The organism is Burkholderia sp. 9120 (genome assembly GCF_000745015.1).
GTDB lineage: Bacteria > Pseudomonadota > Gammaproteobacteria > Burkholderiales > Burkholderiaceae > Paraburkholderia.
In genome coordinates, this window is record NZ_JQNA01000001.1 from 287468 (window position 1) to 402810 (window position 115343).

Sequence of the window (115343 nt, forward strand, 5' to 3'; positions counted from 1 at the left end):
TGGATGTGGTCGGCTGTGCGCTCATACCGGCGCCCCGGCGATCAGCGCATAGACCGCGCGTAGACCCGCCAACGCCAACCCGACGCCCACGGCGAGGCTGGCCCGCGCGGCCCACGCGCCTCGCCAGCGCAACCACTCGTCGGCGATCCGGCGCAGGCCCACCGGCACATGCACAGCCGCCGCCAGCACGAACACCGAATAGAACGCGCCCCACGCCAGATTGCCGTGCAAGCGCGAGACGACGTCCACCGCGCGCAGGCCGCCGTGGACGACCCAGATCATCGTGGCCAGATGCACGCCGACGCACAGCGTCAACACCATCGCGGAGAGCCGCTGCCACCACCACGCATCGAGCCCGCGCTTCATCGCGCACCGCCCTTTGGCGCGGACCGTGTCGCGCGTTTGAGACCGGCGATGCTGGCGGTGGGCGCCAGCGCCTTGGGGCACCGTTCGGTACATGAGCCGAGCGTATGACAGGAATGGCAACCGGCGTCGGTCGCCACGGCGTCGTGGCGGGCGCCCTGCTGCGTGTCGCGCACGTCGTTGACCAGCGTCCACGCGCGATTCAGCGCCGCCGGCCCGAGATAGTCCGGCTTCCAGCCGACCACGTCGCAACTCGCATAGCAAACACCGCAGCCGATGCACTCGATGCCCGCGTCCGCCGCACGTCGTTCGGGTGAAGCCGGATCGACCCGTTCGAGCGGCGCGCCGCGGTCGCGATTGCCCGCGAAATAGCCACGGGCGTCGCGCCATTTGTCGAAGAAGCCGGTCATGTCGACCGTCAGATCCTTGATGATCGGCAGATGATTCAGCGGCGCGATTTCCAGCGTATCTCCGGGCCGGCGCAACACCTTCGCCACGTGCGTGCGGCAGGTCCAGCGGGCACGCCCATTCACGGTCATCGCGCAGGAACCGCACATGCCGACGCGGCACGCAAAGCGGTACGACAGCGTGGCGTCGATGCAGCGCTGGATATGCGTCACGACGTCGAGCACGGTCTGGCTCGCGCGACGCGGCACCTCGAACGATTCGAACGCGCCATCTTCGGCGCCGCGCCACACCCGGACGCTCAGCAGTTCGCTGACGGTTGATTGCATGGGAATGGGAAGACCCCGTTGTTCTGATGAAAAAATAACGACTGAACAACAGGTTAGAGCGCGGCCCGCCAGCTTGAAAAGCCAATAATTCTTGCTGCGAGGACAAGGATTTTTTGTGCTTCGGAGTGCGCGGGAATGCGTGTGACATGCTGACGACAGAATCCACATCATCTAGATGTACTAGATGAGTTTGTCGGCTAAAATCGGGGCAGGTTTATCCCTAGCGAGTTGCGTGGCGCGCCTCGCGTATTTCAGAGGTTTTCATGAGCACGCTCGTCATCAATCCACCCGCTTTAGGGGGCACGCGATACAAGGAGGTCAAAAGTGCGATTCTCGCCGCGCTGTCGGCCGGCGAATGGAAAGGCGGCGAATGCATCCCTTCGGAGAAACGGCTGGCGGAACGGTTCGGCGTCTCCATCGGCACGCTGCGCAAGGCCATCGACGAACTCTGCGCCGAAAACATTCTGATCCGTCATCAGGGCCTGGGCACCTTCGTGTCCATGCATCAGCGTGACCGGCATTTCTTTCGCTTCTTCCGGATCGTGCGGCGTGACGGCGACAAGGCTTATCCGGTCGTGACCTTGATCGATTTTCGCAAGGCTCGCGCCTCGCGCGAGGTCGCGGCCACACTCGGGATCGAAACCGGCGCGCGCGTATTTCAATTTACGAATGGTCTTGCATTGCACGGCGCGACGGTGCTGATCGAACACATCACCGTTCCGGAGGCGCGCTTCGCGGGCTTGACCGAGGCCAAACTGCGCAATCGTCCCAACACGCTCTACAACTTCTACCAGGACGTGTTTGCGATCAACGTGGTCGAGACCGACGAACGCGTCACGGTCGCCCTGGCGGATGATCTCGAAAGCCGTGAGCTCTCGCTCGATGCGGGTACGCCTTTACTGGAAATCCGGCGGGTTGCGTACTCCTACAACCGTTGCGCGGTGGAACTTCGGGTCTCGCGGCTGAACACTGAAAACTACCAATATATCGGCGCGCATCCGGGACGCGAGGAACAGGCCGGGTAAGTCTGGTGCGCCGGTCAGTGCTCGCGAATCTTTCGCACAGAAATCTGGGCCGTGCCATAGGGACTTGGGGCAAGCGGATTGCCCCGGCGGGCAATCCCGGCTTCCGCCCTTTCCTTTCCCGCCGCCGACCACTACATTGATTTTCGCAAGTGCTTCGCGGATCGCCCCGAAACACCTGCCGCCGACTCGCCTTCCGGTTGATACGGCAGGACGGGCTGCGGACATAGGGAGCGAAGCATGCAATTCATCACGAGCCATCCCATCGTTCTGTTCTTCGTGTCGATCGTGCTGATGTCGATTGCCGGCTGGCTCGGCAACACGATGCTGGGGACTCGCCTGCCGATCGCTGCAGAGGCCCGGGACGACTTCAAGCTCGTTCAGTCGGCTACGTTGACCCTGCTCGCGCTGGTTATCGGTTTCAGCCTCTCGATGGCGGTGGGTCGCTACGATCAACGAAAAAATTATGAAGAGGAAGAGGCCAATGCGATCGGGACCGAGTTCCTTCGCGCGGATCTTCTGCGAGCCGGCGAGGCCGCCGCGGTTCGATCGCTCCTCACTCAATATCTGACGCTGCGAATCGAGTTCTACCAGACCCGCGACACGCAGCGCGTCGCGCAGATCGACACGGCCACGGCCGACCTGCAAACCCACTTGTGGTCCGCGGCCAGGGACGGCGCCGCCGGCCAGCCGAACCCGCTCAGCGCCCTCGCGATCGCCGGGATGAACGACGTGATCAACACCCAGGGCTATACCCAGGCGGCCCTGTGGAATCGCATCCCGCTGGCCGCCTGGATGTTAATGATGGTGATCGGCGTGTTCTGCAATGTGCTGGTGGGCTACGGCGCGGAAAATGCAAAAGGCAAGGCCCGCCTGCTGTTAATCATGCCGATAACCGTCTCCTTGTCGTTCATGTTGATTGCGGATATCGATAGTCCGCGCAATGGCATTATCCGGGTCGCGCCGCAAAATCTGATTAGCACGGCACAGTCCCTGCCAAAACAGTAATGTCGCCCTGAACGGCGAAACGCCTGCATTTCACATGCCAGAACACGTGTTAAGAGAATTAATAAAACTCAGAATTACGCAGCTTGCGAATTTATCTTTTTTTGTTCCATTTGTTGAACAATTTTCCGGCCCGGATCCACCATCAGGCCGAAAATTGGGTACAGGTAGGACAAATTAGTCCCCATTAAATCATTAGTCTTTCATGGACATTTTTCATACAGAAGACTATTCGAATTACCAAATCGTCTGGCATAGTGTCTGCGGCGCCAATCTTCGCAAATACCATGAACGAGGAACGCAATCCGAGGATCGTTGCGGTTACCCGCAAGCGGCGCGCCGGCGCACACGCTCGCGTTATCCATTGGATTTTTCTGCTAATGCTGGGCGTATCGACGGGCAGCTATGCGGGGCACACATGGCGGGTGGTGATTCTCCCTGGCGCCGACCCTACGCAACCGGCCGTTCAGGAACAGATTCGCTCAATACGCAGTTCAATTGCCGCCGTCGCCCCCGACGGTGTTGAGTTCTACACCGATTCACTCGACGACCTGCGATTCGATAGCGAGGATTTATTGCCCGAATTTCTCTCGCTGATGAAGAGAAAATATGAGAATAAACAGGTCGATGTCGTGATCGGCCTGGCCGATTTTTCACTGGATTTCACCAAAAAGTATCACGACGAAATCTGGCCGGGCATACCTGTCGTGATTGCCAGCATCGCCGATACCCGTCAAAAAGATCTGCCGCCCGAATTTGCGTATTTACCGTGGCATTTCGATCTGGCCGGGACGCTGGCGTTGGCCGAAGCGTTGCAGCCGAATGCCCGACGCCTCGTGGTGGTGTCGGGCGTAGCGAAGCTGGATCTCCGGCTCGCGCAGCGTGCGGCAGAGACCGCGCGAGCGCGTCCATCCCGCGATTGGGCGGTCGAGCTCTGGAGCGGCCTGACCGTACCCGAACTGCAGCAGCGCCTCGCTACGCTGGACCGCGATACCGCGGTGCTCTATACCACGATGTATCGCGACCGTAACGGTCGAACCTTTTTCCCCTACGAGGTCGTCGCACCGATGGCCAAGGCCTCCAGCGCTCCCCTCTACAGTTGGTATCCGACCTACTTCGGTCATGGCATGACGGCGGGCTCGGTCATCAGCTTCGAGGCGAATGGCCGCCTCACCGGCGAACTCGCCGCGTCTATTCTGCTCGACAAAACGCCCCCTCAAAGCGCCACCGCCGCCCCGAGCGCATCCCACTGTCTCGCGGATGTCGGCATGATCGAAAAGTTCGGACTGCAAGCCGACGCATTGCCGGAGGGCTGTGAGCTGATCAACGTGCCGCCCACGCTCTGGCGGGAATATCGGGGCGTGGTGCTGATCGCCGTCGCCGTCGTTCTTTTGCAGGCGCTGACCATTGCCGCTCTACTCTGGCAACGGCGGCGCCGCCGGATCGCCGAAGAAAACGCAACGCTGCGGCTAGCCGAACTGGCTCGCGCGGGACGGTTCGCGTTGGCCGGTGAGTTGAGCGCGTCCATTGCGCATGAAGTTGGGCAGCCGCTAGGCGCGATTCTGAGCAACGCCGACGCAGCCGGCATGATGCTCGAAGGCGAGCCCGAGACAGGCGAACTTCAGTCCGCGCTCGCCGACATACGTCGCGACGCGCTGCGTGCGAATCAGGTGGTGCAGCGACTGCGCGCACTCCTGCAAAAGCACACGCTCAAGCTGAGCCCGATCGACCTCAATTCGGCGTTTGACGAAGCCCTGACCTTTCTCGATCTCGAAGCCAACAGGCGGCACATCGCGATCGAGTCAAATCTGGCGGCGGAGCACACCCTGGTCCAGGGCGACCGCGTGCAACTGCAGCAGGTACTGCTCAATCTCGCCATCAATGCAATGGACGCGATGGAGGACACGCCTCCCGCGCAGCGCATGCTGTCCATCTCGACGCGCCTGGCGGAGCACGGTTATGAACTCGTCGTCGCCGATCGCGGTCACGGCATTCCGGCCGACGCCGGCGAGCGCCTGTTCGATTCGCTGTACACAACCAAACCTCACGGCATGGGACTCGGACTATCCATCGTCCGCACCATCGTCTCGACGCACGGCGGACACGTTTCGGCAGCGCTGCGGGAAAGCGGCGGCAGCGTATTCACAGTCTGGCTGCCCGCAATTGCCGGCATCTACCCGGTCGCCGGTGGGCCTCGGCCCGATCGCCCCGCTGAACCGGTCGAATTGACATTCCACCAGCAACACAAGGAGGACAACCGTGAGACATCACGCCGAAGCCGTCATCCATGTCGTTGACGACGACACCGCTGTCCGTACCGCGTTGATGCGACTCCTCCATCAGGCGGGGTTTCAGGTAAAAGGCTATCCGAGCGCTGGGGACTTTCTGGTTGCGGTGCCTGACGCGTTGCCGGGGTGCCTGCTGCTGGACCTGGAACTCCCTGGTCCGAGCGGCCTGGATTTGCAGCACGCACTGCACCGAATGGGCAACCCGATGCCGGTCGTGTTCATCAGCGCGCACCACGACATTCCGAAAACGGTCACCGCCATCAAGGCCGGCGCAAGCGACTTTCTGCTGAAGCCGATCGAGACGCAAGCCCTCCTTGCGGCGATCGATAACGCACTGGCCAGCGTCACCGTCGAGCCGTCGACGGACAGACAACACACGGACACCGACGCCGTCGCTTTGAACGAGCGCGAGCAGGTGGTTGTTGATTTGCACTGAATCCGGACCCAGGATTTGCATCGAATACTGACCCACCCTTTGATCCAGTTTTGGGGTTCAGGTTGGGTGTTTCGGGGTTCGTTTTCTCTCCTTTTCAGGCTGTGTCGTGCTGTTCCTGAAACGATAGCTATCGTTGCCGGTTTCTACAATGTGGCAGTGGTGTGTGAGCCGGTCGAGCAGCGCCGTGGTCATCTTCGCGTCGCCGAAGACGTTGGCCCACTCAGAGAAGCTCAGATTGGTTGTGATGACGACGCTCGTGCGCTCGTAGAGTTTGCTCAGTAGATGGAAGAGCAAGGCGCCCCCGGTCTGGCTGAACGGCAGATAACCCAGTTCGTCGAGGATGACGAGGTCGGCGTACATTAGACGCACAGCCAGTTGCCCAGGCTTTCCAGTCAGCTTCTCCTGCTCAAGCGCATTGACGAGTTCAATGGTGGAGAAGAAACGCACGCGGCTTCGATCATGTTCGATCGCCTGCACGCCAATCGCCGTCGCCAGATGCGTTTTGCCCGTGCCCGGTCCGCCGACCAGCACGACGTTGTGTGCCGATGTCATGAACTCACACCGATGCAACTGACGCACGGTTGCTTCGTTGACATCGCTGCAACCGAAGTCAAAGCCGTTGAGATCCCGATACGCCGGGAAGCGGGCGACCTTCATCTGATAGGCCAGTGAACGTACCTCACGGGCCGCCATCTCCGCCTTGAGCAGACCTGCCAGAACTAGCGATGCCGACTTGTACGCGGGGGAATCCTGCGCGGCCAGCTCGCCAAGCGCCTGGGCCATGCCGTGCAGCTTCAGTGACTTGAGCATTTCCATCATGGCGTCAGGCTGCATGATGATCCTCCCGGCCTCTCAGGTCGTCATAACGGCCGACGTTGGCTTGCGGCTCGACGCGCAGGGCGAAGGCCTGGGGCGTCTGCAGCGGAGGCACGGGAGCCCCGTCAAGCAGCCGGCTCAGGACGTTCATCACCGTTTGCTTTGAGGGCGCACCGGCCTCAAGTGCCAGCTCGACGGCGGTGAGTACGGCCTGTTCGTCGTGCAGCAGCACCAGCGCCAGTATCTCGACCATCTCCCGGTCGCCACCGGCGTGCTTCAGCAGGATTGTCTGCAGCCGCTTGAAGGCGGCAGGAAACTCTGCGAACGGCGCGCCGTTGCGCAATGCTCCAGGCTTGCGCTGCAGGACTGCGAGGTAATGACGCCAGTCGTAGATGGTTTCTCCGCGATCATGGCTGCGGTTGATACGCCGGACGTGCTCCGCGATGACCTGCCCTTCGGCGACGAAGACGAGCTGGGCCGCGTAGACGTGCAGGCTGATGGGCCGGTTCGCAAATGCCGCCGGCACGCTATACCGGTTGCGGTCGAAACTCACCAGACACGTGGGCGAGACGAGTTTGGTGTGCTCGACAAAGCCGTCGAATGCCTGGCCGACCGGCATCAGATGGGGTCGCTCGACCGACCACGCGTCCCAGATCGTTGTGTCCTGCTCAGGGTGCTGCGTCTGCTGCCAGAGCAGGACACACTGGTCGGCCAGCCAGTCGTTTAATGCAGAGAGCGAACCGAACGCCGGCACGCGTTGCCACAGCCGGTGACGGCTGTCCTGAACGTTCTTCTCGATCTGCCCCTTCTCCCAGCCTGAGGCCGGATTGCAGAATTCGGCGTCAAACAGATAGTGACTGACCATGGCGCTGAAGCGCGCGTTGACGTCCCGCAGCTTGCCACGACGAACCTTGTCGACAGCGGTCTTCATGTTGTCATATATGCCACGGCGCGGAATGCCGCCCCACGCCACGAACGCGTGGTAGTGAGCGTCGAACAGCATCTCGTGGGTTTGCAGCAGATAGGCCCTCAGGAAGAACGCCCGGCTGTGACTGAGCTTGAACTGCGCAACCTGCAACTTGGTGCGCTCGCCGTTGATCACGGCCCAGTCCTCGCTCCAGTCGAACTGGAATGCTTCTCCGGGTGCAAAGGTCAGCGGCACAAAGGTGCCACGTGCTGCGCTCCTTGCCTGCTCCTGCTGCTCCTGTCGCCAGCGGCGCGCAAAGGCGGCGACCCGGTCGTAGGACCCTGTGAATCCCAACACGGTGAGGTCAGCGTAAATCTGCTTGAGGGTTCTGCGCTGTTTGCGCGGCCGGTTTGCTTCCGTCTTTAACCAGCCGGCGAGCTTGGCCGCAAATCCGTCGAGCTTGCTCGGGCTCTGCCGTTCCGGATAGGTGGGCACTACGGTGCCGGCACGTATATAGCGCCTGACGGTGTTTCTTGAAACGCCAAGCCGTTTGGCGATCTCGCGTAGCGAGACATGATCGCGATAATGCCAGCGTCGGATGATGCTCAATATTGCCATGTCGATCACTCCGTTCTCCCGCTAGCTGCACAGCGGGCCAGTGTGTTCCACGTGGGTCAATATTCGATGCAAATCACCGTGTCAGGTGGGTCAGAATTCAGTGCAAATCAACAGTCCCGGAATCCAGCTTGTCTGGCTGGAATGAATATGGAGAAATCAGGACATGCTCTTTATCGAACCAATGGCCTGTTTCGACGATGAGGTAACGGACGCCCCAAGCCTCGTCATCGAAATAAACGTCGTCAATGCTGCCGATTTCGCCGTCACGCGCGATCACCGGGTTTCCGTAAAGGCTCTCAATACTTCGCAACATAGTCGATACTCCCTGCTCTGCTTTACTCCGCTTTGGATAACGACGTCTTCCAGTAAGCATCCACCTTGGCGCTGTCCTGATCGAAGTGCCCGCCTGCATTAAACTCGTCGTTCTTCTGTTGCGGTGCCGCGTCCATCGCGCTCACCGTGCTGTTGAGTACCAGCATGCCGAGGTTGGGGGTAACCGCAAAGTCTCCCCACGGCACCGCCACGTATTTTTCGTCGATGCCGAGAATGCCGCCGCGGCTTATCACCAGATAGGCAATCTTGCCGGACTGTGGACTTGTTACCAGATCATGCACGCTGCCCAGCGCCTCATCCTGGCGATTTCGCACCTCGGTACCGAGTAACTGGTCGGAATTGAACGCAACATTCTGGCCCGTCACCGGTTGAGCGGACGCAATCTGACGCTCCTGCCACCCGTGCCGGTCCAAGAGAGGCCGCTGGTCAGCATGCAGGCCAGCGACGTAAGCTTTGTAGATACCTCGACTCGTCGACAGCAGACTCTCGCAGGATTGCTCCTGGCCGTGCTGCGCAAGAATGTTGGCGGACGTGATGAGCGCCCTGATTTCATAACCGGGTCTCGCGTTCTGCAGCCCGACATGTGTCGACGCCGGGTAGTCGCCATCGGGATAGCCGTACCAACCGTAACCCGCGGTGTTCACCGGATAGCCGTAACCGTAGCGGGAACCACCTAGCCAGTAGCCGTCCCTGCCGATTTTGCTGTTGAACACCCTCAGATCGCTCAAACATTTCGCAGCGGGTGCCACGGACGTGCGGGCGTCTGCCGTGTTCGAGCCAGAAGCTCGTGTGACCTTGGCGGATTGTGCGGCGGCCGGCGACGGGAGCAATCCAAAGCAGACCGAAGCGGCGAATGCCGATGCCAATATGGAGTGTTTCATTTCGCTTGCTTCCTGGTTATCCGTTGGGTCGCCGGTCGACGTGAATGTGCGGCAAATATCTCAGCTATGTGCAAACGAGTCTCCGAGGATCTCGTCGCGATCAGCGGCATCGGATAGAAAGAACTCCTTTCTCGCCTCGTCAACGACCTTCCGGACATATCCGCCATACCCTGTGCCGCCCAGTTCCTTCATATCCCAATTGCGCGCATGCACATCGAGCGAATGAGGTTTTGGCAGTGGAATGGCAATCTCCGGCAATCCCGTCAGTCTGGTCGGGCTTGGCTGCAGGCGCTGCTGAACTTGCTGCCGGATCTGTTCGCGGCTGAGAAATTTCTTCGACATGATGGAACTCCGGACGGGCGAACGTCCGCTGGATGCGAACGTGGGATAAAAGTCGGGTCAAAATGGAAATTCAGCGGACACAGTATTCGCCTCCGCCGTAATTACCCTATATAGCTCCGCGAACTGCTGGTCCGGCTCATTATCAAAAAGCGGATCAGGCCGGGCTAGTGAAATCACGCCCTCGACGGTGCGCCAATCTTTCTCGCTGAGGCTTTTCTCAGCAGCTGGAAACAGCGTCAACTCCTCGACGACCATATTGTGGCGCAGCCGCTCTGCGTAGAGTCGAATCCGGATATCCACTAACTCCTTCGACATGTTTTCTCCCCGGACCGCCGACTCCAGGTCGCGCAACAGGTCGCGACCGTCCCGGATCAAAGTCGCATGCTGTGATTCGATCTCCTGACCGACGTCGACTGACAATGCTTTCTTTTCCAGGAGCACGTCGACCATCCGGTCTTCAATCACGTGGTGACTCACGTCAGGAAAGCGTGTCAGGTAACACAACGCATCCACCAACAGTGCGATATTCGGCGCGCTTGCGTCCGTACGAAGGCATGACTGGTGATTCAACAGTCGTACCAGTCGCGCAAGCCTGACATGCTCTGTATGTAGCTTCGCGATGACGGCGCTCATCACATTCCTCCGGATCTCATTTACCTTGATCATAGTGCCGGTCTGAATGCGGAGGCAGACTCGGAAACTACTCATTTCGGCATCTTCGACGCCGACCGGGACCCTATGATGCGATCAGGATATGAAAGAAAACTCGTGTACCATCAAAGCAATGTCTTCTCCGTGAAGGCAACCCGCCGGGGCAATTCTCATGCCTGGAAGTCTTTCCCGTCCCGCTGACAAGCTTCCCGCCCGCGCAACTGCGCGTCGCCCTGCAGGCGACGTTACGGAGCCCAAATCGGAGGACTTTCCCGTCGTTGGAATAGGCGCATCTGCAGGCGGTCTGGACGCATGCCGGAAGTTGCTCGGAGCACTCCCCAGCAATGCCGGCATGGCATTTGTTCTGGTTCAACATCTCGATCCGACTCATAAGAGCATGATGGTCGACCTGCTGGGCGGTCGTGCGTCTGTCAGCGTGTTGCAGGCGGAAGACGGGATGCGGATCGAGCGCGGCTATTTGTATGTTATTCCGCCCGGGGTTTCGCTTTCAGTCCTTAACAGGGCGCTTCATCTGTCGAAGCCGCTGACACACCACGGCGCTCGCCTGCCGTTCGATTTTCTGTTGCACTCAATGGCTGACGAATACGGAGCGCGCGCCGTCTGCGTGATTCTCTCGGGCATGGGTGCCGACGGCAGCGTCGGCTTGAAAGCGATCAGGGAAGCAGGCGGCCTCGTGATTGCCCAGGACCCGGATGAAGCGGCCTACGATTCGATGCCGCGAAGTGCAATCGCCACGGGTGGAGTGGATCTCATTCTCCCGGCAGATGCGATACCTGCCGCGCTAGCCGAGTTCCAGCGTCGCATGGCGTTACCCGATAAAAACGCTCTGGCTGGCGGGGAGGAGCCCAGGCCGGCGGGACTGGCAAAGATCGTTGAATTGCTGCGCGCCAGGACCACCCATGATTTTACGTGTTACAAACCTGGTACCCTGCTGCGCAGGGTCCGGCGGCGCATGGCGCTGGTCGCGCTCGACACCGGTGAACTCGGCGAGTATCTCGAGGTTCTGCAGCGCGACAGCGAGGAGTTGGGCCGTCTGGCGGCGGACCTGCTTATCAATGTCACAAGTTTCTTTCGCGATCCTTCGGTGTTCGAGTTTCTCGAGAAAACCGTCATACCTGAACTGGTTCGAAACCGCGCAGCCGGTCAGGCTTTGCGGGTCTGGACAGCTGGGTGCAGCACGGGCGAAGAAACCTATTCGTTGGCGATGGTATTTCGCGAGCAGATTGCTTTAGCCGGAATCGACATCAAGCTGCAGGTGTTCGCATCCGACATTGACCCGGACGCTGTTTCCAAGGCGCGCGAGGGGCTCTACCCGAAGGCCATCGAGGCCGACGTTTCTCCCACTCGACTCGCGCGGTTCTTTGCGAAGGAGGAGCATCAGTACCGGGTCCTGCCTGAACTCCGGTCTGTCGTGGTGTTCACGGTCCAGGATGTGTTGGCGGATCCACCTTTTTCGCGCCTCGACCTTGTTTCATGCCGCAACCTGCTCATTTACCTGAAGCCGGAGGCGCAGGCAAAAGTCATATCGCTCTTTCATTTTGCATTGCGCGAAGGAGGAATTCTGCTTCTGGGAAGCGCCGAGACCGCCGGAGACACAACAGGACGTTTCGAGATTGTTTCGAAAGCAGAGCGCGTTTATCGGCACATCGGCCGCTCCCAGCCAGGAAACCTTGGCTTTTTGCTCGGGAACGGCGACCTTTCCCGCGCTCCACTTCGCGAGGGGCAAGCGACGTCCGTTCGCCCGCATCACACCGGGATGGCTGAATTGTGTCGGCAACTCGTCATCGATGCCTACGCACCGGCTGCGGTGCTGACCGACCGCAATCTTGAGTGCCTGTTCTTCCTTGGTGCCACAGACCGCTATCTGCATGTGCCACAGGGCGCGCCCACACGCGACCTGCTCTCCATGGCGCCCAACAACATGCGCACGAGACTGAGACTGGCGACTACAGAGGCCAGCCGTGAGGGCATGCGCGTTGTCGTCAACGGTGGCAGCCTATCGCGGGATGGCAATCTGGTTTCGTTCCGTATTGACGTTCTGCCCGTATCGAGCGAAGGCGAGGCGCTGTTGCTTATCTGCTTTGTCGACCTGCCCGAACACGCGCAGTCGCGTACCGACCTGACTCAAGCCGCGGACATTTCCCGGATTGCGGAGCTCGGACGCGAGCTTGATACCACCCGCGACGAACTGCAACGCGCCATCCATAGTCTTGAACTGGCTGGCGAAGAACAGAAGACGATCAATGAGGAAGCGCTGTCGGTCAATGAGGAATACCAGTCGACGAATGAGGAACTGGTCACTTCGAAGGAAGAGTTGCAGTCACTCAACGAGGAACTCACCGCACTGAATGGTCAGTTGCAGGAAACGCTGGAGCGTCAGCGAACCACTTCTAACGATCTGCAGAACGTCCTCTACAGCACGGATGTCGCGACGCTCTTTCTTGACCCGGACCTGAACATCCGGTTCTTCACCCCAGCCACGAAACTCGTTTTCAGCGTGATCCCCGGCGATGTTGGCCGTCCCCTTGCAGACCTGCGCTCGCTCGCGGCTGACGGTGATCTGCTCACGGATGCACAGACCGTATTACAGACCGGCACTCCATTAGAACGGGAAATCGAAACACGCAGCGGCGTCTGGTTCATCCGCCGAATCCTGCCCTACCGCACCAACGACAATGGTATCGAGGGCGTGGTCATCACGTTCACAGATATCACGGATAGAAAGCACACTACGAAAGCACTCGAAGCAGCACGCCAGCAAGCTGACCTCGCCAATGTCGCCAAATCGCGCTTTCTGGCGGCCGCCAGCCATGATCTACGGCAACCGCTGCAGACACTGACGCTACTTCATTCGTTGCTGGTGAAGCACGTGGAGGGCGAAACGGCCGGAAAAATCGTGGCTCGCTTTGAGCAGACGCTGGATGCGATGTCCGGCATGCTCAACACCTTACTCGACATCAACCAAATTGAGGCTGGGACCGTCCACGCGGAGACTTCCAGTTTTCCGCTCAACACCTTGTTTGACCGTCTGCGAGACGAGTTCGCGTTCCACGCGCACGCGCAAGGCATTTCCTTGCATGTGGTGCGTTGCCACCTATCGATACAGAGTGACCCGCGCCTGCTTGATCAGATCATCCGCAACCTGCTTTCGAATGCGCTGAAATATACACCGCGCGGCAGGGTGTTATTAGGCTGCCGGAGGCGGAACGGCGTGGTCAGCATCGAGGTTTGGGACACCGGAATCGGTATTCCCGCTGCAGAGATCAAATCGATCTTCGATGAATACCATCAGCTCAACAATGCTGCGCGCGAGCGTAGACTTGGCCTTGGGCTGGGATTGTCCATTTCCCAGCGCCTCGCGCGCTTGCTGAAGCATCGGATTCGGGTACGCTCCGAGCCGGGCAAGGGTTCGGTATTTGCCGTCGACGTCGGGGCCGCCGTCGAGGAATCCACCAGCACTGTTATGCCGCAACCGGCGAAAGTCAACGATGAGACCGTCGCTGCCCCCCACCGCACCGGCGCCATTCTGGTCATCGAAGACGATCCTGAAGTACGCAGCTTGCTGGAACTCATTCTGACCGACGAAGGCCACCGTGCGGCTGCCGCGCGCGATGGAACCGCGGCGCTTGAATGGGTGACGCGCGATACGTTCCGGCCGGACCTGATTCTCGCGGACTACAACTTGCCGAACGGAATGAACGGACTGGAGGTCGCAACGAAATTAAGGGAGACACTGTGCCGCCAAATCCCGACCATTATCCTGACGGGCGACATATCGACAGAGACGCTCAAGGCGATCGCACTCAAGCAGTGCGCGCAACTCAACAAGCCGGTCCAAGTCAATACGCTTTCGCAGTTGATTCAGCGTCTGCTACCGGAATTGCCGCCGGCACCGCTGCCGCATCACGACAACATGCGGGAGAAAGGCGGCTTGGAACCGGTCATTTACGTGGTGGACGACGATTCGACTGTACGTGATGCGATAAGAGCGGTACTCGAGGAAGACTGCCAGACCGTCGAAACCTATCCGACATGCGAAGCCTTCCTCTCCAGCTATCATTCGGGACGCGAGGCTTGTCTATTGGTAGACGGCTACCTGCCGGGCATGAGTGGGCTTGAATTGCTCGAACATATCCGCGAAACGAAGCGACCACTGCCGGCGATCATGATCACGGGTCACAGCGATGTTTCAATGGTAGTGCGCGCCATGAAGGCCGGCGCTGCCGATTTCATCGAAAAACCAATCGGGCGCACCGAGCTGCTCGAGGGCATCAGGCGCGCGGTCGAACAATCGCGTGACTCCAACAAACTGTTCGCGTGGCGTGAGACGGCGGCGCAACATGTCGCCACGCTCACGCCGCGTCAGCACGAAATCATGGAACGGGTGCTCGCCGGTCAACCAAGCAAGATCATCGCGTCTGATCTTTCCATCAGCCAACGCACGGTCGAAAACCACCGTGCCGCGATCATGACGAAAACTGGCGCCGGGTCCCTTCCCGCGTTGGCCCGCATGGCGCTGGCCGCGGCCTCCTACGGGGCCGAGCCATCTGCCGCCTCCGACGAATCCGCCGCAACAGCCTGATCGCCGGAAGTAAAACGTGTCGGCGATCAGGCTCAGCCGCTTCGGGGATGCGGACAAAATCCTGGACTACTTTGGAGGTAGTCCATGTATTCATACGAAGACCGCGTTCGGGCGGTCGACGACGTGGTCGTTCGTCAGGATGTAGCCGTCTTGGCTGATGATGGAGCCAGAGCCTGGGGCCTCGCTCGATGCGCCATTGTCTCCGCCGTCCTCGCCTTGCGGGTCCGGCTGCCCGCCGATGTGCTTCGCGCTGATGTTGACGACCGCGGGGCCGTAAGTCGCGACGATGTTCGAGAAGTCGGGTGTGCCGGCGCGCGCGCCGGACTCGATCGGCGTCGAGCCGGTGCCAGGATTGACGACCTATGAGCCGTCGGCATTGTGATGGCCGGCCGCGTAGGCACCCGCGAGCGCGGCAACGACGCCGACGGTCGCCGCGCGACGTGAAAGGATTCTGCTATTCATAATTTGAGTTCGGAGTGGAAAGCGGTTTTGAGATTCGAAACGTACGCGCGGTCGCTTAAAGCAGGCTTAAGCTTCCGTCGGGATTCGGCGCGCCGTGCGCGAGCGGCCGCTCATATGGGATCCCGGATATACCGCGTATATTGGACGGAACCGACGTGCGAGGCGTCGAATTCCCCACGTATGGGAGCCATGCGTTAGCAAGCCAGAACGATTGCCGCTTTCATCTGCAGATTGTTTCGGCGATGCGCGCTTGCGCGCAAAACAAGACCACGAGAAGCGGCGGCGCCTTCATGGCCGGACGACGGTCGGCGCAGATCGTTTAGGTTTGTTCGACGCCTGCCCTCGAGCACGAGCTCATGAGTCAAGGACAACGCGTGCGGGCAGGCGTTGAATAAACCTCGAGGAAGGAAACCGCGGAGTGATCCGATGCGGCCAGCGTCTTCGCTATGGCGATTGATCAATCTGACCGGTCTGTGTTGCAGGTCGGCGGCGGGCGATGCGAGCGCGCGCAGATGCGTGGATGCGGCAATAGAGGCGATGGCGCGGCCGGTTCGGAGTTCGGATTGCGGCTGCGCAGCCGTGCATGACAGCGAAGGCACAACCGTCCACTCTTCGGCCGCGCTGACGCAAAGCCGACAGTTGAACTGCAGATCGACGCGAGGCGCTCATCGCTGTGCTGCCTTTGGTGGTGCGCGAATCGGCACGGTGCGCGTCAGGATGTCGATGATGAGCATAGGCGCGCCGCAATGGCGATAGACGAAGGTTGGTCGATCGCCGGTGATCGCATCGTGCGGTGATGGGCAGAGCCTGGGCTCAATGCCGAGCAGCATACGGATCCTGGCCAGGTTTGTGCGGCGCACGGGGTTGGCAAGCAACCCATAGTGGCGGATTCGGTGGAAGCCGACGGGCAATACGTGGAGCAGGAAGCGGCGCATGAACTCGCTGGATTCGAGCGTCATCACCTTGTAGCGGGTACGGCCCTGGGTGAGCGTTTTAGGTACCGGGCGAATTCACGCACAATGCGCAGGTAGCCTGCCTGGGTCTTGGGAGAAAGCTGGCGCATGCGCATGTCGTCGGTCATACGCTGACGCAATGGGCTGACGCCCGGTTGACTGGAGGTCATGATGCAGCTCCGTTTGAAGAACGAGGCGGATTGCCTCGACCTCCAACATACGGAACTGCGCAGCGGCCCTCTCCGAACCCCGTACGCCGGGTCGGAGCCCTCTACCGCGCGAGCGGTTTCGTTCTGCGACCCGTTGCGGGCGGTCGACCCAGCGCGACATATAGGGCAGCTTTCGGACCCGTTTCAGTCATCTGCACCTGCGGATTCGAACAGTCGTTGTCAACGCGACAGCGGCCATGCCACCACTTCACCTCGCACCTCGCACCATGAGAAGCTTCCAGCATATCGCCACGCTCCTCGACCGATAATCGCCAGGCGGGGGAGACATAAGGCATGTCCTGCCTACCGGCGACGCCAATTACATATTCGGATAGTTCGCCCCCTTTGACGACCGGACGGATCAGCTGGCCGTAGCCGGCGAACGGGTGAGTGAGATCGTGTAGCCGATACAGCGCGTCAGCGACATCATGGGAGAGATCGCCGCCGCATCGGCAGATGCAGAGCATTGGCATCGAACCGGCGAATCGCGCAGTGTCACAAATGGACGAAGCGACGCAGCAAACGCGACGCTGCTCGAACAGGCGACATCGGCTTCGCTTGATGAGCAAGCTGCACAACTGCAGGTCATGGTCGGCACGTCCCGCCTGCAATGTGTCGAGACCATTCTGAAGCGTCGCGCGCCATCCGATTCATATCTGGAACTGTGACGTGTACGACTCAAACTGACTGCGCCCTAATTTAAGCGTTACGCGACCATGCGCGGCGACGATCCTCGGTACGCAGCCCGCAGTGGCCATTGGTGTGATTTCGTGGCGCGGCGCAAAGCGGCTGGGGCCTCAAGACGAACTCACACCACCTCTATAGCGATTTCAAAGCGGGTAACAGCCGGTCGAACTCGCGCTTCACTACGCCGTAGCATTCGCATACACGTGCTTCGAGTCCCGGTCTGTCTAGCACCTCGATGTGGCCATGACTGTAGCGAATCAAACCCGCATCCTGCAATTTCAACGCGGCCTCGGTTACACCCGATCGACGAACGCCCAGCATATTGGCGATCAGTTCCTGCGTCATCTTCAGTTCGTTTGAAGAAAGACGGTCGATGCTAAGCAGGAGCCACCTGCACAACTGCTGATCGATCGAATGATGTCGGTTACACACGGCAGTCTGCGCCATCTGGGTGATCAGCGCCTGTGTGTAGCGGAGCAAAAGGCGCTGGACTGGACCGGCACGATGAAACTCCTCCTTCAGGATTTGAGCATCCAGGCGATACGCCTTGCCCGCGCTTTGCACGACCGCCCGGCTGGGCGTGGTCTCGCCCCCCATGAAAAGTGCGATGCCAATGAGCCCTTCGTTGCCGACGATCGCGATTTCGGCGGACGCACCGTCCTCCATCACATACAGCAGCGACACGATACAGGTGGTCGGGAAATAAACGTAATTGAGGCGGTCGCCGGATTCGTAGACGACATTGCCGAGCGGCATATCCACGGCCAACAGGTGTGGCGCGAGACGCTCCCACTCCACGTCAGGCAACACCGCCAGCAGATGATTTTCCTTTTGGGGAAGATCTTGAGCCATTTCGCACTCTCCGCAGCTCGCCCGGAACCGCGCCGCTTTCGCCGACGAATTCCTGACGGGTAAATATGGATAGAAGGAGGAGTGCTCCAACACCTTTACCGCCTGCACCGCAGCGCAACCCCACGCGGCAATCTTCGCGCGACTTAAAATCAGGCCAATATGTAATGGATTATAAGCCACGCCGAAATCACTGAGGCGGCCCGCGTTGGCATGACATCGTGTTACCGCACAAACGAGGAAACGGATTGCACGAAGTTCGAGATTATCGTCCCGTTCGCCATTACAAAGTATCCGGCCGGCTCAACGACAATCGTGCTTTCCACTTATACACTGCCATAAAAAGCGCGGGCGGACTTGATGATCGGCAGCTTGAGCGTGAACTCGCTGCCTTTTCCGGGGCCCGCGCTGATCGCCGAAACCGTACCACCGTGAGAAGCAGCAATTGCCTTCACGACTGCGAGGCCAATGCCGAGGCCACCCGCACTGGCGGCGATCGTTCTGCTGGATTGTGCGAACAGCTCGAAAATATGCGGCAGCAGGACAGACGAAATCCCCGGACCATCGTCATTGATTTTGATGACAAGATTGCTTCCTTCGGCGAACACCGTCATTCGTATGTTGCCGTGCATCGGCGTGTATTTCACCGCGTTATGCAACAGATTACCGACGGCCTGCGTCAAACGAACGGGATCGCCTTCAACGCGCAGAGTCGTGTCGGGAAGCAACACGGTAAAAGTCTGATTTTTCGCGGCGGCAGCCACTGCCGTGACCTCGCAGATGTCAGCCAGGAGAGTCGCGATCTCTATGGCGACCTTGCTGAGTCGGAGCACATCACGATCGACACGGATCGCATCCATCAAATCTTGCGCGAGCCGTGCGATCCCGTCCACCTGGCGGTCGATCATCTCGGTCAGGCGGAGTATCTCCGGGCGGTCGGCCGACGCGTTGCGGATCAACTGACTGGCCATCCGCAAGGGCGTCAACGGCCCGCGCAACTCGTGGGCCACCATTGCCAGGGTCTGGTTGCTAATCGGTGGCACCTCGACGCCGCGCTCGGTCGCGCTGGCATCGCGCAGGGCAACAATCTCAATGGGCCGCGAACGACACCCCATCATTGCGTCTGTCTCGACGACGGAGTTCAAGGCAAAACCGTCCGCCATCGAAGTGGCAGACGCCAGATGTGCTGACATTTTGATCCCCATTCTGGGCTTTTCGGCAACGAAGAGCGATGAGACGCGCGTATCGGTCTGATATTCAGGAACAGCCAGAGTTCTTGCAAAAGCACCAGCAACGTGCGGTTCGCCAACGCCCGTCTCGCAGGACGGAGGGTCGGCCTAACCAACAGCATCGCAAATGCAGTTCGGTAAGTCGGTACGGTGGCGTTCAGATCAGTAAGAACGACCGTGACATGCGAAAGCCCGTCGGGGTGAGTAACGTCTGATGATCACGGCGAACGAACGCTTAGCGGGTGTCCGCATGACCGCGGGAAAGTCGCGCGACGATTCACACGGATTGTGCGTTTGAATATAGACAGAGGTCTGTACGTTGACGTACCGCAATCTACCGCGCGTGCGCGTAGCTTGGCTTCTATCGTCGATCAGCGCGGAGAAAATCATGCTTAGACGAACATTTATCTGGAGCACACCAGGATCGCTTCTGGCACTAGGTGCGGCGCTCTCAGGTTGCACCACCACCGCTTCTTCCAATGCTAGCCGCAGCGAGCAAATGGATAAACGCCGCACCATCGACGCAGGCGTCGACTCGACACTCGCACGCCTCTATGACATCGCGAGCGGCTCGCGTGAACTGGTCGGCAAGGCGCACGGAGTCCTGGTGTTTCCTTCTGTGTTCGACGCCGGCTTTGTGGTCGGTGGTCAATATGGTGAAGGGTCGTTGCGCGTTGGCGGACGCACGGTCGGCTACTACAGCACGGCGACCGGATCGATCGGCTGGCAGATCGGCGCGCAATCGCGTGCGATCGTATTCCTGTTCATGACCGACGAGTCGCTCAACCGCTTCCGTAGCAGAGACGGATGGTCGGCGGGCGGCGATGCGTCCGTGGCCGTGCTGCAAATCGGCGCGAATGGCACGCTCGACACGAGCACCTCTACCGGTCAGGTCAACGCTTTCGTGCTGACCAACCAGGGCTTAATGGCGGGCGCGTCGCTCGAAGGCACCAAAGTCACGCGGCTCGCGTTGCTTTGAAAACCAGACCCCGGGCGTGGTGTGCTGCGCCCCTTCTTCTCACACCGCGGAGAGACCATGTTACGAAGCATTAGCGACCTGCACGGCAGCACCGTGCACGCATTGGACGGCGATATCGGTTCGGTCAACCAGGTCTATTTCGACGACGAGTCCTGGGGAGTGCGTTATCTGGTGGTCGAAACAGGCAACTGGCTCAACGACCGGCAAGTGCTGGTTTCGCCGTATTCGGTGAAACACACCGACCCGGGATCGAACGTCGTGCATGTGAACCTGTCGCGGCAGCAAGTGCGGGACAGCCCGATTCTCGACACCCACAAGCCGGTATCGCGGCAGCACGAGATCGAGTATCTGCGCTACTACAGCTATCCGACGTATTGGGGCGGCCCGAACATGTGGGGCATGGGCGCCTACCCGGCCTACGACCCGACAGGCGTTGCGCCGGACGCGCTGCTCGATGAACCTTCGCGGCCAACCTTGCATACGAACAGGCCGCAAGCGGACGTTCATCTGCGCAGTACCAACGAGGTCAAGGGATATCACCTCCAAACAGCAGACGGCGGCATCGGGCACGTCTCGGACTTCATTTACGACGACACCGACTGGGCGATTCGCTACCTGGTCGTGGAGACGCACAACTGGTGGCCTGGCGGCAAAGCCGTGCTGATCGCGATTCACTGGATCGACGTTGTCGACTGGCTCGATTCGACCGTATCGACGGCATTGACGCGTGATGTCATCCGGAATAGCCCCGCTTATGACGACTCGTTGCCGGTCGACCGGCATTACGAAGTCGCGCTGCACCGGTTTTACGACAAACACGGCTATTGGTCGGATGCCGATGCCGGCGAGCGGGTCGCCTTGGAGTGAGGTGCTGCGCAGAACGCGTTGCTTCACCTGATCCAGACGAGTCCGGGACCGGTCGAAAACGATTTAACTTCGGACTATGACGGCGTTGATGTTGCTCGTTGATCCGCGAATTTTATTCAGCACAGACGACGGCCAGTGTGGCTTTCGTTCAACCAGAGGGGCGGCAGTATGACAGACAGAATCATCTCAAGCAGGACACACGATGCTCACATGTCCGTTAAGAACCATATTGCCGATGGTTGGGTAGCGAGCGTGTGTGTCGTCCCGAAGGGACTGTCAACGGGCGATGAAATTGTCAAACTCGACACGGTCTTCGAACGCGAAGATGCCGCATGGGCATCGGTTGAGACGCTCGCGCGCGCCGAGCTCAACAACCTGAAATAGCACAGGGCTGCGCTTTTCAAACCTCGCTGTGCACGGCGCAATAGCCCGCATACCTAACCTCTTTTCAAGGACCACTCGCATGACTCCCTATGACGTCGTAATCGCAGTCTTCGACGACCACCGTCAAGCCGATGCCGCCGTGCGCAAGCTGATAGACAGCGGCTTCGACATGAAGAACTTCAGTGTGGTCGGCAAGGGCTATCACACCGAGGAAAAGATCGTCGGTCTCTACACCGTCGGCGATCGCATGAAAATGTGGGGCAAGTACGGCGCTTTCTGGGGCGGCCTGTGGGGCTTGCTGATGGGCGGCGTGTTTCTGACGATTCCGGTGCTGGGCCCCATCGTAGTGCTGGGTCATCTAGCCGTTGTCATCGTGTCGACGGTCGAAGGCGCGGTCGTGGTCGGCACCCTCAGCGCTTTGGGCGCAACGCTCGTCAACGCGGGGCTGCCGAAGGAAAGCGTGATCCATTACGAGGCCGCCATCCAGGCCGATGGATTCATCGTGATGGCCCACGGCAAGCCGGATGAAATGGCGCGCGCAAAAGCCGTTCTCGCGACTCACCAACCGGCGCGGCTCGACTCGCACGAAGGCGTCACGCCCGCCGAGGCCGCCGCGCCCGAAACCATCTGACAGACCGATACGGCTGCGTCAGCCACCAGGAGCGCCCAACTCATGGACACTCTCACTCACGATCCGGTCAAGCAGCCAACTCGCCCAAAACTGCTGCAGGTGATGGGCCCGGGCCTCATCACTGGCGCGTCGGACGACGATCCGAGCGGCATCGCCACGTATTCCCAGGTCGGCGCGCAATTCGGCTACGGGCTCGCGTGGACTCTCCTGTTTAGCTACCCGTTAATGGCCGCGATCCAGGAGATCAGCGCGCGCATCGGGCGCGTGACCGGCAGCGGCATCGCGGGCAATCTGCGTGAGCACTATCCGCGCTGGTTGTCGACCAGCGTAGTCGGGTTGCTGCTCATCGCGAACATCATCAACCTGGGGGCCGACCTCGGTGCAATGGGCGCAGCGCTCAAGCTGCTGATCGCAGGTCCGGCGTTACTCTACGTGTGCGGTTTCGGGCTACTTTCCGTTGTATTGGAAGTGTTCACCCGCTATGCGCGCTACGTGTCGATTCTCAAATGGCTGTGCCTGTCGCTGTTCAGCTACGTGATCTGCGCCTTCGTCGTCAAAATGCCGTGGGATCAGGTCGGCCGGGCCGTGCTAATGCCGGCGCTTTCCGTCAAACCGGACTACCTCGTCGCAATCGTCGCGGTCATGGGTACGACGATTAGCCCTTATTTGTTTTTCTGGCAGGCAGAACAGGAAGTCGAAGACGAAAAGGAACGGCCCGGCGCACATCCGTTGACCCATGCGCCGTGGGAAGCGCCCGCGGAGTTCGCGCGGATCCGCATCGACACCTACCTCGGCATGGCGCTCTCGAATGTAATCGCGTTCTTCATCGTCGTGACGACGGCGACGACCTTGCATGCACACGGGATCACCGATATCCAGACTTCGGCTCAGGCCGCGGAAGCGCTGCGCGCGATAGCAGGTCCGTTCACGTTCTTTGTGTTCGCCGCCGGCATCATCGGCACCGGCTTGTTGACGCTGCCTGTGCTAGCCGGATCGGGTGCCTATGCGGTGGGCGAATTGTTCGTGTGGCGAGTGGGCCTCGCGCGCCTGCCATCGCAGGCGAAGGCGTTCTACGGCGTCATTGCCGCCGCAACGGCAATCGGCGCCGGCCTGAACTTCACGTCGATAGATCCCGTCAAGGCGCTCTACTGGAGCGCAGTGCTCAATGGCGTCGTTGCGGTGCCCGTGATGATCGTCATGATGCATCTCTCGATGCGGACGCACATCATGTCCGGTTTCACGCTTCCACCAACACTACGCACCTTCGGCTGGATTGCGACCGGCGTGATGGCGGCAACGGTCGTGGCGATGAGTGTCACCTGGTTTGCGTGACGGATTCACTCTATCGCCGTGGGTCATGCTGTGTTCGCAACGCTTCGATCTCGTCAAGCAGATCGAGTGCGAGCGCGATGCCCGCAGCGTTGATCTCGAGATCCTGCGCGAGATGGCGGGCCTTGCGGGCGCGCCGCAATGAGACGCCGTCAAAGTGCGGACCATCATCTTCGCTAACGCGTTTCGGCTCGATCGCCCCTTGCTCGATCCAGTCAAAGATCTGAAGTTCAGAAGCGCCGGATACCCGGCACAATTCGAGTAGCGTGAACTCCACCTGCTCCTCGACGATCAGGCATTTGAGCCAGGCCTTACGCGATTCGTTCATGATGAATCACCTGAAAAATGCGCGCGCGGGTCGAAGTCGCATGCCTGTCGTAATGCCTCGTAAGCGGCGCGTGCCTGGTCGCTGTCGGCCGGTGGCAGAGCGATGTTCAACCGCGCATAGAGGTCGCCCGCTGTACCGGCCGGACCGCTCGCCGGAATGCCCTTGCCCTTCAGGCGCAAGCGTTGGCCTCCGCTAGACCCTTTCGGTACGGCTATTTCGACGGTGCCGTCGGGCGTCGGCACGGTAATGCGCGCGCCCAGTGCCGCCTCCCAGGGCGCAACCGGCGCATCGATCGTCACATCGCGGCCGTCGACGCGGAAATGTTCCTGCGGGCGCAACGCGATTTCCAGGTACAGGTCGCCAGCTCGCCCCTCTCCGAAACCCGCACCCCCCTGGCCGGCAAGCCGCAAATGCTGCCCACTCTGCACGCCCTTGGGAATGGAGACATCGAGCGTCCGTGACTTCATCACGACACGGCCGCTTGCATCGAGCACCGGCGTCTCCAGGGAAATCGTGCGCTGTGCCCCGCGATAGGTATCTTTCAGATCGATCACCACTTTGGCGTGGTGGTCCTCGCCCGGAGCGGAGTGCGGCACGCCGCCATAGGCATCCTCCATTTCCTGTGCCGTGGAGCGGCGACCGGCCCGAGCTGCCTCCCGCGCGCGCATCGTCGACGCGCGGCCACCTCCAGCATGTTCTCCGCGAAAAAGCGCCTCGAAGAATTCGCTGAAGCGTGCATTCTCGGCACCGCCGTCGTCCGCGCCGCTGAATTCGAAACCTTCGTCCCAGTGGGGCGGCGGCTCGAAGTCCCGACCGTTGAGCCACTGGTCGCCCATCCGGTCGTAGGCCGCACGCTTTTCCGTATCCTTGAGCACGCCATACGCCTCGCCAACCTCTTTGAAACGCGACTCCGCGTCGTCGAATTTGCTCAGGTCCGGATGGTATTTGCGAGCGAGCTTGCGATACGTACGCTTGATATCGTCCTGCGTCGCGCTGCGCGGCACTCCCAGCACTTCGTAATAGTCTTTGTATTTCATAATCGAAGGCCCATCAAAAAGGCCGCACGCGCACCTATTTCAGCGGTATCGGGGCGGAACTGGCGAGCGGCGCGCCATGAACCGTCGCCCAGTCGCTGCGGCGAGCGTGGTGGATGATCAGGGGAATGCCGCCGAATACGACGATACCGAGCCCGACCAGTCCGGTATAAAGCAACGGTGAACCAACCGGCAACTGGTCCGGCGGGAAGAACGACACGGCGAAACTGAACAGCACGCCGGCAAAGCCGACGCCAGCGGTCAGCCACATACCGCCTACACCACCGGGCACCGTGAATGGTCGTGGCAACGCAGGTGCCGAATAGCGCAACTGGATCGCCGCCGCATACATCAACATGTAGGCAATCAGGTAGAGCGCGATCGTCATCGCGGAAATCAGGAAGAACGCGACCGATACATCCCGGATCACGAAGTAGAAGCACGAGATCACCGTCACGATCAGCCCTTGCACCAGCAGAATATGCGTGGGCATCCCGTGGCGGTTCTTGGCCTGAAGGATTGGCGGCAATTCGCCTTCGTGCGCGGTTTCAAGCAGACCACGCGACGGACTGCCCAACCAGGCCAGCACACCGCTGATTGCACCGATGCCGACCAGCAGCGACAGTGCCGACACAGCCCAGCCCATATGCCAGAGGTCCGCAAGCACTGCACTGAACGCATCGAACACGCCAGACTGCAACGAGATCTTCTCGTACGGCAAGATCGCCGCGATCGGCAACGCGCCGAGCGCGAAGATCAGCACCGAAATCAGCGCACCCAGTCCGATGGCCGCCGGATAGCCGCGACTCGGACTGCTCATGTCGATCACATGAACCGCCTGCACCTCCACGCCGGCAAATAGCAACACGATGCCGGCAAGAAACGAGATCGTGCCGAAGCCGTGAATCGCGGGCCAAAATCGCGCGTGACCATTTTGCGAAAGTGCGGCAACGTTCAGGTGCTGCCAGCCGAGCGGATGGCCGCTGCCGATCCAGTAGCCGAGCAGCGCGAGCAGCACGACACCCGGCACGATGGTGCCGATCACAAAGGTCCAGTTGGCGATCCTCGCGAATACTTCGACACCTTGCAGCACGATCCACGTGGAGAGCCAGTACGCGACGATGCAGAAGATTCCGACATAAACGCCGTTCTTCGCCAGATCCGGGCGGCCAATCGTATAGGCGAGCGCCGCCGCGCCGAAGGTCAGCGCCACGGGATACCAGACGACGTTCTGGATCCATTGCAACCAGATCGCAAGGAAACCCCAACGTGTGCCGAACGCTTGCGCGACCCACGTATAGATGCCCCCGCGCCGGTCGGCAAATGCGCCACCCAGTTCAGCCGAAATCAGCGACGCCGGGATCAGATAGAAGACCACCGTAAACGCGAGATAGACGAACATCGTCAGCTCTTCTTTCGCCAGCAACGGAAGTCCACGCAGGCTCGTGACCACGGCGGCGGCCGTCATCAGACCGATCGACGTGACGCTCAGATACTTGCCGCGCTTCGCGGACTTTGCGGCCGGCAAAGCGGACGCGGCGGTATTGGTGCGATTCATTTCGTGCGCTCCTGTGAAGAGGCGACATCAATCGTGATGGAAAGTGGGCCCGGCGGTTGAATGGAGCACCGGGTTCTTCGTCAGATGCGCGACGGCGTGCCGGATGTCCCCGAGTAGCATCGCCGCCATGTCGCGGGTCACGCCGCGCCGGATCAACACGCGTTGCACGATGGTCTCCTCGCGCCCCGCCGGCAGTTCGTACGAGGCGATCTGCCAACCACGCATGCGTACCTGATCGGACAGATCGAATAGCGTGAAGCCCGCTGTTTCCGGGTGCTTCAGCTTGTAGCAGACAGCCGGCAACGCACCGCGTCCATCGTAGATCAGCTCCAATGCGTCCATCTTCGCCAGACCGTCGGCCAGTGCTTGAGCCGTATCGGCGCATTCCTGCTGAATGTGCCGATAGCCTTCACGGCCCAGACGCAGCAGCATGTAGTACTGCGCAATGATCTGTCCGGCCGGCCTGGAGAAATTCAGTGCGAACGTGGGCATGTCGCCGCCCAGATAATCGACCCGGAAAATCAGTTCGCCAGGCAAGTCCTGAGTACTGCGCCAGACTATCCAGCCGACCCCGAGCGGGGCGAGTCCGTATTTGTGGCCCGACGCATTAATCGATTTGACGCGCGGCACGCAGAAGTCCCATTCGAGGTCCGGCTGAATGAACGGCGCGACGAAACCACCGCTGGCCGCATCGACATGAATCGGAATATCGAGCCCGACATTTGCTTGCAGCGCGTCCAGTGCACCCGCCAGCGCCTTCACTGGTTCATAGACACAGGTGAACGTAATGCCCAATGTGGCCACGACGCCAATCGTGTTCTCGTCGCAATACTGAGCCAGGTCTTCTGGTTCCAGTCCGGTCGCATCGCCTCTGAGCGGCACCTGACGCATCTCGACATCGAAGTACCGGGCGAATTTCGCCCAGCAGACCTGTACGGGTCCACAGACGAAGTTTGGCTTGTCGGCCGGCTTGCCTTGCGCTTCCATGCGCTTTTTCCATTGCCACTTGAGCGCAAGTCCACCGAGCATGCAGGCTTCGCTCGACCCAGTTGTCGAGCAACCGGTGGTCTTCCACGATTTCGTTGCATGCCACAGATCGGCGAGCATGTGTACACAGCGCATTTCGATTTCAGCGGTTTGCGGATATTCGTCCTTGTCGATCATGTTCTTGTCTATCGACAGATCCATCAGGCGGCGAACTTCGTCGTCGGCATACGTAGTGCAGAACGTCGCGAGGTTCTGCCGTGAGTTGCCGTCCATGAATAACTCGTCGCGCACCAGATCGAATACCGCACGGCGATCGGACGATGCTTCCGGGATCCGGTACTTCGGTAGTGAAGAACCTGAGATCGTCGCGGCGTATTCGTCGGCGACGGCATCGGGTGTAGGCGGCGGAGACTTGAGAAAGGTCATGACGTGAGATTCCCAACTTGAAATGAGCGAAGCGGGTTCGTGAACGAACGGCGAGCAAGCGGAATGGTGATATTGGGGAGAAGGGAAAGCTTCCATAGTCACGATGCGCGCAGGACCGGTCGAAGTCGGTACGGTGCCGTACCGCACCGCCGCGTCCCACGCGATATGTTCATTGCATTACATCGCTATTGAGCGCGAGGTGGTGCTACTCACTGTGCTGTTTCCGGTCGGCCGTGACGCTGGTGATCTACGGCGCGAGCCCGGCGGATAAAACCATCCTTCAAGGAGCCCGTCATCATGATCATCCCAACCGCGACATACAACGGACACGAGTTACGTGCCTATGCTAGCCAGCAATTCCCGCCTTTCGACGATCCGTACGCCAAGGGCGCGCGGCGCTTTTCTTCCGTGGTACGAATCGACACGATCCCCTTCAATGAGGCGGACGCACGACGCTACTCCACGGTCTTCGACGCTGCGAGCCCCGCCACTTTCAACGATGCGATCGATCTTGCGATGCAGTTCGGCAAGGATATCGTCGACGGCAAGGTTCAGGCTGCGGCACTCTGAGCACCCAATCCAATGTCGCAACGGTGGTGGCCGTCGGAACGAACTCGTGGGGACCGACATGTACAAACGCATTCTGGTAGCGATCGACGGTAGCGAGACGGCTGAACATGCGTTCGACAGCGCGCTTCAACTCGCGCACGATAACGAAGCGCAGTTGCAGCCTCTCTATGTCATCGCCAATCCCCTGGTGGCATACGACGCGTACGGCTACGATCCGACGATCCTGCGCGACGCCTGTACTGAAGAAGGCCAGCGGCTGATGGCGGATGCCCTGGCGCGAATGAAGCACGAGAACGTGGCCGGCGTCCCGCGCATCGTCGACGTCGCGCCGATCGGCGAGGACATCTCCGAACGGATCCGCATCTCGGCTAACGAATTCAATGCGGATCTGCTAGTGCTCGGCACTCATGGGCGACGGGGTTTCAAGCGTCTGTTTCTCGGCAGCGTAGCCGAGCGCGTGGTGCGCTGCGCGAGCCTTCCGGTGTTGCTGGTGCCCAACCAACAACCACAAACAGCGGTCACGGAAACCACCGCACGGCGACATGCTGACGTCGCCGCCGCGATGTACGAAATGCCCCCGCGCCGGTAGCACTGGTTCACTCATCGCGGCGCACCACAAGGCGCGTCGCTCACCTCAAGTGCGTGCGTATGCCGGCCGCCTGCGCAAAAGTCTCATACGCGCCGAGATTCCGCTCATCACATGCCGTCCCTTACCCCCGCACCGCCTCCTGGGCTGCGCGGAAGGTTCGCTTCTGCGTGAAGCGCGAGGGCGCATCGCTTCAACAAACCTATCAGAGTGCGACAGCGTGTCGGCTGAACACCCGTGGTTCGCCAACCGGCAGGACGACCCGGCCGTGGACCTCGTTGATCACATCGGCCGCCGAGAGGTAGAACGCGAGAGCTGCCGTCACAAGTCCCAGGTAGCCGCCCGCCATGCGCAAGATGACCGAACCGGTCCATTCGCCTCCGGCCAGCAAACCAAACGTCATCCACAGCGCCAGAAAGATGACCTGCAACGCGCGCGGCGAGCGAAACGTGGCCAGCCACATATAGAACGTGAACGTTCCCCACAGGAACAGGTACCAGCCGACAAACGCGGCCGGCACCTTGTCGTGCAGAAACAGCACGAACAGTGCGAACGACCACCAGAAAGCCCCGTAGCTCAGAAAAGCCGTCGCGCCGAACGTATTGCCGCGCGGCAGTTCCATGATGCCGGCAATGGCCTGCGCAGTCCCGCCGTAAGCGAGTGCGCAGGCGAGCACAAGGCCCATCGACTCGCCCGAAAACCAGCCAGCGTTGATCATGCTCAGCAGCCACGTCGTCAATGCAAAGCCAGCGAGACCCAGTGGCGCAGGGTTCGCAAGTGTAGTTCGGATCGGTGCGCTGGCCATGGCCTGCTCCTGAAGATGAAAAGCGATCTTGGGATCTCCGCGAGCTTCGCGAGAGGTCACCCGAGCTGATCGAGAATTGCCGGATTTTCCAGCGTCGACACGTCCTGTGTGATCTCTTCGCCCGCCGCCAGCGAGCGCAGCAGACGGCGCATGATCTTGCCCGAGCGGGTTTTCGGCAAATTCTCGCCGAAGCGGATTTCCTTCGGTTTCGCAATCGGCCCGATTTCCTTGCCCACCCACGCGCGCAGTTCATTCGCGATGGCGATCGCGTCGGCGCCTGTGGGCCGTTCGCCCTTTAACACCACGAACGCGACGACGACCTCGCCGGTCGTATCGTCAGCGCGACCGACGACAGCCGCCTCCGCAACTAGCGGATTGGCGACGAGTGCCGACTCGATCTCCATCGTGCCAAGTCGGTGGCCCGACACGTTGAGCACGTCGTCGATACGTCCGGTAATCGTGAAATAGCCGGTGTCCTCGTCACGCACCGCACCGTCACCCGCGAGATAGAGCTTGCCGCCGAGTTCCTCGGGAAAGTAACCGGTCGTGTAACGGACTGGATCGCCCCATACGTTGCGCAGCATCGATGGCCACGGACGTTTGATGACGAGAATGCCACCTTGCCCGTTCGGCACGTCGTGGCCGGTCTCATCGACCACCGCGGCCATGATGCCCGGCAGCGGCAGCGTGCACGAACCCGGCACGAGCGGCGTGGCGCCAGGCATCGGCGCGATCATGTGGCCGCCCGTTTCGGTTTGCCACCAGGTGTCGATGACAGGACAATGGCTATGGCCGACGTGCTCGTAGAACCACGTCCACGCAGCCGGGTTGATGGGTTCGCCGACCGTGCCTAGCAAGCGTAGGGTCGTTAGGTCGAAACGGTCCGGATGCACCTTCGGATCGGCTTCGGCCAGCTTGATCAGCGAGCGGATCGCGGTTGGCGCGGTATAGAACACCGTCACGCGGTGTTTCGCGATCATCTGCCAGAACCGGCCGGCGTTCGGCCAGGTCGGCACGCCTTCGAACACCACCTGAGTCGCGCCGATCGCCATCGGACCATACGCGATATAGCTATGACCTGTAATCCAGCCGATGTCGGCAGTGCACCAGAACACATCGCTGCGCTTGGCGTCGAAAGTCCACTTCATGGTTTGCGCGGCCCACATCAGGAAGCCACCAGTGCTGTGCTGCACACCCTTCGGCACGCCGGTCGACCCGGATGTATAGAGGATGAAGAGCGGATGTTCCGCGCCGACCCACTCCGGCTCGCAAGTGGCCGCCTCGGCTTGCGTGAGTTCGTGCATCCACAGGTCGCGTCCCTCGTGCCACGCGACCTGGCCGCCCGTACGCTGATAGACAATCACGCTCTTCACCGCCTCGCAGCCGCCCATTGCCAGGGCTTCATCTGCAATGTTCTTCAGCGGCAACGCCTTGCCACCGCGCATCTGTTCATCACATGTGACCAGCACGACCGCGCCCACATTGACGATCCGCTCGTTGAGCGACTTCGACGAGAAGCCGCCGAATACGACTGAATGGGTCGCGCCGATGCGAGCACAGGCCTGCATGGCCACAATGCCTTCGATCGACATCGGCATATAGATCACCACGCGATCGCCTTTTTTTACGCCACGAGTTCGCAGCGCGTTGGCAAAGCGGCTCACGCGTTCGAGCAACGCGCGATAGGTCACTTGCGTGACGGCGCCGTCGTCGGCTTCGAAGATCACCGCAACATGATCACCGTTACCCGCATCGACGTGGCGGTCAAGGCAGTTGTACGACGCATTCAGCGTGCCGTCGCTGAACCATTCATAGAACGGCGCACGCGATTCGTCGAGAACCGAAGAGAACGGCGTTTTCCATTGCAGTGTTTCGCGCGCCAGACGAGCCCAGAATCCTGGATAGTCGCGCTCTGCCTCGGCGACTAGCGCGCGATAGGCATCCATGCCGGAGATCGCGGCGTAAGCCGCCACGCTGGCGTGCGGGAGGAATGCCTGCGGCTCCTCCAGAATTGATTCGGTAGTTGACATTTCGTGTCCCTCGCACGCTTTCACGCGTGCTCTATAAGATGTTTTTCGGCTACTTGTCGCGGCGCTTGGGTGCGACGAGTAGCCGTGCGCGATTTGACTGCGCATAGGATTGCCAGATAATTTAAATAGATTGTTGCGCAGCGCGATGCCCCCGAGGCCCGCTGCGTCGCGCATGGCAAAGCAATCACGGGATGGGCCGGATCTCGCGATGACCGCTCCGGGTGCCATGCGGGGACTGCGGACAAGTCGGCGGGGAAGCCCGATCACATGAAACTGCTTCAGTCGCTGCGCCTGGGAAACACAGCAGGCTTACAACGACGGTGCACGTATGGTGGCGGGAAGTCGGTACGGTGGCGTACCGGCCCGAAAGATTATGGGCTGCTCATTGTTTCAGGAAAGCGAACACCACAGGATTGTGACGGGCCGTCAGTCTTTGTCCTACCGCCCGTCATCCAGGAACGTGGTCCTCGCGGTCGATCTCGCCGGCGGCGTGCCCCCAGATCTCATTGTCGCGCCCTTCCGGGGTACCTTCGCGCTCCCAGATTTCCCGCGCCCTTTCCAAGATACGTGCATCTCTTTCCGAGGTCGGCTCACGTTGTTCGACGGTTGCGCCTCGTGCATCGACATGAACGCTCATGACGTCGTATCCGTTCGCGAGCTGATTCCAGGATTTGACCTCTTTCATCTCTTCAAACTGACGAGTAGCCGTCGCAATGGCCTGTTCTTTTGTGCCCTGAGCCACTGCAATACGCATCAACTCACTGCGATGAGGACGCCCTTGATGATCAAAAAACGTCTTGTAGAAGATCAACTCGTAAGGTCGGCGCTCGGAGGCGCCACCGCTTAACCTGGTCATCGACACGATGCCGGTGAGATGTTTATCAGCACGATCGAGAACGGCCAGACGCTGCACGTGGCTCTCCCGCATGATCCTCGCGGCTTCTTCCGTCGTATCGTCGTCGAAGCAAAAAAGGATCTCGGCCGACATTGCCTCGCGTACTGTCATCTCGCCGACATCGCGTCCATCGGCGACTCCCCGCATCGTGATATCGCGGTCCGTGATCATTCCGATAACGCGGCCGTGCTGGCATACCGGCAGGGCGCCGATATTTTCTTTCTTCAGCCTGCGGGCGGCAGTATCGAGAGTTTCCTCCGCCTGCACGCAGACCGGCTCGCTCATTACGTCTCTGATTAGCACGACATTGCTCCTCGTATCGGATTTCTATAATGGAAATGTCCGCTCAACGCGGTTAGCAGCGGATCTCGGATCGGAGGAGGATGCGGCTGAAAGCGTGATACAGGCAGGCGCCGTCCTGGCACCTTGCGATTCAGTGTACGCCTAGCGAGTCGAGAGTGCGTATCACAGGGCAAAGAAAGCCAGAGCGCGCTGAATCGCTGGAACCGCCGTGCTTGCAATGATTGCGACCGTCGGGCCCTGGGGTAGCTCGCTAGCGAGCGCTTGAGCCGTCGCCGGTGTGTGCACTGTCCGGGCTTTCAGGAGCGGGACCGTCCGTTCCAAGCCGGATTCCGTCCCACGCAAGCTTCAGTAGCTTCCCTATCACTTGTACTCCCGTGGTCCAGCCAGGAAAAGACGGTGATGTCACCCAAAGGGTATACAGTGAGAAGACCGGTCGCCTTGAGCGACCTCCTGCTCTGAGTTCCATCATGCGATCGCCAATTAAATCCACCTCTGTCACAACCAGCAGCGAGAGCGAGTATTCCATCCAGCGGAGGACGCGCGTTCACGAACTCGACAAAGCCGATGCTTTGCGAACGGAAAAGCGCCGCGCCAGTGACGGCGCCATCGATTCCAATGCTAGCAAGTGGCGGTACCCGGCCACGGGCGGTACGGGCTGATTGTGGCGCTTCAATTCCCCAACCCCAGCCGGAGCTACGATGCTTCCCGGCATTGTGTGTGTTTCTGGGGATACGACAATTCGCGCGAAATCACCTTTTTGGTCGACGACGCCATGCTGCGAAATCTGCAACCTGGCGTGGGATCCGATGAGCGGTCGATACTTGGTGCCTTCGACCAAGGTCGCGAAAAAATCCTCGAAATCGCGAAGAAGCTGTATGTCAGCGGTCCGCAGAACCGGTATTCAATTTCATAAGCTGTGGACATGTCGGGGGTATGCGCCAGGATCTGCCCGCTCCGAATCGTGCTGGACGCCCGGACCACCTGTGAAAGAAGCGACGTTAGTCCCTCGGTTCTGATGGCGGTAACCCGTCTGCGTTACTCGGCGGCATCCACCAGACCGACAATGTCTTGAGGGCCAGCGGTCTGCGCGCCCCTGGCTCAAAGCCCGCCGTAGCAGTCGACGCAGCGACGAAATAAGATCAGGTAAGACGGCCAGTCTGCGTCAGACTCACGGCGTCCCAAGAACTTGAAACACCATTCGATGAGTAGTCCCTTCGCCGTCCCTGACACAGCCAAAAAGCCAGTGTTGGACCGATTTATAAAAGTGGGAGAGCAGCATGACTGATGACCAGGTGAACACAGAAGAAATGACGGAAAACAGGAAACGGAGAGAAGCCGGGGCGCCTGCAACCGAATCTGGCGTGGTCGTCGCGCTGGAGCAGAATACAACGGCCGTTGATGCAGATGTGGACACGTTGCGGCAGCCTTGGAGCAAGCGCGTCTGGGCACGGCTGGGAGCATGGGGAGTCCGTACGCACGTTCGTCACCCGCGGCCTGAATAACCTAACGCGCATTGGTACGCACGGAAATGCCAGCGAAGCGCGTCGCCTGTTTGTCAATCGACAAGGCCGGTCGTCGCTGCGCTCTCTCAAACATCGGCGATCGTTAGGGTTATTAGTGCTGCCCACCTTCGCGCGTCCGCTCAATTCCATTGACGGCATGGCACAACGCGACGTAAGCGGGTCCGCGATCAACGGCGCGGGATAACAAGTCGGCCTGCTGTTGCTCGCACGCACCCAAGGCTCAACGCCTGGGCCCCCTCATGCCTTCGTTTTCCAAGGCAGCGTTCCGCTCTTCACTGGCCTCAATGGGGTCCATCGTGTCGTCGACGGACGCTGTCGCGCGCTCTGTTGCCGCTTTCGCTTCGCCGACGGCGGCGCCCGGTCCTCCGTCATCATCCCCCGGGGGTTCCAGCATGTCCCGAAGCATTGCCGCCAACTCCGGCGTATCCCACGACTCGCCATGCTGCTCTTTCTTCTTTATATAGTGCCGGATTTCGGCGTCTTGCCCGGGAGTCAAAGGAAGGCCGCGAAAGGTGCTTTGGGGGGTGGCGTCGACCATGACATTACTCCGGAAATTCGTCTCATCTTAAGTGTAGGCCGTTTGTAGCGAAAGACCCTCAACTCACGATTGCGCAATCGCTGACGATGGCGTCTGGGTAGCAGCGTCGTGTAACCAGGAAGCACGATCGAATATCGAGGATTCGAAATTCACGTTCATTCAGTTAGTGCCCACATTGAAGGATATGTTCGATGTCTGGTATTCGTATCGAAAGCCTCCTCAAAGCCTCAGTCGCTGGCGCTTACGTCGTTGCGGAGATCGTCGCCCTGCCACTATCGACGGAATTCCTGGCCCGGTCGAGCAAACACAAACTCCAGCAGCAGCGTCCATCGTTGTGAGCGCGTCACGCGCTCCGTATGTGCTGCCTTTTCTGGCGCGCCCCGTAGGCTCGAACGGCTGGAGATCGAGTCAGAACGCGCCCCCCGCCTGAGCGGTTGCCTCCATAGGTAAGTGGCTTCGACTTTTCCTCGATATCGCGTTGCAATGGCATAAGAAAGTCATTGCTTATTCGTACGCGAAGCGTCTAATGAAGTATGCGTGCGGACTTAGTCAGTTGTCGGTTGCATCCCCAACATCCCTGGCGTGGCGTTGCACAGCGAGCGTCTGTCGGCGCTCCACTCCAAGGAGCAGATCATGCAATATTCGCTGTACGTCCACCGGAATGGCGAGACCGGCTTTCGCGCCAGCTTCCCCGATTTCCACACCGCCGACGCGAGTGGCGATTCGTTGAACGAACTGACGCGCAACGCCAAGGTGACCGTGGAAGCGCTGTATGACCGCAGCGAGCAACTTATCTCCATCCCTACCTGCAATACAACGGAATTGCAGGCGCTCCAAATGGACGACGGCAACGGGATCTGGGTATTTGTCGACATCGATCTGACGCGTGTTACCTCCAAATCCTTGGGCATTCAGGTCAATCTGCTCGAGAGCCTTCTTCAGCAAGTCGATGCAAGGTCAAGAGAGCGTCGCATGACGCGCTCTGAATTCGTCACATTGGCGATTATTAACGAACTGAAAACGCAGGATGGCTAAACATAGCTTTTCCGTTCAGTTCAGGAACACGACTCACGAGGACGAGGTGCCGCCTGAAAGCGCCGGGATGTGAACGTGCGATTCCTTGACCACGTCATTTGCCTGCCTCAAATCGGGAATAACTAGAAAGGACAATATGACACACTCAATGTGGGGCATCGTGGTTGGGCTGGCGCTCATGTTCGCCGCTGCGCTGCGTCGGTATCGGCGCAACATTCTGCGAAAGCGGGAGATCCGCTGGCTCGATGAACACCATATATTGGACGGGCTACGCAAGCAGTTGGAACCGCAGCCCCGGAAATGACGCGCGCCAGCGGGTGCGTCCAGGAAGAAAGGCTGTTACATGAAGGAGTTGGAAAAATGACCCTGAATTACGCAGGCAGATCGCATGACGAAGCCGTGGCGGCGCGCCACAAGCAGAAGCAGAAGGCACAGGAACAGGCTGGGGGCGAGATGGCGATAGAAGGGACAGAGAGTGACGCGACGCATAGTTGCGGCGAACTCTCTGAACGAGGCAAGCAGGTCTGGAGAAGTGGAAGCGGGATCAACGGCGGCGGAAGAGAATGATACGGCCTTGTCAATCTGCGGCGACGCGGATCGACTAATACACTCATACCGGACGGCGAACCCGCACTGAGCGTCCCAATTGGACAAAGCGCCTTGACGTGAATGTCGGCTCCGTGCGCAACCCCTCAAAAAGATTCGATCGCGGTGGCGGCGGCAGTCCGGTGCAACACCTGCCGCATTACTGCGGAGCCGATGCTGGGCGGACCGTACCGGAAAATACAATGTGGTCGCCAGACCTCACGTTGCTCCGAAATCGATCTGGTCGGACAAGCCGAGCAGTCGCGTCACCCGCGACGCCCCATCAGGAAGCAGACGCTGATGCATAGAGAGCGCCGTGACGCGTCGTCGCCAGTAAGGTATTCCAAGAGGACTTCCGCGGACAAGCCGTGACGAGATCTGCTCGAGGTGTTTCAGCTCGTCTTCGAATTGATAGTGCAGCATCGTCATCCTTTTAGCGGCAGCTCATGCGCTGCCAACAAGTATGTGGCAACCGGGCATACACGTCTGCACCCTGCCGTACAGAGTTAGGAGCGAGTTGAACTTTTCGCGCACGGTGCAGAATGGGCTGTCTCTGGCAGTCACGCTGAAAGCCACCTGTCGGTGTATTGACGGGCCGCAATCAATACAGTGGCGAGTCGGCTAGATGAGCGTCCGAGGAAAAGCCAGAACTATGAAACGCCTGCCGAGTGATTTCAACAAACGATTGCACCCACCAGTTGAATCCGCAGTTTTGATGCGGATTCTCGCAATAAGACATCCGAGATTGAACGGAATAAAAACAAGAGAACGACAATAGGGCCACCAAGGCTTATCAACAGACATCTCGCACTGATGCTACCAGGCCGCCGAGGTCCAAGTCTTGCCCGATCACTCCGCGCCGTTGCTGCCGCGAGCATCTGTAGCGGCGACCTGCTGACGTCCGCGTCATCGGCGGACATCCGACCGATGGCTTGCGTCCGGTCTCACGCGCCGTTCACTGCATCCTTGAACGCCTTGCCCGCCGCGAACTTCAGAGTCTTCGCAGCAGGGATTTGGATCTCAGCGCCGGTTGCCAGATTACGGCCGACCCGCGCGGCGCGCGCGCCCGTTGAAAACGACCCAGAGCCTATCAGCTGCACGGTGTCACTTTTTGACGGCGGCCGAGATTACGCCAATAAACGCATCGATCGCGTCGCCGGTCGCTGCTTTGCTGGCGCCCGGCGTTTCGGCGACCGCATCCACCAGTTCCTGCTTGTTCATTGCTTTTCCTCTCTGTGATTGTGAATGTCGCCACCCCACCCGATCCGCGCGCCTTTGCGCAATTGGCCGGCGACCCGACTGATCTGCGATCACAGGCACTGCACGCATGTCCTAGGCGTGGGAGAGTGCCTGCCGCCGCCGTGAAACCGCGCCTGCGCCCTCCGCATCCTTGTGCTGTCGATCGCCCGTGTCAGTGGCATGGATTTGATGATCAGGCGGGCGCAGCCCGCCCCGGCGGCGCCTTTTGCGTCTGCGCCCTGCGGACTGGCCGGCGTCCGGGCCGCATCGCGGCCGCCAAGTTGTGCGGACGTCGGCTACCGGTCCGGAGCGCGGCTCACCCCTGATACCGCGGTTTTTCCTGACGTGATGAATCCACGCGACTGCCGGTGTCATAAAACGAAGGGTCGGATAGCTTTAACTATCCGCGCCTTCATTTCCCTCGCGGCTGCGCGGCACCCGAAGCTCGTCCACAAACGATTCATCTGACCGTCGGTCGGGATTTTTTCACAGGTTCAACGGTGATAAATCGCCTTAGAGGTGATTTCAAAAAAACGTTGTAGGGGCTGTTAACTCCATGGGCATGCTGTTAACCTTGAGCATCGTAACGATGAGATCGAGGGCATGGACAAGCCAATCATTGACGACGAATTGTGGAAAAGAATCGTACATTTACTTCCGCAGCCGAAGGCTCGACGCGAGAAATATCCGGGCCGAAAGGCGGTATCCGATCGCGCGGCGTTGAACGGTATTGTGTTCGTGTTACGTTCGGGACTTCGCTGGCACGATCTGCCCGCCGAAATGGGTTGCGGCTCCGGCGTGACGTGTTGGCGCCGGTTACGCGACGGGCAACAAGCCCGTGTATGGGGCCGATTGCACGAGCTGCTGCTGGCCAGATCGATCTTTCGCGAGTCATCGTCGTCTCATCCAATGTTCGCGCGATTGGGGCGGGCCAAAAACCGGGCCACCCCCCGTAGATCCTGCGCGACCGGGATCCAAACATCATGTCGCCACCGATGCGAACGGGGTGCCTCTCCCGATCATCCCCACAGGGCCAATCGCCACGACGTCATCAAATTGACGCCGCTCATAGACGCGATCCCAGCTATTCGTAGCATTCGCGGGCGACCCTTGCAAAAGCCCCAGGTCGTCTACGCTGACCGTGGATACGACTCCGAACCACACAGGCAAAGATTGCGCGATCGGGGCATTAACCCGATTCTCGCGAAGGGGCGCACCGTCCACGGAAGTGGCCTTGGAAAGTACCGCTGCGTAGTCGAACGCACACGTGCATGGTTCCATAACGTCCACCGTCTTCGAATCCGCTACGAGCAACTGGCGACGATCAATGAAGCCTTCCTCAAACTCGCTGCCTGCATGATCTGCTGGAATACTCTTCAACGATCTGCTCAGGCATTTTGAAACCACCTCTTAGCTCCATTGCGTTTAATGGCACATAGGAGCCGCGATAACCCGCATTTTTTCACCGCAACTCATGTGGCCCAAACCAGTCCCACGAGAATCTTACGGCTGGCGCCTCATCGCTTCGCAAGGCTCTTAATTGTCTGGATCGCCGCGAAGCCGAAAAGCCAATGTCACATCCGCACCATTGTTTCCGCGTCACGGTGTTCCCGGTGCGTTCATGACCGAGCGCTCCGTCACCGATTAGTAGAGACTTTGTTGTCCGTCGATAGCGACACTCAGGCAGCCCCAGCAGCGTCTGCGCAATGCCCATCGTCTTCGCGACCGATTCAAACTGCCTTTGTCCGAACCGACCCGACCGTCTATAGTGGATGAAAGCAACGCAAAGGACAGCGCGCACCGAATCGCTTCCTTCATCGGCAGTCATCCGCATATCTCCACCGTCCAACGATCGAGGAGTGAGGTAGTGGAAATCCTGAAATGGGCCGTTACCGTAGGCGCATTAATTGGCCTCGTAAAATGTATCCAGCTATTCAGTGGCCACTGCCGTCGCCGTTTTGGACATTGCTTTTTCACGTTTCGCGCATTCTGGTTGGCGGCAATCGCGGTCAACCTAATGTGGCTGGGAGTCTATTGCTGTGCAAGTGGCGTACGCGATCATGCTTCCATTAATGATGGACTCGTTCTCGTCGTTCTAAGCTTCGTCCCCATAGTCTGGATGGTCTATGAAAACATCCGTGAAACGGACCTTGTCCACGGACTAAGCGGTTCGGCATTGCAGTTGGCATTGTTCTTCCCCATGGCACTCTACAGCCTCCCGCTCCTCCTGATTGCTATGGCACTTGTGCTTTTCGCATCCTTCAAAGCTGGACCAACGTGGCTCGTCGATCGCTAAGCAGCGGTTAGCTTTCCGCACCAGTGCGCTTTATCGCGCCGTCCCGCTCTCCATACACCACACATTGGAACAATACCCGCGGGTCATCTGACCCTTCCAACTAAAGAGGATCAGTTCCCTATGCGAAGCGGCGCTGTCTGCGCCTCTCACCGTATACCGGATGTCCATCATCATCTCAGCTGATCAGCGTTCCGCATCCGGCCCGACATCGTTCGAACGACCATCGCTTTGCCGTACCGTGCGGTCCGGCCGCGCCGGTCCGGCAATTCGCTCTCGTTCCGCCGCAGGCATGTCCCGCTGTACCGGCATGGCACCTACGAAATAAGCCATATCAACCGCCAGCTCACGATCCTCACGCGCACTGGACCTCGCCATCGCAAAAGCCATCGCACGCCATGCGGCAAACACCCCGCCTTGTGCGACCCAACCCGTCTCGCGTTGCGCGTCGGTCGGGACGGCACGCCAGAAACCGGGCGTCTCGCCACGCTCCATCATGTGCACGACTGCAGGTTTGGGATACCGTTGTGTGACGCCGCGGGTTTGCCGAGAGGTCGCGTTCGCGTTAACACCATGCGCCCGAAGTTGTTCTGCGAAGTACACACGCCACCGCTGAAGATCTCTGTGACGTGGATTCAACCGACGCCCGTCCGGTCCCCGCACTTGCACACTCAAATGCACATGCGGATGGGCCTCATCATCGTGCGCAGCAAAGACATACGCACGTCCATCGCCGAACTCGAGCGCCGCAAAATCACGCGCCGCATCGCGTACGGCCTGCCGGTTCGTTCCCGGCGGCATCGACAGAAGGATATTGAATACTTCGCGGCGCGTGCTAGTGTCCGGTATCCCCCATCCGCCGAGCTGCCAGGTTTTCGTGAGGTCACGCAGCGCATCGACGCCGGATATTTTGTCGCCGTTCTGATCTTCTAGGTCGACTTGGCCGTTACGCGAGATGTAGCGAAGATGCCGACGTACAGCGCCTATTCCCTGGGCACTAGACGCCTTGTTGGTGATCTTGACCATCACCTCCGGAGTGCGCTTCAGCGTGCGGGCCAGTTGGCCGCGCATGCGCGCCGCCTCGTCCCGAATGCCCGCTCGTGAAAGCCGAGACGCGCTCGCATGCCTGAACGGCTCGTGAAATAGCCGATCACCCCAGTTCAGGAGCATCGCGTCGACGTAGATTTTTGGATACGGCATGCTATCGGCTCCATCGGTCGAGATTCGCGCGAATCACACCCACGACAGCTCGCAGATGCGTGTCAATCTGTTCCCGGATACGCTCAAAATCAGCCAACTCCTGGCACGTGAGCTCCATTCCACCACCGCGCGCAAGCTGCCCCAACGACCGACTGATGACAGCAAGCTGCTGGTTCGACGTCGACAGCAGAAGCAGTTCCCGTGTTCCCAACTGCGGCTCCCGTGTCAGCTGCGCGCGGATCAGCGCCACGATCCACCGATTGCTGTGCAGGCCCGACGCTGCCGCGCGCTGCTCCACCACCATCTTCTCTGCGACGGTCAACCGGATTTCGATACGACTGCGCGACTCTCCGACTATCGGCTGGGTCAGTCCAGGTTCGATCGCAACAGGCCGATCGCCGGCCTCTGCGTTGACTGCGGCAGCAATCAACTGCCGCACGCCCTCGCCAGCCGTCACGCCACGGCACGCGCACCAAGCATCCCAGCGCGGCCTGACCGCGCCCAGTTCGACGCACAAGCGCTCACGGAATCTCACGGCTCACCCTAAGGTGCCGCCATTGACGGCTCGGCCGGCGCGCGTTCGACTTCGCGAGCGTGTGCACGCTCAGCAGCCGCGCGCATCCGACGATCACGGCCCGAAGGCACCTTTGCATCGAAGACCTTCGGCGGCGGCACTGGGATATCCTCCTTCCCGAAAGCGTCCAGCAGGCGTGCAGCGTGCTGCTGCACACGGGAAATGGAACGTTCGCTAAAACCCTGTTCCCGCATCGCAGCGGTCAGGACAGCCAGGTGCAGCACGCGCTCGTCATCCCCCCGCTGTGCGCCACGACCACGCTGCGGGACGGGCTCTGCGACAGGCTGTGGACGCTCGCCGGCATAAGGTTGAGCCGCATCACCTGATGGCGTTTCGGCTCGCGACGTAGCCTGAGAAGCCGCACGTCCACGCTGCACGACATCCACCCGCCACGTATTCCGGTGCACGTCTTTCTCTTCCTCGCCCACGACCACACCATCGCCATCCAGAATCGGTACCTTGACGGTCACGAGTCGCTTGCCGAGGTTTTCGAGCGTCACCTGCTGCCCGATCGCGGCTAGCGATTCAAGAACAGCACGCTCGAGATCCACGCCCCACACCACATGATCGGCGCCCGCCTCGTCGCGGAACACCACGTAGTAAGAATCGCTGCGCGCGGGATTGTGTTGATACGGCGCGCCTCCATGCTCGCGCAGTTCCCCGATGTACCGCCGTGGCGCGTCCGGTTCGTCATTCGCAGCATTCCGGCTTACCGGAACAGGCGGCGAGGCTGGGCTCTCCTTATGCGCAGGCCCAGCAGGAGGGTCATCCGAAGCGGCGCGCGCACGCGACGATGGTGACGTTGCATAACGTTCATCTGCGCTCCCTCTCGAGGCTGCGACAGCTGTTGGCTCTACCTTCAGACCAGCTTCAATGCGATTGTTTAGCCGCGCCTGCCGGGCGTTGGCGAGGCGAGCCAGATCCGCAGTCTTTGGCTCGTAGCCGCTCACCTCGATCCCGCGCAGTGTGGCCTGTAGCCACACCTCGCTACGGAACACTTCGTGTCCCGAAATGCGGATGCGTTGCCACGATTTGGCATGCGCCATGTCGACCATCGACTCCACCACGTCCGGTCGGTTGTGCTCGGTGACGAGGAATGGCCCCAGATCCTCAAAAGCGAGCTGATACGGTGCCTCCTTCAGAAAATACTGGTTGCCTGCGCGCAGATACCGTTTGCGGACTCGCTCCGGTGGCTGGTCAACCGGTACGCGGCTCGTACTCGTATCCCGCAGCGGCACATTAGCGACCGCTCGTACTCCAGGTTCCCGCAAGGCCCCAGCATCGTCGCGAATCGCCTGATCTCGCAGCCTCGTCCGCGCCGCATCGAACTCTCGACGACGCCGCGCCGACACCGCATCGAGTGCGGCCGAATTCAGCGCGTCATCACGGCCATTACCGCCTGATGGAGCTGCTGCGCTACTCACGCCCGGCGCATCTCCCTCGATCACATTGATAACCGGATCGGAATACTGGGCCGAAGATGTCTGTGACATGATGCAACCTCATACTGTTCAGGGCAGATTTTGCAAAGAGCACCGCGACCGCGATACGCTATCGATCGGGGTTTGCAGCCGGCTCAGGCGACGATGTGTGTTGCTTCGATTTCTCCAGTGCGGCGGCGCGTGCCTCTCTAATCCGTGCCCACGATCTCGCCTGCAGTTGATCGAGCATCGTCTCGAGATTCGGACTGAAATTTAGTTCATGTGCGGACTTCTTCAGCGAACCGACCGTCCGTTCCAGCAGATCGCGTGCGCGATCCCACGGATAAACCTTCGATCGATCGCCGTCATACCCGACCTGTACCTCGGAGCCGTTCAACCGTGCGTTCCCGTCCATCCATTTCAGACGCTCGGAGATGAACTCCATCTGGTCCTTCCGGTGGAACACGACGCTGCGCGTCGCGACCTCCTGGATCAAGTAGTGCTCGGTATTGAACACTTCACCGCGGTACGGGCCGCCGTTCTCGCGCGGTGTTGCCATCCTGAGCGGTATGCCGAACCGTTGCCCGGCCAGTGCCTTCGTCTCTTCAGGAACGTCACCCAATCCAAACAATGGCTCGCCGACCGGCGCACGCGTCGGCGCAAACCGTGGCAGAGTGGCTGCGGGAACGACCGGAGCAGTCGACCCATCAGACGCAGCCGCTGCATCAGATTCGGGCACCGCATGTTTCGGCACGCTCCGCTCCGATGACTGATGACGCTGATTGCCTTCGGTGTCGTCCACAGAGTTCTGTCTAGAGCGACTCATTTCTCCCTCCTCATTTCGTTCATCCATCTCACGCACTTGCACGTGGGACATGACATCCATATCCCGCAATCTGTTCGCTCTCCCGAGGGACCGAAAGGCCACTTCACGGAGATAGTCGCCCACGACATCGAACCCCGACAGCACCGCCATGTCGCAGAAATCGTTCGGCACCTTGCCGTCGACACGCGCGTCTTTGGCAAAGACTGGCAAGGCCAGATGCGCCATTGCGCCTTGTGCCGCCCTCCGGGCCTCCGCTTCGCCCTGCCCCAACTCGGCAAGTACAATCAGATCGTTATCGCGATACCGCTCACGCAAGGCGGCGGCCACTTGGCCCAGATTCCCACTCGAGAGTGCAGCTGCTGCAAACCAGCCCGTCGCACGGTATGTGGATAAAGCCGTCGCCATGCCCTCACCGATCAGGATCGGTCCGGATGCCTCTTCCGGTGTCGGCGCCGATTCGGCCATCCAGTACCCACCCTTCTTCACGCCCCCCGCCAACGATGATTTCCGGCCAAGCTCGTCGATCAGCTCAAGCGTGGAGATCGCATCGATCCAGACCGGCACAATCAGGACGCGCCCCACAAGCGGCTCTTCCTCGCTCATTGGCGCGTATCCAAGAAGCGAGCGCAGCTCCTGCGCATCCAGTTCACGTAAGGTCTCGACCGGATCCAGGCGCTTGCGCGTCAAGTAAGGATGCTGCGGCCCCACTGGACGCGACCACTGCCAGAGTGCGTCGGCCTCGCGGGCCACCGCGGCATGACGGGCCTGCTTCCGTTCTTCCTCGCGCGTGCGGCGCTCGAGCACCTCAGAGGAAGGCACAGGCGCAGTTGCCATCCGGTCCGGGTACTGCGAACGCTTCAGATCGAAACCGTGCTGGCGCGCAAGCCAGAACAACGAGGCAAGGGTCTTGCCACCCGACGCATCGGCTGAGCGCCACGTGGTACGGGCCGCGCGTTCGCTATAGTTACCCGCGGTGCGGCTCCACTCATACCATATCTCGAAGCCCTCGTCGCCGAATCCTTGCTTGAGCGCGAACGCCATGTCCACCCACGTCCCGTAATCGTCGGCAGGAATCACCGCCAGCGCTGCGCGTGCGCGCGCAGCCTCGTCTACATGTGGTGTGTTCATCGACCACCTCCCTGGATCGGCGCAACGTGCAAGGGCATACCCCGCGCAGACGTCCGGCGGGATCGTGATGGTTCAGCCGGGGAAAGCTCCGCCGCATCGAGATCGGCAACGGACAGGCGGCGGGTCGCCCTCTGGACCCTTTCGGCGGGCACCCCAAGCAGCATAAAATGCCGCTCCACATACGCCATGGCGTCGTCTTCACTGATGTCGGCAAGGCTCGGTGGGAGATCGCGAGGATCCCATGCCTGCAACACTTCCAGATACTCGGCGGCCGGATTGATGAGCCCCGTCCCGTCCGGATCGATTTCGTCTGTCCGCAAGTCGCGCAGCCGTCGTTCGACCACGACGCTGAAGCGCGCCAGATTCATGACCGGCACCGAGGGTGCCGCCATCACGCGCGACACAAATTCGGGATCGCGCCAGTAGCAAATCTTGTCCGCCAGGATCGGCTTGGTGTTTTCGAGTACGATGATTTCCTTTTCGCGCCCCAGCTCCTTCAGTTCCTGCGGCAGCAGGAGTGGCCGGCGCTGCTCGGACACGCTTTCGCTCGATCCACCGCGACCACCGAAGATCGCGTTCGAACGGCTGACGCTGCGTGACCGGTCAGTAAACGTGCCGAGAATCTCGGAATAGTCGTTCGCATCCTTCTGCTCACGCGGCGCGTAGAGAATCTGCATCGCGTGATTAGTGATGAAGGTGCGCGCATCGGCCCGGCCGTAGACAGATTCGAGTTGCGCGATCGACTGAACGATAGACAGCAGGCGCAAGTTATAGCCCGACATGTAGGCAACTGCCCGCGCGATGATGTGGATTTTCCCGATCGCCGTCATTTCATCAAGCAGTACCAAGCACTGGAATTTCAACGTAGGATCGGCCTCGGGCAACTGTTTCGTATTGAGATTGACGAGTTGCGAGAACACGAGATTTACGAGCAGCGCAGCCTCAGACAAATGGTCTGGCGTGATCCCGATATAGACCGACATGCGGCGTTTTCGCACATCACGCAGATCGAAGTCGTTGGCGCTCGTCGCCGCGTCGACGATGGGATTGGCCCAGATCGTCAGCGGCGCATTGAAGGTCGCGAGAATGCTGGCCAGTACCTTATCGTCGTTCGAGAGAAAACGGTTCAGCGCATCGACACACGGTCCAGTCAGCAGACTACGATGCTGAACGAGTGCCCGCTGAAGGTAGGCTTTCACTGGCATGCCACTGCCCGAAGATTGCCGCAACACCTCCCCCATCGTGACCGGATAGTCCAGAGTCGACGCTCCCTTGCCAGCGCGGCGCGCATCACGCCACTCGCACAGCAACAGCACGATGCCAAGGAAGAGGTTCCTCGCCTGATCTTTCCAGAAATCGTCGTGTCCACCAGGCGGATAGAGGGCGTAACCAATCGCGAGAATTTCACCAACGCGGAACAATCCATCCGAGATCGCCGACAGCGGGTTGTACCGATGCGTGCGACCATCTTCCGCGAACGGGTTGAACAGATAGACGTCCTGCCCGTACGCATGCCTGAAACCTGCGGTGATAGCGTAGTTTTCCTGCTTGACGTCGAGCACCACCACCGAATCGGGGAAACTGAGCAGATTCGGGATCACAATGCCAACGCCCTTGCCCGAGCGCGCGGGCGCCGCCAGCAGGACGAACTGCTGACCGGTGAATCGCAGATAACGTCCACGCCAAACACCAACAACAATGGCAGGTGTCGAATCCATGCTTGCGAGTGTGCTCATAGCAGCCCCGCATCGCGGATTTCCGCGTCGCTGGCAAACCGCGCACTGCCATAGAGGCGTCGCTGGCCAGACCGCTCCCACAGGGCATACAGGCCCACCGAACGCCAGCAAAACGCCGAAGAGCGCCGCACCGGCCAATCGCCGGCCGTCGTTCGGCATCAGACCGTCGTGCCTCGCGATTGCCGCGTCGAGCCACCCCCACAGGCCAGCATGCAAGGGATTGATCCGCAAGCTCGCGTACAGGAAGAACGATGCCAGCCAGAGAGCGACTCCGAAGCCTCCCAAGAGCATTGCCAGCACGGACACCGTGATGACGGCCGGTCGCACTTGATGGGACACGAAAAGAGATAGCTTCATCATGACCGTTCTCTCCTACGCAAACGCCGTCCGGACCCTGCGAACTGGATCGAACCAAATTTCGGTCATGCCCCAACGCTTGCCGGTCTGCTCACCTGCCCCGCTGAAAATCGGCTGCGCTTCCATGTGCGCGACGATATCGATGGTGAGAAAAAGCAAACGCTTCAGCGCGGCATCGTCGTAGGCGGCAGCCTCGGGGTGTTCCTTCGCCATCAGTGCAAAGCGCTCAATCGCGACCGTCGCATTCGACGCGTGATAGCTTGTAATCGAGCCGGTGTGTCCTGTCGTCAGAAGCTTGAGGAAGTCGTAGGCTTCAGCGCCGCGCAGCTCAGCCAGCAGCACGCGATCCGGGCGCATGCGCATCGCGCTCGCGATCAGATCGGCCGGCGTGACGCGCGCCTGACCTTGACCGCCCTTGCTGTACAGCAGGTGCACACAGTTTTCGATGTGCCGGATAAAAAGCTCCCGGACATCCTCGATCGTCACGATCCGTTCGGTCCGCGGGATAAAGCGGGAAAGAGTCTTTATGAAACTGGTCTTGCCACAACCCGTGTTACCAACGATCACGATATTCAGCCGCCCGGTGACGGCCAGTTCAAAAAATGCTCCCCAATCCCGCGCCTCCAGGCACTGCACGAGTCTGCTATCCCCAGGCCGCAGCAAGGGCAACGCTGCGTCGAGGCCGTTTGGGCGATGCCATACCGTTTCGTCGAACAGTCCCTCGTCACGGTACGTGTCGATGGTCTTTTCGTCCGCGGACGGCCGACGGATTGTGATCGAAACGGTGCGCGGCGGCACAACCGGTGGCACTACAATCTGGATCCGTGCGTCGCCCGGCAGCAGCGCCGAGAGCACGGGATGCAGAGGCGAAACCTCTTGATTCGTGAGCGTGGCCACCGCCACCGCAAACGACATCAGGCGTTCGAAATCGAGCTCGCGATAATCGTGACAATGCCAGCCGCGATGTGTCTCGACCAGCACGCGCTGCGGCCGGTTGATGACGAGTTCGGTCACATCCGCGTCGTCGAGCAGCGGCGCGAACGGCCGCATCAGTTCCAGCACCGACGCATTGTCGGGCAGACGCGCCAGCACGGCGTCATCTGCCTGATCCGGTCTGTCCGTACAGGCATTCACGGTGCGAACTCCGGCTGCAGCGCATAGACCGACCCGAAATCCAGATCGCGCGCGATCACGATCGTGAACTCCGCACCCTGGTTCTTGGTCAGCGTCGGCGGGATGTTGATCGTGCTGTCGAGTACGCGCGTGGCCATGTCATTGCCCTGCTGCTGCGTATTCGCGTAGACAACCGACCCGTTGCTGTTCCCGCCGCGCGTGGCTAGATAGCCGATCGCATCTTGAGTGATGCCAAGCATCAGCGCGGCACCGACGCGCGGCCTCCAATGATTGTCGACAAAGCCATCGATGCCCATGCGCCCAAGCGCATCGGCTACCGGCGAATCGATCTCGACCGTCACGCCGTTCGGGGTCTTGACCAGTGCTGATAACACGAAGACCCGCTTCTGGCCCGGCGAAAGGTTCGAGTGGTACTCGCTGTTGATCTGCGAGCCTCGTTCGATCAGCACGACCCGGCCATCGTCGGAATATACGTTCTTCGTCACCGTGCAGGTAGACATACCCGCATCGGTGGAATCGAACGCCGTATCTCCCGCACAATCGATCTTGGCGCCCTGAGCGAGCATGAGACTGCGATTCCCCAGCATCCCAGCGCGCACGCGTGGTGTGACGGTCGGCGACAGCGCCTGCTCTAATGCCCCGCCTGCCTGAGCCAGCCTCTGTCCTGACGGCGCGATTCCACCAGACACAGCGGCCATGCCCGACGACGCAACACCCGAAACCTCGGCCGCCGCCGTGTCCTGACTGCCCGCGCCGCCCACTGCGAGCAACGGCGCATCGTAATAGCTGCGGCGCGCCCCAATGTGCACGGCGCCGACCGGCTCCGATGCTGTGCCCGGCCCCGGAACCTGTACGGGGCGCACGGCAATGGCGCTTGCGGCAAGTGGCGCGGCGGCGACCACACCCACCGCTGGAGCGGGACCATCCTTGAACACACGCCCCAAGGTCGAAGTATCGGCCACCGCATCACGGCGCGACTTCGCATCTGCGTCGTGACGCGCAAGGAAGCCATGCACGGTCCACACCGCGCCGGCACCGACCATGAGAACGATCACAATCGGCGTCAGCAACCAGGCACGCGGGCGACCTCTGCGGTACTGGCCCAGCGCCGGCATGCCGCGATCCAAGAACATTCCCGGCGAATCGGTACCGCCCCCTTCCCGCCCGGACTGCGCACGATCTGACGGGCCATCGGGCTCGATCGTATTGCGAGGCGTATCGTCATTCATCGCCGTGACTCCGCAAGACGCGCTTTACGCCGCCGGCAGTCGCGCCGTCATGGGGCGGGACGCCATCCATGTCGTAAGCTTCGTTCCAGATTCCGACGACTTCGTTCCCGAGCCGCAGCACGAAGCGCTTCGCAACCTCGTGCACGACGATCGTGTCGCCCTGCACGTGTTTGTCCACAACGCTCTCCGTACCGTCATCGGCCACCCGGAAAACCGCCGGCATCCGCCGGTTGTTCGGGATACGGAGGTAGGTGAACCGTCCGTCATCCCAAGCCGCCGTTGGCGCAATGTCGTCGGAGTGCGGTATCACCTCCATCGAGTAGTGGGCGTTGCGCACCACCGGCGGCTGCGCGAGGAGTTGCTCAACCAGCGCAGCCTCCGTGTTCGCGCGTGCCAGCGCCTTCACTTCATCCGGATAGGTGAAGGTCACCCGGTACATCACGTCGTGGTTGCCGAACTTCGCCTTGAGCGGCAACACCACAAGATCGAAGCTGTAGCTGCGGCGGTCGGTACGGATTTCCAGATTCGAATCGTGCGCAGCGAGTTGCGGTTTCAGGTACACATCGTGATCGCCTTTGTTCGCCACAACCTGCCAGCCGTCTCGATCGCCGGGTGCTACCACCTGGATCTGTTCGTGCGGGTCGAGCGCGATATGCGTGGCAATGCCCCGCTGTGCCTGAATACGCACGACATCGTCCGGCTCGTACACCACCTGCCGCACGCGCGAATCGCCGAACCAGCCCGGCAAATCGGCAGCGCTCGCGATGTAAGTGAGCAGCATGCCCACCAGCGCGACACCAGGAGCGAGCGCTTTCATGGGGTGCCACCCGCCGTCGAGGCCGAAGCTGGAGAGGCAGCCGGAGGCGTATATTCGGGATCACGGCTGTAGGCTGTCACCTTGAAACCGAACGGATTGGCGATCGCGACGCTATCGCGCGTGAAAACGGGTGGCCGGTAGGTGTAGGCGATCGTGATCACGAAGCGTTGCGTCGGTTCCGCGTTCGCCACCCCATTCCTGAAGGACGTACGCTCGATATGCACGACGGCGTGTCCGGGTTCGTCGGGCGGCAACGTGGTCGAGAGAATGCGGATGCGCCGCTCGGTGCCAGGCCCCAGTTGCCGGTCCAGTGAATCCGGACCGCCATAGATGCTGCGATAGTCGCGCGCAACCACGTCATCGCTCATGACGAGCACGCTGTCGTAATCCATCTGCAGCAACCCCCAGTCGTACCGCTCGCGCGAACGCACATATGCCTCGACCCAGTGCTTATCTTGGATATCCTTCGTGTGTACGTGGCGGGCATCGAGTACGTCGATCACCTGGGATTCGCCGGTCAGGCGATCGACCTCAATCGGTAGCGGCACGACGCGATAGAACGGCACCATGAGCGCAAGCGCTACGGCACTCAGTACGGCGACAGCAAGCGCCGCATAGGCGACATGCCACGCGCGCCGCTCGGATCGCTCCTGCAGGTGGGTCAGCGATGCCTCGATGTCGAGCACGCGTCCATAGTCGTGCGGCGCGCTCATGATCGGGCTCCTGCGCCCGACGACGCGGGAAGATATTCGGAAGCCGACGCTGCAGATGCCGGAAGCACAGAAGTTGGCGCTTCAGGCACCGGCAGAATGCGATTGACAGGCACGCGGTGCAGACCGTCCGGCAACACGAGTTTCGACGGCCCACTGCTGCAGGCGGCCAGACTCCAGGCTAGGCAACCCGTGAGGACGATGGAGGCAAGCGCACGCAAGGCATCCTCCTCAGTTCCCGAACGAAGCCGGCACCATCTGGTCCTGCAATCGGGCCGTGTTGCCAGCCCGGCTCAGCGTCAGTTCACTCTGTTGCTCGGCCACAAGCTTGTCCTCGGAATCGGCCAGCATCCGGAAGAGTTGCAGCTTCGTCATCTCGTTGCCGACTGTCGTGGTCTCGGCCTGAATGCGCGCCTGCAATTCGGCCACTCCCTTGGGATCCTGCGTCACGTCGATCTGCTGCATCAGGCTCTGGATCTGATTCAGCTCATGCAGTTCGGTCTGGTACGCCTGAAGGCCGAACGCCTTGTCCTGAAACGGCTTGTTCAGCGTACGCTGGCACACCTGCTGGTCAATGCCGGTCTGGTCCTGGCAGTTGTAGAGCTGGCTCGCCGAGCGCAACGCCTGGGCGCTGCCCGTCAAGCCCGCGTAGCCACCGTTCTGGATCGCCGTATAGACGCTCTGCCAGTTCGACGGCAGCGAGCTGGCGACGACTGGATTGCCCAGTAGCGCACCGAAGCCACGCGTGCCGACCGTCGACTGATAGATCTGGATTTCCTGCTGTACTTCCTGCTCAAGCCGGGCAACCGTCGCGATAGCCTGCACCACGTTCTGCGCGTCGAACACCGGAATGCCCTGTGCATGAGCGCCGGAACAGAGCGCCACCCACACGATCGCGGCCGCCGCCAATCTGGTTCGTCCTGTCATGGTCATCACCTCACATTCATTCGCCCTGCCGACCCAGATTCGCCCGCGCTACGCGCTGGTAAGCGGGCATCGGGCCGCTCGCCGAAGCCCCTCCGCCTGATCCGCTGCTGCCATCACCTGAGCCGGTACGGTTGCGAATCTTTCCGCCAGGCGATGAGCCGCCACCGCTGCGAGAGAATGCCTGCGCGAGTGCGCTGGCTACACGTCGTGCGGCAAAACCCGCCACGAACGCACCAAACCCGGACAACGTGGCACCACCGGAAAGTCCCGATGCAACCGATGGCAACTGCCAGCCGACCATCGCGAGAAAGACCCCGGTTGCGAACAGGCCGATCGCTGCAGCGCCCGCCGCGGCATCGTTGAGAGCAGCGGTAATGCCTCGCATCACAGCCGATGGGTCTGCGCCCGGGGACGCACTAGTGACATTGAGGGGAGTTAGATCGGCAGAAAATGCCGTGAGCGCCATCCCGAGAAAGGCAGCGACGAGCACCTGCAACAAGGCGTAATTGGCAACCTTCGCGGTCCACGCTTCGAAGAAGCGCGCAGTTGGCGCAAATGCGGCGCAGGCAATGAAAATAGGACCAAGCCCAAGCACGAGATCGAGCAGCATCCTCGCCATCGCCACTTCGAAAGCAAGGACGATGAGGAAGATCGAACCGCCGAGTGCGGCGATGATCCCGCAGAGGAAATCACCGATGGCGGCGGCGAGTCCGCTGACACTGATCCCCTCGTGCGTCGCCTTGTCGAAGTAGGCGTCCATCACTAGGTCGATCTGCTGGTCGTAGCAGTCGAGCGTCTGGTAGATACTGGTCGCGCTCTGACCTGTCGCGCTGCCGCCATTGACCGACCCGCATCCTGAATTGCCGCCGCCCGACGTATTAGCCGCGTTCTGGATCGTCTGGGCGAGCCCGGCCGTCGCACCGTTGATCGCCGTTACGACCTGCTGCTGGTAGATGCCGGCGTTCAACGCGAACGCGAGCGTGATGGCGACCTTTAGCCCCCGCCAGGCAAACGCCGGGACAGCTTCGTGAGCTTCGCCCCGCACCACTGCCAGACCATAGGCAACGACCCAGATCGTAACGGACGTAGTCACGATGGGCACAAGCGCACTGGACAAGTCCGATGACACGTTCGTGATGTAGGTGGACATACCGTTTTCGAGCGTGCCACCGACAGCGGTAAAGAGACCGCTCATCGCACACCTCCCGCTCCGGGAGGAAATGGCAAGCGCAGCCTGCCATCCGCCGCGCGCCGCCGGGCGAGCTGCTCGTGGAAGACCGGCAACCAGTCGTCCGGTGCATCGCCCACCTGCTCGCGGATCGTGTCGAGCAACTCCACGTTGTCGGTCGTTCCCGACAGCACGTCGAGTACATCTCCGAGGTCGGATAGATCAAGGCGTCCAATGGCCGAGCCATGGCCCTGCTTGACCAGGAACAGCCGACTGTTCTCGCCAAGATTGCGCACGATGTTGAATTCGGCCTCGGTCAGCTTGAAACCACGCACATAATCGTCGTAATCGGCTCGTGGATTCGGCAGGAAGAAGAAAGTTGCGCTCTGCTCGATCAGCGCACTGGCGATCTCGCTGTGCAGCACATCCGCAGGCGATTGCGTATCGAAAATCCCGAGCCCGTTCTGCTTGCGGATCGTCTTCTGCTTGTTCTTCGCAAAATCGGTGAAAACGGGATCGGAGAGACGCTTCCAGAATTCGGTCATCACGTAGATGAAGCGCCGGCCGTCGATCAGACTTTCGGTCAAGTGCAGCAGATACATCGTGACCGGCGTCGAGACCTCCGCATCGTCAAGCAACTCGGTATCGTCGAACCCGAACAGTCCCGAGCATGCGAAATCAATACGGTCGGTCGGGTTATCGAATACCCAGCCGAGGCGCCCGCCCGCGCACCATTTGGCGAGGCGCGCATGCAGGCTGTTCTCGCCCACGTTCGGCAGAAGTTGCCGCACCATGGAAAGCCTCCGCAGCGGCTTGTCCATGCGGGCAACTTCCCGTACGGCGCGCGAGATATCGAGTTCGTCCCTCGCGGGTAGCGGCACGCCGATATCGACGAGCTTGCGCACGAGCCTTTCCAAGAAGTCGAGCACAGCCTCGGTTGGTTCCATCTGGAACGGGTTCAAACCAGTCGGCTCCCCGCGGCGGAACACGGTGTACACGCCGCCCATCGCGCGGACCGCAATCTCGGTACCGCGATCCTTGTCATACAGCACGGCGGTGATGCCGTATTTCATCGCCATCGCGAGTAGGAACAGCTCAAGCACCGTCTTGCCCGCGCCGGCCTGACCGATAATCTGGGTGTTGGCGAGCGCCTTCTCGTCGAGGGAGTGCTTCTTGTCGGGCGTGACGTGGAAATTCAGATAAAGTGGCTGGCCGCTAGGCGTCTTGACGATCGTGATCGCCTCACCCCACGGATTACCATCACGCTTGCCGGTCGCGAAGTTATGCAGGCATGCCAGTCCGCAGAAGTTCCGCGACGTGAGCTTGGCCTCACGCGGCCTGTAACGCCAGTTGCCCGGGAGTTGCGCGAACCACGCCGCGTCCGCAACGAGATCGATGAGTGCCGTCTGGAAACCCGCATCGGCCAGTTGCGTACGCGCCTTCGCCACGCTTTTGGAGACTTCGTCCGACGTGTCGCCGAGCACTGCGAGCGAATAGTGGTATTCGCCCAGGACGAAATCTCCGTTGATCAGGTCGTTGAGCGCCTGTTCCATCGCGTCAACCTGGGACACAGCAACATCCTCGCCGGCAATCAACTGGTTGCGCCGCCGCTCCAATGCCTCTTTCGCGCTCGGCTTGTCGAGGATGGTGAAGCTCTGTGTCTCGATGTACTCAAAGTCGCCGTACAGCAAGCCGTTGATCATTCCGGGCTCTGTGTCTTCCGGGTAGTCCTTCAGGTCGAGCATCGCGGCAAAGCGGGTCGCGGCCGGCATGCGGATCTCGATCTTCTCGGCCCCCACAAAGAGACGCGAAGTTGGCAGCCCCTCACGGATTGTGCCAGTCGGGACCGGCTCGGGCTCCCATGCAGCGTTCACCAGATAGCCAAGCAGTTCCAGGGTCGATGAATATCGGCGCGGGCGCCTGGTATCGCTGCTCTGTCTTGCATAAACGCCGAGCGCGACCGGATCGTAGGGCTTTAGACTCGATTCGACCTGGGCGGCCAGTTCCGCGATCACCTTCAGCGCGTCGTGCTGATCGCGTCGGATATCCTCGCGCGTGCGGCGCACGGCACGGCTGAAGACGCGACCAAGTTTCGTGCGGTTCGGCCGGTAGACAAGCGTCAGATACAGTTCGTTGGCCATCATGCGATAGCCGGAAAAGCTCGCGTAATAACGCGTCGCGAGTTCCTGGCAGAAGCGGTTGCCGTAGGGCATCGCGAAGTGATCCGACACACGCCGGCGCAAGCGGTGTGACCAGAGCGCTACGTGGCCGCCAGCGAGCCCGCGTACGAGCTGGTTGAATCCGTCGTGTCGCGCGAGGATGTTGGCCGGATCGGCTGCCTCGAACGCGATGCCGGCGATCCTCCAGATCTGCAGGTAGTCGCCCTCGCGTGTTTTGATGACGTGATCCGTCACATGCGTCGAGTACGGGATGTAGCCCGCAAGCGGGACTTCGCGGTTCGCCACGGCGACGAGCTGGGGCTCGGAGAGCATGTCACGCCCTCCTTTTCAGGCGGACGGGCACGTAGGCATGCGCCCCCCAGTACCAGCGATTGCCCTGATGGAGCATCATCCGAAGGCGCAGCGCGTACTGAGCGAGGCGCTGGTCGTCATGGCGCGTGATCACACGCATCGCGACGAACACCGGAATCATCAGGAAGAGGATGGCGACGCCCAGCGGGGGACTCGCCAGCAGCGCCCAGATGGCCGGAATCAGCATACCGCCGCCGAACATCAGGAACGGCACAAGGGGTACGCCCCAGAGCATCGCAGGACGGGTGCAGCCCTTAAAAACGGGATCCTTGAGAGGGTTCATGATTCGACTCCCAACGATCAGCTTGTTGGGATCAGCATGCCGGCGATCACCGTCGCACAGCCAACGAAGAGTCCGCCGATGAAGACGTTCGCGATATCGCCGAACCGGGCGTGCTGGAACATCATCCGGAAACCTGCCCAGATGATGGAAATCGAGCAGATCACGCCCCCCACGCCGAGCAAAGTCGTCTGGACTGTGTTCAGTAGCGTATTGACTTGCGAGAGTTGTGCCCACGCCGATTTCGAGAGCAGTAGCGTCGAGGTCGATACGGCAAGTTCCCTCGCCAACTGACGGTCCAAAACGATACGTTGCAACCACGAACCTTGCTCAGATATTTTTTTATGTAATCCTAAATACATGATTGACTCCTTTTCGCCCGCTAACTGCCCGCCATCACCTGAATCGCGGATTAGAACACCACTGCGCTATTGTCTGGTTCACCTCCCTGCCCACCCGTCAATGCATCGTCTCGATCGGGCCACAGCGGTCGGCGAGCCACCGGATGCAGCCGGACGGGGTCAGCAGACATTCCGGAATCGACGGGCAACACCGGGATCGGCTCGATAGGAGGAACGGTGATCGGGAACGTTGGAACGGGCTGCTGCACGTTCTTCATCACGCGTTGTACGTAACCCGTGCGATATCCCGTCGAAAAATCGCCGCTCTCATAGCAGGACAGGCTTGCCCGAAGCGCTGCCTGAGTATCAGCTTGTGCACGATGTGCGGACATGAAACAACGTTGGAGAATAGCAGCGCCGACCGCCACGTTGCGGCAGGGCTCGAACGCGTTTCGCTCCGTCAACCCGTAAGCGAGCCAATTAGCGCGGTTCACCTGCGCGAGCCCTGCGCTAAAATTCCAGCCGGTGGCCTCGAGTGCGCGCGTAGTGGCGATCGCTTCGGCCAAATTCGCTGGTTGCCGCTGCAGCCGGCCACGTACGACGCCAATCGCGTAGGGGTTAAATCCAGACTCGGTGCGCACAAGCGCCGCCATTGTCATAGGGTCGATTTGCGGCGCGCACTGCTGGGCAAGCGTCATGAAGTCGAGCGGCATTTTCAGTGCCCCCCGCCGAAACCATTCTCCTGCTGCTCCACCTGCTGGAGAAAAAGCGCTGCAGACTGTGTTGGGTTGTAGGACATCTGTGCACTCCCGGCGCCATAGAATTCGGTGATTGTCGGCACCGGCCCCCTTACGCCCCACCAGACACGGGCATAGAGCTGGTCGTCGATATCGACATTGATCGCGCCGGAAGCGCCACACAGCAGTTCGCTCTGCTCCGCCCCGCCCCAGTACAGCAGGTCTTCACGGCAATAACCACTGCTTGCAAAGGTGTTGGTCGCAATCGTCCCTTGGGAGCTGTCAGCACCGAAACCGCAGGTCGGAAATGGATCGCCGTGGCGAAGCGCCCGCCATAGTCTTTCGATCGGCGGCACGCATTCGCTGTACTGTTCCGGGCCACCGGGGTTCGACAGGCACAGAATCACTTGGCAACCCCAGTCGTCGGCATGAGCCATTGCCGAGGGAAACGCGCAAGTGGCAACCAGCGCGAGCGCAACGAAGGACCGGTAACTTGCGGCGTGTCGTGTCAAAGCAGCGCGCATGTCAGGCCTCCACGTCACAGGTGATTTCATCGAGACGCAAGTACCCAGTTAGCGCCGCGAAACAAGCCAGCATGGTCTGCCATGCCCTACGCGCAGTAGGTTCCCTTCCGACGACGTCCCCCACTGGCACACCCTCCGCCTGTGCCCTCTGGACCGCGACGAAGCGTGGAATCTGCAGATACCCGCCCGTTCGCCCCGGATCAGCAATTAGCCAAGGGCCGAACTGGGTCTCAATGGCGCGGGCGTTCTCGCGTCCGAGCGATGTTGCTTCCACCATGTTCGGTAGAAGGCCGACGAATTGCAGTGCGGGGTTCAGCTTTGCACGTATCTGCCGTACACCGTGCGGGCCATTGATCAGGTCGGCGACGCTGTCAAGCGACTCCCGATTTAGTTGGATCGGACTCAACATTGCGTCGACCGTCGATTCGATGCAAAGGGCGCGCAGATCCGGGAGGGGGGGACTGTCGATCAGGCAGACATCCGCCAGCTTCGCCACAACGAAAAGCAGATGCCTGACATTTGCGTAGTATCGCGCCCCGTCATCGCCAAGCCCCAGTGTCAACGACGGCACGGTACCCGTCGGCAACACCCAGAATCCCGGCGCTTCTACACCTCCCTGCTCACATTGTGTGATCGACTTTTCTCCGCTCAGCACGACGGCCCTACACCCCCGCATCAGCGAGGCAGTGCTGGATGGCGGCTCGGCCGCGTCGATAACAAGCACCCGCAGGCGCCGCACTCGATGCAGGTAATGGGCGAACTGGCATAGCATCGCCGTCTTACCGGCACCACCCTGTTCGGTGGCGATTAGAAGCGTTTTCATGGTCGGTCACTCGCCTCAGGTGATGCGCCGAACCACTAACCTGTATCTGAGACGACGAACAACACGCCCGCGACGCCGGGAGACAAACCGCGGTTCAAAGCGGAATCTCGAGATGCGCTGCGGTAGAACGCAAAAAAGCCTGCGAATGCAGGCTTTTTCCAGATTCAGGCAGTCACGCCATTGGCAGATAGGTCAGTACTTCGGGGCCGCTAACGCGTACTCGGTCGTGCTATGCACGTTGACCGGGACAGATTGTTGAGATCAACTTTAGGACGGATTTATCCACGTTGCAAGGCCCTCTCCGCCGGCCAATTTCTCTCTGATTTCCAGCTCGCTCCAGGCGATTCCACAGCATTCCAAAATATTTTCAGGCTCTTTCCTCATGCAGCAATCGAGCGAGCGCGGCTTTCGCTTGCGTGACCTCAAGTTCGTATCGGTACCAAGGCCGTTGGGGGATTTTCAGGCGCCTGCAAATAACACCACGGCCAGCGCGCCACACGTACGCCATGCGCAACAATTCTTGGTGACGTGACGCAAGCCGACGCCACGCCGCCTCCACGCGCGCAGCGTCCGCGGCATCACTCCACGCCTTGTCCGCATTGGCCCAGTTGCGCAGACGCTCGTCGAGCCGCAGTGCGCCGTCAGTCTTGCTCATGGGTCGTCTCCCCTCCACCGTTGTCAGACGCCAGTGGCGAGCGGTAGCCTGCGGGATCGCGCAAAAAGTCATCGATGTCCCCTGTCCGCCACCCCACAGCACGCACACCCAGGCGGACGGGCCGCGGAAAAGTTCCGTCTTTGATGCGTTGATAAATCGTCGATCGCGATAGCCCCACTTCACGTTCGACCTGCTTGCGCCGAAGAATCGCAAGCGAATGGCGTGTTGTTTCACTCATGACAAACCCTATTGTTGTCGCCGGCGAAGTACCGGGCTACAGGGCTCATTCAAGCAATGGGATCAGGCGACGGGCAAACCCGTCATACCGTCAGGCTCCCCCGTCAGGTTCGCGGCCGCACGTGGTGCCGCATGTCGGCTTCCTTGAGCCAGTCTGGTCGAATCGCTGACGCGTACGTTTGTCCGCTGCGCGACGCTTCGCCATCGGGTTGAGCTCTGAGGTTTAATCGTTGGTCGATCGCATGGGCGACCACAGACGATTTCGGCGGATTGTTCTCGTCATAACCGGACCAGAAAGTGTGCATCACATCGAACATTCCCGAAAGAATTTCGGTAATAAAAGGTAGGTGAACCGTGATACCGTCGGAATGCTCCAACGGCCCGTCGCTTGTGCAGTGGCAGGTTTTCCATGCCGGAACCATCGCACGCAAAGACTCCAGCTCTCCCTCCTGCCGTTCCTCGATCGCGTGATGCAAAGCCACCGTGCGCAGCAGCGCCTTCCCCATTTCGGCTAACTGTCGGTCCTTTCCTCTTAACCGCTCTGTTAGCCGACGAACATCAGCTTCGGCCTGATCAACGCGTCGCCGCAATGCGTTAGTGTCAGATGCTGGAGCAGCTCCGTCGCGAGCATCTGGCGGCTGGTATGCACTATCTGAGTGATCCATGATACGTCCTCATTACCTGCAGCATTGCGCCGCATCACTCTTTACCCCCGGCTCCTCTCTGTACCACTACGGAACGATCGCATCGGCTATCGCTTTCGTTGACGCGCACCGGCCCATCGCGTGGTGCGATCACGCGCCCAACGTCCAACTTCTTTCTAATGCGTCGATCCGGTCGACATAAAACCGGTCTATATTCCACACAGAATATCCATTGCTCAGACTTCCAACACCGCTCGCTGGACACGGGGGAGCGAAGCCTCAACGATCCCTCCGTCGGTGCAGCAAATATTGCCAACCGGAAGCGAGAGTTACAGCTATTGGCTGTCCAGTAAGCAAAAGTTTAGTCCGGCATTCCCAGGATCGGGGTAGCACCATTTTGCATTGACTTTTCGACCGCGCCATGGTAGCCGGAGCTCAATATGTACGATTTGGATACTCTGAAAAAGTTTGAGCTGATTATCGACGCGCGAAGCCCGCGCGAATTCGCCGAAGATCATTTGCCAGGAGCCATAAACCTTCCGGTCGTCTTCGACGACGAGTATGCAGAAGTCGGTACTACACACCGCACCGACCCTATGCGCGCCTATCAGATCGGTGTCGCTTACTCCCTGAAAAACATCGCTCGGCACCTCGAGCTTCCGTTCTTTCGGACCAGTCGGCGGATGTCAATCCTCGTTTATTGTTTTCGTGGCGGAAAGCGAAGCAAGCTTTGGGCAGACGCACTGGAAACAATCGGCTACAAGGTCGAGCGGCTTCCGGCGGGCTGGAAAGGTTATCGAAACTGGGTGCGTCAAACCCTTGACGAAGTCCCTAAACATTTGCAATTCAATGTGCTCTCTGGGCCCACCGGTTGCGGAAAAACTCGCTTGCTACTCGCGTTAAGGGAGGCTGGCGCGCAGGTCATCGATCTGGAGGCCCTTGCCTCGCACCGCGGGTCAATCATCGGGGCGATTCCGGGCCGGGCGCAGCCAAGTCAAAAAATGTTCGACAGCCTCCTGCTTGCAGAGATAGGTCGTCTAGACCTGGCAAAGCCGATGTGGATTGAAAGTGAAAGCAAGCGAATTGGGCGCGTTCAACTACCGACAGCGTTGTTTCAAAGAATGCATGACGGACGTCTATTCGCCGTCGAGACCCTAATGCCCGAAAGGATCGCCATGTGGCGTCACGAGTATCCCCACTTCGAGAGAGACCCCGTGGGTCTGGTTGCCAAACTTAGCCATCTGAAGGGACTCCTAAGCGGAACGACGCTAGAGAAGTGGGTATCAATGGCTGAGCGTCGGGACATCGACGGTCTCTTTGAAAGCATCATGCGGGACTACTATGACCCCGCGTACCTTCGTTCGACAAAGAAAAATTATGTGCATACCGAGCATTCCATCACGATCCGACTCGAAACGCTTGACTCAACGTACCTAGCAAACGTCGCGAGACACCTTGTTGCAGAGACCGACGTTCTGACGTCGAACCCGCCTGAGTAAAACTTTTACTCGTCGGTCCATTGTCGAAAACCAAAACGGCGGGAAAAGCGTCAGCAACAGCATCTGAAAGTAGCCGCCGGGTAAGGTGACTCGTTGCGCGGCAAGACCCAGAAAGGACACTTCACTGTCCAGATGATGAGCATTGTGGAATCCGTTGTTCACCAAGAGGCAATTGGACAACCAGAAGTCAACGTCCCATGAAGTGATCGCGGTACGCGAAAGGTCCGGGTCGAATCCGTAATGCTGCATGTACCCGACGGCCTCAACGACAAACACGCTGACAATAGCGTATCCGATGTAGAAAAGAGCGGTCTTCCATTGCAGGAACGCGGCCAAAACCAGCAACAAGATTGAGAAAAGTGCATTTCGAAAAAGACTACGCGGTACCCTGCCGCACGGGTAGGAATGCCGAGAAAACGACGCTATCAGAGCCGCTGCATAGGAGCGGCCAACATGACGCCAGACCGATGTGCCCAATGACGCCGTCGAGCCGAACTGCGGATTTCCAACGTGTTGATGGTGCAATCTGTGTGCAGCCCGGTAATGCGGGTAGCCGGCGATGACAAATGCTAGGTCACTAATTTGTTGCCATATTCTGGCTTGTCGGTGGGTTAGTTCATGCAGGTGCGCCATCGCAGTCGCGCCTAACATTCCGCATGCGACAGCAAGCCCTATCAGATTTATCCATGACGCGTTTGACGCACGATACGCTCCGATTGCCACTGCTAAGGCCCAAGTGAGTGCGAACCAGCAGGGTACCTGATCTTCGTCTTTCTTCTCGATGGCTTGCCGCGATCGCGGAGCGCCTCGCCCTATCGCCGCGTCAAGAGCAGGAAGAACGAAAAGGACCACGGCCACAAATACCCACGGGCGTCCGACGGAAAACGAGATGCCCGCGACGATCGGAAAAGTGAGTGAGAGCCAAAACGCTCCACCCGAGTTACGCCAGAAGGTCATTCACTTCCGCGAACTTAACCGCTTCTGAGATGTGCGAAACCCCAAACTTATCCTTTATTTTTTTGTAATTTCCGTAGACGGTCTGGACTGAGACGCCAAGCTCACGAGCAATGTCCTCAGCGGTAAATCCACTTTTAAGGTAACCCACTACACGAAGATCCATCTCAGAAACACCGTGCGCCTCAAGGACCTCGCGTCTCGCCGTTCGGATGGACCAATCAAGCAATTCCATGGCGAGCGCCCTGAAATACAAGCGCTGCGCAGTGAGCCTCTTTTCCCCTACTGCCTGACTATCGTCGGAGCCGATGTACAGAACGCCCATGCGTTCTGTAGTGCTGGTATGGACGGGCATAACGATCCCACTTCTGAAGCCGTTTTTGCTTGCCGCCGCGAGCATTTCGCGCTGGCCCTGCGTTTCCACGAGGATCCTCGATCCAGTGATTGGTTCGGTGTTGTTTCGCGCGTACTCCAAAAATGGATCCGTCATGTACCATTTATTGGCGTTATACATCTGGCACCATTCGGGACGGCAGCCAATGAGAAAACGATGCGTGGCGCGGCTGGCCGTTGTAGGACCGGGATGGAGGGAAACGAACACATACGACTCCCCGCCAAGCGCTGTGACGAGCGATCTTACGTAATCGGCTAATTCAGAGTCGTCCTTGGCGACCATGATTTTTTCGAAAAGTCTGCTTACTTCAGGGGACGTCTGTTGGCCAGTCATATCCTCACCCTCCTCAACCCCTTCACGCGCTCGCCTTGCTATTCGACCACGCGATTTTCTACAAGGTGACGCCTAACTTCGTAATACAACGGAGCCAGTTCTACCGAATAAGGGTCCGCAGTTGCGAATCGGTGTAAATCCCGCAAGGCAGTAATCGGAAGGACTTGAATGGACGCCGTGTGATCCCTTTCGATGACCCGTCGCTCGAGAGAAAAGCCGCGCACTGTCCTGAACAAAGTAAGCACGACGTGTTCCCCGCCGACATTAAGTCGACGCTCAAAAACAAGACTCTTCATCGTCGGCTCCGCTAGGGCGATTGCGATGGCCACATGAAGAGCAAGCGATTTTCTCGGGATCGATTTCCGAGATGCTCGTGATAAAGTCTTCGGATCCACAAGCGAGACATTCGACAATCAATCCGTCGAACTCGGTGCCGCAGCACTGGCAGGTGAGGCGGTGAACCTCTCCCGCAGCGAGGACTTCCCAACTGTCTTCCATTGGGACACTGCACTTGGGGCAAAGAAACCCCAGCTCGGATATTACGTTTGACATGTTCGAAAGCTTTATGAAACAAATCGCTTTGCGACAAGTAACAATTCAGCTTAGCACTGTCCGATTTCGTCCGTGCAAATAGTGTGGAAAACGTCGAGCCGAGCGCCCATCAAGCCCGTCTTCTAGACGGCCCGCAACGGTCCGGTCGGTGAGCGAAAGATCGCGGCCCCATCAGCGGTACCGACGTCGAAACTGGGTTTGCTGGGGCCGCAGCAAATCGCAACGCGCAACGCGCAACGCGCAACGCGCAACGCGCAACGCGCAACGCGCAACGACCTCATTTTTAAATAGATAGCGCGAAAAGCAGCTCGCCGGAGCGACTTGAACGAGTTTGGGTTACTCCGTTCAATCTCTAACCGCCGTTAACATCCGGATGTATTTATGTAAAAAAATGCATACACTTCGCGCGGCAAGTCATATCTTCCTTCTAATTCGCGCTTACGCCAACCATTCGAGTCCTCTCCTAGAGTCAAACGATGTTTGACAAGATAAATAGGAATCCGATTCATCAAGAGAGATTTTCGACGCACTACCAAATTCTGTTTCTTGCCGTCCAGTCCAGCGTCAACATTGTGATAAGAGTGCAAACGGGTGGATTCTTAAGCGCACAGAAGTTCGAGCTCAAGACATGTACTCACGAGTCTTGGCTGGCTTTGCCAGCGCCAGGACCCTCGCCTTTGGATTCGTAGCAATCCAGCCGTCCAGCATATCTGCCCATGCCTGGAGCATCGTCCTCCGCTGCTCTGCATACTCCGCCTTGTTGTAGACCGCGCGCACGCCACGCTGTTCGTGAGCGAGGCATTTCTCGATCCAGTCGGTGTTGAACCCTGCTTCGTGCAACAGCGTGCTGGCCGTTCGACGCAGATCGTGCACAGTGAAAGGATCAAAATCTGCCCCGCCGTCGCGTATCAGCTTGACCGTGCTGTCAATGACGCGGTTCAGAGTCGCCATACTTATTGGGGAGGCCGTCTCATAGCGACCGGGATGCACGTACGAACTCGCCCCGAAGCACGTCTTGAATGCGACCAGAATGTCCAGAGCCTGTTGGCTCAAATAGACAATGTGGGGGCGACCGGCCTTCATCCGTTCCTTCGGAATTGTCCACACTGCGGCGTCGAAATCTATCTCACCCCACATCGCCAGAATGAACTCGGATTTGCGCACCAGCGTGAGCAGCATGAATCTGATAGCAAGACGCAGCGTAGGCATCGTCGGCGTCTGTTCCAATGCACTGAAAAACACGTGGATTTCGGCAGGCGACAGTGTGCGATCGCGCGGCTTGAAGCTGGCGATGGCAGACGGGCGGATGGCCTCCGCAGGATTGTCCACCTTCAGTCCCCGCGCCTGCACGAAACGGTAAACCTGCAGAACGATGTCGCGCGCCTGCACGGCAGGGGCCGCGGCGCCCCTCTCCTTGATCTTCTCGCAGCGCGCCATCAGTCGTGCGGGCGTGATCTCTTCCAACTTCAGCCGGCCAAATTCCGACGCGAGATTCCGCTCGTATACCGATTTGCGCATCGCTCGTGTGGAGTCGGCAAGAGCAGTCTCCACAAAGTATTTCTCCGCCCACCTACCAAACGTCAGCGCTTCAGTCGCCTCGACCCGTTTCTCGACTTTCGCACGTGACGGGCTTTCGCCGCGTTGGATTGCTCCGTAGGCTTGGTCGCGTAGAAGGCGGGCTTCCGGGAGGCTAATAGCCATTCCGAATCCGAGTTCGTCCGGCCTGCGCGGCTTCCGTGCGGAAAGTGATGGATCGTAGCGGCCTATAACCAGGGTTTCCCGGCGACCGTTCACCCGGTAGTCGTACCGGAAGCTCACCGCGCCTGAAGGCGTCACTGCCGCATATAGCCCGCGCTGATCGGCAACCTTGTAGATCTTCTGAGCCGGCTTCAGCGCTCGTAATTGCATGTCTGTGAGCATATGGACTCCTCGAACGTATACCGTCAACCGATACCGTCAGACTGATTTGACGGTATCGGATAGGGCCGTCCGAGGAAGAAATGTCGGTACCGTCACCGATACCGACATTTCCATTTGGCATTGCCCGGATCACAGCAGACCACACCGGACAATAACCCTATGTTTTTAAAGGGAAAAACATGGAAAACCGGACCTCCCGGAACGACTTGGGAGCAGTCTAAATCATTCCCACTCGATCGTTGCCGGCGGTTTCCCCGAAATGTCATACACCACCCGGTTAATCCCGCGCACTTCATTAATAATGCGGTTCGACACATGCCCCAGCAGTTCATGCGGCAGATGCGCCCAATGCGCGGTCATGAAGTCCAGCGTCTGCACTGCACGCAACGCGACCACGTACTCATAAGTGCGCCCGTCGCCCATCACGCCGACGCTCTTCACCGGCAGGAACACCGCGAACGCCTGGCTCGTCAGGTCGTACCATGACTTGCCGGTTTCCTTGTCGATCGTGGTACGCAGCGTCTCGATGAAAATCGCATCCGCGCGACGCAGCAGATCCGCGAAATCGCGCTTCACTTCGCCGAGAATCCGCACGCCCAGACCCGGGCCCGGGAACGGGTGGCGATACACCATCGACGGCGGCAAACCGAGCTTCACGCCGAGTACGCGGACTTCGTCCTTGAACAGTTCGCGCAGCGGTTCGAGCAGCTTCAGGTTCAGCGTCTCCGGCAGGCCGCCCACGTTATGGTGGCTCTTGATGGTATGCGTACCCTTCTTGCCCTTGCCGGCCGATTCGATCACGTCCGGATAGATCGTGCCTTGCGCGAGCCACTTCGCGTCGCTCAGCTTGCCGGCTTCGGTCTGGAACACTTCGACGAATTCCGCGCCGATGATCTTGCGCTTCGCTTCCGGATCGGTCACGCCGGTCAGCTTGCGCAGGAACACTTCGCTCGCGTCGACGTGAATCACCTTCACGCCGAGGTTATCGGCAAACAGCGCCATGACCTGCTCGGCTTCGTTCAGACGCAACAGGCCGTGGTCGACGAACACGCAAGTCAGCTGGTCGCCGATCGCGCGATGCAGCAGCGCCGCCGCCACCGACGAATCCACGCCGCCCGACAGCCCCAGGATCACGTGTTCCTGGCCGACCTGCTCGCGAATCTTGGCGACGGCTTCGTCGATATAGTTGCCCATTTCCCAGTCAGCCCGCGCGCCGCAGATCTGCAGCACGAAGCGCTCGATCATTGCGCGGCCCTGCACGGTGTGGGTGACTTCCGGATGCCATTGCAGGCCGTAGAAATGGCGCTGTTCGTCGGCCATCGCCGCGATCGGGCACGATTCCGTCGATGCCATCAGCGCGAAGCCCGGCGGCATTTCCAGCACCTTGTCGCCGTGGCTCATCCAGACCTTCAGCATGCCGTGACCTTCCGGCGTGGTGAAGTCGCTGATGCCTTCCAGCAGGCTCGTATGATTGCGCGCGCGCACTTCGGCGTAACCGAATTCACGCAGATGGCCGTTGTCGACCTTGCCGCCCAGTTGCTCGGCCATGGCTTGCATGCCGTAGCAAATGCCGAGCACCGGCACGCCGAGTTCGAACACCGCTTGCGGCACGCGCGGCGTGTCGGTTTCGGTGACCGAGCTCGGGCCGCCCGACAGAATCACGCCCTTCGGCGCGAAGTCGCGAATGAACGACGCATCGACGTCGTACGGATGGATTTCCGAATACACGTTGGCTTCGCGAACGCGACGTGCAATCAGTTGGGTGACTTGCGAACCGAAGTCGAGAATCAGGATCTTGTCGTGCATGGCAGCGGACGGAGTCAAAAGTGAGCGGATAGAGGATGCCGCGCGCAACGCGCGGCGTTGAATTCAAAGCGGTCCACGGGGTGACGATTGGGCGTGAAGCGGCAAGCTGCTGCGGACTGGCGTGTGCGCGGCGCGAGGTCAGCCATGAAACGGCGGACGGGGGCCGCCTGGCGCGTCAGCGGCGGCGTTACGGGCTTCGTCGCGGGCGACGGTGCTCTCGGTGCTCTCGGCCCGCGCGGCCCTCTCGGACGACGTTAGAGCGGATTCATCGACCGCCGGACGGAACGTGCCGGTTGCAACGGTATCCACCGGCCGCGTGACCGGAACCACCGGCACAACTGGCACCACCGGCTCGACGACCGGCGCCACGGCCGGCTCAGCGTGATAGACCGGGAAACCCGCCGTCACACGCCCCGGCTCGCGCCGGTTGGCAGCGTCTTTCGCGGCATCTTTGGCGGCCTGCTTTTCAGCACGCCCGGCAGCGGCGGCTTCCACCACCCGCTCCTTCTCACGCCGCCTGACCGCGCCCGACAAACGCACGCCACCCAGACCGATCACCAGCAACACGACACCGGTGAGCACCGCGACGATCTGCCCGAAACCGGTCAGCGCCGGCGTATGCAAGCCGAGCAGCCAGACCAGCATCAGCACACCGGTCAGCCAGTTCACATGGCCGACCACCTTGGCGACCGTCGAGGTCAACGCCCCGTCGATCGACGCGTGAAAAGCCAGCCACGCGAGCCCGATCAGCGCCACGCCAAACCCCTGGCCGACCAGAGCCGGCTGGGTTTGCACCAGAAGCAGCGCGTTGTACAACGAAGTCCAGGGCGTCAGCAGAAACAGCACGCCGAACGCGAGCAGCAGCAAGGCATCGAGAATGAGTACAGCGCGCAGCAATGGCTTCATTGGCGTTTAGTCCACGTGGTAGTTGGGCGCTTCCTTGGTGATTTGCACGTCGTGCACGTGCGACTCGCGCAAGCCCGCGCCCGTGATCTGCACGAACTCAGCCTTGTCGTTCATCTCGTCGATGGTGCGGCAGCCGCAATAACCCATGCTGGCACGCACGCCGCCGATCAACTGGAACAGGATCGCGTTGACCGAGCCCTTGTAGGCGACGCGGCCTTCGATACCTTCCGGCACCAGCTTGTCGATGTTCGCGGAGTTGTCCTGGAAGTAGCGGTCCGCCGCGCCGTCTTTCATCGCGCCGACCGAGCCCATGCCACGGTAAGACTTGTACTGACGACCTTGATACAGGAACACGTCGCCCGGCGATTCTTCGGTGCCGGCGAACATGCTGCCCATCATCACGGAATTCGCGCCGGCGGCCAGCGCCTTGCTGACGTCGCCCGAGAAACGCACGCCGCCGTCGGCGATCACCGGTACGCCGGTGCCCTTCAGCGCTTCGGACACGTTCGAGATCGCGGTGACTTGCGGCACGCCGACACCGGCGACGATCCGCGTCGTGCAGATCGAGCCGGGGCCGATCCCGACCTTCACGCCGTCCGCACCGTATTCGACGAGCGCCTTGGCGGCCGCGGCGGTGGCGATATTGCCGCCGATCACTTCGACGTGTGGGAAGTTCTGCTTGACCCAGCGGACGCGCTCGAGCACGCCCTTGCTGTGGCCGTGTGCGGTATCGACGACGATCACGTCGACGCCCGCCTGCACCAGCAGCTCGACGCGCTCTTCGTTGTCCTCGCCGACACCGACCGCCGCGCCTGCGCGCAGCTTGCCGTGTTCGTCTTTACACGCGTCCGGGTGTTCGGTCTGCTTGGTGATGTCTTTAACCGTCATCAGGCCGCGCAGTTCGAATGTATCGTTGATGACCAGTACGCGCTCGAGGCGGTGGCTATGCATCAGCGCCTTGGCTTCGGCGAGCGACGTGCCTTCCTTGACGGTGACGAGGCGCTCGCGCGGCGTCATGATGTTGCGCACCGGCTCGTCCAGACGCTCTTCGAAGCGCAGGTCGCGGTTCGTGACGATACCGATCAGTTGCGCGCCTTCGACGACCGGGAAGCCCGAAATGCCATGCTGCTGCGACAGCGCGATCACGTCGCGCACCTTCATTTGCGGCGGCACCGTGATCGGATCGCGCACGACGCCCGATTCGAAGCGCTTGACCTTGGCAACTTCACGCGCCTGCTCGGCCGGCGTGAGATTCTTGTGGATGATGCCCACGCCACCCATTTGCGCCATCGCGATGGCGAGACGGGCTTCGGTGACGGTGTCCATGGCAGCGGACACGAGCGGCATATTCAGGGAGATGTTGCGGGTCAGCCGGGTCTTGAGGCTGGTGTCGCGCGGCAAAACATCGGAGAAGGCCGGGACGAGGAGCACGTCATCGAACGTGAGTGCTGTTTGGATCAGACGCATGGCAAATCCTATAGGCGCAAAAGCAGATTATACGCGATACCTCCCCGGTTTTCACTGCACGAACAGCAGCTTAGCGAGTTTCGGGCGATTTTTTTCGCGATAAGCGGCTCGCCGATTTCGCTTCTCCGTTCGCCTCGGGTTCGATCCGGTTTCGTTTGCGCGTTCGGGCCCAAACCGCTGCCGGGCGGCGGGAAAGCCATGAATTGCCGCGCCAGTGCAGAATCGAACAAGACAGTTCGCGGCGCGAACCGCTATTCTCCCGACCATTCCAGTTTTCTTGCAGGGGCAGTCGATGCAGCGCGGTGTGGCATATGGCGTAATGGCCGGGGCTTTATGGGGGATGGTGTTTCTGGTGCCGCGCGTGCTGCCCGACTTTTCGCCGCTGCTGCTGAGCGCCGGCCGCTACACGATGTACGGCATCGTCTCGCTGGCGGCCGCCCTGCCGATGGCGCGCTCGCTCGTCAAACGCCTGACCCGCGAGGATCTCGGCGCGCTGGTGAAGCTGGCGCTGGCCGGTAACCTGCTCTACTACCTGCTGCTGACGGCGGCCGTGCACCTGATCGGGATCGCGCCGGCGTCGCTGATCGTCGGCGTGCTGCCCGTTACCGTCACGCTGCTCGGCCGGCGCGACCACGGCGCGGTGCCGCTCGCCCGCCTCGCCTGGCCGCTCACGATGGTGATGGCCGGTATCGTCTGCATCAACGTGGACGTCTTCACGGTTGCCGACGCCACGCCGGTCAGCATCGGCACCAAGATGATCGGGCTTGCCTGCGCGGTGGGCGCGCTCGGCTGCTGGACCTGGTTCGCGGTCGAAAACGCCCGTTATCTGCAGCGTCAGACGCATTTCAGCGGCAACGAATGGTCGCTGCTGTGGGGCGTGGTGACCGGCGCGCTCGGCGCGGCGCTTTGGCTGGTGGTGGCCGTGCTGCCCGCCGGCGGCCCGCAGGGCGAGCTCGTGGACGGCCGCTGGCATCTGTTCTGGATGCTGAATCTGGCGGTCGCGATCGGCGCCTCGTGGCTCGGCAACGGGCTCTGGAATGCAGCGTCGAAGCGTTTGCCGCTGACGCTTTCCGGCCAGATGATCGTATTCGAAACGCTGTTCGCGCTGCTTTATGCGTTCATTTACGACCAGCGCCTGCCGCGTCCGCTGGAGCTGGCGGCGATTCTGCTGCTGGTGGCGGGCGTGTGCTGGTCGGTGCGTCAGCATGCGGACGACGATTCGTCCGGCACCGCGGCGCTGGGGAAGAAGGCGCCGGCTTCGGCGTCTTGAAGTGAAGTGAAGTGAGGTGACGTGTGGTCGGCACGGCGACTTTAGCCGCCTTTGGCCACGCCGAGCCGCCTTGACCGCCTTGACCGCTTTGAGTCGCCTTGAACCGCTTTGAGTCACGCTCAGCCGCCGCCAAAGCAACGCCACAGGACGCGCCTAGCGCGAATCCCGGTTCTGCCAGCGCCGCCCTTCGATCGAACCCGCCTTGCGGGTCTTCTCGACGCGCCGTTGCCGCGACAGCTTCGGATCCACCAGCAGCGGCCGGTAAATCTCGACGCGCTCATGATCGGCCAGCACCGCGTCCAGCGCCTTGACCTTGCCGAACACACCCACTTTCTGCGTAGTCAGATCGATGCGCGGAAAACGCTGCAGGATGCCGCTCGCGTCGAGTGCCTGCTGCAGCGTGGCGCCCTCGGGCAAATCCACGGCGATCAGCGCCTGCTCGTCCGGCAGCGCGTAACAGACTTCAATCGACAAGCGCGCGCTCATGCCTTACCGTAGCGCACATCGGCGCGCTTCACGAACGATTCGACGAAGGTGTTGGCAATGTGGCTGAACACCGGCCCGATGATCTTCTCGAGAATGATGTTGGTGAATTCGTAGTGCAGCGCGAATTCGATCTTGCAGGCGTCCGCCCGCAACGGCGTGAAACGCCAGAAGCCCGTGAACTTGCGAAACGGGCCATCCGCGAATTCCATGTCGATGCGCGTGGGCCGCTCCATGCTGTTACGCGTGGCGAAATGCTGCTTGATGCCCTTGAAGTTGATATCGATCTTCGCTTCCATGCCGTTTTCGTCCTGACGGCGGATTTCGACACCCCCGCACCAGGGCAGGAAGTTGGGGTAATCGGCGACGTCGGTGACGAGGTCGAACATCTGTTCCGCCGAATGGCGGATCAACACGGTTTTCTGGACATCTGCCATAAATTGAACAGCGCGTGGCAAGGGTGGACAAGCGCGGCGGGCTTTCCTTGCCCCGCTTTGCTAAAATCGTGATTTTAAACGAGTTGGGCACTTTCCATTCATGAGCATTATCGACAACAGAAAAGCTTTCTACGACTATTCGGTCGAAGAACGCTATGAAGCAGGGCTCGTGCTCGAAGGATGGGAGGTCAAGGCGCTGCGCGCCGGGCGCGGCCAGATCAAGGAAGGTTACGTTGTGATCAAAGACAACGAACTGTTCCTGATCGGCACGCACATCAGCCCGCTGCCCGAAGCCTCGACCCACATCCACCCGGATCCGGTGCGCACGCGCAAGCTGCTGCTGCATAGCGAAGAGATCAGCAAACTGATCGGCAAGGTCGAGCAGCGCGGCTACACGCTCGTGCCGCTGAACTTCCACTACAAGGGCGGCCGCGTCAAATGCGAGATCGGGCTGGCCAAGGGTAAGAAGCAGCACGACAAACGCGAGAGCGAGAAGAAACGCGACTGGGAGCGCGAGAAGGCGCGCCTGATGCGGTCGCCGGGCTAGGCAGGTTTTTGGCGCGAAAGCCTGTGCGGTTTTGCCGCGCTTTGCGTGGCCCCGGTTGGCGCCGTGACAGGTTCAATGAAAAATGGCCCGCTTTTTGAGCGGGCCATTTTTTTGGGTTGTTGCCACTGCGGAATACGGCACAAGGACGGCACAAGTGCAGTGCGGCGCGGACAGCGCCGCAGGCGGCTCATTCAGCCACCGCGAGCACGAAGCGGCAAGCCGCCGGCACAGCACGGGTGCTCAGCGCACCTCGGGCACGCCCTTGCCCTTGTTCACGATCGTCAGCGCCGACGCGATCATCGAACTCATATCCGCCAGATTGCCCGGCACGATCAGCGTGGTGCCCTGCTTCGCCAGATTGCCGAACGCGGTCACGTATTGTTCGGCCACCTTCAGGTTCACCGCTTCCATCCCACCATTCGACTGAATGGCCGCCGCGATCTTCTGAATGGCCTGCGAGTTGGCCTCGGCCACCGCCAGAATCGCCGCCGCCTGACCTTGCGCCTGATTGATCGCCGCCTGCCGCTCGCCTTCGGACTTCTGGATCGACGCTTCGCGGCTACCGGATGCGATATTGATCTGCTCCTGCTTGCGCCCTTCGGACGCGGCGATCAGCGCGCGCTTCTCGCGCTCGGCGGTGATCTGCGCCTGCATGGCGTGGAGAATCTCCTTGGGCGGCGTCAGGTCCTTGATCTCGTAGCGCAGCACCTTCACGCCCCAGTTCGATGCCGCTTCGTCGAGCGACGACACGATGCTGTGGTTGATGAAGTCGCGCTCCTCGAACGTCTTGTCGAGTTCCAGCTTGCCGATCACCGAACGCAGCGTGGTCTGCGATAACTGTGTGATCGCGAACACGAAGTTGCTCGATCCGTACGAGGCCTTCATCGGATCCGTGACCTGAAAATACAGTACGCCGTCCACCTGCAACTGCGTGTTGTCGCGCGTGATACAGACCTGGCTCGGCACTTCGAGCGGGATTTCCTTGAGGATGTGCTTGTAGGCGATCCGGTCGACGAACGGAACCGCGAAGCTCAAGCCGGGCGTGAGCGTACGGTGATAGCGCCCGAGCCGTTCGAGCACCCACGCATGTTGCTGCGGCACGATCTTGAGGGTCTGCGCCGCCGTCATGATCACGATGATCAGCACTACCACCCCGACGATGGTCGATACATCCATTGTTATTCTCCGGTCCGTACTCGATGGGTTGCGTGAAGCTGGGAAATGCGGTGAAGCGTGGCCGCCTGAACGCGCAATGCGCTCAGGCGGCCGCCGCCCGCCTGCTGGCGACGACGACAAGACAGCTGCCGTTCAACGCGGTGATTTCATAAAGATGGGCGTCTTCCGGTTCGCCCGGCGCGAGTTCGATGTCCCACGCGGCGCCGCGATAGTTGGCGCGCGCGCGGCGCGCCTGCCAGCCCTCGACGGTCAAGGTCTGGCCGATGTCGAGATTGACGTCCGGATTGTGCGAAGCGTCTTTGCGCGTTCTGCGGCCAAAGCGCGAGCGGCGCAGCAACAGCACCGCGGCCAGCGCCACGCCCGCCGCCACCGCGAACTGCAGATCGGCGGGCGCACCCGCAATGTGTGCGAGAGCCGCCGCGGCGAAACCCAACGCGATCATCAACAGATAGAACGTACCGCTGATCAACTCCAGCACGACCAGCACACCCGCCCCGATCCACCAGAACAATCCACCTGGCGCCACATCGACCTCCACAAAGCAAAACACCCCGGATCTACCGGGGTGTTTATAGCACGAAGCTGGTGCATCGAACGGGCGCTGCGACACTCTTTGACAAGCTTTTGATGCGCTTTTTACGCACACTTTGCCGCACCCTCCCGCACGCTATGCATGCCGCTTGGAAAGCGGCATGCAACAGGCGTTTTACTGCTTCGCCGACGCCGCCAGTTGCTTCCACGTCTCGATGATCGAGTCGGGGTTCAGCGAGATCGACGCGATGCCTTCGTCCGTCAGCCATTGCGCGAAGTCCGGGTGATCCGAAGGACCCTGGCCGCAAATGCCGACGTACTTGTTCAGACGCAGGCAGGTTTCGATCGCACGCTTGAGCAGGAACTTGACGGCCGGATCGCGTTCGTCGAAATCGACGGCCAGCAATTCCATGCCCGAGTCACGGTCCAGGCCCAGCGTGAGTTGCGTCAGGTCGTTCGAACCGATCGAGAAACCGTCGAAGAATTGCAGGAATTCTTCGGCGAGGATCGCGTTCGACGGCACTTCGCACATCATGATCAGACGCAGGCCCTTCTCACCGCGCTTCAGGCCGAACTTGCCGAGCAGGCCGATCACGCGTTCCGCCTGCTTCAGCGTGCGCACGAACGGCACCATGATCTCGACGTTGTCGAGGCCCATCTCTTCGCGCACCTTCTTCAGCGCGATACATTCCATCTGGAACGCTTCGGCGAAGTCGTCGGCGATGTAGCGCGACGCGCCACGGAAACCCAGCATCGGGTTTTCTTCGTCCGGCTCGTAACGCGAACCGCCGATCAGCTTCTTGTACTCGTTCGACTTGAAGTCAGACAGACGCACGATCACGGGCTTTGGATAGAACGCCGCGGCAATCGTCGCGATCCCTTCGGTCAGCTTGTCGACGTAGAACGCACGCGGCGACGCATGGCCACGCGCGACGCTTTCCACGGCCTTCTTCAGGTCCTGGTCGATGTTCGGGTACTCGAGAATCGCCTTCGGGTGCACGCCGATGTTGTTGTTGATGATGAACTCGAGCCGCGCCAGACCCACGCCGGCGTTCGGCAATTGCGAGAAGTCGAAAGCCAGTTGCGGGTTGCCGACGTTCATCATGATCTTCACCGGAATCGGCGGCAGTTCGCCGCGCTCCACTTCGGTGATTTCGGTTTCGAGCAGGCCGTCGTAGATCTTGCCTTCATCGCCTTCCGCGCACGAGACCGTGACCAGCGCGCCTTCCTTCAGCACGTCGGTCGCGTCGCCGCAGCCGACCACCGCCGGCACGCCCAGCTCACGCGCGATAATCGCCGCGTGGCAGGTGCGCCCGCCACGATTCGTGACGATTGCCGACGCGCGCTTCATGACCGGCTCCCAGTTCGGGTCGGTCATGTCGGCGACCAGCACGTCGCCCGGTTGCACCCGGTCCATTTCCGACGGATCGTGGATCACGCGCACCGGACCCGCGCCGATCTTCTGACCGATCGCGCGACCCGTGGCCAGCACGTTCGACTGACCCTTCAGCTTGAAGCGCTGTTCGGCCTTGCCCGCGGCCTGGCTCTTCACCGTTTCCGGACGCGCCTGCAGAATGAAGATCTTGCCGTCGCGGCCGTCTTTGCCCCACTCGATGTCCATCGGACGCTCGTAGTGTTTTTCGATAATGACGGCGTATTTCGCGAGCTCGATCACGTCTTCGTCGGTGATCGAGAAGCGGTTGCGCTGCTCGTGCATCACATCGACGGTCTTCACGCGGCCTTCTTCGCCCGCTTTCGTAAATTCCATCTTGATCAGCTTCGAGCCGATCGAGCGACGGATGATCGGGTACTTGCCTTGCGCGAGCGTGGTCTTGAAGACGTAGAACTCGTCCGGATTCACGGCGCCCTGCACCACCGTTTCGCCCAGACCGTAGCTCGACGTGATGAACACGGCGTCTTTAAAGCCCGATTCGGTGTCCAGCGTGAACATCACGCCGGCCGCGCCGACGTCCGAGCGCACCATGCGCTGCACGCCCGCCGACAACGCGACTTCAGCATGCGTGAAGCCCTTGTGGACGCGATAGGAGATAGCGCGGTCGTTGTACAGCGACGCGAACACGTGCTTCATGCGATCGAGCACGTCTTCGACGCCGACCACGTTGAGGTAGCTTTCCTGCTGACCCGCGAACGATGCGTCCGGCAAGTCTTCCGCCGTGGCCGACGAACGCACGGCGAACGACAGCTCTTCAGGCGAGCTGTTTTGCAGGACGTCGAACCCTGCGCGGATGTCCGCTTCCAGCTGCGGCTGCATCGGCGCGTCGACGATCCATTGACGGATCTCCTTGCCTGCTTCGGCGAGCGCCTTCACGTCGTCGACGTCGAGCGTCTCGAGACGTTTGGCGATGCGTTCGGTGAGCGTGTTGTGATTCAGGAAGTCACGGAATGCCAGCGCCGTCGTAGCGAAACCGGTGGGCACGCGCACGCCGGCTTCAGCGAGTTGACTGATCATCTCGCCCAGCGACGCATTCTTGCCACCGACAATCTCCACGTCGGTCATCCGCAACTGCTCGAACGGAACTACATACGCCTTATCCTTTGCGACGGTAACTGCGTTAGTCATACAAGCCCCTAAGTGTGAAAGAAATTCACGGCTGTGCAAGTGGGCTCGAACGCGAGACGCCCATTGGGAGCGTGCTCTCGCGTCTTGCACAACCTGTTGGAGAAGCAATCGCGACACAGCGCGGTAAGCGGCCACGGGCGGTAAAAAGCGCCGCGGAGAGGCCGCAAATGTGCAAATGGCCGGATGCGCGACGAAGAACGCGAATGGACGAATTTACCGATTAATCCACCACATTCACCGCACGTTACCGACCGAAGGCGACGCGTTGAACGACCGTTCACGGTAAGTTAGACGCCAATCGCCTGCAATTGCTTATCCAACAGGTTGCCGCTATTCTACCGTGCCGACTCTCAAAATGTGACTGTCGGACGAGAATTGCGCCTCGAAACGCGCCCCGGACCGGCCAGCGGGCTTTTGCGAGGCCCCACCGTCATCCGGACGCAATTGTGGTGCCCACGGCGCGCCGTGCCGATTCGCTACATACTCCGGTTAGCCACCGGGCAGCGAGGTCTGCGCGGCGATGTTTTATTCGAGCGCTATTTTCCGCTCACATTCCCCTGCCCCACTGATGCCGCCCACCGTATTCATCGTCTCCGACGGGACCGGGATCACTGCCGAAACCTTCGCGCATTCGATCCTCTCCCAGTTCGACCAGAAATTCCGTCTGGTTCGCGTGCCCTTCGTCGACTCGACGGAAAAGGCCTACGCCACCCTCGAAAAGATCAACGAGGCGATCGCGCAAGACGGCCGCCGGCCGATCGTGTTCACCACGCTGGTGGACAGCGCGTCGAACCAGATCGTCAAAGGGTCGAACGCGTTGGTGCTGGACATGTTTCAGACCTTCGTCGAGCCGCTCGAGCAGGAACTGGAACTGAAGTCGAGCCACGCCATGGGCCGTGGACACCAGAACGCGGACACCGAGGAGTACAAGAACCGGATCGAGGCGATCAACTTTTCGCTCGCGCATGACGACGGTCAATCGAACCGCAATCTGGCCGACGCGGACGTGATCCTGGTCGGCGTGTCGCGTAGCGGCAAAACGCCGACGAGCCTGTATCTGGCCATGCAGTACGGCGTGAAGGCGGCGAACTATCCGCTGATTCCGGAAGACTTCGAACGCGGCAAACTGCCTACGCCCTTGCTCGCGCATCGTCAGAAGATGTTTGGGTTGTCGATCGATCCGCAGCGGCTGTCCGAAATCCGCAACGAGCGTCGGCCGGGCAGCAAATACGCCGCGCCGGAAAACTGCCGTTATGAGATCAACGAAGCCGAGGCGATGATGCGGCGTGAAGGCGTCAAGTGGTTGTCGTCGACGCACAAATCGATCGAGGAGATCGCGACGACGATCCTGCAGGAGATCAAGCTGGATCGGCAGGCTTATTGATTGGGTAATTGAAGCGGATCAACGGGGCGCCTGACAAGGCGCCCTTTTTTACGGCTACGCGCGACCGCGCTGCTGCCGGCATTGCTCGAACACGCAAACCGCCGCCGCAGCCGCCACATTGAGCGACTCCATGCCGCCCGGCTGGGGAATCGTCACTCGCAACGACACCGCGTCGCGCCAGATCTGCGACACGCCCGCCCCTTCGTTGCCGAACACCCACGCGAGCGGTCCGCTCAGATCGCAGTCGTAGATCGCTTCGGCGCCGTGCGAATCCGTAATCACGATCGGCACCGCGATGCGCTCGATCAGTGACTGCGCTTCGACGTCCTCGTGAATCTGCAGCAGGAAGTGCGCGCCCATGCCCGAGCGCAAGACTTTCGACGACCACGCGTACGCCGTGCCCGGCGCGCAGAACACCTGCTGAATGCCGGCCGCCGCCGCGCTGCGCAGAATCGAGCCGACGTTGCCGGCGTCCTGCACGCCGTCGAGCACGAGACAGGTCTGCGCGACCGTGTCGGGCAGCGGCGGATCGAGCTTGTCGACCAGCAGCAGAATCCCCACACCATGCACGACGTTCGACAACTGCCCGAACAACGCATCCGGCAGCGTCACGACGCGATGATCTTCGACACGCGCGACGATCGCGCGCGCTTCGTCGTGAGTCAGCGCGCCGTCGGTGACGATACACATTTCCGGCTGCCCGGCGACGTCGAGAAACGCGCTCGCGAGATGGAACCCTTCGAGCAACGCCTGGCCGCCGCGACGCTGTTGATGCGTCGAGCCGGCCAATGCCTTGAGACGTTTATAGAGCGGATTGTCCCGCGAGGTGATGGCTTTCACAGGCAGCGAAGACAGTGAGAATGAGGAAAGAATGAACGACGCGCGCTGTTGTACCGCGCGCGCGGCGCTCACTGAAAATCAGATGCCGCTGCGTTCGCCGAAGGCGTCGTCGTCGAGCATGGCATTGGTCAACGTGACGGGCACGACGACGATTTCACCCGCCGGCAGACGCGTGGTCGTGCCGAAGCGCAGATGCGCTTCACGCACCGGCGCGAACGAACGCCGATGATGCTCGCACGGCCCATGTTCACGCAGCGCCGCGAGGTGTTGCGGCGTGCCGTAACCGGCATGGGCATTGAAACCGTACACCGGAAAGCGCTGATGCAATTCGAGCAGCATGCGGTCACGCGTGACCTTAGCGAGAATCGACGCAGCAGAAATGCTTTTGACGAGCGCGTCGCCGCCGATCACCGCCTCGCTGCGCACGCTCAGCGTCGGGCAGCGATTACCGTCGATTTTGACCAGCGTCGGCACGACGGCGAGACCTTCCACCGCGCGCTTCATTGCCAGCATGGTGGCGTGCAGGATATTCAGCGAATCGATTTCTTCGACGCTCGCCGACGCGATGCAGTAAGCCAGCGCGCGATCGACAATCTTGTCGTACAGCTCGTCGCGCTTTTTCGCGGTGAGCACCTTCGAATCGTCGAGGCCGCGAATCATCGGCTTCGACGGGTCGAAGATCACCGCCGCCGCGACCACCGGACCAGCAAGCGGACCGCGCCCGGCTTCGTCGACGCCGCAGACGATGTCGTCCGGCGTCTCGAAGTTCAGGCCGACCTGCTCCGCCGCGGCGCCTGCCACGGCCTTGCGACGAGGTGCGCGCGCACCGGTCACGGCCGCGCCTTATGTTTTTCGACGACGCTCGCCACGACTTCCGCCGCACGCTGCGCAGTGTTCTGCTTCAGCACGTGATGCATCTCCGTGAAAATTTCCGTCAGCGTGCGCCGGTTGCCTTCGTCGCGCAACTGTTTCAGTGTGGCCTCGGCCAGCGCTTGCGGCGTGGCGAAATGCTGCAGGATTTCCGGCACGACGAAACGTCCCGCCAGAATGTTCGGCAGCCCCACGTACGGCAGATAGCCCTGGCGGCGCATGATCTGGCCGGTCAGCCAGGGCACCTTGTACGAGATCACCATCGGCTTTTTCAGCAGCGCGGCTTCCAGCGTCACGGTGCCGCTCTTCACGAGGATCGCGTCGGCCGCGGTCATGGCGAGTTGCGACTGGCCGTCGGTAATCGTCAACGCGAGACCCGGATGCGAGTCGACCAGCGGTCGCAGCATCTCGCGCAATACCGGCGTGGCCGCCGGCATCACGAAGCGCACGCTGGGCTCCTGGTGCTGCATCATTTCCATCGCCGCGAAGAACGTCGGGCCGATCAGATCGATCTCCGAGCGCCGGCTGCCCGGCAGCACCGCGATGATCGGACCGTCTTCCGCGAGACCAAGCGCGCGGCGTGCGCCGAGCGTGTCGGGCACGAGCGGAATCTCGTCGGCCAGCGGATGCCCCACGTACGACGCCGCGACGCCCGCTTTCTCCAGCAGCGCGGTTTCGAACGGGAACACGCACATCATGTGGTCGACCGCCTTGGCGATCTTCTTGATGCGCCCGCCACGCCATGCCCAGATGGACGGACACACGAAGTGAACCGTCGGAATGCCGGCGTCGCGCAGCGCGTGCTCGAGCCCGAAGTTGAAATCGGGTGCATCCACACCGACGAACACCGACGGCGGCTCCGCCAGCAGTTGGCGCTTCAGTTCGTTACGGACGGCGAGAATGCTGGGAATATGCCGCAGTGCTTCGACATAGCCGCGCACCGTCAGCTTGTCCATCGGCCAGTGGGCGTCGAAACCCGTGGCGATCATGCGCGGGCCGCCGATTCCGTAGTACTGGGTGCCGGTGGGTAGACGGCTCGCGAGACCGTCGAGCAGCGACGCCGCGAGCAGATCGCCGGACGGTTCGCCGGCCACCATCGCGACGCGCAGCGGATTGGGTTGCAATGCCATCGGTTAGCGGATGATGCCGCGTTGCGACATTTCGATGAACGCGAGCAACGTCTGCACCGGTTCGTCGCCGTCGCCACCCGCGGATGCCAGTTCGCGTAACTGCACCTTCGCTTCTTCAAGCGACAGGCCGTTTTTGTACAGCAGGCGATAGGCCGAGCGCAGCGCCGAAATCGCGTCCGGCGAGAAGCCGCGGCGGCGCAGCCCTTCGACGTTGATGCCGTGCGGCTCCGCCTTGTTGCCCGCGGCGATCACGAACGGCGGAATGTCCTGCACCAACGCCGACGCACCGCCCAGCATGGAGTGCGCGCCGATGCGCACGAACTGATGCACGCCCGACATGCCGCCGACGATCGCGTGGTCGCCGATCGTCACGTGGCCGGCCATCTGCGCGTTGCTCGACAGAATGACGTTATTGCCGACGTGGCAGTCGTGCCCGATATGCACGTAAGCCATGATCCAGTTGTCGTCGCCGAGCGTGGTGACGCCCGCGTCCTGCACCGTGCCGGTGTGGATCGTGGTGAATTCGCGGATCGTGTTGCGGTTGCCGATCACGAGCCGGGTCGGCTCGTCTTTGTACTTCATGTCCTGCGGACGGCCGCCGACCGATGCGTAGTGGCCGACCCGGTTGTCTTCGCCGAGCGTGGTGTGACCTTCGATCACGCTATGCGAGCCGACCGTGCTCCGTGCGCCGATCGTCACATGTGCGCCGATCACGGCATACGGTCCGATTTCGACGGACTCGTCGACTTGTGCGCCCGGTTCGACGATCGCAGTGGGATGAATCCTGCTCATGCGTCCTCGCTTCTGATTCTGTTGCGTTGTCTGGATGGGCCCGGGCGACGCCGGCCGCGCCGGCATCGAGCCACGGGCTAACCGGACGCTGACTTAAGCGTCCTTGTCCGTGTGCCGCACCGCGCACATCAGGTCGGCTTCTGCCGCCACGACGCCATCCACTTCGGCGCGCGCCTTGAACTTCCAGATGCCGCGCATATGACGCTCGAACGTGCAATTCAGGATCAACTGATCGCCCGGCTCCACCACGCGCTTGAAGCGCGCATTGTCGATACCGACGAACAGGTACAGCGTGTTCGACGGATCGCTCGGCTCTTCCGAAAACGTCAGCAGCGCCGCGGTTTGCGCGAGCGCTTCGAGGATCAGCACGCCGGGCATGACCGGACGGGTCGGGAAATGCCCCTGGAAGTACGGCTCGTTGATCGACACGTTCTTCAACGCTTTGATGCGCTTGTGCGGCTCAAGTTCGAGCACCCGGTCGACCAGCAGGATCGGGTAACGATGTGGCAGCAGCGTGAGAATCTTATGAATGTCGAGATTGATTTTTTCGGTGCTCATGGTGTTTCTGCTCACGCATTGACTGCGCGATGATGACTGCGAATGCTGGTGCAGGTGGGTTAGTAACGCGTGCTGCCGGCGCTCGCCCTGACCCGGCGGCCGTGCCACCCGGTCACGGCAACCGACGTTGCTTCTGATGCTAGCCCGCCATTTTACGCGGTGCCGGCAAGCCGCCCGGCGAATTACTTCGCGAGCTCAGGCTTGCTCGTCTGCGGAATTGCTAGCTGCCGGGTTATCCGTTGCGTTCGACAGGTTCGACGATGCGCTTGCCTCGGCAGCCGCCGGCTTGTCGCCCGCGGCGTTCTCGAGCGCCTTGATACGGTCGCGCAGTTTGCCGATATTGCGCAGCAACGCCGCGCTCTTGTTCCAGTCGGCGTGATTCACGGCCGGGAACGCGCTGGTGTACATGCCGGGCTTCGACAACGACTTCGATACACCGGACTGCGCCGTGACAATCACGTAGTCGGCGAGCGTCACATGGCCGGCAATGCCGACCGCGCCGCCGATCATGCAATGGCGGCCAATCGTCGTGCTGCCCGCAATGCCCGCACAACCGGCGATCACCGTGTACGCGCCGACCTTGCAGTTATGGCCGATCTGCACGAGGTTGTCGATCTTCACGCACTCTTCGATGATCGTGTCGGCCATCGCGCCACGGTCGATCGTGGTGTTCGCACCGATCTCGACGTCGTTCGCGATCGACACACCGCCGACCTGCGGAATCTTCACCCAGCTACCGGTACGCGCGTCGCCTTCGCCGACGAAATCCGACGCGAAGCCGAAACCGTCCGAGCCGATCACCGCGCCCGCATGCACGATCACGCGCTCGCCGAGCTTGCAGCCGTGGTACACCGCCACATTCGGGTACAGATGCGAACCGGCGCCGATCCGTGTGCCGCGGCCGATCACCACGTTGGCGCCGAGCCGCACGTTTTCGCCAATCACCGCACCGGCTTCCACCGTGACATGCGGGCCGATCACCGCGCTCGCGGCAATCTGCGCGGACGGGTCGATCGTGGCGCTCGGATGCACACCCGGCGCAACCTTGGGCGCGGCGAGGTCGATGAAGGTCTGCGCGACGCGCGCGAAGTAAGCGTACGGATTCGGCGTGACGATGAAGTTACGGCTTTCGCTCGGAGCCAGTTTGGCGAGATCGGCGGCATTGATCAACACCGCGCCCGCGCGGGTCGTTTCGACCTGCGACAGGTACTTCGGATTGGCGAGGAACGCCAGTTGGTCCGGACCTGCCTGGTCGAGCGGCGCAAGACTGCCGACGCGCTGCGAACCGTTTCCGACTACTTCACCGCCGAACCGTTGGACGATGTCCTCAAGCGTAAATGCCATGCCTATCCAGTCTCCTGCAGTTCAGTCCAACTTGTCAGTTCTACGTCTTTGCCGCCACCGGGCAATGATCGTGGGCGGCGTAGGAGCCACCCACTCGCGAGCCAACGCCCGGCGCTTGCGCCGTTCAGTTACCCGACGCGGCCAGGGCCTTGAGCACCTGGTCCGTGATATCGATGCGCGGGCTCACATACACCGCTTCCTGAACGATCAGGTCGTAGTGCTGCTGCTCGGCGATCTGCTTGATCACCTTGTTCGCGCGGTCCAACACCGCCGCCAGTTCTTCGTTACGGCGCTGGTTCAGATCTTCGCGAAACTCGCGTTGCTTGCGCTGGAAGTCCGTGTCCAGTTGCGACAGATCGCGCTGTTTCTGCGCGCGATCGGCCACCGACATCGACGCACCGTTCTTGTCGAGCGAATCGGACAGGGTCTTCAGCTTCTGCGCCATGTCCGCGAGATCCTTGTCGCGCTTGGCGAACTCGGCTTCGAGCTTGACCTGCGCGGCCTTCGCGGCCGCGGATTCCCGCAGGATCCGATCAGAATTCACCGCGGCGATCCGGGCTTCCTGCGCGTGCGCTACCCCGACACCCAAGGTCATTGCCAGCGCCAGCGCGCATGCCACACGTTTCGAAAACATACCGGTTAGCAAAGTCATCCTCTCGATTCTGTAATTAGGCCAGCCGCCCGCCGCCGGGGTCGGCCGCTGCCGATAATTCGCAGCGGCAACACCCGTGGTGGGATCGCGCCGCCCGATCAGAATGCCGTCCCGATCTGGAACTGGAATTTCTGATACTGGTCGCCGGTGTGCTTCACGAGCGGGAAGCCCAAGCTGAGCTTGAGCGGCCCGATCGGCGAAATCCACGCGAGACCGACACCGTAGCCGTAACGCAGACCGTTTGCGCCAGTCGAATTGGCTGCGGCGCTCGCGTCGGCCCAGACGTTACCCGCATCGAGGAACGTGAAGACCCGCAGCGTGCGGTCGTAGCCCGTACCCGGCAGCGGGAACGTCAATTCGATATTGCCGACCAGCAGCTTCGAACCGCCGATCGGGTCGCCCGTGGTCTTGTCGCGCGGACCCAGCGAGCTCGGCTCGAAGCCCCGCACCGAGCCGATACCGCCAGCGTAGTAGTTCTTGAAAATCGGGTACGGCTTGCCGCTGAGGCCGTTACCGTAACCGCCCTGGAAGTTGAAGCCCAGCACGAAGCCGCGCGCAAACGAATAATAGTACTGCGCGTTGATGTCGGCCTTGTAGTACTGGGTGCCGCCGATCGGCGTGCCGTATTCGGCATTGGCCTGCGTGAAGTAACCGCGGCTCGGCACGAGCGCGCTGTCACGCGCGTCGCGCGACCAGCCCACCGTAATCGGCACGTTGTTCGAAACACGGCCGAAGTCCTGCACGTACTGCTTGTACGAAGCCGGCGTGTTCGCGTCGATGTCCAGCTGGTTCTGCTCGAGACCCGCGCCGAAGTAGACCGTGTCCACTTCCGAGAACGGGATACCGAATTTCAGGTCGCCACCCACGGTCACGATCTTGAAGCTCGAGTCCGTCGAGTAGTACAGCGGCTGGTACGTACGGTAGTAGACGTCGGTAATGCGCTTGATGCCGTCGACCGTGAAGTACGGGTCGACCTGCGTGACCGTCAGCGTACGGTAGGTCTTCGCGGTATTCACGTTCACCGACAGACTCGTGCCCGAACCGAACACGTTGTCTTGCGACACACCCGCCGACAACACCACCTTGTCGGTCGACGAGAAACCCGCACCCAGGGTGATCGCGCCGGTCGGCTTTTCGGCCACCTTGACGTCGACGTCGACCTGGTCGGGCGTGCCTTCGACCGGCACCGTGGTGACGTCCACGTCCGTGAAGTAGCCGAGACGGTTGATCCGGTCTTTCGACAGCGCGAGGCGGTTCGAGTCGAACCACGAGCTTTCGAGCTGGCGCATTTCGCGGCGCACCACTTCGTCGCGGGTACGCGTGTTGCCGACCACGTTGATGCGGCGCACGTAGACGCGGCGGCTCGGATCCACTTGCAGCGTCAGGTCGACCTTGTGGTTGGCCTGATCGATCTGCGGCTGCGCGTTGACGGTTGCGAACGCATAGCCGTATTCGCCGAGCTTGTCGACGATAGCCTTGGTGGTGGCTTGCAGCTTTTCAGCCGAGAAGCGGTCACCCGGTTTGATCTTGATCAGCTTGGCCAGCTCCGGCTCGCGGTCGAGCAGGTTACCGGCGAGCTTGATGCTCGAAATCGAGTACGGCTCGCCTTCATGCAGCGTGACCGTCAGATACATGTCCTTCTTGTCCGGCGAGATCGACACCTGCGTGGAGTCGATGCTGAACTCGAGGTAACCGCGATTCAGGTAATACGAGCGGACGTTTTCGAGGTCGCCGGTGAGCTTGTCTTTCGCGTATAGGTCGTTCTTCGTGTACCACGAGAACCAGTTCGGCGTGGACAACTGCATTTCATCGCGCAGCGTACCGGTGCTGAACGCCTTGTTGCCGATGAAGTTGATCTGGCGGATCTTCGCGCTCGGACCTTCACCCACCGAGAACAGCACCGCGACGCGGTTGCGGTCGATCGGCGTGATCGTGGTGGTCACTTCGGCCGCGTAGTAGCCGCGCGTCAGGTACTGACGCTTCAACTCCTGCTCGGCCTTGTCGACGAGCGCCTTGTCGTAGTAACGACCCTGCGACAGACCGACCGCGCGCAACGCCTTGGTCAGGTTGTCCTTGTCGAATTCATGGATGCCGGAAAAGTCGATCGTGCCGATGGCCGGACGCTCCAGCACCTGCACGATAACGACATTGCCTTCGGTCGCGATCTTGACGTCGTTGAAGAAGCCCGTGGCATACAGTGCGCGAATGGCTTCCGATGCCTTGTCGTCGCTGAAGGTGTCGCCTTGCTTGATAGGCAGGTAGGCGAACACGGTACCAGGTTCGACGCGTTGCAATCCCTCGATCCGGATGTCTTGCACCACGAAGGGCGTCGTTGCGTGAGCAACCAGCCCATGCGCGGCAAACGCCGCGGCTATAACCGTCTTTGGAACAAAGCGATGAGGTTTAAACAACGTGCTTCCCCAGTGTGTATAGCTGCATCAGGTCAGACGGTCGCCATCGTGAACGCCGCCGGACACTTTAAAAATGGATTAAACGAGCCAGATCGTTGAACAGCGCGATCGCCGACAATGCGACGATGCAGGCGAGACCCGCCCTCTGAAAAACGAGTTGCCAGCGATCGGAGACAACTTTGCCGGTTACAGCTTCAACCAAATAATATAACAGATGACCCCCGTCCAATACCGGAATTGGTAACAGGTTCAGTACACCAAGGCTAATACTGACAAGGGCCAGGAACGACAGGAATGCAGAAGGACCTAGACGTGCGCTCTTTCCTGCGTAATCGGCGATCGTTACGGGGCCGGAAAGATTTTTCAGCGAAGCCTCGCCGACGATCATCCGGCCGAACATTCGCACCGAGTAAACCGCGAGATCCCACGTACGACGCGCACCAAGTTGCAGGCTCTCGACGGGCCCGTAGCGCACGTCGATAGACGGCACCTGGGTCGCCAGTTCCGCGCCGATGCGGCCGACCTGCTGGCCGGTTGCGTCGTCGCGCTGCGACTGCGGCACGAGGCTGATGTCTTCGAGCTTGCCCGCGGTCTGCCCCGCTGGCCCCGCTTGTCCCGCTGGCCCGCCGCGCTCCACCTGCAGCGTCACTGGCTTGCCGGCGTGCGATTTTACATAAGCGATGAAGGCCGTGGCGTTATCGGTCGGGATACCGTCGACCGCGCGCAGGCGATCGCCCACGGCAAGCCCGGCTTTTTGCGCCGCGCTGCCCGGCTGCACACCCGCCACGGTCAGCTTGCCGCCGCCCGGCTCGAAGCCGAGGTGCGACATGAAATCGTCGTCGACGTCTTTCTCGCTGAGACCGCGCAGATCGAGCTGGAAATCGGACGTGCCGTGCGCGTCGGTCGCGCTCAGCACGACGCGCTTGTGATCGAACGCCGCGCCCAGCAGCTTCCAGCGCAGATCGGACCACGAACGCACCCGCTCGGATTCGCCGGCATTCCCGGTGCGCACCGCGACGATGGTCTCGCCGCCGTCGAAGCCCGCCAAGGCTGCCGGCGTGTTCGGCGCAGGCGCCGCGACCACCGCCGCCGGCTCCGTCACACCAGTGGCGAACACCAGCGCGAACAATACGATCGCCAGCAGGAAGTTAGCGATCGGGCCGGCCGCGACGATGGCGAAACGACGCCACACCGACTTGCGGTTGAACGCCTGCGGCAGCATGTCGGCGGGAATCGGCGCACCGCTCGTTTCACGCTCGTCGAGCATCTTCACGTAACCGCCGAGCGGCAACGCGGCAATGGTCCACTCGGTGCCGGTTTTTGGGCTCACCCACTGGAACAACGGCTTGCCGAAGCCGATCGAAAAGCGTAGCACCTTGACGCCGCACAACCGTGCCACGCTGTAATGCCCGTACTCGTGAACAACCACGAGTACGCCAATCGCGACCGCGAAGGCGAGCAGTTCGATCAGCAGATTCATATGCGCCTCACTGGACGGCGCGTTCCGTGCGACGAGCGTTGTCGGGCAGACGCGCGATGAATTCGGCGGCGGCGCGACGCGCGGCGGCATCCGCTTCGATCACGTCGTCGAGCGCATGCGCACTGCCGTTCGGCAACGCGTTCAGCACCGAGTCGACCACCTGGGCAATCGCCATGAAACCGATCTGACGCTGCAGGAAGGCTTCCACCGCGACTTCGTTCGCGGCGTTCAGCGCGGCGCTGGCCAGACCGCCCTCGGCCAGCGCCTTCATGGCGAGCGCGAGACACGGAAAGCGCGTGTAATCCGGTTTTTCGAACGCCAGCGACGCGACCTGCAACAGGTCGAGTTGCGCGACGCCCGAATCGATTCGGTCCGGGAAAGCCAGCGCGTGGGCGATCGGCGTACGCATATCCGGATTGCCGAGTTGCGCGAGCACCGAGCCGTCGGCGTACGAGACCATCGAATGAATCACGCTCTGCGGATGAATCAGCACCTCGATGCGCTCGCCCGGCAAACCGAACAGCCAATGGGCTTCGATCACCTCGAGGCCCTTGTTCATCATCGTGGCGGAGTCGACCGAGATCTTGCGGCCCATGACCCAGTTCGGATGCTTGCAGGCCTCGTCAGGCGTGACGTCGACGAGCGTGGCCGGTTCGCGGGTACGGAACGGGCCGCCCGACGCGGTCAGGATGATTTTGGAGACGCCGCCGTGCTGCGCGGCTTCGCGCGGCAGGCATTGGAAAATCGCGTTGTGTTCGCTGTCGACCGGCAGCAGCACGGCGCCGTTGTCGCGCACAGCGTCCATGAAGATCGCGCCGGACATGACCAGCGCTTCCTTGTTGGCGAGCAGGATGCGTTTGCCGGCGCGCGCCGCGGCGAGCGTCGGCGCAAGGCCGGCAGCGCCGACGATGGCCGCGACCACGGTGTCGCAAGCGTCGCTCTTCGACACGTCGACGAGCGCCTGCGGTCCATACGTGACCTCGGTCTTGCTATTCGCCTCGCGCAGCTTCGCCGCGACCTGCGCGGCCGTGTCGGCGTCGCCGACCACCGCGATCTCCGGCGCAAAGCGCAGGCATTGCTCGACGAGCTTGTCGCCGTTGCGATGCGCGGTGAGCGCGTAGATCGAAAAGCGCTCGGGATGACGCGCGACGACGTCGAGCGTGCTGTCTCCAATCGAGCCCGTGGAACCGAGCAATGTCAGACGTTTTTGCATATCTCTTTCTCTAGCCGAGCAGCAGCATGGCAAGCGGCAGCACCGGCAATAAGGCGTCGATGCGATCGAGCACGCCGCCGTGCCCCGGCAACAGGCCGCTTGAATCCTTGACGCCGGCCTGGCGTTTCATCATCGATTCGAACAGGTCGCCCACCACGCTGAATGCCACCAGCAAGGTCAGTGCGAGCAGTGTGCGCACGGCGCCCCATTGCGCCAGCAGCGAAGAATACAGGGTCGGCTCGAACGCGTGCAAAAAGACCGCCGCCGCCGCGACGAGCATCACGACCAGCCAGCCGCCGACCGCGCCCTCCCAGGTCTTACCCGGGCTGATGGCAGGCGCCAGCTTGTGTTTGCCGAACGCTTTTCCGGAGAAGTATGCGCCGATATCGGCCAGCCACACCAGGAGCAGCAGCGACAGAACGAACGGCACGCCCTGCATGCGTGCAGCGACGAGAGCATGCCAGCACGCGACGAATATCACAATGCCGGCAAGAAACAGAAAGGTGCGCCACGCGCCTTGGGCGAGCGTGGGCTTGCGCAGCAGCACGAACGGACCGGCGACCACCCAGAAGATCGCCGCCGCCTTGAACAGCGAACGGGCCTCGGCAATGCCGGTGCCGAGCCGCGTGCTCGCGACTAGCGCGACCGCGGCCACCAGCGCATAAACCACCGGACCGGCGCCGCCCAGCTTGAGCAGGCGCGCCCATTCCCACGCGGCGAACACGACGACGAAAGCGATCAGCGCGCCGAACGCGCCCACCGGCGCGAACAACGTGACCGGCAGGAACACTGCCAGCAGGATGATCGCCGTGATGACACGGGTTTTTAGCATGGAAGCGAATCGACGTTTTGCGATTGCGGCTCGAGTTGAGCACTGGTGCGCCCGAAACGGCGCTCGCGCTCCGCGTACGAAGCGATGGCGTGGCCGAGCGCGTCGGCGTCGAAATCCGGCCAGAACGTGTCGGTGAAATAGAACTCGGTGTACGCGAGTTGCCACAGCAGGAAGTTGCTGACGCGGCGCTCGCCGCCGGTGCGGATGAACAGATCCGGTTCCGGCGCGTAAGCCATGGACAGGTGCTCGGCGAACGAGTCTTCGTTGACCTCGACCGCCTTGCCCGCCAGCGCCGATTGTTCGGCGAGCTTGCGGGTGGCCTGCATGATGTCCCAGCGACCGCCGTAATTGGCGGCGATGGTCAACGTCAGACGGGTATTGCGCGCGGTTTTGCTTTCCGCACGCTTGATCAGGTCGCGGATGCGCGTATCGAAGCGGGACAGATCGCCGACCACCCGCAAACGGATGCCGTTCGCGTGCAGCTTGCCGATTTCCCGCTCCAGCGCGGTGACGAACAGGCGCATCAGAAACGACACTTCGTCGTTCGGGCGACGCCAGTTTTCCGAGCTGAACGCGAACAGCGTCAGATATTCGACGCCCTGACGCGCGCAGGCCTCAACGGCCGCGCGCACCGCGTCGACGCCGCGCGTATGGCCCGCCACGCGCGGCAGACGCCGCTGGGTGGCCCAACGGCCGTTGCCGTCCATGATGATCGCGATATGTCGCGGCACCGCGGCGACATCAGGCACGCGCACGGTTGAGCTGGTATAGGTCATGGCCGTCGGGACAATAACTGCAAATAAAGAAGTGGAAATCGTGAAAGTGCTGAGCCCTAAGGCCTACACCGTCATGATCTCGGCTTCTTTCGTCACGACGATCTTGTCGATTTCGGTGACGAACTTGTCCGTCAGCTTCTGAACGTCGTCACCTGCGCGGCGCTCGTCGTCTTCCGAAATTTCCTTGTCTTTCACGAGCTTCTTCAACTGCTCGTTAGCATCGCGGCGCAGATTGCGCACGGCGACCTTGGCCGTTTCCGCTTCACTCCTGACCACTTTCATCAGTTCGCGGCGGCGTTCTTCGGTGAGCGCGGGCATCGGCACGCGGATCACGTCGCCTTGCGTGGCCGGGTTCAGACCGAGGTCCGACTCGCGGATCGCCTTTTCGACGACCTGAACCATCTTCTTTTCCCACGGCTGCACGCCGATCGTGCGCGCGTCGATCAGCGTCAGGTTCGCGACCTGCGAGATCGGTACCGGCGAACCGTAGTAATCGCACTGGATATGATCGAGCAGGCCCGTGTGCGCACGGCCCGTGCGGATCTTCGACAGGTCGTTCTTGAACGCGTCGATGGAACGCTGCATTTTTTGTTCAGCGCCCTTCCTGATATCTGCCACAGACATTTTTAAACCTCCGAACCTTCAAAACGGTGCGAGCCGGCCGGCGCGCGCGATGCGGCGGCCTGGGCTCGCGTTAAAGCCCACGTTATGTGAACGAGAGTTTACACGTGGACGAGGGTGCCCTCGTCCTCGCCTTGAACGATGCGCTTGAGCGCGCCCGGCTTGACGATCGAAAACACCCGGATCGGCAGCTTCTGGTCGCGGCACAGCGCGAACGCGGTCGCGTCCATCACCTGCAGATTGCGGCCGATGGCTTCGTCGAAGCTGATCGTGGTGTAACGGGTCGCGCTCGGGTCTTTCTTGGGATCGGCCGAATAGACGCCGTCCACCTTGGTGGCTTTCAGCACGACTTCCGCGCCGACTTCCGCGCCGCGCAGCGCAGCGGCGGTGTCGGTCGTGAAGAACGGGTTGCCGGTGCCGGCCGCGAAAATCACGACTTTGCCTTCTTCGAGCTGGCGAATCGCGCGGGGGCGGATATACGGCTCGACCACCTGGTCCATGCGCAGCGCGGATTGCACACGCGCCTCGATGCCGGCGTGACGCATGGCGTCCTGCAGTGCCAGCGCGTTCATCATGGTGGCCAGCATGCCCATGTAGTCAGCCGTGGCGCGGTCCATACCGGCCGCGCCGCCCGCGACGCCACGGAAAATATTGCCACCGCCGATCACCACGGCCATCTGCGTTCCGAGACGGACCACTTCGGCCACGTCCGCCACCATTCTTTCGATGGTCGCGCGGTTGATGCCGAAGGCATCGTCGCCCATCAGAGCTTCACCGGAGAGTTTGAGCAGGACGCGTTTGTAGGCAGTGGGCATAGGGGTATCCAGATCGCGCAGAACAGGGCAACAACAAGGGACTAATGTAGGGGTGAAATACTGATTCGGGCAAGCACCGCCAAATTGACGAACCCTGGGGTCCGCCAGCGGCGGCTGCGTGGCGAGGGTCAACCCGCACGCAGCCTTGCGGCGCCGCCGACCGCGGCAAAGTCTTGCTCCGCCGCGGGTCCAACGGTACTAGCTGAGGCTTAAGACAAGCTTATTGTTGCTTTGCAGCAGCGACCTGAGCCGCCACTTCAGCAGCGAAGTCGTCCTGCTTCTTCTCGATGCCTTCGCCGACCACGAACAGCGCGAACTTCTGCACGCTCGAGTTGCCAGCCTTCAGCATCTGTTCGATCGTCTGCTTGTCGTTCTTAACGAACGTCTGGTTCAGCAGCGACACTTCCTTCAGGTACTTCTGCACGCTGCCGTCGACCATCTTGGCGACGATTTCAGCCGGCTTGCCCGATTCGGCGGCCTTCTGTTCAGCAATGCTGCGTTCCTTGGCGATCAGGTCCGCCGGCACGTCGTCCGACGACAGCGACACCGGCTTCATTGCGGCGATGTGCATTGCCACGTCCTTGCCGATCTGCTCGTCCGCGCCGGTGTACTCGACCAGCACGCCGATACGCGTGCCGTGCAGGTACGCTGCCAGCTTGTTTGCCGACTCGAAGCGCACGAAGCGGCGGATCGACAGGTTTTCACCGATCTTGCCGACCAGCGCCAGACGCACTGCGTCGACCGTCGAGCCTTCCAGCGGCAGCGCGCCCAGCGCAGCGACGTCAGCCGGGTTTTGCGTGGCGATCAGTTCCGCGACCGTCTTCGTGAACGCCAGGAAGTCGTCGTTCTTCGAAACGAAGTCGGTTTCGCAGTTCAATTCAACCAGCGAACCCGCGTTGCCGCCGATGAACGAAGCAACCACGCCTTCAGCCGTCACGCGCGACGCAGCCTTGCTGGCCTTGTTGCCCAGCTTCACGCGCAGCAGCTCTTCAGCGCGCGCCATGTCGCCGTCAGCTTCCGTCAGCGCTTTCTTGCATTCCATCATCGGCGCGTCGGTCTTTGCGCGCAGTTCTGCAACCATGCTTGCGGTAATTGCCGCCATCATTTGCTCCTTGAGTTCCGTCTGTCACACGCCGCCCGGACTTCGATGCCGGCGGCAAGAATTCGTTTCAGCGTTTCACGTACTTTTTTACGCAACCACACTTTCGACACTGCTCGGGCGCCGTTTGCAGCGCCCTGCTACATCTGTCGCGGCTTAAAAAAAGGGGGCCTGTAGAAAGCCCCCTTTTTTGCCGGACACGGGGCAGCTTTACGCTTCCGCTTTGACCTCGACGAACTCGTCGCCGCCGTCGCCGCGTGCAGCTTGCACCACTTCGTTGACCGAATTCGCACGGCCTTCGAGGATCGCGTCAGCCACGCCAGCCGCGTACAGAGCGACAGCCTTTGAAGCGTCGTCGTTACCCGGGATCACGTAGTCGATGCCGATCGGCGAGTGGTTCGTGTCGACCACAGCGATAACCGGAATGCCGAGCTTGTTAGCTTCGGTCACGGCAATCTTGTGGTAGCCGACGTCGACCACGAAGATCGCATCCGGAATGCCGCCCATGTCTTTCACGCCGCCGATCGACTTGACCAGCTTAGCCATTTCGCGCTCGAACAGCAGAGCTTCTTTCTTGCTCATGCGTTCGGTTTCGCCGGCTTCCAGCGCTGCTTCCATGTCTTTCAGGCGCTTGATCGACACCTTCAGCGTCTTGAAGTTGGTCAGCATGCCGCCGAGCCAGCGTGCGTTGACGAACGGCATACCCGCGCGTTGCGCTTCTTCAGCGATCGTGTCGCGCGATTGACGCTTCGTGCCGACGAACAGGATCGTGCCGCGATTCGCTGCCAGTTGACGCGCGTACTTCAGCGCGTCGTTGTACATCGGCAGCGTCTTTTCGAGGTTGATGATGTGAATCTTGTTGCGATGACCGAAAATGAAGGGAGCCATCTTCGGGTTCCAGAAGCGCGTTTGGTGACCGAAGTGGACACCGGCTTCCAGCATTTGACGCATAGTAACTGCCATGAAAATCTCCGCGAGGGTTGGGTCTTAAGCCGGCTGCCGCATCGGCCGCGCCCGCCTTCAATTTGGCGTAACGCGACGGACACCCTGGGTGCGCCGGCTTGCGAGTCTGCTGCCTTATACTGCTTCACCCCACGACGCAAGCAACGAACGCCGTGGGAAGCTGCTCCCGCCGTCTTTTTGACCAATTCAGCGTGATTCGAACTGATACCGGACAATAAAACCAAGACAGAGAGCGACTTAGCCAAAGATTATAGCACGCGACTATTGCACGACTCAACCCGCACGGTAGCTCCTTCCGGTCGCCGCCGGGTTGCACCTGCGGACACGCACCTGGTCTTACCTGAAACGAGGCCGGCGGACTGACAGCGCGCCAGGCCCGCAAAACCCTGCGGCAGCCGGGATATGGTGCGATAATCTCAGAATAAATCGCAATTCAGGCCCGACTCATGGCTATTACGCTCAAAAACGAACACGATATCGCGCAAATGCGCGTCGCCTGCAAACTGGCGAGCGAAGTGCTCGACTACATTACGCCGTTCGTTGCCGCCGGCATCACGACCGGCGAACTCGACCGCCTCTGCCACGAATACATGCTGAAGGAACAGGGCACCGTGCCCGCGCCGCTGAATTATCAGCCGCCCGGCTACCCGCCCTACCCGAAAGCGACCTGCATTTCCGTCAACGACGTGATCTGCCACGGTATTCCCGGCGAAAAAACCCTGAAGAACGGCGACGCGCTGAATATCGACGTCACCGTCATTAAAGAAGGCTATTTCGGCGACACGAGCCGCATGTTCATCGTCGGCGAAGGTTCGATCATGGCCAAGCGGCTGGTTCAGACCACCTTCGAATGCATGTGGCTCGGCATCGACCAGGTACGCCCCGGCGCGCATCTCGGCGACATCGGCTATGCCATTCAGAAACACGCCGAAGCCCAAGGCTACAGCGTGGTGCGCGAATATTGCGGCCACGGGATCGGCACGGTGTTCCACGAAGACCCGCAGATTCTGCATTACGGCCGTCCGGGCACCGGGCTCGAACTGCAGGCCGGCATGATCTTCACGATCGAGCCGATGATCAACGCCGGCCGGCGAGATATCCGCACCATGCCCGACCAGTGGACCGTCAAGACCAAAGACCGCAGCCTGTCGGCGCAGTGGGAACACACTGTGCTCGTCACGGAATCCGGCTACGACGTGCTGACCGTTTCCGCCGACACGCCCGCGCGGCCGCCGGTCGTCGCGGCTACGGCCTGACCGGCCTCCCGCCAACCGTCCGCGTACCCGCCTGCCAATGAGTAGTGTTCCCGCCGTCGCCCCATCCCATGCCACGTCGCTCAAGGCGGACTACAAGGTGGCCAAAGCCCAGTTGCTGGAACGCTTCAAGACGGCCGCCAACGTCGATGCGTTGATGGCCGCCCTGGCGCGGGCCACGGACAACTCGCTGCGCGCCGCCTGGGACACCTGCGAACTGCCGCCCGAGCTGGCTTTATTGGCGGTCGGCGGTTACGGGCGCGGCGAACTGGCGCCGCATTCGGACATCGACATTCTGGTGCTGCTGCCGGACGCGCCGATCGAGCATCTCGAAGCGCGTATCGAGCGTTTTATCAGCCTCGCGTGGGATCTGGGGCTGGAACTCGGCAGCAGCGTGCGCAGCGTGTCGCAGTGTCTCGAAGAAGCCGCCAACGACGTCACCGTGCGTACCTCGCTGCTCGAGGCGCGGCGCATTACGGGCAGCGCGACGCTGTTCGACGATTTCGCGAAGCGTTACCGCGACGCGCTCGATCCGAAGGCGTTCTTCCAGGCGAAAGTGCTGGAAATGCGCCAGCGCCACGCCAAGTTTCAGGACACGCCGTACGCGCTCGAACCCAACATCAAGGAAAGCCCGGGCGGCCTGCGCGATCTTCAGCTGATTCTGTGGATCACCCAGGCGGCCGGTTTCGGTAGCAGCTGGCGCGAACTCGAGGCGCGCGGCCTGATCACCGAACGCGAAGCGCGCGAACTGCGCCGCAACGAGAGCTTTCTGAAGGCGCTGCGCGCGCGGCTGCATGTGGTCGCCGGGCGTCGGCAGGACATTCTGGTGTTCGATCTGCAAACGCCGGTGGCTGAGAGTTTCGGCTACAAGCCGACCGCTACCAAGCGCGCTAGTGAACAGCTGATGCGGCGCTATTACTGGTCCGCCAAGGCTGTCACGCAGCTCGCTACGATTCTGATCCAGAACATCGAGGCCCAGCTTTTCCCGACCACGAGCGGGATTACGCGGGTGCTGACGGACCTGTTCGTCGAAAAACAGGGCATGCTGGAAATCGCCAGCGACGACGTGTTCGAGCGCGAGCCGAACGCGATCCTCGAAGCGTTCCTGCTGTACGAACTGACGCCGGGCGTCAAAGGCCTGTCGGCGCGCACGCTGCGGGCGATCTACAACGCCCGCGACGTGATGGACCAGCACTGGCGGCGCGATCCGGAAAACCGCCGCCTCTTCATGGAAATCCTGAAGCAGCCGGCCGGCATCACGCACGCGTTGCGGCTGATGAACCAGACCAGCGTGCTCGGGCGTTACCTGCTGAACTTCCGGCGCATCGTCGGGCAAATGCAGCACGATCTGTATCACGTCTACACGGTCGACCAGCACATTCTGATGGTGCTGCGCAATCTGCGGCGCTTCGCGGTCGCCGAACACGCGCACGAATACCCGTTCTGCAGCCAGTTGATCGCCAATTTCGACCGGCCGTGGGTGCTGTACGTGGCGGCGCTGTTTCACGACATCGCCAAGGGGCGCGGCGGCGACCACTCCACGCTCGGCATGGCCGACGCGCGACGCTTCTGCCGCAGCCACGGTATCGAGGGCGAAGACGGCGAACTGGTGGTCTGGCTGGTGCAGCAACACCTGACCATGAGCCAGGTTGCGCAGAAGCAGGACACCAGCGACCCGGAAGTGATCAAGCGCTTTGCCGAACTGGTGGGCACCGAGCGCCGCCTCACCGCGCTCTACCTGCTGACGGTGGCCGATATTCGCGGCACCAGCCCGAAGGTCTGGAATACGTGGAAAGGCAAGCTGCTCGAAGATCTGTACCGCGCCACGCTGGCCGTACTCGGCGGCGCGCGGCCGGACGCGCATTCGGAACTGAAGTCGCGCCAGGAAGAGGCGCTGGCGCTGCTGCGCCTCGAAACCGTACCGGACGGCGCGCAAAAGGCGTTGTGGGACAAGCTCGACATCGGCTATTTCCTGCGTCACGACGCGGCCGACATCGCGTGGCAAACCCGCGTACTGTCGCGTCACGTTGAAACGGCCACGCCGATCGTGCGGGCGCGTCCGTCGCCGATCGGCGAGGCGCTGCAGGTGCTGGTGTACGTGAAGGATCAGCCCGATCTGTTCGCCGGGATTTGCGCGTATTTCGACCGCAACGGCTTGTCGGTGCTGGATGCGCGGGTTAGCACGACCCGTCACGGCTATGCGCTCGATAATTTCCTCGTCGCGCATACCGAAGAAGACGTGCATTATCGCGATATTGCCAATCTGGTCGAACAGGAACTGACCGCCCGTCTCACCGGCGACGGCACCCTGCTCCCCGGACCGTCGAAAGGCCGCTTGTCGCGGCTTTCGCGGACCTTCCCTGTGACGCCGCGCGTCGACCTTCGGGCCGACGAACGCGGCCAATATTACATCCTGTCCGTGTCGGCCAACGACCGGCCAGGCCTTCTTTATTCGATCGCGCGCGTGCTGGCCGAGCATCGGGTCGGCGTCGCTTCGGCGCGGATCAATACGCTCGGCGAACGCGTCGAAGACGTGTTCCTGCTGGATGGACACGGTCTGTCGGACAACCGCCTGCAAATTCAGGTCGAGACCGAACTGCTGCGCGCGATTGCAGTGTGAGATTTCATGCGACTCAAATTAACAGCCAAGCACCCGCGGCCGGCTTCGTCCGAACGCGCCCCTGTCCGTACCGGCAGCACGTCGGCGCGTAAGCCGACACGCCCGGTGGGACCGAAACCGTCGACGGCGGGTTTCAGCGGGGCACACGGAGAAAGCGGCGGCGCGCCGAAGGGTGCCGGCACCCGGCCGGCCGGCGGAAAGCCGGCAGGTGCGGGCGCACGGGCGCCGCGCGCTGAGGGGTCGTTTTCTCGCGAGCGGGATGCGGGTGGCGCAGGTCGCTCGTCGTCCGATCGGCCGCCGCGACGTGAAGGCGCGGGGGACCGTGGGGAACGCGCGCCGCGTAAGTTTGAAGGTGGTAGTGATCGTGGGGATCGCGCACCGCGTAAGTTTGAAGGTAGTGGTGATCGCGGCGAACGCGCACCGCGTAGCTTCGGCGACCGCCCCCCGCGTCGCGACGACGGCGAACGTCGTCCGTTCAGCGGTGCACGGCCGGGCGCAGGACGTCCGTCCGAAGGCGGCGCACGTGGCGACCGTCCGGTCCGCAACGATCGCGAAGGCGGAGATCGTCCGCGCTTCGGTGGCGAACGCGGCCCGCGTAGCGACAGCGCACCGCGCAAGTTTGAAGGCGCTGGTGATCGCGGCGAGCGCGCACCGCGTAAGTTTGAAGGTAGTGGTGATCGTAGCGAACGCGCACCGCGCAGCTTCGGCGACCGCCCCCCGCGTCGTGAAGACGGCGAACGCCGTCCGTTCAGCGGCGCACGTCCGGGCGCAGGCCGTCCGTCGGAAGGCGGCGCACGTGGTGACCGTCCGGTCCGCAACGATCGCGAAGGCGGAGATCGTCCGCGCTTCGGTGGCGAGCGCGGCCCGCGCAGCGACAGCGCACCGCGCCGTTTCGAAGGCGCCGGTGATCGTGGCGACCGCGCACCGCGCAAGTTTGAAGGCGCCGGTGACCGTGGCGACCGCCCCCCGCGCAAGTTTGAAGGCGCTGGCGACCGTGGCGAGCGCGCACCGCGCAGCTTCGGCGACCGCCCCCCGCGTCGCGACGACGGCGAACGCCGTCCGTTCAGCGGCGCACGTCCGGGCGCAGGCCGTCCGTCGGAAGGCGGCGCACGTGGTGACCGTCCGGTCCGCAACGATCGCGACGGCGGAGATCGTCCGCGCTTCGGTGGCGAGCGCGGCCCGCGCAGCGACAGCCCACCGCGCCGTTTCGAAGGCGCCGGTGATCGTGGCGACCGCGCACCGCGCAAGTTTGAAGGCGCTGGCGACCGTGGCGAACGCGCACCGCGCAGCTTCGGCGACCGCCCCCCGCGTCGCGACGACGGCGAACGCCGCCCGTTCAGCGGTGCACGTCCGGGCGCAGACCGTCCGTCCGAAGGCGGCGCACGTGGCGACCGTCCGGTCCGCAACGATCGCGAAGGCGGAGACCGGCCGCGCTTCGGTGGTGAACGCGGCCCGCGCAGCGACAGCGCACCGCGTCGTTTCGAAGGCGCTGGTGATCGTGGCGACCGCCCCCCGCGTAAGTTTGAAGGTGCCGGTGACCGTGGCGAGCGTTCATTCACGAAACGCGAATTCGGCGACCGTCCGGCTCGAACCGGTGAACGTACCGAGCGCCCTGCCCGCAGCTTCGACAAAACGCTCCCGACCGCCGGCCGCCGCTTCGGCGACGACCGTCCCGCGCGCGCCGACAAGCCGCGCGGCCCGGCGCCCGCTGCACGCGCCGAACACAACGACGCCGATGCCGCGCCGCGCACCCCGCGTCGCGATTACGAAGACGCGCCGGGCACGCTGCGCCTGTCGAAGTTGATGTCCGAGCTCGGCCTGTGCTCGCGCCGCGAAGCCGACGAATGGATCGAAAAGGGCTGGGTGCTGGTGGACGGCGAGCGGATCGATACGCTCGGCACCAAAGTGCGTCCGGACCAGCGCATCGAGATCGATCCCGCCGCCGAAGCCGCGCAAGCGAGCCAGGTGACGGTGCTGATCCACAAGCCGGTGGGGCTGGTATCGGGTCAGGCGGAAGACGGCTATCAGCCGGCCATCACGCTAGTCACGCCGGAAAATCGCTGGGCTGACGATCAGTCGGAGATCCGCTTCTCGGTCTCGCATCTGCGTCAGTTGGCGCCGGCAGGCCGTCTGGACATCGATTCGACCGGCTTGCTGGTGCTCACGCAGGACGGCCGCGTCGCCAAGCAGTTGATCGGCGGTCATTCGGAGATCGACAAGGAATATCTGGTGCGCGTGGCGTACGGAGAGCATGCCGTCGACGTCGAAAGCCACTTCCCGCCGGAAAGTCTCGATCTGCTGTGTCACGGCCTGTCGCTCGACGACCAGCCGCTGAAGCCCGCTCAGGTGAACTGGCAGAATGGCGAGCAGTTGCGTTTCGTGCTGCGCGAAGGCAAGAAGCGTCAGATCCGTCGTATGTGCGAGCTGGTCGGCCTCGAAGTGATCGGCCTGAAGCGCGTGCGGATGGGTCGTGTGGTGCTCGGCGCGCTGCCGCCGGGCCAATGGCGTTATCTGGCGGCCGACGAATCGTTCTGATGCGCCGCGATGGTGGTTCGATGCGGTCCGATTGAGCAACCATCTCAAGCCCCGGCTGCTTACGCAGCCTCAGGCTCAATAAAAAAACCCACGCAATTGCGTGGGTTTTTTGTTGGCGTTGCCGGAAACAGCTAGCAAGCAACCGGCAGCTCGAGGGCCGCCTCAATCGTCGCTATTCGGATCCATATCCGGAAACAGCACTTCCGTGAAACCGAACTTCGCGAAATCATTGATCCGCATCGGATACAGCTTGCCGATCAGGTGATCGCATTCATGCTGCACGACCCGCGCATGAAACCCCTCGGCGACGCGATCGATCGGTTTGCCGAACTGATCGAAGCCGTGATACTTGATCATCGAAAAACGGCTTACCGCGCCGCGCAGGCCTGGCACCGACAGGCAGCCTTCCCAGCCCTCTTCCATGTCGAGCGAGACCGGCGTGATGGTCGGGTTGATCAGCACCGTTTCAGGCACGGGAGGCGCGTCCGGATAGCGCTCGTTGTTCCCGAAGCCGAAGATCACCACCTGCAGATTGACGCCGATCTGCGGCGCGGCCAAACCCGCGCCGTTGGCGTGGTGCATGGTCTCGAACAGGTCTTTGACGAGTTCATGCAATTCGGGCGTATCGAAGTGATCGACCGGATCGGCGATCTGCAACAGACGCGGATCGCCCATCTTGAGAATTTCGCGAATCATAACTGCCCCTCCAGGAGCTTACGCAACCCATCTTCGTCGAGTACGGGAATGCCGAGTTCCTCGGCCTTCGCCAACTTGCTGCCTGCTTCGGCACCCGCTACCACATAGTCGGTTTTCTTCGACACCGAGCCGGCCACTTTCGCGCCGGCCGCTTCCAGCATTTCCTTCGCCTCTTCGCGCGCCAGACTCGGCAAGGTGCCGGTCAACACGACCGTCTTGCCGGCCAGCACGCCTTGCGGCGCTTTCGGCGCGGGCGGCCCTTCCGGCCACGTCACCTTGCCCGGTGCGCGCAACTGCTCGATCACCGTGCGGTTGTGCTCTTCGGCGAAAAACTGGTGCAGCGACTCCGCGACCACCGGCCCCACGTCGTTGACTTCCAATAAAGCTTCGACCGATGCATCCATGATTGGATCCAGCGAACCGAAATGCTTGGCCAGATCTTTCGCCGTGGATTCGCCGACGTGGCGAATCCCGAGCGCGTAAATGAACCGCGCCAACGTGGTGTGCCGGGCCTTGTCGAGCGAATCGAGCAGGTTCTGCGCGGACTTTTCGGCGAAGCGGTCGAGCTCGGCGAGCGTCGCGAAGCCGACGTTGAACAGATCGGCCGGCGTGCGCACCAGATTCTGCTCGACCAGTTGATCGATGATCTTTTCGCCAAGACCGTCGATATCCAGCGCGCGACGTTGTGCGAAGTGCCACAGCGCCTGCTTGCGCTGCGCCGGACAGAACAGCCCGCCGGTACAGCGCGCGATCGCCTCGTCCGGCAGCCGCTCGATATTCGAGCCGCACACCGGGCACTGCATGGGCATCACGAATTCGCGCGCGTTCTCCGGACGACGTTCGAGCAGCGCGCTCACCACTTCGGGAATCACGTCGCCGGCGCGCCGCACGATCACCGTGTCGCCGATCCGGATGTCTTTGCGCCGCACTTCGTCTTCGTTATGCAGCGTGGCGTTCGTGACCGTCGCGCCGCCGACGAACACCGGCTCCAGCCGCGCCACCGGCGTGATCGCGCCGGTGCGGCCGACCTGCACGTCGATCGCGACGAGTTGGGTCAGCGCTTCCTGCGCGGGGAATTTGTGCGCCAACGCGAAACGCGGCGCGCGCGACACGTAACCGAGCGCGTCCTGCTCGTCGCGCCGGTTGACCTTGTAGACCACGCCGTCGATATCGTACGGCAGCGTGTCGCGCTTCTCGCCGACCGCGTGGAAGAAGCCCAGCAGCCCTTCCGCGCCCTGCACCATAGCCCGTTCGCCGTTCACCGGCAAACCGAGTTCCTTGTACCAGTCGAGCAGGTCGCTGTGCGTGGCCGGCATCTCGATACCGTCGACCACGCCGATGCCATACGCGAAAAACGACAGCGGCCGCTGCGCGGTGATCTTCGAATCGAGCTGCCGCAAACTGCCTGCCGCGGCATTGCGCGGATTGGCGAATTCCTTCTGCTCGGCAGCGCGCTGCCGTTCGTTCAGACGCTCGAAATCGCGCTTGAACATCAGCACTTCGCCGCGCACGTCGAGCACGTGCGGCACGCGTTTGCCCTTGAGCTTGAGCGGAATGGAGCGGATCGTGCGGACGTTTTCGGTGACGTTCTCACCAGTCGCGCCGTCGCCGCGCGTGGAGGCCTGCACGAACACGCCGTCCACATAGCGCAGCGAGATCGCGAGGCCGTCGAATTTCAGTTCGGCCGCGTAGTCGACCGGCACCGGCGGCTCGCTCGCATTCTTGCCGAGCGAATCGCCGACGCGCTTGTCGAACGCGACGATGTCCTCATCCGCAAAACCGTTGTTCAGCGACAGCATGGGCTGGTCGTGTACGACCGGCTCGAAGCCGCTGGCCGCCTCGCCGCCCACGCGCTGGGTGGGCGAATCCGGCACGATCAGATCCGGATGCTCCGTCTCGATGTGCTCCAGCTCCTTGAAGAGCCTGTCGTACTCGGCGTCCGGCAGGTCCGGCTGATCGAGCACGTAATACGCGTAATTGGCGCGTTCGAGTTCCGCGCGCAACCACGCGGCCCGTTCTGCGGGAGCGCTGTCTGCTGGAGGGGAAGCGGGGGTTCGGGCCATACTGTCGGAAGATTTTTCAGTGAAATTCAGACATTGGATTATCGCAGGAAGCGTGCCCCTTTACATCGGCCGAATGACGGTTTCGGGGTTCATTGCGGTGTTCTTACGGCGCGGAATTTACGTTCGCTAACATGCCGTAAGGCACGTCATGAGACGCGCCGTAAAGCAGTTGTCTGAAACGACAACGGCCGCACATCGTGCGGCCGTTACGAACATCAACGAAACAGTGCGGCTTACTGGCTAAACAAACGCCGCGTGGCCGGCGAACCAGCCGGAATGCCCGCCTGTTCGAGTTTCGCGTAGAGCGTCATGAGTTGCTTTTCGATCGCCAGCAGTGCGGTTTCCGGCAACGGACGACGGCCGTCGTCGACCACCCGACCGCCGATGCGCTCGGCCAACGATTTCGCGTAGTCGCACATCAGCCGGAACGGCAGGATGTCTTCGTCGGCGACCGGCACGTCGAGCACCAGCGTGATCATCTGGCCGCCCTTGTAGGTCAGGTCGTCGCGCAGGAAGTTGGTATCGCCGAATTGCAGCATGAACACCGGGCTCTGCTTGGCGTCGAGCTTGACGAAGCGCGTGCCGTCGCGCGACAGCAGCAAACCGTCTTGCGACGCGACCGCCTGCACGTAATTGGCCGACCACGGCGCGCCGTCCGACAGCACGTTGATCGACAACTGCGCGTCGCACTGCGCGGCGAAACCGTCGAGTTCGCGCGCCATCGCCACCGTTTCGAGCATGTCGGGAAATTCCGGCGACGCATCCAGCGCGTCGGCGAACTGCTGCACGCCGGTCACGAACTCCGAAAACTCCAGTTCGTTGAGCGCGCCACTGCGATTGGCCAGTTGCGCGGCCGCGCGCAGTTCTTCATAGCGCGCGCCGTTTTGCAGCAACTCCCACGCGCCGCCTTCGAGCTTGCCTTCGATATGCACCGGCTTGCTGCCGGCGCGGCGCAGACGCTGCGCGAGCGGAATCACCTTGTCGCCGGCCACCGGACCATTCAGGCGAATCGGCACGATACAGTCGATGCGACGATCGACGATAGCCGGCGGCGCCGACGAAATCGTCGTGGCGGCGGGCAGAATCGGCTCGTTCGGTTCGTCGGCATGACGCGCCGTGTTGGCCACCCCAGCGGCCTCGCCGCCTTCGGCTTGCGCCACGCCTTCCGCTTCCGGATAACCGTTCGGCGTGGTCGTCTCGGCCTGAATATCGGCCGGCGTATCGAGCGGCGCGGCCACCGCGCCCGCCGTCACACCAAAGGTCGGCTCGACCCGCGCCGCGCCGGATTCCGCCATCGCGTCCGAACCGACTACCGGCTCGCGCCGCGTGGTCGGCCGGGCCGGTTCGATGAACGGGCTCTGCTCTTCCTGCTCGTCCCGCGCGAACGTTTCGGCGGTCTCGGCCGGCATGGGCCGCGGCATCTTGCGGCGCACCTTCGCACCCTGCCACGCGTTGTACACGACCACGCCCCCGACCACTACGGCGCCCGCGCCGATCAAACCGAGTGTCAACTCGTCCATGCATGCTCCATCAGCAATTCTTTTATGTGCGCGGCCGTTACGCCCCGTTCACCTGTCGCGCGGCCACGGGCCGCTGCGCTGAACGCGGACGCCCGCGATGCTCAACTCAACCGAAAACTTAACCGATATTCTGGGCGAAACCCGCGGCCGATTCCATGTCGACGGCCACGATCCGCGACACGCCCTGTTCCTGCATGGTCACGCCGATCAGCTGCTGGGCCATTTCCATCGCGATCTTGTTGTGCGAAATGAACAGGAACTGGGTCTTGTCCGACATCGCCCGCACGAGGTTCGCGAAACGTTCCGTGTTGGCGTCGTCGAGCGGTGCGTCCACTTCGTCGAGCAGACAGAACGGCGCCGGATTCAACTGGAACATCGCGAACACCAGCGCCGTGGCGGTCAGCGCCTTCTCGCCGCCCGACAACAGGTGAATCGTCGAATTCTTCTTGCCCGGCGGTTGCGCCATCACCTGTACGCCGGCGTCGAGAATTTCGTCGCCGGTCATGATCAGCTTCGCCTGGCCGCCGCCGAACAGACGCGGGAAGAGTTCGCCGAAATGGTGATTCACCTGCTCGAAGGTACCTTGCAACAGCGTGCGCGTTTCCGCGTCGATCTTGCGGATGGCGTCTTCGAGCGTTTCGATTGCGCTGTTCAGGTCGGCCGATTGCGCGTCGAGGAAACTCTTGCGCTCGCTCGCCGCCTTCAGTTCGTCGAGCGCGGCCATGTTGACCGGACCCAACGCCGCGATCGCGTTGTTGATGCGCGTGACTTCGCCTTGCAGGTACGACGGCTTCATGTCCGGCGTGAGCTTGGCCTGCAACTCGGCTTCGTCGACACCAGCCGCCGCCAGTTGTTCGATGAACTGCTCGCCGTTCAGGCGCGCCGCCTGTTCCTTCAACTGCAATTCGTTGATGCGGTCGCGCAGCGGCTGCAATGCGCGCTCGGCGGTCAGACGGGTTTCGTCGGCGGCGCGCAGCTTGGCGGTCAGATCGTCCAGCTCGAGGCGTGCGGCATGCAGCGCTTCTTCCTTGACCGCGCGAATGTCGAGCGCGTCCTGCAGACCGGTGTGCGCGGTCTGCTCGTTGATCGTTTCGAGCTCGCCACGCGCGTCTTCCAGCGAACCCGCCACGCGTTCGCTCTGCTCGTGCGCGACCTGGATGCTGCGCTTCAATTCCTCGATGCGGTTCGCCATGTTGCGCGCGGCGAAACGTGCGTCGGTAGCGCCACGGTCGAGATCGCGCGCCTGGCCGCGCGCGGCGGTGAGCTGTTCGTCGAGCGCTTCGAAAGCCAGTTGATGATCTTCGAAACGCGCCTGCAATTCGGCGAGTTCGCCGTCGTGACGCTCGAAGTTCGCTTCCGACTCCGCGCGCATGGCGCGCTGCTCTTCGATCTGCGCGGTGATCTCGCCGAGTTCTTCGCGAATCTGCGTGCTGCGCTGCGTGTAACGCTCGTGCGCCTGGGTGAGCTTGAGCACGTCCATCTGCAACGCGTGCACGCGCTGCGTGGCGCGCTCGGCCTGCTGGCGCACGTCGGTCAGCGCTTGCGCGGCTTGCGTGTGAGCGGCTTCGGCGCGGATCGCGGCGGCCTTCGCCTCGTCGGCGAGCAAAGCCTGGGCACGCACCTGGCGGCCGAGGTTCTCGATTTCCTGCTGACGCGCCAGCATGCCGGCCTGTTCGGAGTCGGCCGCATACAACTGCACGCCGACGCGCGTCACCACGTGACCCGCCTTGACGACGAACGAACCGCCTTCCGGCAATTGCGAGCGCATGGCCAACGCCTGCTGCAGATCGTCGGCGACGAACGCGAGGCCCAGCCAGTCGTTGAGCACCGCGCGAATGCCGGCGTCGTCGATCCGCACCAGCGACAGCAGCGGCCGCAACGCGGCCGCTGCGGCGACCGGCTGACCCGCGGCCGGCGGCGCGTAGAACGCGAGCTTGGCGGGCGGCGCGTCGGTCGCGAAGGCCTTGACCCAGTCGAGGTTCGACACTTCGAGCGCGGCGAGCCGCTCGCGCAGCACGGCTTCCAGCGCGGCTTCCCAGCCGGCTTCGACGTGCAGCTTCTTCCACAGACGCGGCAGACCGCCCAGTTCGTGCTTCTCGAGCCACGGCTGGATCTTGCCTTCGGTCTGGACGTTTTCCTGCAGTTGCTTGAGCGCGGCGAGGCGCGCGTCGAGCTGATGAATCTGCGCGCTTTCCGACTGCACGCGTTCCTGCGCGGCGCGCCGTTCGCCGTCGAGGCGCGGCAGCGTTTCCTGCGCGTCCGCCAGACGCGCTTGCGCGTCGTGCAGGACTTCTTCGTGCTCGGCGAGCTGCATGCGCAGGTCTTCGAGCTGGGCTTCGTCGGGGGCGTCGAGACCGCCCGATTCCGTCTTCAGCCGCTCGTGACGCTGCTGCAGTTGCTGCAATTGCTGGTCGGCATTGCGCTGATGCGCGGCTTCGAGCTTGAGCGCCTGTTCGGTCTGCGCAATGCCGCCGCGCTCGGCGTTAAGCTCGGTCTGCGCGTCGCGCCAGCGCGCTTCGAGCGCGGGCATGGCGTCGTGCTTGGCGGCGGCTTCGTCTTCGGCGAGCGCGGCTTTTTCTTCGGCGACGGCCAGTTGCTCTTCGGCGTCTTCGAGATCGTCTTGCGCTTTTTGCGCCTGCGACTGCCACTGCTCACGCTGCGCGGTCAGCGCGGCGATCTGCGCCTGCACGCGGTTGCGCGATTCGACGATGAACTTGATCTCGGCTTCGAGCCGGCTGACTTCCGAGTTTGCTTCGTAGAGCGCGCCTTGCGCGCCCTGCATCGCGTCGCTCGCGGAGTAATGCGCAACGCGCAGCGTTTCGAGCTGCAATTCGACTTCGCGCAGCTTCGCGGTTTGCGCTTCGAGGTCGATCTGCGCCTGTTCGATCGCGCGCTGCTGGCGTTCCTGCTCGCCGCCGGCTTCGTTCTTGCGCAACAACCACAAGAGACGCTGCTTTTCTTCGCCGTCGGTTTGCAGATCCTTGTATTTGGTCGCGACGATCGCCTGCGCTTCCAGCTTCTCGAGATTCGCGCCGAGTTCGCGGACGATATCCTCGACCCGCGTCAGGTTCTCGCGCGTGTCGTGCAGACGGTTCTCGGTTTCGCGACGGCGTTCCTTGTATTTGGACACGCCTGCGGCTTCTTCGAGGAACACGCGCAGCTCTTCCGGCTTCGCCTCGATCAGGCGCGCGATCATGCCCTGCCCGATGATCGCGTACGCACGCGGCCCGAGGCCGGTGCCGAGGAAGATGTCCTGAATGTCGCGGCGACGCGCCGGCAGATTGTTGATGTAGTAGCTCGAGGTGCCGTCGCGCGTGAGCACGCGCTTCACGGCGATTTCGGCATACTGGCCCCACTGGCCGGCGGCGCGGCCGTCGGCGTTGTCGAACACGAGTTCGACGCTGGCGCGGCTACCCGGCTTGCGCGCGGTCGAGCCATTGAAGATCACGTCCTGCATCGACTCGCCGCGCAGCTCGGAAGCGCGCGATTCGCCGAGCACCCAGCGCACGGCGTCGATGATGTTGGACTTGCCGCATCCATTCGGTCCGACCACGCCGACTAGCTGGCCCGGGACCTGGAAATGCGTAGGATCGACGAATGACTTGAAGCCAGCGAGTTTGATCGAGGTCAGACGCACGGCGATTTCGCTGTTTGAAAAGGGAAAAAATAGGTGGCTCGCGAAGGCCGCGCCGGCCGTTCGCCGTTGCTGCGGCGCGGCCCGCGACCCCCTTCGAACCCTCGGAATACGGGCGCCGGCTACACGCGTTCAAGCATGCGCCGGCTAATGAGGGGCAATCATACCATCGCGCGTGGGCGGTTTTTGCCGTCCTTACGGTCGGCTTCCTGCGGGTCGGCGGAGCTCGTGTCTTCGCTGGCCGGATCGGGCGGCATCGACTTGGTCCGATGCACCCAACTGGACAGCGCCGAGGCCAGCACGATGCACGCGCCGCCGGCCCATTCGCGCGGACCGGGCGACTCGCCGGCGAACAGCCACGCCGACAACGCCGTCACGACGATCTCGAACAGCATGATGATCGACGCCCGGTTAGCCGGCACGCGCGCGAGGCCGTATTGCACCAGCATATTGTTCGACGCGAGCAGCAGACCGAGGCCAAGTACCAGCAGTCCGGCCGTGCCCAGATGCGCGCCGGTGGGCGGCGTGGGCATCGCTTCGAACAGCGACGCGCAGGCGCTGAAAATCGCCGCGCCGCCGAAAATCGTCGCGGTGCGCATTTCCGGCTTCATGTCGGGCAGCACCCGGCTCGTCTTCAGGATCAGCACGTTGCTCATCGCGAAGCCCATGCCGCCGGCCAGACCCGCCCATTCGGCGAGATTGCCGGGCACGGGAATACCCAGTTGCGGCGACCAGAGCATGGTCATCGCGCCGGCCAGCGACAGCGCGGCGAGACCCGCGCCCGCCCACGTCAGCCGTTCATGCAGGATGAAGTGCGCGAACAGCGCGGTCCAGGCCGGGGTGAGATAGAACAGCAGCAATACGCGCATCACCTGGCCGTGGATCGAGCCCCACACGAAGCCGAGGTTGGTAATGCCGGCCGCCAGCGCGAGAGCCGGCAGCAGCCAGTGCCAGCGCACCGTTTTGAGCGCGCGAAAGCGCACCATCAGCACGAACAGACAGCCGGCGGCGCTGGTCAGTGCGCTGGCCGCCGTGCCGGTCACGCCGAGCGCCGCGAGCATGCGCAGCGGATACCAGATCATCCCCCACACCGATGCGCCCAGCATGATCGCGAGCGTCGGCCAGCCGTTGCGAAGCCAGTTGGTCATGGTGCGGAACTCCGGGTGGAGTCGGAGGCGGCGCTCAACTCGCGGCCCGCGAAGATGCTTACGGTGTTGCCCGTAGGCTTGCTGTCACGGACCGCGGCGTCTTCGCGCCCGCGTACTCCGGATGTCTCAAGGACGGTTACGACCATTGCTGCTCCTGCTTCTCTTTTGCGCGAACCGTCGGCGGTTCGCGTCGTTCCCGCTGCAACGCATTGGCTGCGCCGCCTGGCGGGTTGCGCCACGCTATAATCATCCGCTCGCCGCTGCTGCATGGCGTTTTGCGCGTTTTTCGTACGCCTTGCCGCCTGCCTGCATGCCCGGCTTCCTGCACCCTCCGTCTGCGCCCATCCTCGATCAGGCTCGTCCGCCCAGTGAACCCGCTACTCGACTCCCTCCAGCCCTACCCGTTCGAAAAGCTGCGCGCGCTTTTCAAAGACGTCACGCCGGTCGCCGGCCAGGCGCATATCAGCTTCGGTATCGGCGAGCCGAAACATCCCACGCCGGCCTTGATTCGCGACGCCGTGATCGCCTCGCTCGGCGGGTTGGCCGCGTATCCGGCCACGCTCGGTTCGCCGGCGTTGCGCGAGTCGATCGCGAAGTGGGTCACGCAGCGCTACAACTTGCCGCCGGTCGATCCGGCCACTCAGGTGCTGCCGGTGGCAGGCTCGCGCGAGGCGCTGTTCGCGCTCGCGCAGACCGTGATCGATCCGCGGCGCGATCCTGACGGCGAGCCTGCGATCGTACTCTGTCCGAACCCGTTCTACCAAATCTACGAAGGCGCGGCGATTCTCGCCGGCGCGCAGCCGTACTTCGTGAATAGCGACCCGGCGCGCAACTTTGCCTGCGACTATTCGGCGGTGCCGGATGCCATCTGGGCGCGCACGCAGCTGCTCTACGTATGCTCGCCGGGCAACCCGACCGGCGCGGTGCTCACGCTAGAGGACTGGCGCGAACTGTTCGCGCTGTCGGACCGCTACAACTTTGTGATCGCGTCGGACGAGTGCTACTCGGAAATCTATTTCGACGAAGCCAACCCGCCGCTCGGCGGTCTGGAAGCCGCGCACCGGCTCGGTCGCGGCTTCGAGCGGCTGGTCATGCTGTCGAGCCTGTCCAAGCGCTCGAACGTGCCGGGCATGCGCTCAGGCTTCGTGGCCGGCGACGCGGCAATCCTCAAGGACTTCCTGCTATACCGGACATACCACGGCGCGGCCTTGTCGACCGTGTTCCAGAATGCCAGCATCGCGGCCTGGAACGACGAAGCGCACGTGCGCGAGAACCGCGCGAAGTACGTGCAGAAGTTTTCCACCGTCACGCCGATGCTCGCCGAGGTGCTCGACGTGCGCCTGCCGGACGCCGCGTTCTACCTGTGGGCGGACGTCTCGCGCACGGGCCTGACGGACGTCGAGTTCGCCCAGCGCCTCTACGCCGACTATAATGTGACGGTTCTGCCGGGCTCGTTCCTCGCGCGCACCGCGCACGGCGTGAACCCCGGCCGCAATTTCGTCCGCATGGCGCTGGTCGCCGACGTCGACGAATGCACGCAAGGCGCACAGCGCATCGTCGATTTTTGCCGCGCGCTCGCGGGTTGAGTCTGCTTCGCGACCGTTTCAGAGTCCAGGCAGGCGCCCCGCGCATCGCACTCCCTTCTTCCGATTTCAACTCTTCAGAAAAGCACGCATATGTCGCAACAACTTCAGCAGATCATTGACACCGCCTGGGAAAACCGCGCCGAGCTGTCGCCGAAGGCCGCTCCGGCCGACGTGCGCGAAGCCGTCGCCCACGCGATCGAACAACTGGACAAGGGTGCGCTGCGCGTCGCCGAGAAGAAAGACGGCGACTGGATCGTCAATCAGTGGCTGAAGAAAGCCGTGCTGCTGTCGTTCCGCCTGGAAGACAACGCACCCATGGCGGCCGGCGGTTACAGCCAGTTCTACGACAAGGTGCCGTCGAAGTTCGCCAACTACACCGCTGAAGACTTCGCCGCCGGCGGCTTCCGCGTGGTGCCGCCCGCCATCGCGCGTCGCGGTTCGTTCATCGCGAAGAACGTCGTGCTGATGCCGTCGTACACCAACATCGGCGCGTATGTTGATGAAGGCACGATGGTCGACACGTGGGCCACCGTCGGTTCGTGCGCGCAGATCGGCAAGAACGTTCACCTGTCGGGCGGCGTGGGCATTGGCGGCGTGCTGGAGCCGCTGCAGGCCAACCCGGTCATCATTGAAGACAACTGCTTCATCGGCGCGCGTTCGGAAGTGGTGGAAGGCGTGATCGTCGAAGAAAACTCGGTGATCTCGATGGGCGTGTACCTGGGCCAGAGCACCAAGATTTACGACCGCGAAACGGGCGAAGTCACGTACGGCCGCATTCCGGCGGGCTCGGTGGTGGTGGCGGGCAACCTGCCGTCGAAAGACGGCTCGCACAGCCTGTACTGCGCCGTGATCGTCAAGAAGGTCGACGCCAAGACGCGTGCGAAGGTCGGCCTGAACGAGCTGCTGCGAGGCGACTGATGGCGCGCGGCAACAAGACTGTCGTCTACGGCATCCCGAACTGCGACACCGTGAAGAAAGCCCGCGTGTGGCTGGAAGAGCACGGCGTCGAGTTCGAGTTCCACGACTTCAAGAAGCATGGCGTGACCGAACCGCTCGTGCAGGACTGGCTCAAAGACGTGAAGCTCGACGCGCTGCTGAACCGTCGCGGCACCACGTGGCGTGGCCTGTCCGACGACATGAAGGCGGCCGCGGATACGCAGCCGGGCGCGATCGCGTTGATGATCCACAAGCCGTCGGTGATCAAGCGGCCGGTGCTGGTGGTCAACGGGCGGGTCAAGTCGCTCGGTTTTTCCGCCGACGATTACGCCGCGCTGTTTGCCTAAAGCGCAGCAAGCCGTATTCACGCAGTATTCAAGCAGTAAAACGCGGCCTCGCCGCGTGACGCAAAAGCTGTTGCCGGCTGCGGTGCTGCACCGCCAGCCGGCATTTTTTCATTTCAAAGTGGCTTGTACTGAATCCATGTCCGGCACCCTCGCCCTTACCGAACAACTGATCTCGCGCGCGTCCGTCACGCCCGACGACCAGCATTGCCAGCGTCTTCTGATCGAACGCCTGTCCGCGCTCGGCTTCGAGCACGAGACGATCGAATCGAACGGCGTGACCAACCTGTGGGCCGTCAAACGCGGCGTGGACGGCACGAACGGCAAGCTGCTCGCGTTCGCCGGCCATACCGACGTGGTGCCGACCGGGCCGCTCGAACAATGGCATTCGGCACCGTTCGAGCCGACCCATCGCGACGGCAAGCTGTACGGCCGCGGCGCGGCGGACATGAAGGCGTCGATCGCCGGCTTCGTGGTGGCGAGCGAGGAATTCGTCGCGGCGCACCCGGCGCATCGCGGCACGCTCGCGTTCCTGATCACGAGCGACGAAGAAGGCCCCGCCACCGACGGCACCGTCAAGGTCGTCGAAGCCTTGCAGGCGCGCGGCGAACGGATGGACTACTGCATCGTCGGCGAGCCGACCTCGAGCGCGCAGCTCGGCGACATGGTGAAGAACGGCCGGCGCGGTTCGATGTCGGGCAAGCTCACCGTCAAGGGTGTGCAAGGCCACATCGCCTATCCGCATCTGGCGAAGAATCCGGTGCATCTGTTCGCGCCCGCGCTGGCCGAACTGGTCGCCGAGCGCTGGGACGACGGCAACGACTATTTCCCGCCCACCACGTGGCAGGTGTCGAACATTCACAGCGGCACGGGCGCGACCAACGTGATCCCGGGCCACGCAGACGTGATGTTCAACTTCCGCTTCTCGACGGCCAGCACGGTGGAAGGCCTGCAGGCGCGCGTTCACGCGATCCTCGACCGGCACGGCCTCGAATACGATCTGCAATGGAACGTGAGCGGCCTGCCGTTTCTCACGCCGCGCGGCGATTTGTCGAACGCGCTGGCCAAAGCGATCAAAGATGAAACCGGCGTCACGACCGAACTGTCCACCACCGGCGGCACGTCGGACGGCCGCTTTATCGCGCGCCTCTGCCCGCAGGTGATCGAATTCGGCCCGCTGAACGCCAGCATCCACAAGATCGACGAACATATCGAAGTCGCCCACATCGAGCCGCTGAAAAACGTGTATCGCCGCGTGCTCGAACAACTTATTGCGTGACCCAAGGACTATTTGCGATGACGCTCCCGTTTTCCACTGTTCGCGACCTGCTGCGTTTCGCGGTGTCGCGCTTCAACCAGGCCGAACTGTCATTCGGTCACGGCTCGGTCAATGCTTACGACGAAGCCGCCTATCTCGTGCTGCATACGCTGCATCTGCCGCTCGATCTGCTGGAACCGTTTCTCGACGCGCGCCTGAGCGCAGCGGAGATCGACGCCGTGCTGAACGTGATCGAACGCCGCGCCAGCGAACGCGTGCCGGCCGCGTACATCACGCAGGAAGCATGGATGCACGGTTTCCGCTTTTACGTCGACGAGCGCGTGATCGTGCCGCGTTCGTTTATCGGCGAATTGCTGCAGGACGGCTTGCAGCCGTACGTGGAAGATCCCGAGCAGGTGAGCGCGGTGCTTGAACTGTGCACCGGCTCCGCGAGCCTGGCGATCCTCGCGGCGCACGCGTTCCCGAACGCGGATATCGACGCGGTCGACCTGTCGGCGCCGGCGCTCGAAGTCGCCACGCGCAACGTGACGGACTACAAGCTCGACGACCGCATCGCGCTGTTCGAAGGCGATCTGTACGCGCCGCTCGCCGAGCGCCGCTACGACGTGATCATCAGCAATCCGCCGTACGTGAACGCCACCTCGATGCAGGAACTGCCGGCCGAATACAAGCACGAGCCGGACATGGCGTTGGCGGGCGGTGCCGACGGCATGGACATCGTGCGGCGAATCATTGCGCAGGCGCGCAACTGGCTGACCGACGAAGGCGTGCTGGTGGTCGA

At 61.6% G+C, this 115343-nt stretch carries 99 protein-coding genes and 6 pseudogenes (2 of these 105 running past the window's edge); 30 read left to right on the plus strand and 75 right to left on the minus strand.

The window, feature by feature from the left end; genetic code table 11:
• The 3 genes in view from sdhC to FA94_RS01225 are tightly spaced (each overlapping or abutting the next) and all read right to left on the minus strand, a layout consistent with a single transcriptional unit that may run on beyond the window.
• Positions 1 to 25 carry the 5' portion of a succinate dehydrogenase, cytochrome b556 subunit gene (sdhC, locus tag FA94_RS01215; protein ID WP_081935630.1) on the minus strand. 437 nt of this gene lie to the left of the window's left edge, so 25 of the gene's 462 nt are visible here — the first part of the coding sequence; it begins with the start codon at positions 23 to 25; the stop codon falls past the left edge of the window.
• Positions 22 to 366: a succinate dehydrogenase/fumarate reductase transmembrane subunit gene (locus tag FA94_RS01220; RefSeq protein ID WP_035546067.1), complete on the minus strand. Its 345-nt coding sequence runs from the start codon at positions 364 to 366 to the stop codon at positions 22 to 24. Before FA94_RS01220 ends, sdhC begins: the two co-directional genes overlap by 4 nt.
• Positions 363 to 1097: a succinate dehydrogenase/fumarate reductase iron-sulfur subunit gene (locus FA94_RS01225; RefSeq protein ID WP_035546069.1), complete on the minus strand. Its 735-nt coding sequence runs from the start codon at positions 1095 to 1097 to the stop codon at positions 363 to 365. Before FA94_RS01225 ends, FA94_RS01220 begins: the two co-directional genes overlap by 4 nt.
• Positions 1098 to 1360: 263 nt before the next feature.
• Here FA94_RS01225 and FA94_RS01230 point away from each other — a divergent pair, with 263 nt between their 5' ends.
• The 4 genes from FA94_RS01230 (at position 1361) to FA94_RS01245 (ending at position 5848) form a co-directional block, all read left to right on the plus strand.
• On the plus strand, positions 1361 to 2122 hold the full coding sequence (locus FA94_RS01230) for a GntR family transcriptional regulator (protein ID WP_035546071.1): 762 nt from the start codon (positions 1361 to 1363) through the stop codon (positions 2120 to 2122).
• 237 nt (positions 2123 to 2359) lie between these two features.
• Complete coding sequence (locus FA94_RS01235) at positions 2360 to 3127, plus strand: bestrophin-like domain (protein WP_035546073.1); 768 nt, start codon at positions 2360 to 2362, stop codon at positions 3125 to 3127.
• Positions 3128 to 3504: 377 nt separating this feature from the next.
• Positions 3505 to 5421, plus strand: coding sequence for a sensor histidine kinase (locus FA94_RS01240; protein WP_051980258.1), 1917 nt, complete (start codon positions 3505 to 3507; stop codon positions 5419 to 5421).
• Positions 5384 to 5848, plus strand: coding sequence for a response regulator transcription factor (locus tag FA94_RS01245; RefSeq protein WP_035549016.1), 465 nt, complete (start codon positions 5384 to 5386; stop codon positions 5846 to 5848). Before FA94_RS01240 ends, FA94_RS01245 begins: the two co-directional genes overlap by 38 nt.
• A 57-nt stretch (positions 5849 to 5905) precedes the next feature.
• On the opposite strand, the gene istB is transcribed toward FA94_RS01245, so the two are convergent.
• The 6 genes from istB to FA94_RS01275 all read right to left on the minus strand — a co-directional run bounded on the left by istB (position 5906) and on the right by FA94_RS01275 (position 10378).
• Positions 5906 to 6682 (minus strand): IS21-like element helper ATPase IstB, encoded by a 777-nt coding sequence (gene istB, locus FA94_RS01250; RefSeq protein ID WP_035546074.1) that lies wholly within the window; start codon positions 6680 to 6682, stop codon positions 5906 to 5908.
• A complete protein-coding gene (gene istA / locus FA94_RS01255) occupies positions 6672 to 8189 on the minus strand; it encodes an IS21 family transposase (protein ID WP_156126484.1) in 1518 nt (505 codons plus the stop codon). Before istA ends, istB begins: the two co-directional genes overlap by 11 nt.
• 97 nt (positions 8190 to 8286) lie before the next feature.
• On the minus strand, positions 8287 to 8502 hold the full coding sequence (locus FA94_RS01260) for a PRC-barrel domain-containing protein (protein ID WP_035546077.1): 216 nt from the start codon (positions 8500 to 8502) through the stop codon (positions 8287 to 8289).
• A 22-nt stretch (positions 8503 to 8524) separates the two neighbouring features.
• Complete coding sequence (locus FA94_RS37130) at positions 8525 to 9403, minus strand: PRC-barrel domain-containing protein (protein WP_081935632.1); 879 nt, start codon at positions 9401 to 9403, stop codon at positions 8525 to 8527.
• A gap of 60 nt (positions 9404 to 9463) precedes the next feature.
• Positions 9464 to 9745, minus strand: coding sequence for a hypothetical protein (locus tag FA94_RS01270; RefSeq protein ID WP_035546079.1), 282 nt, complete (start codon positions 9743 to 9745; stop codon positions 9464 to 9466).
• A gap of 57 nt (positions 9746 to 9802) precedes the next feature.
• Positions 9803 to 10378, minus strand: coding sequence for a hemerythrin domain-containing protein (locus FA94_RS01275; protein ID WP_035549023.1), 576 nt, complete (start codon positions 10376 to 10378; stop codon positions 9803 to 9805).
• A 190-nt stretch (positions 10379 to 10568) separates the two neighbouring features.
• On the opposite strand from FA94_RS01275, the gene FA94_RS01280 reads away from it, so the two are divergent.
• Entirely contained in the window at positions 10569 to 14999 is a 4431-nt protein-coding gene (locus FA94_RS01280) for a chemotaxis protein CheB (protein ID WP_081935633.1), read from the plus strand.
• 1127 nt (positions 15000 to 16126) lie between these two features.
• On the opposite strand, the pseudogene FA94_RS01290 reads toward FA94_RS01280, so the two are convergent.
• Positions 16127 to 16432 (minus strand): annotated as a pseudogene (locus tag FA94_RS01290) (transposase); the annotation flags it as partial.
• Between the two features lie 11 nt (positions 16433 to 16443).
• Positions 16444 to 16584 (minus strand): annotated as a pseudogene (locus FA94_RS37645) (phage integrase N-terminal SAM-like domain-containing protein); the annotation flags it as partial.
• 392 nt (positions 16585 to 16976) lie between these two features.
• On the opposite strand from FA94_RS37645, the pseudogene FA94_RS01295 reads away from it, so the two are divergent.
• Positions 16977 to 17291, plus strand: a pseudogene (locus FA94_RS01295) (methyl-accepting chemotaxis protein); the annotation flags it as partial.
• A 151-nt stretch (positions 17292 to 17442) separates the two neighbouring features.
• Here FA94_RS01295 and FA94_RS01300 read toward each other — a convergent pair.
• Positions 17443 to 18162 (minus strand): Crp/Fnr family transcriptional regulator, encoded by a 720-nt coding sequence (locus FA94_RS01300; protein WP_035546093.1) that lies wholly within the window; start codon positions 18160 to 18162, stop codon positions 17443 to 17445.
• Positions 18163 to 18485: 323 nt separating this feature from the next.
• Complete coding sequence (locus FA94_RS01305) at positions 18486 to 19352, minus strand: sensor histidine kinase (RefSeq protein ID WP_197070167.1); 867 nt, start codon at positions 19350 to 19352, stop codon at positions 18486 to 18488.
• Between the two features lie 424 nt (positions 19353 to 19776).
• On the opposite strand from FA94_RS01305, the gene FA94_RS01310 reads away from it, so the two are divergent.
• The 5 genes from FA94_RS01310 (at position 19777) to FA94_RS01325 (ending at position 23581) form a co-directional block, all read left to right on the plus strand.
• A complete protein-coding gene (locus FA94_RS01310) occupies positions 19777 to 20367 on the plus strand; it encodes a BPSL1445 family SYLF domain-containing lipoprotein (RefSeq protein WP_035549030.1) in 591 nt (196 codons plus the stop codon).
• A 57-nt stretch (positions 20368 to 20424) separates the two neighbouring features.
• On the plus strand, positions 20425 to 21234 hold the full coding sequence (locus FA94_RS01315) for a PRC-barrel domain-containing protein (protein WP_035546095.1): 810 nt from the start codon (positions 20425 to 20427) through the stop codon (positions 21232 to 21234).
• A 210-nt stretch (positions 21235 to 21444) separates the two neighbouring features.
• Entirely contained in the window at positions 21445 to 21618 is a 174-nt protein-coding gene (locus tag FA94_RS38465; RefSeq protein ID WP_156126485.1) for a hypothetical protein, read from the plus strand.
• 79 nt (positions 21619 to 21697) lie between these two features.
• Positions 21698 to 22249 (plus strand): general stress protein, encoded by a 552-nt coding sequence (locus FA94_RS01320; RefSeq protein WP_035546097.1) that lies wholly within the window; start codon positions 21698 to 21700, stop codon positions 22247 to 22249.
• 42 nt (positions 22250 to 22291) lie between these two features.
• Positions 22292 to 23581, plus strand: a complete 1290-nt coding sequence (locus tag FA94_RS01325; protein ID WP_035546099.1) for an NRAMP family divalent metal transporter — start codon at positions 22292 to 22294, stop codon at positions 23579 to 23581.
• Positions 23582 to 23591: 10 nt separating this feature from the next.
• Here FA94_RS01325 and FA94_RS01330 read toward each other — a convergent pair whose 3' ends face one another.
• From FA94_RS01330 to gad, 4 genes are read right to left on the minus strand one after another with little or no spacing between them, the layout of a single operon-like run.
• A complete protein-coding gene (locus FA94_RS01330) occupies positions 23592 to 23906 on the minus strand; it encodes a chaperone modulator CbpM (RefSeq protein ID WP_035546100.1) in 315 nt (104 codons plus the stop codon).
• Positions 23903 to 24943 (minus strand): DnaJ C-terminal domain-containing protein, encoded by a 1041-nt coding sequence (locus tag FA94_RS01335; protein WP_035546101.1) that lies wholly within the window; start codon positions 24941 to 24943, stop codon positions 23903 to 23905. The genes FA94_RS01330 and FA94_RS01335 overlap by 4 nt, the downstream gene beginning before the upstream one ends.
• 34 nt (positions 24944 to 24977) lie before the next feature.
• Positions 24978 to 26498 carry an amino acid permease gene (locus FA94_RS01340; RefSeq protein ID WP_035546103.1) on the minus strand — a complete coding sequence of 507 codons (1521 nt, stop codon included), beginning with the start codon at positions 26496 to 26498 and terminating at the stop codon, positions 24978 to 24980.
• Between the two features lie 27 nt (positions 26499 to 26525).
• The gene (gene gad, locus FA94_RS01345; protein ID WP_035546105.1) at positions 26526 to 27911 is read right to left on the minus strand and encodes a glutamate decarboxylase; all 1386 of its coding nucleotides are present in this window, start codon (positions 27909 to 27911) and stop codon (positions 26526 to 26528) included.
• A 297-nt stretch (positions 27912 to 28208) separates the two neighbouring features.
• Between gad and FA94_RS01350 the strand changes: the two genes are divergently transcribed.
• Together FA94_RS01350 and FA94_RS01355 are read left to right on the plus strand one after the other, a co-directional pair.
• The gene (locus tag FA94_RS01350; RefSeq protein WP_035546107.1) at positions 28209 to 28481 is read left to right on the plus strand and encodes a hypothetical protein; all 273 of its coding nucleotides are present in this window, start codon (positions 28209 to 28211) and stop codon (positions 28479 to 28481) included.
• A gap of 58 nt (positions 28482 to 28539) precedes the next feature.
• Positions 28540 to 29070 carry a universal stress protein gene (locus FA94_RS01355; RefSeq protein WP_035546109.1) on the plus strand — a complete coding sequence of 177 codons (531 nt, stop codon included), beginning with the start codon at positions 28540 to 28542 and terminating at the stop codon, positions 29068 to 29070.
• Positions 29071 to 29272: 202 nt separating this feature from the next.
• On the opposite strand, the gene FA94_RS01360 is transcribed toward FA94_RS01355, so the two are convergent.
• The 3 genes from FA94_RS01360 to FA94_RS37135 all read right to left on the minus strand — a co-directional run bounded on the left by FA94_RS01360 (position 29273) and on the right by FA94_RS37135 (position 33082).
• Positions 29273 to 29872 (minus strand): acetate uptake transporter, encoded by a 600-nt coding sequence (locus FA94_RS01360; protein ID WP_035546110.1) that lies wholly within the window; start codon positions 29870 to 29872, stop codon positions 29273 to 29275.
• 56 nt (positions 29873 to 29928) lie between these two features.
• A complete protein-coding gene (gene acs / locus FA94_RS01365) occupies positions 29929 to 31902 on the minus strand; it encodes an acetate--CoA ligase (protein ID WP_035546112.1) in 1974 nt (657 codons plus the stop codon).
• A gap of 448 nt (positions 31903 to 32350) precedes the next feature.
• Positions 32351 to 33082 carry a CBS domain-containing protein gene (locus FA94_RS37135; RefSeq protein WP_051980271.1) on the minus strand — a complete coding sequence of 244 codons (732 nt, stop codon included), beginning with the start codon at positions 33080 to 33082 and terminating at the stop codon, positions 32351 to 32353.
• A 679-nt stretch (positions 33083 to 33761) separates the two neighbouring features.
• Between FA94_RS37135 and FA94_RS01375 the strand changes: the two genes are divergently transcribed.
• Positions 33762 to 34013 (plus strand): DUF1488 family protein, encoded by a 252-nt coding sequence (locus FA94_RS01375; RefSeq protein WP_035549035.1) that lies wholly within the window; start codon positions 33762 to 33764, stop codon positions 34011 to 34013.
• An 830-nt stretch (positions 34014 to 34843) separates the two neighbouring features.
• Here the strand turns inward: FA94_RS01375 and FA94_RS01380 are convergent.
• The gene (locus FA94_RS01380) at positions 34844 to 35161 is read right to left on the minus strand and encodes a hypothetical protein (protein ID WP_035546114.1); all 318 of its coding nucleotides are present in this window, start codon (positions 35159 to 35161) and stop codon (positions 34844 to 34846) included.
• A 633-nt stretch (positions 35162 to 35794) separates the two neighbouring features.
• Here FA94_RS01380 and FA94_RS01385 point away from each other — a divergent pair.
• Positions 35795 to 36196 carry a type II toxin-antitoxin system HicB family antitoxin gene (locus FA94_RS01385; RefSeq protein WP_035546116.1) on the plus strand — a complete coding sequence of 134 codons (402 nt, stop codon included), beginning with the start codon at positions 35795 to 35797 and terminating at the stop codon, positions 36194 to 36196.
• Positions 36197 to 36556: 360 nt separating this feature from the next.
• Positions 36557 to 36763, plus strand: coding sequence for a hypothetical protein (locus FA94_RS01390; RefSeq protein ID WP_035546118.1), 207 nt, complete (start codon positions 36557 to 36559; stop codon positions 36761 to 36763).
• A 962-nt stretch (positions 36764 to 37725) separates the two neighbouring features.
• Here FA94_RS01390 and FA94_RS01395 read toward each other — a convergent pair.
• Positions 37726 to 38002 (minus strand): annotated as a pseudogene (locus FA94_RS01395) (HU family DNA-binding protein).
• Positions 38003 to 38623: 621 nt separating this feature from the next.
• Between FA94_RS01395 and FA94_RS37655 the strand changes: the two are divergent.
• Both FA94_RS37655 and FA94_RS01405 read left to right on the plus strand, forming a co-directional pair.
• Complete coding sequence (locus FA94_RS37655) at positions 38624 to 39421, plus strand: IS5 family transposase (RefSeq protein ID WP_231584827.1); 798 nt, start codon at positions 38624 to 38626, stop codon at positions 39419 to 39421.
• Between the two features lie 466 nt (positions 39422 to 39887).
• Positions 39888 to 40316, plus strand: coding sequence for a hypothetical protein (locus FA94_RS01405; protein ID WP_035546120.1), 429 nt, complete (start codon positions 39888 to 39890; stop codon positions 40314 to 40316).
• A 183-nt stretch (positions 40317 to 40499) separates the two neighbouring features.
• On the opposite strand, the gene FA94_RS01410 is transcribed toward FA94_RS01405, so the two are convergent.
• From FA94_RS01410 to FA94_RS01505, 21 genes and pseudogenes are all read right to left on the minus strand, one after another.
• Complete coding sequence (locus tag FA94_RS01410; protein WP_035546122.1) at positions 40500 to 41513, minus strand: relaxase/mobilization nuclease domain-containing protein; 1014 nt, start codon at positions 41511 to 41513, stop codon at positions 40500 to 40502.
• 1 nt (position 41514) lies between these two features.
• Positions 41515 to 42030 (minus strand): plasmid stabilization protein, encoded by a 516-nt coding sequence (locus tag FA94_RS01415; protein WP_502690834.1) that lies wholly within the window; start codon positions 42028 to 42030, stop codon positions 41515 to 41517.
• Between the two features lie 26 nt (positions 42031 to 42056).
• Positions 42057 to 43580, minus strand: a complete 1524-nt coding sequence (locus FA94_RS01420) for an LPD7 domain-containing protein (protein ID WP_035546124.1) — start codon at positions 43578 to 43580, stop codon at positions 42057 to 42059.
• Between the two features lie 58 nt (positions 43581 to 43638).
• Complete coding sequence (locus FA94_RS01425) at positions 43639 to 45462, minus strand: PriCT-2 domain-containing protein (RefSeq protein ID WP_035546126.1); 1824 nt, start codon at positions 45460 to 45462, stop codon at positions 43639 to 43641.
• Complete coding sequence (locus FA94_RS01430) at positions 45459 to 47198, minus strand: type IV secretory system conjugative DNA transfer family protein (RefSeq protein ID WP_051980273.1); 1740 nt, start codon at positions 47196 to 47198, stop codon at positions 45459 to 45461. Before FA94_RS01430 ends, FA94_RS01425 begins: the two co-directional genes overlap by 4 nt.
• A pseudogene (locus FA94_RS37660) lies at positions 47195 to 47489 on the minus strand (hypothetical protein). The gene FA94_RS01430 and the pseudogene FA94_RS37660 overlap by 4 nt, the downstream one beginning before the upstream one ends.
• 81 nt (positions 47490 to 47570) lie before the next feature.
• On the minus strand, positions 47571 to 48689 hold the full coding sequence (virB11, locus tag FA94_RS01435; protein ID WP_035546129.1) for a P-type DNA transfer ATPase VirB11: 1119 nt from the start codon (positions 48687 to 48689) through the stop codon (positions 47571 to 47573).
• Entirely contained in the window at positions 48686 to 49918 is a 1233-nt protein-coding gene (virB10, locus tag FA94_RS01440; RefSeq protein WP_035546131.1) for a type IV secretion system protein VirB10, read from the minus strand. Before virB10 ends, virB11 begins: the two co-directional genes overlap by 4 nt.
• Complete coding sequence (locus FA94_RS01445) at positions 49911 to 50735, minus strand: TrbG/VirB9 family P-type conjugative transfer protein (protein ID WP_035546133.1); 825 nt, start codon at positions 50733 to 50735, stop codon at positions 49911 to 49913. The genes virB10 and FA94_RS01445 overlap by 8 nt, the downstream gene beginning before the upstream one ends.
• The gene (locus tag FA94_RS01450) at positions 50732 to 51448 is read right to left on the minus strand and encodes a VirB8 family type IV secretion system protein (protein ID WP_035546134.1); all 717 of its coding nucleotides are present in this window, start codon (positions 51446 to 51448) and stop codon (positions 50732 to 50734) included. Before FA94_RS01450 ends, FA94_RS01445 begins: the two co-directional genes overlap by 4 nt.
• A 228-nt stretch (positions 51449 to 51676) precedes the next feature.
• Positions 51677 to 52372 (minus strand): P-type DNA transfer protein VirB5, encoded by a 696-nt coding sequence (gene virB5, locus FA94_RS01455; protein WP_035549039.1) that lies wholly within the window; start codon positions 52370 to 52372, stop codon positions 51677 to 51679.
• Between the two features lie 16 nt (positions 52373 to 52388).
• The gene (locus tag FA94_RS01460) at positions 52389 to 53567 is read right to left on the minus strand and encodes a TrbL/VirB6 family protein (protein WP_035546136.1); all 1179 of its coding nucleotides are present in this window, start codon (positions 53565 to 53567) and stop codon (positions 52389 to 52391) included.
• On the minus strand, positions 53564 to 56032 hold the full coding sequence (locus FA94_RS01465) for a VirB4 family type IV secretion/conjugal transfer ATPase (protein WP_035546138.1): 2469 nt from the start codon (positions 56030 to 56032) through the stop codon (positions 53564 to 53566). Before FA94_RS01465 ends, FA94_RS01460 begins: the two co-directional genes overlap by 4 nt.
• Position 56033: 1 nt before the next feature.
• Entirely contained in the window at positions 56034 to 56354 is a 321-nt protein-coding gene (locus tag FA94_RS01470) for a VirB3 family type IV secretion system protein (protein ID WP_035546140.1), read from the minus strand.
• 17 nt (positions 56355 to 56371) lie between these two features.
• On the minus strand, positions 56372 to 56713 hold the full coding sequence (locus FA94_RS01475; protein WP_035546142.1) for a TrbC/VirB2 family protein: 342 nt from the start codon (positions 56711 to 56713) through the stop codon (positions 56372 to 56374).
• A 50-nt stretch (positions 56714 to 56763) separates the two neighbouring features.
• Positions 56764 to 57405: a lytic transglycosylase domain-containing protein gene (locus tag FA94_RS01480; protein WP_035546144.1), complete on the minus strand. Its 642-nt coding sequence runs from the start codon at positions 57403 to 57405 to the stop codon at positions 56764 to 56766.
• Between the two features lie 2 nt (positions 57406 to 57407).
• Complete coding sequence (locus tag FA94_RS01485; protein WP_051980275.1) at positions 57408 to 57953, minus strand: hypothetical protein; 546 nt, start codon at positions 57951 to 57953, stop codon at positions 57408 to 57410.
• Position 57954: 1 nt separating this feature from the next.
• The gene (locus FA94_RS01490; RefSeq protein ID WP_051980276.1) at positions 57955 to 58776 is read right to left on the minus strand and encodes a ParA family protein; all 822 of its coding nucleotides are present in this window, start codon (positions 58774 to 58776) and stop codon (positions 57955 to 57957) included.
• A 367-nt stretch (positions 58777 to 59143) separates the two neighbouring features.
• Positions 59144 to 59431: a hypothetical protein gene (locus tag FA94_RS01495; protein ID WP_035546147.1), complete on the minus strand. Its 288-nt coding sequence runs from the start codon at positions 59429 to 59431 to the stop codon at positions 59144 to 59146.
• Complete coding sequence (locus FA94_RS37665) at positions 59418 to 59669, minus strand: helix-turn-helix transcriptional regulator (RefSeq protein WP_035546148.1); 252 nt, start codon at positions 59667 to 59669, stop codon at positions 59418 to 59420. The genes FA94_RS01495 and FA94_RS37665 overlap by 14 nt, the downstream gene beginning before the upstream one ends.
• Positions 59670 to 59772: 103 nt before the next feature.
• Positions 59773 to 60333, minus strand: a complete 561-nt coding sequence (locus FA94_RS01505) for a hypothetical protein (RefSeq protein WP_035546150.1) — start codon at positions 60331 to 60333, stop codon at positions 59773 to 59775.
• 419 nt (positions 60334 to 60752) lie between these two features.
• On the opposite strand from FA94_RS01505, the gene mnmH reads away from it, so the two are divergent.
• On the plus strand, positions 60753 to 61811 hold the full coding sequence (gene mnmH / locus FA94_RS01510; RefSeq protein WP_035546154.1) for a tRNA 2-selenouridine(34) synthase MnmH: 1059 nt from the start codon (positions 60753 to 60755) through the stop codon (positions 61809 to 61811).
• Here the strand turns inward: mnmH and FA94_RS37670 are convergent.
• The 6 genes from FA94_RS37670 to guaB form a co-directional block, all read right to left on the minus strand.
• Positions 61746 to 62768 carry a fatty acid desaturase gene (locus tag FA94_RS37670; protein ID WP_081935635.1) on the minus strand — a complete coding sequence of 341 codons (1023 nt, stop codon included), beginning with the start codon at positions 62766 to 62768 and terminating at the stop codon, positions 61746 to 61748. The genes mnmH and FA94_RS37670 overlap by 66 nt on opposite strands.
• A complete protein-coding gene (locus FA94_RS01515; RefSeq protein ID WP_051980280.1) occupies positions 62752 to 63492 on the minus strand; it encodes a helix-turn-helix transcriptional regulator in 741 nt (246 codons plus the stop codon). Before FA94_RS01515 ends, FA94_RS37670 begins: the two co-directional genes overlap by 17 nt.
• Positions 63493 to 64665: 1173 nt before the next feature.
• Entirely contained in the window at positions 64666 to 65964 is a 1299-nt protein-coding gene (locus FA94_RS01520; protein ID WP_035546156.1) for a tyrosine-type recombinase/integrase, read from the minus strand.
• 222 nt (positions 65965 to 66186) lie between these two features.
• The gene (gene guaA / locus FA94_RS01525; RefSeq protein ID WP_035546158.1) at positions 66187 to 67770 is read right to left on the minus strand and encodes a glutamine-hydrolyzing GMP synthase; all 1584 of its coding nucleotides are present in this window, start codon (positions 67768 to 67770) and stop codon (positions 66187 to 66189) included.
• Between the two features lie 138 nt (positions 67771 to 67908).
• The gene (locus FA94_RS01530; protein WP_035546160.1) at positions 67909 to 68676 is read right to left on the minus strand and encodes a hypothetical protein; all 768 of its coding nucleotides are present in this window, start codon (positions 68674 to 68676) and stop codon (positions 67909 to 67911) included.
• Positions 68677 to 68682: 6 nt separating this feature from the next.
• Positions 68683 to 70143 (minus strand): IMP dehydrogenase, encoded by a 1461-nt coding sequence (gene guaB, locus FA94_RS01535; RefSeq protein WP_035546162.1) that lies wholly within the window; start codon positions 70141 to 70143, stop codon positions 68683 to 68685.
• A 292-nt stretch (positions 70144 to 70435) separates the two neighbouring features.
• On the opposite strand from guaB, the gene FA94_RS01540 reads away from it, so the two are divergent.
• Positions 70436 to 71413, plus strand: a complete 978-nt coding sequence (locus FA94_RS01540; protein WP_035546164.1) for a DMT family transporter — start codon at positions 70436 to 70438, stop codon at positions 71411 to 71413.
• A gap of 153 nt (positions 71414 to 71566) precedes the next feature.
• Here FA94_RS01540 and FA94_RS01545 read toward each other — a convergent pair whose 3' ends face one another.
• Together FA94_RS01545 and FA94_RS01550 are read right to left on the minus strand one after the other, a co-directional pair.
• On the minus strand, positions 71567 to 71899 hold the full coding sequence (locus FA94_RS01545; protein WP_035546165.1) for an RnfH family protein: 333 nt from the start codon (positions 71897 to 71899) through the stop codon (positions 71567 to 71569).
• Complete coding sequence (locus tag FA94_RS01550; RefSeq protein ID WP_035546166.1) at positions 71896 to 72333, minus strand: type II toxin-antitoxin system RatA family toxin; 438 nt, start codon at positions 72331 to 72333, stop codon at positions 71896 to 71898. Before FA94_RS01550 ends, FA94_RS01545 begins: the two co-directional genes overlap by 4 nt.
• A 100-nt stretch (positions 72334 to 72433) precedes the next feature.
• Between FA94_RS01550 and smpB the strand changes: the two genes are divergently transcribed.
• Positions 72434 to 72880 (plus strand): SsrA-binding protein SmpB, encoded by a 447-nt coding sequence (gene smpB / locus FA94_RS01555; protein ID WP_035546168.1) that lies wholly within the window; start codon positions 72434 to 72436, stop codon positions 72878 to 72880.
• Between the two features lie 240 nt (positions 72881 to 73120).
• Here smpB and FA94_RS01560 read toward each other — a convergent pair whose 3' ends face one another.
• The 3 genes from FA94_RS01560 to ppsA form a co-directional block, all read right to left on the minus strand.
• The gene (locus tag FA94_RS01560; protein WP_035546170.1) at positions 73121 to 74056 is read right to left on the minus strand and encodes an SPFH domain-containing protein; all 936 of its coding nucleotides are present in this window, start codon (positions 74054 to 74056) and stop codon (positions 73121 to 73123) included.
• Between the two features lie 82 nt (positions 74057 to 74138).
• Positions 74139 to 74582, minus strand: a complete 444-nt coding sequence (locus FA94_RS01565; protein WP_035546171.1) for an NfeD family protein — start codon at positions 74580 to 74582, stop codon at positions 74139 to 74141.
• Between the two features lie 180 nt (positions 74583 to 74762).
• Positions 74763 to 77168, minus strand: coding sequence for a phosphoenolpyruvate synthase (gene ppsA, locus FA94_RS01570; protein WP_035546172.1), 2406 nt, complete (start codon positions 77166 to 77168; stop codon positions 74763 to 74765).
• A 568-nt stretch (positions 77169 to 77736) separates the two neighbouring features.
• Here ppsA and ppsR point away from each other — a divergent pair.
• Entirely contained in the window at positions 77737 to 78552 is an 816-nt protein-coding gene (gene ppsR, locus FA94_RS01575; protein WP_035546174.1) for a posphoenolpyruvate synthetase regulatory kinase/phosphorylase PpsR, read from the plus strand.
• A gap of 54 nt (positions 78553 to 78606) precedes the next feature.
• Here ppsR and FA94_RS01580 read toward each other — a convergent pair whose 3' ends face one another.
• The 16 genes from FA94_RS01580 to rpsB form a co-directional block, all read right to left on the minus strand.
• Complete coding sequence (locus tag FA94_RS01580; protein WP_035549051.1) at positions 78607 to 79392, minus strand: TrmH family RNA methyltransferase; 786 nt, start codon at positions 79390 to 79392, stop codon at positions 78607 to 78609.
• A 78-nt stretch (positions 79393 to 79470) separates the two neighbouring features.
• On the minus strand, positions 79471 to 80226 hold the full coding sequence (gene rnhB, locus FA94_RS01585; protein ID WP_035546176.1) for a ribonuclease HII: 756 nt from the start codon (positions 80224 to 80226) through the stop codon (positions 79471 to 79473).
• Entirely contained in the window at positions 80223 to 81392 is a 1170-nt protein-coding gene (gene lpxB, locus FA94_RS01590) for a lipid-A-disaccharide synthase (RefSeq protein ID WP_035546178.1), read from the minus strand. The genes rnhB and lpxB overlap by 4 nt, the downstream gene beginning before the upstream one ends.
• 3 nt (positions 81393 to 81395) lie before the next feature.
• Positions 81396 to 82184 carry an acyl-ACP--UDP-N-acetylglucosamine O-acyltransferase gene (gene lpxA / locus FA94_RS01595; protein ID WP_035546180.1) on the minus strand — a complete coding sequence of 263 codons (789 nt, stop codon included), beginning with the start codon at positions 82182 to 82184 and terminating at the stop codon, positions 81396 to 81398.
• A gap of 93 nt (positions 82185 to 82277) precedes the next feature.
• On the minus strand, positions 82278 to 82742 hold the full coding sequence (gene fabZ, locus FA94_RS01600) for a 3-hydroxyacyl-ACP dehydratase FabZ (protein WP_035546182.1): 465 nt from the start codon (positions 82740 to 82742) through the stop codon (positions 82278 to 82280).
• Between the two features lie 195 nt (positions 82743 to 82937).
• Positions 82938 to 84086: a UDP-3-O-(3-hydroxymyristoyl)glucosamine N-acyltransferase gene (gene lpxD / locus FA94_RS01605; RefSeq protein ID WP_035546184.1), complete on the minus strand. Its 1149-nt coding sequence runs from the start codon at positions 84084 to 84086 to the stop codon at positions 82938 to 82940.
• A 124-nt stretch (positions 84087 to 84210) separates the two neighbouring features.
• Positions 84211 to 84732 (minus strand): OmpH/Skp family outer membrane protein, encoded by a 522-nt coding sequence (locus FA94_RS01610; protein WP_176061444.1) that lies wholly within the window; start codon positions 84730 to 84732, stop codon positions 84211 to 84213.
• A gap of 104 nt (positions 84733 to 84836) precedes the next feature.
• Entirely contained in the window at positions 84837 to 87149 is a 2313-nt protein-coding gene (gene bamA / locus FA94_RS01615) for an outer membrane protein assembly factor BamA (protein WP_035546187.1), read from the minus strand.
• Positions 87150 to 87216: 67 nt separating this feature from the next.
• Positions 87217 to 88629, minus strand: coding sequence for an RIP metalloprotease RseP (gene rseP / locus FA94_RS01620; protein WP_035549054.1), 1413 nt, complete (start codon positions 88627 to 88629; stop codon positions 87217 to 87219).
• A 7-nt stretch (positions 88630 to 88636) separates the two neighbouring features.
• Positions 88637 to 89842 (minus strand): 1-deoxy-D-xylulose-5-phosphate reductoisomerase, encoded by a 1206-nt coding sequence (locus FA94_RS01625; protein WP_035546188.1) that lies wholly within the window; start codon positions 89840 to 89842, stop codon positions 88637 to 88639.
• Between the two features lie 10 nt (positions 89843 to 89852).
• Entirely contained in the window at positions 89853 to 90674 is an 822-nt protein-coding gene (locus tag FA94_RS01630; RefSeq protein WP_035546190.1) for a phosphatidate cytidylyltransferase, read from the minus strand.
• The gene (gene uppS / locus FA94_RS01635; protein ID WP_035546192.1) at positions 90668 to 91450 is read right to left on the minus strand and encodes a polyprenyl diphosphate synthase; all 783 of its coding nucleotides are present in this window, start codon (positions 91448 to 91450) and stop codon (positions 90668 to 90670) included. Before uppS ends, FA94_RS01630 begins: the two co-directional genes overlap by 7 nt.
• Before the next feature lie 63 nt (positions 91451 to 91513).
• The gene (gene frr, locus FA94_RS01640) at positions 91514 to 92074 is read right to left on the minus strand and encodes a ribosome recycling factor (RefSeq protein WP_035546193.1); all 561 of its coding nucleotides are present in this window, start codon (positions 92072 to 92074) and stop codon (positions 91514 to 91516) included.
• A gap of 98 nt (positions 92075 to 92172) precedes the next feature.
• Positions 92173 to 92886, minus strand: a complete 714-nt coding sequence (gene pyrH / locus FA94_RS01645; protein ID WP_035546194.1) for a UMP kinase — start codon at positions 92884 to 92886, stop codon at positions 92173 to 92175.
• 220 nt (positions 92887 to 93106) lie between these two features.
• Complete coding sequence (tsf, locus tag FA94_RS01650; RefSeq protein ID WP_035546196.1) at positions 93107 to 93988, minus strand: translation elongation factor Ts; 882 nt, start codon at positions 93986 to 93988, stop codon at positions 93107 to 93109.
• Between the two features lie 207 nt (positions 93989 to 94195).
• Positions 94196 to 94948, minus strand: a complete 753-nt coding sequence (rpsB, locus tag FA94_RS01655; protein ID WP_035546198.1) for a 30S ribosomal protein S2 — start codon at positions 94946 to 94948, stop codon at positions 94196 to 94198.
• 446 nt (positions 94949 to 95394) lie between these two features.
• On the opposite strand from rpsB, the gene map reads away from it, so the two are divergent.
• From map to FA94_RS39020, 3 genes and pseudogenes are all read left to right on the plus strand, one after another.
• The gene (map, locus tag FA94_RS01660) at positions 95395 to 96204 is read left to right on the plus strand and encodes a type I methionyl aminopeptidase (RefSeq protein WP_035546201.1); all 810 of its coding nucleotides are present in this window, start codon (positions 95395 to 95397) and stop codon (positions 96202 to 96204) included.
• A 37-nt stretch (positions 96205 to 96241) separates the two neighbouring features.
• Positions 96242 to 98821 carry a [protein-PII] uridylyltransferase gene (locus tag FA94_RS01665; protein WP_035546202.1) on the plus strand — a complete coding sequence of 860 codons (2580 nt, stop codon included), beginning with the start codon at positions 96242 to 96244 and terminating at the stop codon, positions 98819 to 98821.
• Between the two features lie 1305 nt (positions 98822 to 100126).
• Positions 100127 to 101356, plus strand: a pseudogene (locus tag FA94_RS39020) (pseudouridine synthase); the annotation flags it as partial.
• Between the two features lie 162 nt (positions 101357 to 101518).
• On the opposite strand, the gene def reads toward FA94_RS39020, so the two are convergent.
• The 5 genes from def to FA94_RS01695 form a co-directional block, all read right to left on the minus strand.
• Complete coding sequence (gene def / locus FA94_RS01675) at positions 101519 to 102052, minus strand: peptide deformylase (RefSeq protein ID WP_035546204.1); 534 nt, start codon at positions 102050 to 102052, stop codon at positions 101519 to 101521.
• Positions 102049 to 104115, minus strand: a complete 2067-nt coding sequence (gene ligA, locus FA94_RS01680) for an NAD-dependent DNA ligase LigA (protein ID WP_035546206.1) — start codon at positions 104113 to 104115, stop codon at positions 102049 to 102051. The genes def and ligA overlap by 4 nt, the downstream gene beginning before the upstream one ends.
• Positions 104116 to 104348: 233 nt before the next feature.
• Positions 104349 to 105635, minus strand: coding sequence for a cell division protein ZipA C-terminal FtsZ-binding domain-containing protein (locus tag FA94_RS01685; protein ID WP_035546208.1), 1287 nt, complete (start codon positions 105633 to 105635; stop codon positions 104349 to 104351).
• 118 nt (positions 105636 to 105753) lie between these two features.
• Complete coding sequence (gene smc / locus FA94_RS01690) at positions 105754 to 109272, minus strand: chromosome segregation protein SMC (RefSeq protein WP_035546209.1); 3519 nt, start codon at positions 109270 to 109272, stop codon at positions 105754 to 105756.
• A 158-nt stretch (positions 109273 to 109430) separates the two neighbouring features.
• Positions 109431 to 110417, minus strand: a complete 987-nt coding sequence (locus FA94_RS01695) for a DMT family transporter (protein ID WP_035546210.1) — start codon at positions 110415 to 110417, stop codon at positions 109431 to 109433.
• 368 nt (positions 110418 to 110785) lie between these two features.
• On the opposite strand from FA94_RS01695, the gene dapC reads away from it, so the two are divergent.
• The 5 genes from dapC to prmB all read left to right on the plus strand — a co-directional run.
• Complete coding sequence (gene dapC / locus FA94_RS01700) at positions 110786 to 112003, plus strand: succinyldiaminopimelate transaminase (RefSeq protein ID WP_035546212.1); 1218 nt, start codon at positions 110786 to 110788, stop codon at positions 112001 to 112003.
• A 90-nt stretch (positions 112004 to 112093) separates the two neighbouring features.
• A complete protein-coding gene (gene dapD / locus FA94_RS01705; RefSeq protein ID WP_035546213.1) occupies positions 112094 to 112921 on the plus strand; it encodes a 2,3,4,5-tetrahydropyridine-2,6-dicarboxylate N-succinyltransferase in 828 nt (275 codons plus the stop codon).
• The gene (locus tag FA94_RS01710; RefSeq protein WP_035546215.1) at positions 112921 to 113286 is read left to right on the plus strand and encodes an ArsC family reductase; all 366 of its coding nucleotides are present in this window, start codon (positions 112921 to 112923) and stop codon (positions 113284 to 113286) included. Before dapD ends, FA94_RS01710 begins: the two co-directional genes overlap by 1 nt.
• 136 nt (positions 113287 to 113422) lie before the next feature.
• Positions 113423 to 114562 carry a succinyl-diaminopimelate desuccinylase gene (gene dapE / locus FA94_RS01715; RefSeq protein WP_035549058.1) on the plus strand — a complete coding sequence of 380 codons (1140 nt, stop codon included), beginning with the start codon at positions 113423 to 113425 and terminating at the stop codon, positions 114560 to 114562.
• A gap of 17 nt (positions 114563 to 114579) precedes the next feature.
• Positions 114580 to 115343: the 5' portion of a 50S ribosomal protein L3 N(5)-glutamine methyltransferase gene (gene prmB, locus FA94_RS01720; protein WP_035546217.1), read on the plus strand. Its footprint extends 121 nt past the window's final position; only the first 764 of its 885 coding nucleotides appear in the window; its start codon is at positions 114580 to 114582; its stop codon lies off the right edge, out of view.

Bases quoted from the DNA above. Each gene is read 5' to 3' on its own strand.
- FA94_RS01220 (WP_035546067.1), bottom strand. From the start codon at position 366: ATGAAGCGCGGGCTCGATGCGTGGTGGTGGCAGCGGCTCTCCGCGATG.
- FA94_RS01225 (WP_035546069.1), bottom strand. From the start codon at position 1,097: ATGCAATCAACCGTCAGCGAACTGCTGAGCGTCCGGGTGTGGCGCGGC.
- FA94_RS01230 (WP_035546071.1), top strand. From the start codon at position 1,361: ATGAGCACGCTCGTCATCAATCCACCCGCTTTAGGGGGCACGCGATAC.
- FA94_RS01235 (WP_035546073.1), top strand. From the start codon at position 2,360: ATGCAATTCATCACGAGCCATCCCATCGTTCTGTTCTTCGTGTCGATC.
- FA94_RS01240 (WP_051980258.1), top strand. From the start codon at position 3,505: ATGCTGGGCGTATCGACGGGCAGCTATGCGGGGCACACATGGCGGGTG.
- istB (WP_035546074.1), bottom strand. From the start codon at position 6,682: ATGCAGCCTGACGCCATGATGGAAATGCTCAAGTCACTGAAGCTGCAC.
- istA (WP_156126484.1), bottom strand. From the start codon at position 8,189: ATGGCAATATTGAGCATCATCCGACGCTGGCATTATCGCGATCATGTC.
- FA94_RS01260 (WP_035546077.1), bottom strand. From the start codon at position 8,502: ATGTTGCGAAGTATTGAGAGCCTTTACGGAAACCCGGTGATCGCGCGT.
- FA94_RS37130 (WP_081935632.1), bottom strand. From the start codon at position 9,403: ATGAAACACTCCATATTGGCATCGGCATTCGCCGCTTCGGTCTGCTTT.
- FA94_RS01270 (WP_035546079.1), bottom strand. From the start codon at position 9,745: ATGTCGAAGAAATTTCTCAGCCGCGAACAGATCCGGCAGCAAGTTCAG.
- FA94_RS01275 (WP_035549023.1), bottom strand. From the start codon at position 10,378: ATGAGCGCCGTCATCGCGAAGCTACATACAGAGCATGTCAGGCTTGCG.
- FA94_RS01280 (WP_081935633.1), top strand. From the start codon at position 10,569: ATGCCTGGAAGTCTTTCCCGTCCCGCTGACAAGCTTCCCGCCCGCGCA.
- FA94_RS01300 (WP_035546093.1), bottom strand. From the start codon at position 18,162: ATGGCTCAAGATCTTCCCCAAAAGGAAAATCATCTGCTGGCGGTGTTG.
- FA94_RS01305 (WP_197070167.1), bottom strand. From the start codon at position 19,352: ATGTCAGCACATCTGGCGTCTGCCACTTCGATGGCGGACGGTTTTGCC.
- FA94_RS01310 (WP_035549030.1), top strand. From the start codon at position 19,777: ATGCTTAGACGAACATTTATCTGGAGCACACCAGGATCGCTTCTGGCA.
- FA94_RS01315 (WP_035546095.1), top strand. From the start codon at position 20,425: ATGTTACGAAGCATTAGCGACCTGCACGGCAGCACCGTGCACGCATTG.
- FA94_RS38465 (WP_156126485.1), top strand. From the start codon at position 21,445: ATGTCCGTTAAGAACCATATTGCCGATGGTTGGGTAGCGAGCGTGTGT.
- FA94_RS01320 (WP_035546097.1), top strand. From the start codon at position 21,698: ATGACTCCCTATGACGTCGTAATCGCAGTCTTCGACGACCACCGTCAA.
- FA94_RS01325 (WP_035546099.1), top strand. From the start codon at position 22,292: ATGGACACTCTCACTCACGATCCGGTCAAGCAGCCAACTCGCCCAAAA.
- FA94_RS01330 (WP_035546100.1), bottom strand. From the start codon at position 23,906: ATGAACGAATCGCGTAAGGCCTGGCTCAAATGCCTGATCGTCGAGGAG.
- FA94_RS01335 (WP_035546101.1), bottom strand. From the start codon at position 24,943: ATGAAATACAAAGACTATTACGAAGTGCTGGGAGTGCCGCGCAGCGCG.
- FA94_RS01340 (WP_035546103.1), bottom strand. From the start codon at position 26,498: ATGAATCGCACCAATACCGCCGCGTCCGCTTTGCCGGCCGCAAAGTCC.
- gad (WP_035546105.1), bottom strand. From the start codon at position 27,911: ATGACCTTTCTCAAGTCTCCGCCGCCTACACCCGATGCCGTCGCCGAC.
- FA94_RS01350 (WP_035546107.1), top strand. From the start codon at position 28,209: ATGATCATCCCAACCGCGACATACAACGGACACGAGTTACGTGCCTAT.
- FA94_RS01355 (WP_035546109.1), top strand. From the start codon at position 28,540: ATGTACAAACGCATTCTGGTAGCGATCGACGGTAGCGAGACGGCTGAA.
- FA94_RS01360 (WP_035546110.1), bottom strand. From the start codon at position 29,872: ATGGCCAGCGCACCGATCCGAACTACACTTGCGAACCCTGCGCCACTG.
- acs (WP_035546112.1), bottom strand. From the start codon at position 31,902: ATGTCAACTACCGAATCAATTCTGGAGGAGCCGCAGGCATTCCTCCCG.
- FA94_RS37135 (WP_051980271.1), bottom strand. From the start codon at position 33,082: ATGAGCGAGCCGGTCTGCGTGCAGGCGGAGGAAACTCTCGATACTGCC.
- FA94_RS01380 (WP_035546114.1), bottom strand. From the start codon at position 35,161: ATGGTCGACGCCACCCCCCAAAGCACCTTTCGCGGCCTTCCTTTGACT.
- FA94_RS01385 (WP_035546116.1), top strand. From the start codon at position 35,795: ATGCAATATTCGCTGTACGTCCACCGGAATGGCGAGACCGGCTTTCGC.
- FA94_RS01390 (WP_035546118.1), top strand. From the start codon at position 36,557: ATGACCCTGAATTACGCAGGCAGATCGCATGACGAAGCCGTGGCGGCG.
- FA94_RS37655 (WP_231584827.1), top strand. From the start codon at position 38,624: ATGGACAAGCCAATCATTGACGACGAATTGTGGAAAAGAATCGTACAT.
- FA94_RS01410 (WP_035546122.1), bottom strand. From the start codon at position 41,513: ATGCCGTATCCAAAAATCTACGTCGACGCGATGCTCCTGAACTGGGGT.
- FA94_RS01420 (WP_035546124.1), bottom strand. From the start codon at position 43,580: ATGTCACAGACATCTTCGGCCCAGTATTCCGATCCGGTTATCAATGTG.
- FA94_RS01425 (WP_035546126.1), bottom strand. From the start codon at position 45,462: ATGAACACACCACATGTAGACGAGGCTGCGCGCGCACGCGCAGCGCTG.
- FA94_RS01430 (WP_051980273.1), bottom strand. From the start codon at position 47,198: ATGAGCACACTCGCAAGCATGGATTCGACACCTGCCATTGTTGTTGGT.
- virB10 (WP_035546131.1), bottom strand. From the start codon at position 49,918: ATGAATGACGATACGCCTCGCAATACGATCGAGCCCGATGGCCCGTCA.
- FA94_RS01445 (WP_035546133.1), bottom strand. From the start codon at position 50,735: ATGAAAGCGCTCGCTCCTGGTGTCGCGCTGGTGGGCATGCTGCTCACT.
- FA94_RS01450 (WP_035546134.1), bottom strand. From the start codon at position 51,448: ATGAGCGCGCCGCACGACTATGGACGCGTGCTCGACATCGAGGCATCG.
- virB5 (WP_035549039.1), bottom strand. From the start codon at position 52,372: ATGACAGGACGAACCAGATTGGCGGCGGCCGCGATCGTGTGGGTGGCG.
- FA94_RS01460 (WP_035546136.1), bottom strand. From the start codon at position 53,567: ATGAGCGGTCTCTTTACCGCTGTCGGTGGCACGCTCGAAAACGGTATG.
- FA94_RS01465 (WP_035546138.1), bottom strand. From the start codon at position 56,032: ATGCTCTCCGAGCCCCAGCTCGTCGCCGTGGCGAACCGCGAAGTCCCG.
- FA94_RS01470 (WP_035546140.1), bottom strand. From the start codon at position 56,354: ATGAACCCTCTCAAGGATCCCGTTTTTAAGGGCTGCACCCGTCCTGCG.
- FA94_RS01475 (WP_035546142.1), bottom strand. From the start codon at position 56,713: ATGTATTTAGGATTACATAAAAAAATATCTGAGCAAGGTTCGTGGTTG.
- FA94_RS01480 (WP_035546144.1), bottom strand. From the start codon at position 57,405: ATGCCGCTCGACTTCATGACGCTTGCCCAGCAGTGCGCGCCGCAAATC.
- FA94_RS01485 (WP_051980275.1), bottom strand. From the start codon at position 57,953: ATGCGCGCTGCTTTGACACGACACGCCGCAAGTTACCGGTCCTTCGTT.
- FA94_RS01490 (WP_051980276.1), bottom strand. From the start codon at position 58,776: ATGAAAACGCTTCTAATCGCCACCGAACAGGGTGGTGCCGGTAAGACG.
- FA94_RS01495 (WP_035546147.1), bottom strand. From the start codon at position 59,431: ATGAGCAAGACTGACGGCGCACTGCGGCTCGACGAGCGTCTGCGCAAC.
- FA94_RS37665 (WP_035546148.1), bottom strand. From the start codon at position 59,669: ATGAGTGAAACAACACGCCATTCGCTTGCGATTCTTCGGCGCAAGCAG.
- FA94_RS01505 (WP_035546150.1), bottom strand. From the start codon at position 60,333: ATGGATCACTCAGATAGTGCATACCAGCCGCCAGATGCTCGCGACGGA.
- mnmH (WP_035546154.1), top strand. From the start codon at position 60,753: ATGTACGATTTGGATACTCTGAAAAAGTTTGAGCTGATTATCGACGCG.
- FA94_RS37670 (WP_081935635.1), bottom strand. From the start codon at position 62,768: ATGACCTTCTGGCGTAACTCGGGTGGAGCGTTTTGGCTCTCACTCACT.
- FA94_RS01515 (WP_051980280.1), bottom strand. From the start codon at position 63,492: ATGACTGGCCAACAGACGTCCCCTGAAGTAAGCAGACTTTTCGAAAAA.
- FA94_RS01520 (WP_035546156.1), bottom strand. From the start codon at position 65,964: ATGCTCACAGACATGCAATTACGAGCGCTGAAGCCGGCTCAGAAGATC.
- guaA (WP_035546158.1), bottom strand. From the start codon at position 67,770: ATGCACGACAAGATCCTGATTCTCGACTTCGGTTCGCAAGTCACCCAA.
- FA94_RS01530 (WP_035546160.1), bottom strand. From the start codon at position 68,676: ATGAAGCCATTGCTGCGCGCTGTACTCATTCTCGATGCCTTGCTGCTG.
- guaB (WP_035546162.1), bottom strand. From the start codon at position 70,143: ATGCGTCTGATCCAAACAGCACTCACGTTCGATGACGTGCTCCTCGTC.
- FA94_RS01540 (WP_035546164.1), top strand. From the start codon at position 70,436: ATGCAGCGCGGTGTGGCATATGGCGTAATGGCCGGGGCTTTATGGGGG.
- FA94_RS01545 (WP_035546165.1), bottom strand. From the start codon at position 71,899: ATGAGCGCGCGCTTGTCGATTGAAGTCTGTTACGCGCTGCCGGACGAG.
- FA94_RS01550 (WP_035546166.1), bottom strand. From the start codon at position 72,333: ATGGCAGATGTCCAGAAAACCGTGTTGATCCGCCATTCGGCGGAACAG.
- smpB (WP_035546168.1), top strand. From the start codon at position 72,434: ATGAGCATTATCGACAACAGAAAAGCTTTCTACGACTATTCGGTCGAA.
- FA94_RS01560 (WP_035546170.1), bottom strand. From the start codon at position 74,056: ATGGATGTATCGACCATCGTCGGGGTGGTAGTGCTGATCATCGTGATC.
- ppsA (WP_035546172.1), bottom strand. From the start codon at position 77,168: ATGACTAACGCAGTTACCGTCGCAAAGGATAAGGCGTATGTAGTTCCG.
- ppsR (WP_035546174.1), top strand. From the start codon at position 77,737: ATGCCGCCCACCGTATTCATCGTCTCCGACGGGACCGGGATCACTGCC.
- lpxB (WP_035546178.1), bottom strand. From the start codon at position 81,392: ATGGCATTGCAACCCAATCCGCTGCGCGTCGCGATGGTGGCCGGCGAA.
- lpxA (WP_035546180.1), bottom strand. From the start codon at position 82,184: ATGAGCAGGATTCATCCCACTGCGATCGTCGAACCGGGCGCACAAGTC.
- fabZ (WP_035546182.1), bottom strand. From the start codon at position 82,742: ATGAGCACCGAAAAAATCAATCTCGACATTCATAAGATTCTCACGCTG.
- lpxD (WP_035546184.1), bottom strand. From the start codon at position 84,086: ATGGCATTTACGCTTGAGGACATCGTCCAACGGTTCGGCGGTGAAGTA.
- rseP (WP_035549054.1), bottom strand. From the start codon at position 88,629: ATGAATCTGCTGATCGAACTGCTCGCCTTCGCGGTCGCGATTGGCGTA.
- FA94_RS01625 (WP_035546188.1), bottom strand. From the start codon at position 89,842: ATGCAAAAACGTCTGACATTGCTCGGTTCCACGGGCTCGATTGGAGAC.
- FA94_RS01630 (WP_035546190.1), bottom strand. From the start codon at position 90,674: ATGCTAAAAACCCGTGTCATCACGGCGATCATCCTGCTGGCAGTGTTC.
- uppS (WP_035546192.1), bottom strand. From the start codon at position 91,450: ATGACCTATACCAGCTCAACCGTGCGCGTGCCTGATGTCGCCGCGGTG.
- frr (WP_035546193.1), bottom strand. From the start codon at position 92,074: ATGTCTGTGGCAGATATCAGGAAGGGCGCTGAACAAAAAATGCAGCGT.
- pyrH (WP_035546194.1), bottom strand. From the start codon at position 92,886: ATGCCCACTGCCTACAAACGCGTCCTGCTCAAACTCTCCGGTGAAGCT.
- tsf (WP_035546196.1), bottom strand. From the start codon at position 93,988: ATGGCGGCAATTACCGCAAGCATGGTTGCAGAACTGCGCGCAAAGACC.
- rpsB (WP_035546198.1), bottom strand. From the start codon at position 94,948: ATGGCAGTTACTATGCGTCAAATGCTGGAAGCCGGTGTCCACTTCGGT.
- map (WP_035546201.1), top strand. From the start codon at position 95,395: ATGGCTATTACGCTCAAAAACGAACACGATATCGCGCAAATGCGCGTC.
- FA94_RS01665 (WP_035546202.1), top strand. From the start codon at position 96,242: ATGAGTAGTGTTCCCGCCGTCGCCCCATCCCATGCCACGTCGCTCAAG.
- def (WP_035546204.1), bottom strand. From the start codon at position 102,052: ATGATTCGCGAAATTCTCAAGATGGGCGATCCGCGTCTGTTGCAGATC.
- ligA (WP_035546206.1), bottom strand. From the start codon at position 104,115: ATGGCCCGAACCCCCGCTTCCCCTCCAGCAGACAGCGCTCCCGCAGAA.
- FA94_RS01685 (WP_035546208.1), bottom strand. From the start codon at position 105,635: ATGGACGAGTTGACACTCGGTTTGATCGGCGCGGGCGCCGTAGTGGTC.
- FA94_RS01695 (WP_035546210.1), bottom strand. From the start codon at position 110,417: ATGACCAACTGGCTTCGCAACGGCTGGCCGACGCTCGCGATCATGCTG.
- dapD (WP_035546213.1), top strand. From the start codon at position 112,094: ATGTCGCAACAACTTCAGCAGATCATTGACACCGCCTGGGAAAACCGC.
- FA94_RS01710 (WP_035546215.1), top strand. From the start codon at position 112,921: ATGGCGCGCGGCAACAAGACTGTCGTCTACGGCATCCCGAACTGCGAC.
- dapE (WP_035549058.1), top strand. From the start codon at position 113,423: ATGTCCGGCACCCTCGCCCTTACCGAACAACTGATCTCGCGCGCGTCC.